Genomic DNA, 113,699 nt, shown 5'->3' with positions numbered 1-113,699 from the left:
CGCCGCCAGCGGCCCAAAGGCACAGGACAAGGCTGCCGACCCGATCATCCACCACGGCGATGTGCGGCGCATGCTGCTGACCATGCGTACCCTCACCGAAGGTGGCCGGGCGTTTGCCGCCTACGTCGGCCAGCAGCTGGACCTGGCACGCTACGCCGAAGACGCCGGCGAGCGCGAGCATGCGCAGCGCCTGGTGGCGCTGCTGACACCGGTGGCCAAGGCGTTTTTCACCGACAACGGCCTGGAAAGCTGCGTGCTCGGCCAGCAGGTGTATGGCGGCCATGGCTACATTCGCGAATGGGGCCAGGAGCAGCGGGTGCGCGACGTGCGCATCGCGCAGATCTACGAAGGCACCAACGGCATCCAGGCCCTCGACCTGCTCGGGCGCAAGGTGCTGGCCGACGGTGGCCAGGCGCTGGCCAGCTTTGCCGCCGAGGTGCGGGCCTTCAGCGTGGATGCGCCGCTGCACCGTGAAGCCCTGCAAGCGAGCCTGGCGCGGCTGGAGGCCACCAGCGCCTGGCTGCAGGCGCGGGCCGGCGAAGATACCAACCTGGTCAGCGCAGTGGCGGTGGAATACCTGCAGCTGTTCGGGCTGACGGCGTATGCCTACATGTGGGCGCGGATGGCGGCGGTTGCGTTGGCCAGGCGTGACGAGGATGCGGCGTTTCATGGGGCCAAGCTTGCGTGTGCGGAGTTCTTTTTTCAGCGGGTGTTGCCGCGGGGGTTGGGGCTGGAGGCCAGTATCCGGGCGGGTAGTGGCAGCCTTTATGGTTTGGAGGCGGCGCAGTTCTGAGAGGCCATGGGGGCGCTTTGCGCCCCATCGCGACACAAGGCCGCTCCTACAGGGGAACGCGATTCCATGTAGGAGCGGCCTTGTGTCGCGATGGGCTGCAAGGCAGCCCCAAGGATTTCAGCAACTTCTTACATGCGCGAAGGGTTCTCAAACGCCGGAAAACCATCATCAATCCGACGAAAACCGGCACAACTGATAGTCATTCGCCATTACTTCGGTTCTCGGGAGCCCTCCAGCAAGGGTAGAATGCGCAAAACCCGGAGCCGCAATGAACCACGACCGCCTCAATCCCAGCCCAGACGATGCCATCACCGACGCCGCCGCGAACTGGTGCATGCGCCTGCACGCCGAAGATTGCACGGTAGCCGAGCGCGAGGCGTTCTCCCGCTGGCTGGCGGCCGACCCGCGGCACGCCGAGGAATACCATGCGATGCTGGAAATCTGGCAAACCGCCGACCTGCTGCCGCGCAATGCCACTGTCATCGACTTCAACCCGCCCGTGCAAAAGGCTGCGCGCCCGCGCAACTGGCGGCCGCTGGCATCCGCTGCCGCAATCGCCCTGGCGGTGCTGCCGCTGGCCGGCTGGGTGGGCTGGGAACAAGGCTGGCTGCCCAATCACTACCAGCACTTCGAAGCCAACGAACACATGCAGACCGTGCAGCTGAGCGACGGCAGCACGGTGCAGCTCAACCTCAACACCGAGCTCACCTACCTCAACTACAAGGACCAGCGCCAGGTCTTGCTCAAGCGTGGCGAGGCGTTCTTCAAGGTACAGCACGACAGCAGCCACCCGTTCATCGTGCATGCCGGTCGTGGCCAGACCCGCGTCACCGGCACTCAGTTCAACGTGTGGAAGTACCAGGACCAGGTCAAGGTCACCCTGGTGGAAGGTTCGGTACTGGTATCCAGCGACGGCAGCGCCAGCGGCTACCGCCTGGGCCCGGGGATGCAGGCAAGCTACCACAAGGGCGACTTCGAGCCGCAACTGGAGCAGAGCAACGACTTCGGCAACAGCCTGGCCTGGCGCGACGGCAAGCTGGTGCTCGACAACCTGAGCCTGGAAGATGCCCTGCCGGTGATCAACCGCTACCTCGACGCACCGCTGCTGCTGGCCGACGCCAGCACCGGCCGCATCCGCATCAGCGGCATCTACAACACCCGCGAGGTGGGGCGCCTGGTCAACAACCTGCCCAAGGTGCTGCCGGTCTACCTGACCCGCAGCAAGGACGGCAGCACCGTGCTCAACCGCATCTCGCCGCCGCCCGACAAGGGCTGATGCCCTTCCTGCCTTACAGCGTCATCGCCGCCAACCAGCCGAACGCCAGCAGTGGCAGATTGTAGTGGATGAAGGTAGGCACCACCGTGTCCCAGATATGGTGGTGCTGGCCATCCACGTTCAGCCCCGAGGTCGGGCCCAGGGTCGAGTCCGAGGCAGGCGAGCCCGCATCACCCAGGGCACCGGCGGTACCAACGATGCACACCGTGGCCAGCGGGTCGAAGCCCAGCTGCACGCACAGCGGCACGAAGATCGCGGCCAGGATCGGTACGGTGGAAAACGACGAGCCGATGCCCATGGTCACCAGCAGGCCCACCAGCAACATCAGCAGGGCACCGACGCCCTTGCTGTGGTCGATCCACTGTGCCGAGGTTTCCACCAGGCTCTTCACTTCGCCGGTGGCCTTCATCACATCGGCAAAACCTGAGGCGGCAATCATGATGAAGCCGATCATGGCCATCATCTTCATGCCTTCGGTGAACAGGTCGTCAGTGTCCTTCCAGCGCACGATGCCCGACAGCGAGAAGATCAGGAAGCCGACCATGGCACCGATGATCATCGAGTCCAACCACAACTGAACGATGAACGCCGAGGCAATCGCCAGCCCAGCCACCAGCAAGGTCAGCGGGTTGTACTGCACGCTCACCTGCTCCACCTGCTCGATGCGGGCCAGGTCGTAGTCACGTTTCTTGCGGTAGCTGATGAATACTGCCAGCAACAGGCCAGCCAGCATGCCGGCGGCCGGGATGGCCATGGCGTGGGTGACATTCACGCCACTCACGTCGACACCCGCGCGGGCAACGTTGGCCAGCAGGATTTCGTTGAGGAAGATGTTGCCAAAGCCCACCGGCAGGAACATGTACGGGGTGATCAGGCCGAAGGTGATCACACAGGCGATCAGCCGGCGGTCGATGCGCAGGCGGGTCAGCACGTATAGCAGCGGCGGCACCAGCAAGGGGATGAAGGCAATGTGGATAGGCAGGATGTTCTGCGACGACACCGCCACCACCAGCATCAGGCCCACCAGCAGCCATTTGACCTTGCCGCCATTGGCATGGCCCTGGCGGTCGATCATGGCCAGGGCGCGGTCGGCCAGGGCATGGGCCAGGCCGGACTTGGCGATGGCCACGGCAAAGGCGCCCAGCAGTGCATAGGACAGGGCTACCGTAGCCCCACCGCCGAGGCCGCCGTTGAAGGCCTTGAGCGTACCCTCGATACCCAGGCCGCCCACCAGCCCACCGGCCAGGGCCCCGATGATCAGGGCGATGACCACGTGCACGCGGGACAGGCTGAGTATCAGCATGATGCCGACCGCGGCGATCACTGCATTCATGGTTGGCTTACCTCATTGCGACAGAAAAAAAGCGCGCACTGTGCAGCAGTGGGCGGCGGATGTCAAAAACGCCATGTTTCGGCGCATTACCAATGCCTGGTGCGGCCCGGCGGTTAAATTGAACGTTTGAATAAAGAAAAGCCTGCGATGGCCGACACAATCGTCAGCCACACTCTTATTACAAGGGATCCGCCCCCATGCCTTTGCGCCAACTTTCCATCCAGTGGAAGATCACCCTGCTCGCCGGTCTCTGCCTGGCCGGCATCGTCACCCTGCTCGTCGGCCTGTCGCTGTACCGCATGGACCACAGCTCGGACCTGGTCAAGGCCAGCAGCATGCAGATGCTGACCGAGTCGGCGCAGTCGCGCATAGAGTCGCAGGGCGAGGTGCAGGCGCTGAACATCCGCCGCCAGTTCATGGACGCCTACCAGTACGGCGCCGGTTTCGCCCGCCAGGTGCTGTTCCTGCGCGAGCAGGCGGAAAAGCGCTTTCTCGATGCCTTCGACCTGCGCGAAGACATGACCCGCCAGGTACGCGCGGCGCTGCAGGCCAACCCTGAGCTGCTCGGCCTGTCGCTGGTGTTCGAGCCCAACGCCCTGGACAACAAGGACAGCCTGTTCGCCGGCAAGGCAGAGCTGGGCAGCAACGAAACCGGGCGCTTCGCCCTGTACTGGTCGCAACCGCGTGTCGGCCAGCTGACGGCAATGGCCCTGCCCGAGCATGACATGGCCAACATCGAGATCGGCCCAAGCGGCCAGCCAGCCAACACCTGGTGGGTGTGCCCACGCACGTCCGGCAAAGTGTGCGTGGTGGAACCCTACTTCTACGACATCGATGGCCAGCAGGTGCTGATGACCAGCATCGTCTTCCCGCTGGCGGTAGACGGCAAGGTGATCGCCACCCTGTCCATCGACATCAACCTCAACAGCCTGCAGGCCCTGAGCCAGGAGGCCAGCCGCAGCCTGTACGAAGGCCGCACCACGGTCGGCATCCTCAGCCCGGTCGGCCTGCTGGCCGGCTACAGCGCCGACGCCAGCAAGCTGGCCCAGCGCTTCGATCAGGTCGACACCGCCAAGGGGGCCGAACTGGTGCGCAAGCTGGCCGACGGCAAGATGACCATCGTCCACGACCAGCAGCGCCTGAAGGTGCTGGCCGCATTCCGGCCGATTCCGGATGCCCAGCCTTGGGGCGTGCTGCTGGATGTGCCGGAAAACGCCCTGACCGGCCCGGCCGAAGCGCTGAAACAGGAACTGGACGCGCTGAACACCAGCGGCACCCTTCTGGAACTTGGCCTGGGCCTGGCGGCGGCGATTGCCGGCCTGCTGATGGTGTGGCTGATGGCCCGCGGCGTTACCCGGCCGATCCTCGGCGTGGCAAGCATGCTCAAGGACATCGCCAGCGGTGAAGGTGACCTGACCCGCCGCCTGACTTACCAGAAGCAGGACGAACTGGGCGAGCTGGCCGGCTGGTTCAACCGGTTCCTCGACAAGCTGCAGCCGACCATCGCCGAGGTCAAACGCTCGGTGCAAGCCGCCCGTGGCACCGCCGACCAGTCTTCGGCAATTGCCACCCAGACCAGCGCCGGCATGGAGCAGCAGTACCGCCAGGTCGACCAGGTGGCCACTGCCTCGCACGAGATGAGTGCCACCGCCCAGGACGTCGCCCGCAGCGCCGCCCAGGCCGCGCAGGCCGCCCGCGACGCCGACCAGGCCACCCGCGAAGGCCTGGCGGTGATCGACCGCACCACCCACAGCATCGATGCTCTGGCCGCCGACATGAGCAACGCCATGGCCGAAGTCGAGGGCCTGGCGCAGAACAGCGAGAAGATCGGTTCGGTACTGGAGGTGATCCGTTCGATCGCCGAACAGACCAACCTGCTGGCGCTCAACGCCGCCATCGAGGCGGCCCGAGCCGGTGAAGCCGGCCGTGGCTTTGCCGTGGTCGCGGACGAGGTGCGCAACCTGGCCCAGCGGACCCAGGAATCGGTGGAAGAAACCCGCCAGGTGATCGAGGCTTTGCAGAACGGTACCCGCGAAGTGGTCGGGGCCATGGACAACAGCCACCGCCAGGCCCAGGGCGGCGTGCAGCAGGTTGGCCAGGCCGTCACCGCGCTGCAGCGCATCGGCCAGGCCGTGACGGTGATCACCGACATGAACCTGCAGATCGCCTCGGCCGCCGAGGAGCAGAGCGCGGTGGCCGAGGAAATCAACAGCAACGTGGCGACCATCCGCGACGTCACCGAGTCGCTGTCCGGGCAGGCCAACGAGTCGGCACGCGTAAGCCAGTCACTGAACAGCCTGGCCAACCAGCAACAGGCGCTGATGGACCAGTTCCGCGTTTGACTGGACAAGGGCCGGCATCTGCCGGCCCAGGTTCAGGCCTCGAACCTGCCCCCGCCGAGAATGCGGTCCAGCAGCACCAACGCGCCATGCACATTGGGCCTGGCGCCCATCGGCAATACGTCGGTGCCGGGCAACGCGGCATCGTGGTAGCCGGACGCCATGACCAACTGGTGCATCTGGTTGCCATTGAGGTAGATGTGGTGGTGCTCCATGGCATAGGACTGGATCAGGCTCAGCGCGCCGCACACCATCGGCGTCGCACTGGACGTGCCGCCGTAGTTGTCTGTGTAGTCCCGGTCATCGCCTGACAGGTCCTGCAAGCTGCCATCGGAAAGCGTGACTACGCTGTCACCCCAGGCATTGAGCATGCGGTAAGGGTAATGGTGGTTGGAGTAGGCGTGGGGCTTGCCGTCATAAGAGTGGCTGGCACCCACCAGAATGGTACCTGAATCGCCATGGTCAGCGAAGTAACGCCAATTGGCCAGGTCTACGCCCTGCCCCGCCTGGGTACCTCGTTCTGCAAGGGTCTTGCTACTGCCATTGGCTGCCGCATTGACCACCACCGCACCGCGGCGGCTCAACTGCTGCATGACGGTCCACCAGGCCTTGTCGTGCAAGGATGGCAGCATCGTGCTCAACACGTCGATATTTGCAGTCTGGCGATTGATGCCAACGATATCCCCAGGCGCCACATTGCGCAGCAGGTCCTTGAGCACCTGGTAACTGCCAGGGGTGTCTTGCGCGCGGTTGTTGTACAGGTACAGCTCGCTGTCATGGCTGATTCCGGTAACTCCCATGCCGTTGCGCGTGGCCAGAATGACCCCTGCCGAAGCCGTGCCATGGCTGGGGTCATGGTTGGGCGCAAGCGAGATGACTTGCAAGGCGGGGTTGCCGCGCAAGTCTTCATGCTGCGGGTACAACCCACCATCGCTGAAGTGAATGCGCGCGCCCTTGCCCGTCACCTCGTTGGCCCAGGCGTTGCGCACATTCAGGCCCTTCCACCGGGGGCCGGGTTCGTCGAGGTAGTTCTGGAGTGACTCGAAGTCGGGCGTGGGCTGAGCATTTTCATAAGCCCTGTTGCCTGCCACCACTGCAGTACCTGTCAGCAAGGTTGCCAGCAACCCCGCCAGCACGAACGCGGCAGGGTGTGGTTCCGGAAGTACCGGCGACACCTGCATGGATACGAGATAGTCCAGTGCGGCCAACGACTTGAGCAATGCCAGATAGGTGTCATCGAGCATGCCGGCAGGCTGGTCGAGGTAATAGTACTGACGTAGTGCCCGGAGCCTGTCATCGTCCACTTCATGCTCGTCCAGCACAGGCCTGAGCGCGATCACCGACTTCAGGTTCGGCCAATAGCGAACCAGCGTCGAGCCCGAGCCTGGCTCTAGGTCGTCAAGGAAGCGCTCATACCCACCGCTGTCGAACTCGATGACCAGTGTCGGGTACGAGGTACCTGGCGCCAACGTGGGAAGCGTTTGCTGAGCGTGATCAGCCATGTCCGCGGGGCCTGCCGCCCGCTTGCGACGCTTGGCGGCAGAAGGCAACGGGACCTTGTCGAGCACGCTGCGGTTGATCTCCTCGACCGCGATATCGAGTACCAGCGGCGGCATGTCGATGACACCGGCCGCCCCGACAGGCCGATTCATCGCCCGGGCATGTTCATCTCGCAGCACCACCCTTGGCCGGATGGTGTAGACCCCCGCCTCCTCCTCGGCGGACAAAGTGGCTGGGCAGCCGTGATCACTCGGTTTGCCGGTGTGTGCCTGGGAATAGGCCGAAACCCCTCGGAACGACACCGAGCCATCCGGGCCCGCCCGCTCCAGCTCGTAGCGAATGCGGTTGACCTTGTGCAGGTCTGTGCCAGTGCAACGAACGTGCAGCTTTCCATCGAATCGGAAGTTGCGGTAATAGATAAAATTCAAGTCCAGCGTCATCAGGAATGCCTCGCAGAATGTGCTTGCCAAACGGCACTGCGCACCTTTGCAAACCGCTGCTTCCCCTCGCAGCAGGAGCCCGTTCCCTGCCGCCGTCGGCAACGCCTGGGAGGGGTCGTCTACACTTGCCCGCACCTACCCCACGGCAATCGACGAAGGCCCCGATGAAGAAGATTCCAACGCTGCTGGCCGGCCTGCTGCTCGCGGTGGGCATGGCCAGCACCGATAGCGCCGCTTCGGCGGAACGCACCACGCCCATTCACTTTGGCGCCATCGGCTGGGAAAGCGGCGCCCTCACCACCGAGATCCTGCGGCTGATCGTGGAGCGCGGGTATGGCTACTCCACCGACACCCTGCCCGGCAGTACTGTCAGCATGGAAGTGGCGCTGGCGCGCAACGATCTGCAAGTCATCGCCGAGGAATGGGCCGGGCGCAGCCCTTCCTGGGTCAAGGCAGAAGCCGCCGGGCAGGTGTTCGCGTTGGGCGACACGGTCAAGAATGCCGAAGAAGGCTGGTGGGTGCCGGCCTACGTGATCGAGGGCGATGCGGCACGCAAGCTGAAACCCGTGGCGCCGGAATTGCGCAGCGTCGAGGACCTCAAGCGCTACCCGCAGGTGTTCCGCGACCCCGAGTCGCCCGGCAAAGGGCGTTTTCTCAACAGCCCCAGCGGCTGGACATCCGAGACCGTCAACAGCCAGAAACTCAAGGCCTACGGGCTGAATGAGCTGTATACCAACTTCCGCAGCGGCTCCGGGGCTGCAATGGATGCCGAAATCGGCTCGGCCATCCGCCGTGGCCAACCAGTGCTGTTCTACTACTGGAACCCTACCCCTTTGATGGGGCGTTACAAACTCATACGCCTGCAAGAGCCGTCGTTCGATGCCCAGGCCTGGGCCACCCTCACCGATGCCGGTAATCCCGAGCCCAAGGGCAGCAGCTCGCTGCCGGCCAAATTGTCGATTGGCGTGTCCAAGGCCTTCCGCGAGGGCTACCCGGAGCTGGTGAGCGTGTTCGAGCGGGTCGACCTGCCCATCGACCGTCTGAACAGCGCACTGGCCGAGATGAGCGAAAAGCGCACACCGCCCCGTGACGCTGCCCTCACCTTCCTGCGCAATAACCGCGAAGTGTGGAAAGCCTGGTTGCCTGCGGACATTGCCAGCAAGGTCGAGGGCAGCCTGTGAGCGGCGGCTTCCCTGAAACCCTGCAATTCTCCTTTGCCGACAGCGTCAACCGCTTGGTCGACTGGCTGGTGCTGCATTACGGCGATCACCTGCGCAGCGTCTCGGACCAGTTGCTGCAACTACTGGTCGGCCTGGAAACCCTGCTGCGCCTGCTGCCTTGGTGGCTGCTGCTGTTGCTGATCGGCCTGCTCGCCTGGCATGCCAGCCGCAGCGTGCTGCGCAGCGCGGTACTGGTGGCGCTGCTGGCCCTGATCGGCATGCTCGGGTTGTGGGACAAACTGCTGCAGACCATGGCGTTGGTGCTGGTCAGTACCGGCCTCTGCGTGCTGGTGGGCGTGCCGCTGGGCATCCTGCTGGCTGCCCGGCCGCTGGCGAAGCGGTTGTTATTGCCGGTACTGGATGTGATGCAGACATTGCCGGCCTTCGTTTACCTGATCCCGGTGCTGATGCTGTTCGGCCTGGGCAAGGTGCCTGCCGTGTTCGCCACGCTGATTTATGCCCTGCCACCGCTGGTTCGGCTGACCGAACTGGGGCTGAGCCAGATCGACCCTTCGTTGCTGCAGGCCGCCCATGGCCTTGGGGCCAGCCGCTGGCAGCGGTTGCGGCGCATCGCCCTGCCGCTGGCGCTGCCCAGCATCATGGCCGGGCTCAACCAATCGGTGATGATGGCCCTGTCGATGGTGGTGGTGGCTTCGATGATTGGCGCCCGCGGGCTGGGCGAGGACGTGCTGTCGGGGATCCAGACCTTGAATGTCGGCCAAGGCGTCGAGGCCGGGCTGGCGATCGTCGCCCTGGCCATGGTGATCGACCGGATCAGCCAGGCCTATGGGCGTAACCAGCGCTGAGAAGTGTTGTCTGTGGCGACCCTTTCGCAGCACAAGGCTGCTCCTACAGGGTTAGCGCCATGGTTCAGGCATGCGCAATACCTGTAGGAGCAGCCTTGTGCTGCGAAAGGGCCGGGCCCGACAATGCAGCCCTGTCAGCCTGAAACCGGACCCACCCGCATGTCCCTCAAAGCCCTGCGCACCCTGGTGACCATCGCCCGTCACGGCACCTTCGCCCGTGCCGCCGACCTGCTCAGCCTCACCCCTTCGGCGGTCAGCCTGCACATCAAGACCCTCGAAGACGAACTGCAGGTGACCTTGTTCGACCGCAGCCGCAGGCAGGTGTCGCTGACCGAAGCCGGCCAGTTGGCGGTGGCCCGGGCCGAAACCATCCTGGCTGCCTATGACGAACTGGCCGACGCCCTGGCCAGCGGCCCGAGCCTGCGCGGCCGCCTGCGCCTGGGGGCGATCCACACGGTGCTGGCGCGGCGCCTGCCCAAGGCGCTGGTATGGATCAAGGCGCACCATCCGCAGTTGCATGTCAGCGTGGCCTCCGGCATGTCGGCGGAACTGGCACGACGGGTGGAAGACGGCGAGCTTGATGCCGCGATCACCACCGAACCGGTCAGCCCCTACCCGCAAAGCCTGGACTTCACACCGTTGTTCGAAGACCGCTTCTGGGCGATCGCCAGCCCCGACCTCGCCGGGCAAAGCGTGCCTCAGTTGCTGGCCAGCCAGCCGTTCCTGCGCTTCGACAAGCGTGCCTGGGCCGGGCGGCAGATCGAGCAGGAGCTGCGCCGCCAGCATTTGCAGGTGAGCGAACAGATGGAACTGGACAGCCAGGAAGCGCTGGCACGCATGGCGGTGATGGGCCTGGGCGTGGCAATCATCCCCATGGCCGATGACGACCTGCAACGCTTGCCACCGGCCACCTGCCTGCCGTTTGGCGAACCGCAGCTGACTCGGCGGGTGGTATTGCTGGAGCATGAGAAGAGCCAGCGGCGGCATTTGAGTGCAGTATTGAAGACTGCGCTGGAGGCTTGAGATTGCCGGGGCCGCTGCGCGGCCCTTTCGCGACACAAGGCCGCTCCCACAGGTTTGCCACTGCCTTCAAATGCAACGCGTTCGCTGTGGGAGCGGCCTTGCGTCGCGAAAGGGGCGCGCAGCTCCCCCAGAGCAAACATGCATTTTTCCTCAACAGTCAGTACAGAAATCAACGTTTTTACAAACCGATCCGCACCCGTAGTCTGTGCCTCGTACCCGACCACGGAACGTCGACCATGCTCCACTTGCTGCTCACTACCCTGCTGCCGATCATCCTGCTGATTGCCCTGGGCACCTTCCTGCGCCTGCGCGGCTTCCTCGCCGACAACTTCTGGCCCGGCGCAGAGCGCCTTAGCTATTACGTACTGCTGCCGTCGCTGTTCCTCCATGGCCTGGCCACCGCCAACCTCGATGGCGTGCCGGTGCTGGGCATGGTCGGCGTGCTGATGCTCTCGACCCTGGCCGGGGCCGTGCTGCTGGTGCTATACCAGGGCGCAATGAACCATGACGGTGCCGACTTCACTTCGGTGTTCCAGGGCGGCATCCGCTTCAACAACTACATCGGCGCCACCCTTGCAGCAGGTATCTATGGCAGCGCCGGCATCGCCCTGGCGGCGGTGGCCAACGCTGCAATCGTGCCCCTGGTCAACCTGCTTTGCGTGCTGGTGTTCGCCCGCTTCAGTGCCCGCCATAGCTCACCAGCGACGGTGCTGCGGGCCATCTTCGCCAACCCCTTGATCGTCGGTTGCGCCGGCGGGTTGCTGCTGCGCGCCAGCGGGTTGGGCTTGCCAGCGGGTATCGAACCCACGGTCAAGGCCCTGGGCCAGGCCGCCCTGCCGCTGGGCCTGCTGTGCGTCGGCGCAGCCCTGGGTAGCGCCCGCCTGGGCCAGCAGGTGCACCCGCTGATGGCAGCGTCGGCATTCAAGTTCCTGGTCATGCCGCTGACCACATGGGGCTTGTGCCGCCTGCTTGGCCTGGGTGGCCAGGCAGCAGTGGTTGCGGTGCTGTTCCAGGCGCTGCCGACCGCGTCGTCTTCCTATGTGATGGCCCGGCAAATGGGCGGTAACGCACCGCTGATGGCCACCATCATCGCCCTGCAGACCGTGGTCGCCGCCGCCACCCTGCCTTTGGTACTGATGCTCGCGCTTGGCTAGACTGTGAACCAGCCCACAGTTCGGGAGCTTGCCTCATGCGCTTTTCGTGGATGGTGATCGGCCTGGCCTCGGCCTTGCTCGCAGGCCCCTTGCACGCCGCCGACCCGGCCAAGGCTGCCGTCGCCGAGGACAAGGCCGAGGTGCTCGAGGAAAAAGTGGTGAACGACACGCCACCCCCGAAAAAGGCCGAAACTCTCACACCGGGCGAAGCGCAGGCAGTGGACCCTGCCGGCCAGGCGCCGTTGGATGACAGCATCACCTGCCTGGCCCGCACCATCTACTGGGAGGCCAAGGGTGCCGACGCCGAAGACATGGCCGCCGTGGCCAACGTCGTGCTCAACCGCCTGGGCCACGATGGCTTCCCGGATACAATCTGCGGCGTGGTCAAGCAGGGTGTGGAAAGCAAGGCCTGCCAGTTCTCCTGGTGGTGCGACGGGCGCCCGGACCAGGTCGAAGAAGCGCAACGCTACGGCATTGCCAAGGAAATCGCGCGCAAGGCGCTCAACCAGCAGTTGAAAGACCGCACCGGCGGTGCCTTGTACTTCCACGACCGCAATGTGCGCCCGGACTGGGCCAAAGCCTACCGCCGGACGGCGCAGACCAGGCATTTTCTGTTCTACAAACCGAACCAGGCGGTGGCGCGCTGATACCCGCCGGGCGACGGCAAACGGGCTGACAGCTTTGGTTCGATAAGAATGATTACCAACTGTTCGCACTTTTCCGATGATCAGTGGTCTACTCCCTCTTTTGCCGCCAGCAACGAATGCCGGCGTTTTCATTGCTTTGCACGATCCCGGGCCAAAAGCCCCGGGCTTGTGTAGGATGAGCAGCGCAAACCACGACGCTGCCAGTCATAGGGAGATCCACATGCGCGTCCTGTCATCCGTTGCCGCCTTGTCGTTGGGTCTGGTCGTCTCGGCCGGGGCACTGGCTGCCACCGGCGAAGAGGCGCAACTGATCGATTCGATCAATGTCTACCGCAGCAAGGCCCAGCCCTGCGGTGGTGAAGCGTCGTTGGAGCTGCCACCGCTCAACAGCGATACCCGCCTGGCGCTGTCGCCGGAGGGTACCCGCGACCTGCAGCAAGCCATGACCCGCGCCGCCTACCCGATGGTCAACGTGCAGGCCATCAGCCTGTCGGGGCCACGTGATGCGCGCGCGGCCATGCATGCCATCGAGGAGAGTTTCTGCCAGGTGGTGCTCGACCCGCAGTTCGTCGATATTGGCGTCAGCCAGGAAGGCCGCGACTGGCGCATCGTGCTGGCCCGGCCGCTGCTCAGTGGTCGCCTGGGCGACTGGCAGGCCGAGGGGCAGAAGGTGCTGCAGGAGATCAATGCCGCGCGCAAGGTACCGCGTCAGTGCGGTGGCCAGCCCTTCGCCGCCGCCCCCGCGCTGAGCTGGAGCACGGTGCTGGCCGGGGTTGCCGCCAACCACACCCGGGCCATGGCCAACCAGAACTTCTTCGACCACATCGACAAGGACGGCCGCACCCCCGGTGACCGGGCAGAACTGGCCGGCTACCTGTACCAGCAGATTGGTGAAAACATCGCCGCCGGGCGTGACACCGCGCGCAAGGTGGTCGATGGCTGGCTGGATAGCCCGGGGCATTGCGCGACGCTGATGAACCCGGACTTTCGTGAGCTGGGCGCTGCGTATGCAGTGGACCCGAAGAGTGACGCAGGGATTTACTGGACGGGGTTGTTCGGGACGCCGCAGTAGGCCGGCTCTCACCGGACTCATTGAATTAGCAGGGACCCTGTGGGAGCAACTGTCTTGCTCAATTTCTAAAGGCTGGCGCGATCCCTGTGGGAGCGGGCTTGCCCGCGAACACGGGCGAAGCCCGTGCCATCCACTGCGGTGTCCTCTTCGCGGGCAAGCCCGCTCCCACAGGGTACGTGGACCGCTTGTGAATTCAGTTCTCTACCTGACAGCGCAGTTCAATGGCCGTACAACCAAACCGTCGCCGCACGCACTTGCCCAGGTAACTGGCATCGCCCAGGCCCACTTCATCGGCAATCTGCGCCAGGCTGTGGCTGGAATTGAGCAAGCGCCAGCGCGCCTGTTGCAGGCGCATCTCCAGCCACCAGGCCTTGGCGCTCATGCCATGGCTGGCGTGAAACTGCCGGTCCAGCTGGCGCCGGCTGATGCCCAGCTCTGCCGCCAACTGCTCCGCGGTCAGCGGCGTACCCAGGTGATGGCGCATCAACGCCTGCGCGCGCTGCACCTGCCTACCCTGCCCGGCCGGCAGCTCCAGCGAGCGCAAGGCATGGCGGCTATCGCGGGTTTCATCCACCAGCATGTCGGCCAGGCCCTTGAGCGCCCGTGTCCGCCCGCAGGCACGTGACAACAGCGCGACGGCCAGGTCGATGGCGGCTGTGCCGCCGGCGCAGGTGATGCGGCTACCGTCGATGCAATACAGCTGCTCGGTCAGCACCTGCAAATGCGGAAAGGCCGCACGAAATTCGGCTTCGTGGCGCCAGTGCACCACTACCTTGTGCCCCTGCAACAACCCGCAGGCGGCCAACAGGAAAGCACCGTTGTCGATCCCCACCAGCTTGACGCCAGCCTTGCCGGCCTGCCTTAGCAAGGCCCGGTAGCGAGGCGCCAGCGCGGCGGTGGCCATGGCGTTGCGCCCGCCGAACACCACCAGGTAGTCGAAACCGGCCAGCTCGAGCTGGCCTGCGACGGCCTCGACCTGCACCACCGCGCCACTGCTCGACGGCACCGGGTCGAGGGACAGCCCCGCCACGGTCCAGCTGCAGTAGCGCTGCTGGCTGTAGTCCTCGTCGTCGGCACTGAAACGCAACTTGTCGAGAAAGGCACCGAACGGCAGCAGGGCAAAATCCGGTAACGGCAAGATCAGCAAGCGGATATCGGGGAGCATTGGCATCGCGTCCAGAAACGACCATTAAATGTCCGGATCATACCCTTGCTGGCCAAGGCCGGCGCCATAGACTGGCGCCCTCCACACCAACAAGGCACTTCCCCCATGGCACTCGACACTTGGCTCATCTACCTGCTGGCGAGCATCGGCCTGTCGCTGACCCCGGGCCCCAACAGCCTGCTGGCCCTGACCCACGGTGCCTTGTATGGCGCACGCCGGACATTGTTCACCATCGTTGGCGGGGTGTTTGGCTTCAGTGCCCTGATCGCCCTGGCCATGTTCGGCCTCAGCGCATTGCTACAGGCTTCGGCGTCGGTGCTGAGCGTGCTCAAGTGGGTGGGTGGCGCCTATCTGATCTGGCTGGGTATCCAGCTGTGGCGCAGCCCGGGCCTGCACCTGGAACTGACCGCGCGAAGCGCGCAGCTGGGCAATGCCGGCCTGTTCCGCCAAGGCCTGCTGTCGGCCATGGCCAACCCCAAGGTGTTGCTGTTCTACGGCGCTTTCCTGCCGCAGTTCATCGACCCGCAGCGTGGGTTGCTGCTGCAGTTCGTGGTAATGGCGGCTACCTTTGCCAGTGTCGAATTCCTGGTCGAATACCTGTTGGCGCGCCTGGCATTTCGCATACGGCCATGGCTGGCCAAGGGCGGCAAGGGCTTCAACCGCTGCTGCGGCAGCCTGTTTGCCGTGATTGGTGTGGCGTTGCCGCTTGGGCGGTAGCGTCTGATACAGGCGTGTGCAGTTTTTTGTGGGAGCGGCCTTGCGTCGCGAAAGGGCCGCAAAGCGGCCCCGGCAATTCTGAAGTGATGCGTAGATCCTGGGGGCGCTTCGCACCCCTTTCGCGACGCAAGGCCGCTCCCACAGGTGACCGCGCTACCATTCAACCCCGGCGCGCTTTGGCGACGAAGATGATCAAGGCCACGAGCGGCAGCCCCGCGCCCACCAGCGCCACACCCTGCCAGCCAAACTGGCCGAACACCGCACTGGCCACCGCCGAACCCAGCGCCCCTCCCAGGAAGATACTGGTCATGTACACCGCGTTCAGCCGCCCGCGGCTGGCCGGGTCCAGCGCGTACACTTCACGCTGGCCGATGACCATGTTCATCTGCACCGCAAAATCCAGCAGCACGCCGGTCAGGCCCAGGCCGATCACGCTGTAGCCCGGTACCGTCAGCCCCAGCAACAGTGCCGCCGGTGCCAGCAACAACGCCAGCAGCGAACCGGCCCGGGCATGCCCGGCATCGGCCAGACGGCCGGCCATGGGTGCGGCAACGGCGCCCACCGCGCCCACCAGGGCGAATACCGCGATCTGGCTCTGCGACAGGCCATGCTGGGTTGCCAGGGCCATCGGCACCGCCGTCCAGTAGAGGCTGAACGCGGCGAACATCAATGCCTGGTACAGCGAGCGCTGGCGCAGCAACGGATAACGGCGCAGCAGCGTGAGCAGCGACAGCATCAGCCCGGCATAGCTGGCCTTGTGCTCGGGCACCCGCTGCGGCAAGGTCAGGGCCAGCAACAGGATGATCGCCAGCATCACCACGGCAGCGCCAATGAACACCGCACGCCAGCCGAAGTAGTCGGCCACCAGGCTGGACAACGGCCGCGCCAGCAGGATACCCAGCAGCAGGCCGCCCATGATGTTGCCGACCACCCGCCCACGCTGCTGCTCCGGCGCCAGGTGCGCCGCCAGCGGAATGAGCATCTGTACCGCCACGGAACTGAAACCGATCAGCAGTGCATAGCCGAGGAACAGCTGGCCCTGGCCACTGCTGCTGGTCCCCGCCAGCAGCAGGCTGACACAGGCCAGCACGGCAGTAGCCACCATCAAGCGGCGGTTTTCCAACAGGTCGGCCAGCGGTACCAGCAACAGCAGGCCCAAGGCATAGCCCAGCTGCGTTAGCGAAACGATGAGGCTGGCATGCTCGGTGGACAGCCCCAGGTCCGGGGCGATCAGCCCGACGATGGGCTGGGCATAGTAGATATTGGCGACGATCGCGCCGCAGCAGAACGCCAGCAGGGCGACCAGGGCCCGGCTGAGGCCGGTGGCTGTAGGCTGCACGGCGGCAAGGGAGGGAGTCATGCGAGTGTCCTCGGCAATGGGTGGAATATGCCGGCCACCTTACCCAGACGCACGCTTGGCGAGAATCCAGCGCTGGCGCAACAAGGCTTTGCGCACTGCGCAACGCTAGGTGCTGCGCGACAACAGGTTTTCGCAAAAGTCGATGAACGCATTGACCCGGCGCGAACCACGATGGTTGGGCAGGTATAGCGCGTTGATGCTGTCATTGGCCGCGCCGGGGCTGGCCTGCCAATCGGGGAATAGCCGCTGCAGGCGCCCGGCCGCCACATCCTCGCGCACCAGCCAGTCGGCCAGCAGCGCGATGCCGCTGCCCGCCAGCGCGGTTTCGCGCAACATGTCGGCATTGGCACTGCGCAACGGCCCGCTCACATCCAGTTCCAGGCTGTCCTGCCCGCGTGCCAGGCGCCAGGGGCGCCCTTTCTGCCCGTAGCGAAAGCGCAGGCAGGCGTGCTCAAGCAGCTGCCGCGGGTGCTCCAGCGCGTCACGCCCGGCCAGGTAGGCCGGGCTGGCCACCAGCCAACGCTGGAAGCGACCCAGCTGGCGGCATACCAGCTCGTCATTGGGCGAGGGGTCGCCCAAGCGGATCGACAGGTCATAGCGCCCGTCGAGCAGGTCATCCAGGCGGTCGCTGAGGTCGATGTCCAGCTCCAGAGCCGGATGCTGCGCCAGGAACGGCCCCAGGTGCGGGGCGATGACCCGCCTGCCGAACTCCACCGGCAAGCACAGGCGTAGTACACCGACAGGCTCCTCGCCGCGGTCGGCGACGCTGGCATCGGCCTCGTCCAGGGACTCGAAAATACCCCGCGCACGTTCGTAATAACGGGCGCCGGCCTCGGTCAGGCTGACCTGGCGGGTGGAGCGGTTGAGCAAGGTGGCACCCAACGCCGCTTCCAGGGCATCGACCAGGCGCGTCACCGACGATGTCGCCAGCCCGAGCCGGCGTGCAGCGGCAGAAAAGCCTTGGGCATCGACGGTGGCCACGAACATCTTCATCGCCAGGAGTTTGTCCATTTGCTGCCCATCTTCCAAATCCCGGAAAGTTCTTACAAACAGCCGGGCTGGTCAAGAAGCGCGGCGCACGGCAATTGCGTCCATAGTGGAACCACCCCCTTCCAAGCGAGGTTTTCCATGATCCCGACCAACCTGCTGACTGCCCTGCCCCCTTGCGACCCCACCAGTTCCGAATGGGTCGACCAACTGCTCAGCCGCCCGGGCGTGCGTGTTGAACGTATCGTCTCCAGCGGCCAGGCCAGCCCGCCCGGTTTCTGGTACGACCAGGCCGAAGGTGAATGGATCGTGCTGCTCAGTGGCGCCGCCGGCCTGCGCTTCGAACACGAGAGCCACACCCGCCTGCTGGCACCGGGCGATTGCCTGGACATCCCGCCGCATTATCGCCACCGCGTGGAATGGACCGCACCCGGCACTGCCACCGTCTGGCTGGCAGTGTTCTACGGAGCCGACAGCCCTTGGCCCAGTCTCTGAGTGTTTTGCCCGATTCGCAATACGAAACCTGGGGTTACAACGGCAGCCAACTAGCAGTTCTGCCAGTTGTGTAGTGAAAGGCTCCTACCAATACTCGGCCTGCGCGCTCCGCAAAGTGAAGTGAATATCACGTCTCGCTTGGTCCATCGAACGCGCACAACGGTTGCTGCGTCAACGAACTTGATGACGCCAACCAGGTAATGGACTGGGAGACCCGAAAGCATGCGTATCGCTCCAGTATTACTCTATGCGCTCGTTGTGACAGGCTGCAGTATCAACACCGGCAACGACGATTCACAGCCAGAAACCGCGAAGCCGCCTCAGGTGCATCATGCTGCCAATTTCGGGCCAACCGGGGCTGAAGCCGTGCGCCAACTCAAGGCCTGGTACGAGAATACCTCTGCCGATTGTGGAGGACCCGACAAGCCCGCACACTTGTGCAGCGGCATTCTGCTTCGGGCGACCGATACCAATCCCGCCTTCTACCCTTGGGACCCTAGCCCCGGCGCAATACGCCTGGGAGGGGTCTCGTTCTCATGGCTGCGTCGAGACCAGACATTCAGCCGAACGTGGGAGAACTGGAATGGCTTTGTCTTCTACCCCAATCAGGCCATTCCCGACGGCAAGATAAAGACCATCAAGGTACTGTGCACCTTCCCGATCAACGCCAATACATGGGAACGGCCTACCCTTCAAGGTTGCGGCGCAATGCCAGATGAGCCCGATACCGATACATGCCAATCACTCGGTATCGACAGCGCTTCGCACTGGCTCGAAAAATACGGCAGAACGGCAACACTGAGCAAAGTGTGTGGTTGGGACGTACGTGACGGCAGTGGTGATACGGCAGCCTGGTTCAAAATGTCACTTGATGCCCACCAGGGGCTCACCGGCCTGGCACGCGAAACCTTCAATGAGCTGATGCTTTCAACCTGGAATACTGGAGAGGGCGCCGACCTTCCGCTGCATTCGTTCTTCTACCCTGCCCGAAGCCTTGAGTCCCGCGCCAAGGCACGGGTGGACCAGGCACGCTACCGCGAGGCCTACAAGATTACCTTGCCGCTGATACGCATGGCTTTCCCCGTCCTTGCGCAGGACACAACGGTCATCAGCTTTCTGGAAAGCGACCAGGCCGACTCTGTTGCACTCCCTGTGCATGTGGACTTCGAAGATTTGCCGACCGGGTCCCCGCTCGATGTCGTGTCTGGCGGGTACGGCTTCGAAACCTCGGTATCGAAACGGGTAGAAATCAGTAATGCGGACCAGGGCATACCGCATCTGTCTGGCAATTACCTGCTGCTGGACAATCTGGTGCGTTTCCCAATCGATGCAGTGGTGGATGCCAAAGAGGCTCGCAAGGTCGAATTTTCGTGGGCATGCAATAGCTACTGTGTAGTGCTCGAAGAGCGTAGCGGTCGTGAAACTGTGCTGGTCAAAGACGAGCATATCGGCCCGATGCAGTCGGGGCGCCTCACATTGGAAGTCGAGGCGCCAGAAACGCTCAGACTGATGAGCAGCATGGAAGACGGCGCGTTGATGGCGTTGGACAATCTATCCATCCAATAGCGGCTACGGGCAGCTTGTGCATGCGCCGCCAAGCCGCCCGCATATTACGCAAAATCTTTCTTCTCTCCGCTTATCGCGCAATTTTAGCAGCGTAATCTAGACTTTTAGCCACATCTTGTAGCGCGCAGCCCTGCGACAATCCGCCCCACAAAATTATGTACCAACTTGTTAATTAGCAAGCTAAGCGATTACACTGCGCGCATTCCACCTGCTGAGATCCCTGGCATGAAAGAAACACCGCGCGCCTCTGGCGCCACAAACATCATCCTGGTCGGCCTGGGCGTGATCATCGCCCTGCTCGGCCTCCTCCTGGCTGCGGGCGGCGTCAAGCTGGCCGGCCTGGGCGGTTCCTGGTACTTCCTGGTCGGCGGCCTGGCCATGGCCATCGCCGGCGTCCTCATCGCTCGCCGCAAACGGGCTGGTGCCTGGCTATACGCGGCATTCCTGGTCGGCACTGCCATCTGGGCGCTGATCGACGCTGGCCTGGTGTTCTGGCCACTGTTCTCGCGCCTGTTCATGTTCGGCGCAATCGGCATGGTGGTGGCGTTGGTCTACCCGCTGCTGGCCCGTGCCAATGGTGTCAGCGCCGGCCGCGGTGCCTATGGCGTTGCCGGGGTGATGGCGGTGCTGCTGGTGATCGCCGCCGGCAACATGTTCGTCGCCCACCCCAGCGTCGCCCCCACCGGCAAAGGCCCGGGCATGACCCCGGTCGAGGCCGACAAGGCGCAGAAGGACTGGGCCCACTACGGCAACACCGAGGGTGGCAGCCGCTTCGCTGCGCTGGACCAGATCAACCGCGACAACGTCAACAAGCTGAAAGTGGCCTGGACCTACCACACCGGTGACGTGGCGCTCAGCGACGGCAACGGTGCCGAAGACCAGCTGACCCCGCTGCAGGTCGGCAACAAGGTGTTCATCTGTACGCCGCACAACAACCTGATCGCCCTCGATGCCGACACTGGCAAGGAGCTGTGGAAGAACGCGATCAACGCCCAGTCCAAAGTCTGGCAGCGTTGCCGTGGCATGGCCTACTTCGACGCCACTGCCGCCATCGCCCAGCCCACCCAGCCGAACAGCTCGCCAGTCACCGTCGCCAGCGTACCGGCCGGTGCCAACTGCCAGCGTCGCCTGCTGACCAACACTATCGATGGCCGCCTGATTGCCGTCGACGCCGACACCGGCGAGTTCTGCCAGGGCTTCGGCAACAACGGCCAGGTCGATCTCAAGGCAGGCCTGGGAGATGTGCCGGACTCCTACTACCAGCTGTCCTCGGCCCCACTGATGGCCGGTACCACCGTGGTGGTTGGCGGCCGCGTCGCCGACAACGTCCAGACCGACATGCCAGGCGGCGTGATCCGTGGTTTCGATGTGATCTCGGGTGAAATGCGCTGGGCCTTCGACCCCGGCAACCCGGAAGATCGCCAGGCGCCGCAGGGCGACAGCACCTATGTGCGCAGCACTCCCAACAGCTGGGCCCCGATGTCCTACGACCCGGCGATGAATACCGTGTTCCTGCCGATGGGCTCGTCGTCCACCGACATCTACGGTGTCGAACGCAGCAAGCTGGACCACACCTATGGCGCTTCGGTACTGGCCCTGGACGCCACCACCGGCAACCAGAAGTGGGTGTTCCAGACCGTGCACAACGACCTTTGGGACTTCGACCTGCCGATGCAGCCGAGCCTGATCGATTTCACCAAGGACGACGGCCAGTCGGTACCTGCAGTGGTAATCGGCACCAAGGCCGGGCAGATCTACGTGCTCGACCGCGCCACCGGCAAGCCGCTGACCCAGGTCGACGAAGTACCGGTCAAGCCAAGCAACATCCCCAACGAGCCGTACTCGCCAACCCAGCCGAAGTCGGTGGGCATGCCGCAGATCGGCGCGCAGACCCTGACCGAATCGGACATGTGGGGCGCAACCCCGTACGACCAGCTGCTGTGCCGCATCGACTTCAAGAAAATGCGCTACGACGGCCTGTACACCGCGCCGGGCACCGACCTGTCGCTGAGCTTCCCGGGTTCGTTGGGTGGCATGAACTGGGGCAGCATTTCCACCGACCCGGTACATGGTTTCATCTTCGTCAACGACATGCGCCTGGGCCTGTGGATCCAGATGATCCCGTCGCAAAACAAGGGCGGTGCCGCTTCCGGTGGCGAAGCGCTGAACACCGGCATGGGCGCAGTACCGCTCAAGGGCACCCCGTATGCGGTGAACAAGAACCGCTTCCTGTCGGTGGCCGGCATTCCGTGCCAGGCGCCACCCTTCGGCACCCTGACCGCCATCGACATGAAGACTCGCCAGGTGGCGTGGCAGGTACCGGTGGGTACCGTCGAGGACACAGGCCCGCTCGGCATCCGCATGCACCTGCCGATCAAGATCGGCCTGCCGACCCTCGGCGGCACCCTGTCTACCCAGGGTGGCCTGGTGTTCATCGCCGGCACCCAGGACTTCTACCTGCGCGCCTACGACAGCAGCAACGGCAACGAAATCTGGAAGGCTCGCCTGCCAGTGGGCAGCCAAGGCGGCCCGATGACCTACGTCTCGCCGAAAACCGGCAAGCAGTACGTGGTGATCACGGCTGGCGGCGCGCGCCAGTCGACTGACCGTGGCGACTACGTGATTTCTTACGCTCTGCCGTAAGACCGCGTCGCCCTCTTCGCGGGTAAACCCGCTCCCACAGGAACTGCACAGTTTGCAAGGGCAGTGAAAAACCTGTGGGAGCGGGTTCACCCGCGAAGAGGCCCTGGAAGACAACCCGAGATCCAGCAATGCCATCCGCAATTCGCATCACCCCTACCCTGCTGCTGGCCCTTGCCAGTACCACCGCCCTGGCCGACGGCGACCTGATGACCCGCAGCACCCTGACCGGTGACTGGGGCGGCCTGCGTCACCAGCTGGAAGAAGACGGCGTCAGGTTCACCGGCGACTACAGCGGCGAAACCGCCTACAACGCCCACGGTGGCCTGCACCGCTCGGCGCGCTACTCGCAAAACCTGAAACTGGGCGTGCAGTTCGACCTGTCGAAACTGTATGGCCTGGACAACGGCGGCAAGGTCCAACTGACCATCAACGACCGCCGCGGCAACAGCGCCTCGGAAGACCTGGTGGGCAACCGCTTGCCGATCCAGGAAAACTTTGGCGGCCTGTACACCCGCCTGACCGAGCTGAGCTACGAGCGAACCCTGTTCACCCCGGCACTCAACGTCAAGCTCGGCTACATGGCCATGGGCAACGACCTCGGCGGCCTGGACAGTGGCATCCTGTGCAATTTCATGAACGCCGGCTTCTGCGGTCACCCGCTGAACATGTCTGGTGGCAGTGGCTGGACCAATTACCCAAATGCCCACCTGGGCGTGCGGGTGAAGTATGACCTGTCACCGTCCTGGCAACTGCGTGTGGCGGCGTTCAACGTCGATCCGGATAGCAACGGCAACTCCAGCCGCGCCTGGCACCTGGGCCCCAAGCACACCACCGGCACGGTGGTACCGGTAGAGCTGGTCTACAAGCTGCAGGGCGAGCTGCCTGGCGAGTACAAGCTGGGCTACTACTACGACAGCTCCGATGTGAAGCGCATCGGCAGCGACGAGGAAGTGTCCGGCCGTGGCGGCCACTATTTGCTGGTGGACCAGGCCGTGTGGAACGACCAGGGTTCGCCGGGCCGCAGCCTGCACGCCTTCGGCCAGTACTCGGCGTCGAGCAAGGCCGCCTCGCCGTTTACCAAGTGGTATGGCGCCGGCGTGGTGCTGTACAAGCCGTTCGCAAGCCGCCCGAAGGATACCGTGGCGCTGGGCTATGGCCGTGCCGTGCCCAACCCGCGTAGCCGCGACGTGCTGGAGGATGCCGCGTTCAATGCCGGGCAGCAGTTCCCCGATATCGACAGCGCCGAGCAACTGATCGAGCTGAGCTATGGCTACCAGGCCACGCCCTGGCTGAACCTGCGCCCGGATGTGCAGTACATCATCGAACCGGGTGCGTTCTCCGGAAAGGATATCGACAACGCGCTGGTGGTTGGCCTGCAGGTCAAGGCTACCTTCTGAATACCCGGGGCCGCGCGGCGGCCCATTCGCGGGTGAACCCGCTCCCACAGGTACTGCACAGGCCTTGAGACTGACGAGATCCTGTGGGAGCGGGCGAGCCCGCGAAGAAGCCAACACAGTCAATCCTGCCTGAGGTAATCCACCAACCTCAGCAACATGGCATCACACCCCCGCAACTGCTCGACACTGACGAACTCATCCGGCTTGTGCCCCTGGTCCATGCTCCCTGGCCCACACACCACGGTCGGGATGCCCGCCTGGTCGAACAGCCCACCTTCGGTACCAAACGCCACCGTACCGAACTGATCCGAGCCACTGAGCAACGCCACCAGGCCAGCCGCCTCGCTATCCGCTGGGGTAGCCAGCCCCGGATACGCACTCAACGGCTGCAGGCGAATGGCACTGGCCGCATTCACTTTGCGCATGCGCGGCAGCAATTCGGCCTCGGCATAGGTCTGCAACTGATCTGCCACTGCCTGCGCCTCGAACCCCGGCAAGGCCCGCACTTCGAAATCGAATTCGCATTCCGCCGGCACGATGTTCAGCGCCCTGCCCCCCTTGATCACACCGGTCTGCACAGTGGAGAACGGTGGGTCGAAGCGCTCGTCGTGATGCTCCGGCAACGCCAGGGCATCACCGATATCACCCAGCTTGCCGATCAGCTTCGCCGCATACTCGATGGCATTCACCCCATACGGCGCGTACGCCGAGTGGCAGGCCGCGCCATGCACCTGGCAACGCATCGCCAGCTTGCCCTTGTGTCCCAGCACCGGCTTGAGTTCGGTGGGTTCGCCAATCAGGCACAGCCGTGGCTTGTGCGGGCGCTGCTCCAGAGCGGCCAGCATCGAGCGCACCCCCAGGCAGCCGACTTCCTCGTCATAGGAGAACGCCAGGTGCACCGGCATGCGCAACGGCTGGGCGAGGAACGCGGGGACAGCCGCCAGCACCGAAGCGATGAAGCCCTTCATGTCGGCCGTGCCACGGCCATACAGGCGCCCGTCGCGTTCACTCAGGGCAAACGGCTCGACTGTCCAGGCCTGGCCGTCCACCGGCACCACATCGGTATGCCCGGACAGCACCACGCCGCCAACGCCCTGCGGGCCGATGGTGGCGAACAGGTTGGCCTTGGTGCCTTCCGGGTTATGGAACAGTTCGCTTTCCACCCCCATCTCGGCCAGGTAGTCGCGGATGAAGCTGATCAGTTCGAGGTTGGAATCCCGGCTGACCGTGGCAAAGCCGATCAGCCTGGCCAGCAGCGCGCGACTGGCAGATTCACTCATCGCCCGGCACCCCGTAGCTTGGCGCGGCCGTCGGGTTGAGGGCGCGGGTAACGTAATCCTGCATCTGCGGCCGATACGCCTGCCACAGGCCGTCGAGTACAGCGATCGGGTCAGCCTCGGCCCAGTCCACACGCAGGTCCACCAGCGGCCAGGTCAGCTCGCCGGCAATCTTCAACGCCGCCGAATGCACCGGCCCGGCCTCGCCGCCTGCGGCCATCGCCGCGTGCATGGCGGCCAGCAGGCGGTCGGCCAGATGCCCGCCGGCTTGTTCAAAGGCCTGCACCATCGCCTCGATCACCTGAGTCGAAGCCAACAGGTTGCCTGCCGCCGCACATTGCTCACCGGCGAGGGCGTAGTGCGTGCCCAAGGCTTCCTTGCCGGTGAACAGCGCAACCTGGCCATGGCTGTCGATCACCGTGACCTGGCGGTACTCGCTCCAGCCATTGGCGCTCAGCACCCGGTCCAGCGCAGCGGCAGGCGGCAACTGGCCCTGTTCCAGAGCATCGAGAATCTGCGGGCCCAGTGCAGGCAGCGTGATGTTCTGGGTGGCGACCGCGCCCACCCCGGCCCGCACCCACGGGCAGCGGGCGCCCACGGCGATGCTCGAAGAGCTGATGGCGATACCGACCTGGCCGGTTTCCTGGCAACGACCGATGATGGAAAAAGTCATGTCATGGTTCCTGTTGTGCTGTGCGATACACGGCATTCTGGGATGACCTTGCGGCAGGCGAAACGACCTTTTTCCGAGGGGTTAGGCAGGAAAAAACTTTGCTCTGGCAAAGATCGAGCGCCGCCGGCGCGGCGCTTCGCAGCACAAGGCTGCTCCTGCATCTGTTTCGGGCCAATCATTCCTGGCGGCACAGCGCTCGGCCCCTTTGCGTCCAACTCGCAAGCCACAGAATCCAGGGCCTTCGCCGTTTTATCGGCAAGCCCCAGCTAAATACTATTTTCGCCATTTCCACGGCATCCCTAGTCTGGCCCCAGGCAACGGCGGTCCTCCAAACCGACCTGACAGAAACCGCCTGAACAAGGGCTCGGACATGACACTGAACAACCTCGAAATCGACACCCTCGTCGTCGGCGCCGGCCAGGCCGGCGTGGCCATGAGCGAACACCTGAGCAAGCTTGGCGTGCCGCACCTGGTGCTGGAGCGCAAGCGTATCGCCGAGGCCTGGCGCACCGGCCGCTGGGACTCGCTGGTGGCCAACGGCCCGGTCTGGCACGACCGCTTCCCCGGGCTGGAATTCGACCTCGACGCCGATGCGTTCGCCGGCAAGGACCAGGTGGCCGACTACTTCGAGCAGTACGTACGCAAGTACAACCTGCCCGTACGCACCGGCATCGAAGTGAAGAAAGTGCTGCGCAACAGCGACCGCCCCGGTTTCACCATCGAAACCAATGAAGGCGTGATTCGCGCCAACCGCGTGGTCGCCGCCACCGGCCCGTTCCAGAAGCCGGTGATCCCGGCCATCGCGCCGAAAGACAGCAACCTGCACCAGATCCACTCTGCCGCCTATTACAACCCCGAGCAATTGCCAGAAGGCGCTGTGCTGGTGGTCGGTGCCGGTTCCTCCGGGGTGCAGATCGCCGAAGAACTGATGCGTGCCGGGCGCCAAGTGTACCTCTCGGTCGGCGCCCATGATCGCCCGCCACGCGCTTACCGCAACCGCGACTTCTGCTGGTGGCTGGGCGTGCTGGGTGAGTGGGATGCGGAAATCGCCAAGCCTGGCCGCGAGCACGTGACCATTGCCGTCAGTGGTGCCCGTGGCGGCCACACCGTGGACTTCCGCGCCCTCGCCCACCAGGGCATGACCCTGGTCGGCCTGACCCAGTCGTTCGAGAACGGCGTGGCACGCTTCCAGGACAACCTGGTCGAGAACATCAAGCGCGGCGATGACAACTACCTGGCCCTGCTGGATGCCGCCGATGCCTACATCGAACGCAACGGCCTGGACCTGCCGGAAGAGCCCGAAGCCCGCAAGCGCCTGGCCGACCCTGAGTGCATGCGCAACCCGCTGCAGCAACTGGACCTGGCCAAGGCCGGCGTTACCAGCATCATCTGGGCTACCGGTTACGGTGTCGACTTCAGCTGGCTGCAGGTAGACACCTTCGACGCCAACGGCAAGCCCCAGCACCAACGCGGTGTAGCCCGCGAGCCGGGGGTGTACTTCCTTGGCCTGCCGTGGCTGTCGCGCCGTGGCTCGTCGTTCATCTGGGGCGTGTGGCACGACGCCAAGCACGTCGCCGGCCACATCGCCACGCAACGCACCTATACCGCCTACCGCGACCGCGAACAACGCGCAGCGGATGAGCAGCAGCAACCCAAGATCAGCAACGTCAGCACCCTCGGAGCCCACTGATGCCTACCCATACTCGCATCCGCATGTTCAACACCAAGGTCACCTACCCCAACCAGACCCTGGACAACGACCTGTGCCAGGCAGTACGCGCCGGCAACACCATCTACGTGCGCGGCCAGGTAGGTACTGACTTCGAAGGCAACCTGGTGGGCCTGGGTGACCCACGGGCGCAGGCCGAGCAGGCGATGAAGAACGTCAAGCAACTGCTCGAAGAGGCCGGCTCGGACCTGTCGCACATCGTCAAGACCACCACCTACATCACCGACCCGCGCTTCCGCGAGCCGGTGTACAAGGAGGTAGGCAAGTGGCTCAAGAGCGTGTTCCCGATTTCCACTGGGCTGGTGGTAGCCGGGTTGGCCCAGGCCGAGTGGTTGATGGAGATCGATGTGATCGCCGTGGTGCCTGATTCGGTCTGACCCGGTAAGTTGCATGAACAGGGCACCCTGTAGGAGCGGCCTTGTGTCGCGAAAGGGCCGCAACGCGGCCCCAGGATTGATGCGCAGCAGTTGAAATTGCTGGGGCTGCTTTGCAGCCCTTTCGCGACACAAGGCCGCTCCTACAGGGAACGCGCCAACTTTTAAAATGGGCTAGAAACCCACTGTCGCCGACAGCAGGTAGGTACGCGGCGTAGACAGCGTCAGCCCCGGCTCGCTGTCATCCGAGGCCCCGGCCGAACTCCAGTAGCGGTCGTCCAGCACGTTCTCGACACTGGCGCGCAAGGTAACCTGGGTGGCATCCACCTTGAACGCATAACGCGCCCCCACGTCGTAACGCTCCCAACCGTCGATCTGCTTGCTGTTGTTCTGGTCCAGGTACTGCGAGCTCGAGTGGATGCCCCGCGCCGTCAGGGTCAGGCCGTTCATTCCAGGCACATCCCATTCTGCGCCGAGGTTGACGTTGTACTCGGGCGTAGCCGGCGCGCGGTTGCCATCGTAGGCGCCACCGATGGTGTCGGTCAGTTCACTGTCGATGTACATCACCCCGCCCAGCACGCGCACGCCTTGCACGGGTTCGCCGAACACGCTCAGTTCGATACCGCGGTTGTCGCGCTTGCCATTGGGGCCGAACACCCGCGATGCAGGGTTGGTTTCGTAGGCGGGCTGGCGGATGCGGAAGGCACTGGCGGTAAAGGCGACCTGGCCCAGGTCGTACTTGGCCCCCACCTCGACCTGGCGGCTGGTGAACGGCGGGAAGATCTGGTCTTCGTTGACCGATGTCGACGGCGCGATCTTGCCCTGGCTCAGGCCCTCCATGTAGTTGGCATACAACGACAGCTGGTCGCTGACCTTGAGCAGCACGCCGCCCGAAGGCGACACCTTCTCTTCATCGTAGGCGGTATCGCCCTTGATATCGTCGCTCCAGTCATCCAGCTGCACCCGCTGCCAGCGCGCACCCAGGGTCAGCAGCAGACGGTTGTCGAAGAAGCCCAGGGTGTCGGCCAGGGCCACGCCGGAGAAGCGGTTTTCCGTGTACACCTCCGGGTCGATGCGGGTTGGCGTGCCCGGTGTCGGCGTGGCTATCGGATGGTAGAGGTTGCTGGCCGCCGAGGCATAGCGGGCGCCACCGTTGGTGAAGTCCATGTAGAAGTAGGTGGCGGCCAGGTTCAGCTCGTGGCTGACCGGCCCGGTATGGAACCAGTTGCGCACGCCGGCCATGGCGGTACGCACGGATTCATCCCGGGTGAAGTCGCGCGGCTGCACGGTGAAGTCGCCGGCATCGTTGCTGATGGACACGTTGTGGCGCAGGAAGTCATGGTTGCTCTTGCGCGCACCGACCGCGCCATAGGCCAGCAGCGACTCGCTGATATCGTACTCGGCATGCAGCGCGCCGAAGGTGTCGTTGGTGCGCGCCTTGCTCCAGGCCTGGGCGTAGTTGTGGCGTACGTCGTTGGCATTCGGCACCTTGGCATTGGCACCGACCAGCACCCGCTCCTGCGGTGCATCGGTGTCGCGCTCGGTATGGCCCAGGTCTGCCGAAAGCCGCAGGCGCTCGCCACGAAAATCCAGGCCCAACACCGCCATTTCGCGCTCGACACGCTGGTGGTCCCATTCGGTGTCGCCTGCCTGTTTCACGCCGTTGAAGCGCACGCCGAACTGCTGGCCTTCGCCAAAACGCCGGCCAACGTCCACCGCGCCGCCTGCCTGGCCAGCCGAGGCATAGCTACCGGTAAACTCGGTGAGCGGCTGGTCACCGGCCCGCTTGGGCTGCACATTGATGCCGCCACCGACACTGCCTCGCGGCGAAATGCCGTTGATCAACTGGCTGGGGCCTTTGATGATGTCGACCCGGTCGGCCATTTCCATGTCGATCGAGTAGGTCGGCAGGATGCCGTACAGGCCGTTGTAGGCCACATCGCTGTTGAACAGGCTGAAGCCGCGAATGGTGAACTGCTCGAAGCGCCCACCCGCCGGGTTGGTGGCGCGCACCGAGGGGTCGCTGGCGATCAGTTCGCCCAAGGTCCGCGCCTGCTGGTTCTTCACCAGTTCGCTGGTGTAACTGGTGATGCTGAACGGGGTTTCCATGAAGTCGCGCGTGCCCAGCAGGCCCTGTGAACCCTGACGTGCCACCTGGCCACCGGCATAAGGTTGCGTTTCGTTGCCTGCGGCCAGGCCACCGACAATGCTGGTCGGGGCGATTTCCAGCGCACCACTCGCCTGGGGGGCCGGCATCAACGTGAAAGCGCCCTCGCCCACAGGCAACAACTGCAGGCCGCTGCCGCGCAGCAGCTGGGTGAAGCCTTCGTCGACACTGTAGCTGCCGGACAAGCCATTGCTCTGCCGGCCGTTGACCAGCGCCGGGTCCAGCGACAGGCTGACTCCTGCCTGGTCGGCAAACTGGGTAAGTGCCGCACCCAGGCTTGTGGCGGGCACCTGATAGCTGCGCCGGGCGGGTTCGTCGGCCCAGGCCGGTGCACACAAAAGCAGGCTCATGGCGAACAACGGATGTGCCGCACGCGCCAGTGGGCGCAGGCGGCAGGACATGACAACTGGCATTGAACAGGGCTCCCCTTTATTTGCTCCTACCGGTAATGACCGGTGAGCGAAAAAAAGGGGACAGCCTCATGCACGATTTTCTCGCGCGGCCAGGCTCACCCAGTAACGCGTGCGCGTGTGCACCTGCAACGGCAGGCTGGCGGCGAGCAAGGCCAGCACCCGGTCGGTGTCATCGAGGCGGAACGTGCCGGTCACGCGCAGGGCTTCCAGTTCGGGCGCCCAGCGCAGCACGCCGGGGCGGTACCTGCGCAATTCGTGCAGCAGCTCGCCCAAGGGGCGGTCCTCCAGGCGCAACACCCCTTCGCGCCAGCCCAGCAGCCATGCGTCCAGGCCGGTGACAGGGCCAACCCCGGCCACTTGCAGGCTGGCCTGCTGCCCGGCCTGCAGCAGCAGTGCCGGGCCTTGCCGCGGCTGCAGGTTGGCCGTGCCCTTGAGCACCGATACCCGGCAAGCCTGATCGACCAGGCGCAGGCACACCTCACCGGCATCCAGCGCGACCTGGCCATACGGCACCTGCAAAGTGAGGGTCAGGTGGCCAGGCAACCTGACCGCCACTTCGCCACGCAGTAATGTCAGGCGACGGGCACCCAGGTCGATATCCGCCGCACTGTCAGTGTTCAACTGCACGAATGTGCCATCGCTCAGCAACACCTGCCGGCGCTCGCCGACCGCGGTGTGCATGTCGGCGGTCCAGGCTTCCAACGGCAGCTCGCGGCTTGCCAGCCAGGCCGCCGGCAACAATGCCGCCACGCCCAGGGCCTGCTTGAGCAACGCCCGACGGCCGGCATCCGGGCGGTCCAGGGTGGCCATGGCCACTGCGCCGGGTAGCGCGGAAAAGCGCTGGCGCAACAGCAGTGCCTTTTGCCAGGCGTGTTCGTGCAAGGTGCTGCTGGTACGCCATTGTTCCAGGCGCTGCAGGTCACCCGCGCTGGCACCGCCAGAGTCCACCAGCGCCAGCCAGCGGGCGGCAGCCCGCAGTGCCTCGCGGATTTCGGGGGAATGGGTGGTCATTACAGTTCGGCCAGCAGGCAATGCTCGTAGGCCTGCGCCATGTAGCGTTTGACCGAGCGCTCGCAAACGCCCAGGCGCTTGCCGATCTCGGCATAGCCCAGGCCTTCCAACTGGCTCCAGAGAAAGGCCTTGCGTACCGGCGCCTTGAGGCCGTCGAGCAACTCGTCGAGGGCTTGCAGGGTTTCCAGCAGCACCCAACGCTGCTCTGGCGAGGGCACATGCTGCTCGGGCAACTGTGCCAGTGCATCAAGGTAGGCTTGTTCCAGGCTGCGCCGCTGGTGAAAGTTGCTCAGCAGGCGCTTGCCCACGGTCAGCAGGTAGGCACGCGGTTCGCGAATGTCTGCCAGCGGCTGCGCGCTGGCCAAGATACGCAGGAAGGTATCCTGGCTGAGGTCGGCGGCATCCCAGGCATTGCCCATGCGCCGCCGCAGCCAGGTTTCCAGCCAGCCGCGATGGGCCTGGTACAGGGCAGGCAGGCTATGCTCCGGTGGCGGCGCGGCGTCGATCATGGGAAAGGCCCTGCGGTGGTGTAAATAAGATTAATTCTAATTTACACCGCACCGCAGAACCAAGCGGTTTGTTACCTGTCAGGCAATCGCCGCGTCCACCAGCACCTGCGCTTCTTGCACCAGGCGCTGCAGATGCGCCTCGTCGATGAAGCTTTCGGCGTAGATCTTGTAGATATCTTCGGTGCCCGACGGGCGCGCGGCAAACCAGCCATTGGCGGTCATCACCTTCAGCCCGCCAATCGCCTGGCCGTTGCCCGGCGCATGGCTGAGGATCTGCACGATCGGCTCACCCGCAAGCTCGGTCGACTTCACCTGCTGCGGCGCCAGCTTGCTCAGCAAAGCCTTCTGCCGGGCATCGGCCTTGGCTTCGACACGGGTGGCGAACGGCTTGCCCAGCGCCTCGGTCAGGTCGGCGTAGGCCTGGCTCGGGTTGCGCCCGGTGCGGGCGGTCATCTCGGCAGCCAGCAAGGCCGGGATCAGCCCGTCCTTGTCGGTAGCCCAGACCGAGCCATCGCGGCGCAGGAACGACGCCCCCGCGCTTTCCTCGCCACCAAAGCCCAGCGTGCCGTCGAACAGGCCCTGGGCGAAGAATTTGAAGCCCACTGGCACTTCGTACAGTTCACGGCCCAGGCGCTGGGTGACGCGGTCGATCAGGCCGCTGGAGACCACGGTCTTGCCAACGGCGGCATCGCTGCGCCATTGCGGGCGGTGGCGATACAGGTAGTCGATGGCCACGGCCAGGTAATTGTTCGGCTGCAGCAGGCCATCGGGGGTGACGATGCCATGGCGGTCGTGGTCCGGGTCGCAGGCGAAGGCCACGTCGAAGCGTTCGCGCAGGCCGATCAGGCCTTGCATGGCGTAGGGCGAGGATGGGTCCATGCGGATCTGGCCGTCCCAGTCGACGGTCATGAAGCGGAAGGTCGGGTCGACTTCGGTGTTCACCACTTCAAGGTCCAGCTTGTAATGCTCGGCAATCGCCGACCAATAGCGCACCCCTGCCCCGCCCAGCGGGTCGACGCCCAGGCGCAGCTTGGCGCCGCGGATGACGTCGAAGTCGATGACGTTTTCCAGGTCGGCCACGTAGTTGCTCACGTAGTCGTGCCGCTGGGTGGTGGATGCCTGCAGCGCCTGGGCATGGTTCATGCGTTTGACGCCAGCCAGGTCAGCAGCCAGCAGTTCGTTGGCCTTGGCCTCGATCCACTTGGTCACGTCGCTGTCGGCCGGGCCGCCATTGGGCGGGTTGTACTTGAAGCCACCGCTTTGCGGCGGGTTGTGCGACGGGGTGATGACGATGCCGTCGGCCAGGCCCTGCTCGCGGCCACGGTTGTGGCAGAGGATGGCATGGGAAACAGCTGGCGTCGGCGTGTATTCGTCGTCCTTGGACAGCATGACCTGCACGCCATTGGCCGCAAGCACTTCCAGGGCGCTGGCGGTAGCCGGTGCCGACAGTGCGTGGGTGTCGGCGCCGATGAACAGCGGGCCATCGATGCCCTTCTCCTGGCGATACAGGCAGATGGCCTGGGTAATGGCCAGGACGTGGTACTCGTTGAAACTCAATTCAAGCGAGGTGCCCCGGTGCCCAGAGGTGCCGAAGGCCACCCGCTGGGCCGCCACGGCAGCGTCGGGGCGGCCGGTGTAGTAGGCGGTGAGCAGTCGGGGAATATCGACCAGCACGCTGGCCGGAGCCGGCTTGCCTGCCAAAGGACTGAGCGTCATGCAAAAACCTCGAGTTCAACGGATGTTGGTGTTGGAGCGTGCAGTGTACTGAGAGTTGCAAGGGCGTGCGATGGGCGACAGCAAGAATCAGTGGGTACACCGCATACTCTGTGGGAGCGGCTTTAGCCGCGAAGAATCCAACGCGGTGCATGGCACCGGCTGCGCCGGTGTTCGCGGCTAAAGCCGCTCCCACAGGGTACTTGCCAGCCCCCGCGGTGCCTGCTTCGCGGGCTCGCCCGCTCCCACAATGGACCCGCGCATGTCCGTTATCTCTGTAATGACGGTCTAGAGTGGTAGCCATGCCCATCGAAAACGAGGCCCCATGGCTTTCCACCGCCTGACCCGCACCCACCCACGCCTGAGCATCGCCACCGTGGTCGGCCTGCTCGGTGCCTGGCTGATCCCCGCTGGCGACAGCGTGCAGCACTTTCTCGCCGGCTGGAACCTTGGCGTATGGCTTTACCTGCTGCTGGTGCTCTATCTGAGCTGGAACGCCAGCCCGGAAAAGGTCCGCAAGGTAGCCCGCGTCGAAGACGAAAACGCCGGCCTGGTCCTGCTCACCGTGTGCATCGCCGCCATCGCCAGCCTCGCCGCCGTCACCCTGCAACTGGTGTCCAGCCGCGGCCTGCAAGGCACGGCGCTGGCCCTGCACTACCTCTATACCGGCCTGACCGTGGCTGGCTCCTGGCTGTTGATCGGCTGCATTTTCAGCCTGCACTACGCCCGGCTGTTCTATACCGGACAAAAGCACGAACCGCCGCTGCGCTTCGCCGATGGCGAACGCAACCCTGATTACTGGGACTTCCACTACTTCTCGTTCACCATCAGCGTTGCCGTGCAAACCTCCGATGTGGGCATCGCCGGGCGAGGCCTGCGCCGGGTGGTGCTGGCGCATTCGCTGGTGGGGTTTGTTTTCAATACGGCGATTCTGGGGTTCACCATCAATATCGCTGCCGGGTTGCTCGGCTGATCGCACCGCTCGTCCGAAAACCCCGTGCGGCGAAAGTCGATCAAGTGGCAGAACCTACCGGGTGATCTGCCGCTATCGTGCCAGGAAAACGTTTGCCTTGCGGGCCTGCGCCAAATGCCGTGCATGCCAAGGATGTGACCTCTGTCATGCATTAGAGAATTTGTCGTATTTACCGCCGAGAATAGTCCGTGACAGGTGCTATGGTTACTTTCCCGGCGGCCGCATCGATGTGGCCACCCGCTCACCACGTCCAGGTACGGACAAGGAGGCTGGCATGAACAAGATGACGTTCCCCAACGCCTGCCAGGTGATGCGCTGGCATTTCCACCCGCTGGGCTTCGAAGCCAGCATGGATGCGCCACGCAGCATGGTTGCACGGTTGTTTGACCGCGCCACCGGCGAAACCCTGCTGGCAATTGCCGGCATCCCCTGCTCGGCGATCATGGCCGCCGCCGATGTAGAGCGCATCATCGAGGCCGTCGAGGCGGAGATGGATACCTTCATGCCCGCCTTCACCCTGCGCGACGCGGTCTAGCCTGCTGCCGTACTTTCCTGGCGCATGGCCTGCAACTTGACCATGAACTGCTCGGCCGGCACCGGCTGGCCCAGCAGGTAGCCTTGCAGCGAATCGCAGCCCAGGCGGGTCAGGAAGTCCTGCTGCCGGTCGGTCTCCACCCCTTCGGCGACGATGCGCAGGCCCAGCGCCTGGCCCAGTGCAACAATTGCCGAAACGATCGCCGCATCGTCGCTATCCTGCTCCAGGTCGCGGACGAAACCGCGGTCGATCTTCAGTTCGTTGGCCGGCAGGCGCTTGAGGTACATCAGGCTGGAATAACCGGTGCCAAAGTCATCGATGGACAGGTCCACACCCATGTCGGACAACCGCTGCAGCACCGTCAGGCTGGCATCGGCGTCGTGCATGGCGGTGGTTTCGGTAATTTCCAGGGTCAGGCAGTTGGCCGGCAGGCTGTTCTGCTGCAGGGCCCGGGCCACGCTCTCGACCAACCCGGCATGGCAGAACTGGATGGCCGACAGGTTCACCGCCATGCGCCAGCCGTGGTGCCCTTGATCCAGCCACTGGCGCATCTGCCGGCAGGCCTCGATGAGCACCCATTCGCCAATGGGGATGATCAGGCCGGTCTTTTCCGCCAGGCCGATGAAACGGTCGGGCAGCAACAGGCCCTGCTGCGGGTGCTCCCAGCGCAGCAAGGCCTCGGCACCGATCGGCTGGCAATTCTGGGCGTCGAACTTTGGCTGGTAGTGCAGGCGGAACTGACGCTGCTCCAGTGCCTGGCGCAAGTCCTGCAGCAGCTGCAACTGCTGGCGGGCGTTGCTGTTCATCGAAACGTCGAAGAAGCTGTAGCCGTTCTTGCCGGCGCTCTTGGCGTGGTACATGGCAGCGTCGGCATTGCGCAGCAGCTCGTGCTGGTCCTGGCCGTTGCCCGGATACAGGACGATGCCCAGGCTCGCCGTCAGTTGCAGGTCATGCTCGGCCACGCGGAACGGCCGTGACACCAGGTTGACCTGCTTGACCGCCACATCCATGGCATCGTTCGGCTCGCGCAACTGCACCAGCAGCACGAACTCGTCGCCGCCGATGCGCGCCAGCGTGTCCTGGCTGTGCAGGTGCCCGCGCAAACGCGCCGCCACGGCCTTGAGCAGCAAGTCGCCGACGTGGTGGCCAAAGGCATCGTTGACTGGCTTGAAACCGTCCAGGTCGATGAACATCAGCGCAAAGCAGCCGCCCTGCTCCGCTACCTTGGCGATGGCCTGCTCGATGCGGTCGGCCAGCAGGGTACGGTTGGGCAGGTCGGTGAGGGTATCGTGCAGGGCCAGTTGGGTCAGTTCCTGGTTGGCCAGGGTCAGCGAGCGGGCCAGCTCGGCGGTGCGCGCCTCCAGGCGGGCGTCCAGCACCGAGGTGAGCAAGGCCACCGCCAATACCGCCAGGGTTGTAATCAACACCAGGTAGACCAGGCCGTCGCCTTGCAGGCCGCCCCCTGCCAGGGCGCCGCAGAAGCTGCCTTCGGGGAAATTCGCCGCGGCCATGCCGGTGTAGTGCATACCGACGATGGCAAAGCCCATCACCACCGCCGCCAGGCCGCGAATCTGCCGCACATAGGGGGTATGCGCGCGCAGACGGAAGGCGATCCACAAGGCCGCTGCCGAGGCGCCCACGGCAATCAGCAGCGAAGCACCGAACAGCGTCGGGTCATAGTCAATGCCCGGCAGCATGCGCAGCGCGGCCATGCCGGTGTAGTGCATGCAGGCGATGCCGGCGCCCATGATCAGCGCGCCAAATGCCAACTGCTGCCACGGCAGGCTCGGCTGGCTGACCAGCCACAAGGCAAAGCCCGAGGACAACACGGCAATCAGCAACGAGAACGCGGTCAGGGCAAGGTCATACCCCAGGTCGATGGGCAGGCTGAAGGCAAGCATGCCGATGAAGTGCATCGACCACACGCCGATGCCCATGGCCAGCGCGCCACCCCCCATCCACAGGCAGGCAGCCCGGCCTTTGGCCGTGGCGATGCGGCCGGTCAGATCAAGGGCGGTATAGGACGCCAGGATTGCCACGCACAGCGAAATCAACACCAGCGAAGAGGAGTAGCTACCGGTCAGCATCGAGAGTTCCAGCGGGGCGGGAGGCCCGGAAAAAGCTGACGATTGTACTCAAGCTTAGGGGAAACGCACGGGGTTTTTGCGAATGGGAATGGATCCAAAGACTACAACGGCCTGGATGGATGCGCGGTAGCTGTAGGAGCGGCCTTGTGTCGCGATCGGGCTGCGAAGCGGCCCCAGCGATCTGTGCTTGTACACAACGTTCTGGGGCCGCTCTGCGCCCCGATCGCGACACAAGGCCGCTCCTACAGGGGGACGCGTCTGCGGGTCGATTCAGTCCTGCTCGGCAAACGCCTGTTCGGCCTGCCAACCACCACCCAGCGCGGCAACCAGCTGCACGCTGGCGACCAGGCGCCCCTGCAGCAGGTTCAACACACTGCGCTCGTTGCTCAGTGCCGTGGTCTGCACGTTGACCACATCCAGGTAGCCGATCAGCCCGGCGCGGTACTGATTCTCGGTCAGGCGCAGCGACTCGCGGGCGGCATCCAGTGCCTCCTGGCGCACTACCGCTTCATCGCCATACACCTTCAACTGAACCAGCAGGTTTTCCACTTCCTTGAAGCCGTCGAGCACGGTCTGGCGATACTGCGCCACGGTCTGGTCATACACCGCCACCGTGCGGTCCACCTCGGCGCTGCGCTTGCCGGCGTCGAACAAGGTCAGTGCCAGCTGCGGGCCCACCGACCAGTAGCGGTTGGGCAGTTCGATCCAGTTGCTGAAGCTGCTGCTGGAGTAACCGCCACTCATGCTCAGGCTCAGGTCCGGGAAGTACGCCGCCCGCGATACGCCGATGTTGGCGTTGGCAGCCATCACGTTGCGTTCGGCCGCAGCGATGTCCGGGCGCCGCTCGAGCAACTGCGAGGGCAAGGCCACGGGAATTTGCGGCAGCGCCGGAATGGCCTTGCTGTCGGCCAGGGCGAAGTCGGCCGGGGCCTTGCCCAGCAACACGGCAATGGCGTTCTCGAACTGTGCGCGCTGCCAGACCAGGTCGATCAGATCAGCCTGGGTGCTCTTCAGCTGGGTACGCGCCTGGGCCACCGCATCCGGGCCGGCGACACCGGCGCGGTACTGGTTTTCGTTCATCCGCAGGGAACGTTCATAAGCTGCCACGGTGGCTTCCAACAGGCGCTTCTGCTCGTCGATCACTCGCAACTGCAGGTAGTTCTGCACCAGTTCCGACTGTTGGCTGAGGCGGATCGAGGCCAGGTCGGCCAGGCTGGCTTCGGCACTGGCTTCGTTGGCGTTGAGGGTCTCGCGCAGCTTGCCCCACAGGTCGATTTCCCAGCTGACACCGAGCTGGGCGTTGTAGGTGTTGCGAATGCCGCTGCTGTTGTTCGACAGGCTCGAGCTGGAGCTGCCGGTGCCCTGGGCCGAGCGGTTCTTGCCGACGCTCAGGTCCAGGCTGGGGAACAGTGCCGCCCGGCTGCTGCGCACCAGCGCCTGGGCCTGGCGGTACTGGGCCTCCGATTGCGCCACAGTCTGGTTGCTGCGGTTGAGCTCTTCGACCAGCGCATTGAGCCCGGCATCACCGTAGATTTCCCACCAGGCGCCGCGGGCGATGGCATCGGACGGCGTGGCCTGAGTCCAGCCTTCGGCATGCTTGAACTGCGCCGTGCTGCTCAGCTCCGGGCGGTGGTAGTCCGGGCTCAGGGTGCAGGCACTGAGCATGGCGACACACAACCCGGCGCCGAGCAGGCGCGAGCCACGCCCACGGGTCAGCGTCTGCAGGGCGCGGTGAAGTGGGGTCTGGGCAAAAGTCATAGCGGGGTTTCCAGGGCGGCGTCGGTGCGCACGCCACGCCAACGGTTGAAACGGTGACGCAGGCGGTCCAGGTACAGGTAGACCACCGGTGTCGTGTAAAGGGTGAGGATCTGGCTGAACACCAGGCCGCCGATGATGGTCAGGCCCAGTGGCTGGCGCATTTCCGCGCCTTCGGCGTGGCTCAGCAGCAACGGCAAGGCACCGAGGATGGCCGCCAGGGTCGTCATCAGGATCGGCCGCAGGCGCAGCAGGCAGGCCCGGCGGATCGACTCCTCCGGTGTCAGGCCCTGGTGGCGCTCCAGCTGCAGGGCCAGGTCGATCATCAGGATGGCGTTTTTCTTCACCACGCCGATCAGCAGGAACAGCCCCAGCAGCGAGATCAGGCTGAACTCGCCACCGGTGACGTACAGCGCCAGCAAGGCACCGACGCCGGCCGAGGGCAGTGTCGAGAGGATGGTCAGCGGGTGAATGTAGCTTTCGTACAGAATACCAAGCACCAGGTAGACCAGCACCAGCGCGCCAAGGATCATCAGCGGCTGGCCTTCCTGGGTCTTGGCGAAGGCGTCGGCACTGCCGCCGAGCCTGGCGATCACTTCCTCGGGCAAGCCCAGCTTGGCCACCGCGCGCTCCAGCGCCGCCATGGCCTGGTCGGGGCTGTAGCCTTCGGCGACGTCGAAGGCGATGCTTTCGGCGGCGAACTGGCCTTCATGGCTGACCCGGTCGTTGGCCAGGCTGTTCTCGTAATGGGCTATGGTCGACAGCGGCACGCGTGCCCCGTCGGCGGTAATCACCTGCACCTGCTCGAGGGTACTCGGGTCCCAGGCGTACTTCGGGTTGATCTCCAGCACCACCTGGTACTGGTTGAGGCTGTCGTAGATGGTGGAGATCTGCCGCTGGCTGTAGGCGTTGTTCAGCACCGTGGTGACCATGTCCATGTCGATGCCCAGGCGCTTGGCCTGGTCGCGGTCGACCACCAGGGTCACCTGTTGGGTGCCGGCGCCGTCGCGAGCGTCGATGGCTGTCAGCTGCGGCAGTTCCCGCAGCGCCGCCACCACTTTCGGGAACCATTCGCGCAGCGCAGCCAGGTCGCCGCTTTGCAGGGTATAGAGGTACTGCGACGAGGTCTGGTCACGGCCGCCGCCGCCCAGTTGCAGGTCCTGGTCGGCCATCAGGAACAGGCGCCCGCCTGGCACCTTGGGCATTTCCTTGCGCAGGCGCTCGATCACCTTCTGCGCGTCGATCTTGCGCTCGCTGATCGGCTTCAGGCGCACCAGCACGAAGGCGTTGTTGGTGCCGCTGTTGCCGCCGATGAAACCGGCAACGCTCTGCACCGCCGGGTCGGCCAGCAAAGCCCGGCGATACACTTCCATTTTCGGCTGCATCACGCTGAACGACAGGCCGTCGTCGCCGCGGATGAAGCCCATCAACTGGCCGGTATCCTGCTGCGGCATCAGCGTCTTGGGTACCACCACGTACAGGGCGATGTTGATGCCGATGGTGGCCAGCAGGCTGAACAGGGTCAGGCGCTTGTGGCGCAAGGCCCAGCCCAGGCTGCGGTCATAGGCTCCAACCATGCGCTGGTGCAACTGGTCGCTCCAGCGCTGCAGGCGGGTCTGCTCGGCCTGGTGCGGCTTGAGCCAGCGGGCACACAACATCGGCGTGAGGGTCAGCGATACCACCAGCGACACGATGATCGCCGCCGCCAGGGTGATAGAGAACTCCTGGAACAGGTTGCGCACGATGCCGCCCATGAACAGGATGGAGACGAACACTGCCACCAGCGATACGTTCATCGACAGCAAGGTGAAACCCACTTCCCTGGCACCCAGGAAGGCCGCTTTCATCGGCGGTTGGCCGTCCTCGATGTGCCGGGAGATGTTCTCCAGCACCACGATAGCGTCATCCACCACCAGCCCGGTGGCGAGGATCAGCGCCATCAGCGACAGGTTGTTGAGCGAGAAACCACACAGGTACATGACCGCGAAGGTGCCCACCAGTGACACCGGCACCGCCAGGCTGGGGATCAGCGAGGCACGCAGGCTGCCAAGGAACAGGTAGACCACCAGGATCACCAGCACCACGGCGATCAGCAGGGTGTGCTCGGCTTCCTTGAGGGTTGCCTTGATCACTGGCGAACGGTCCATGGCCACGTTCAGTTGCACGCTGGCCGGCAGCAGCGACTGCAGGGCCGGCAGCTGCGCCTTGATCTGGTCGACCGTTTCGATGATGTTGGCGCCGGTCTGGCGGTTGACCACCAGCAGCACCGCGCTCTGGTCATTGAAGAAGCCGCTGTTGTAGCGGTTCTCGACGCCATCGGTGATGGTTGCCACGTCGGACAGGCGCAGGATGGTGCCGTTCTGCTGGCGGATCACCACGGGCTCGTAGTCCTTGGCGCTTTCCAGCTGGTCGTTGGCACGCACCTGCCAGTTGCGCTCGGCGTCCTCGACAAAGCCCATTGGCCGGCGCTGGTTGGCGTTGGACACCGCAGTGCGCACTTCATCCAGCGACAGGCCGTACTGGTTGAGCAACTGCGGCTCCACGGCAATGCGCACCGCCGGCAACGAACTGCCGCCGATCTGCACCTCCCCTACCCCGGGCACCTGGGCCAGGCTCTGCGACAGGATGGTGTCGGCCAGGTCGTACAGCTGGCCTTTCTGCAGCACATCCGAGGTCAGCGACAGCACCATGATCGGTGCCTGCGACGGGTTGATCTTCTTGTAGGTGGGCATGCTGCGCATACCGCTGGGCAGCAGGTTGCGGGTGGCGTTGATCGCCGCCTGCACCTCGCGCGCTGCACCGTCGATGTCGCGGCCCATCTCGAAGCCGATGATCACCCGCGTGGAGCCCTGGTTGGAGCTGCTGGTCAGGGTGGTCACGCCGGCAATGCTGCCCAGCTTGCGCTCCAGCGGCGTGGCCACGGTGGACGCCATCACTTCCGGGCTGGCGCCGGACAGGTTGGCCGACACCACGATCACCGGGAAGTCCATCTGAGGCAGCGGTGCCACCGGCAGCAGGCCGAAGCTGACCCCGCCCAGCAGCATGATCGCCAGGCTCAACAGCATGGTCGCCACCGGGCGACGGATGAAAGGACCGGACAGGTTCATGCCTCGGCCTGCTTCACGTCAGTGGCCGGGCGCCAGCGGCGGGCCAGGCGGTCGAAGTACAGGTAGATGACCGGGGTGGTGAACAGCGTCAGTACCTGGCTGACCAGCAACCCGCCGACCATCACCAGGCCCAGCGGCTGGCGCAGCTCGGCGCCGGAACCGGTGGCGAGCATCAGCGGCACGGCGCCGAACAGCGCGGCCAGGGTGGTCATCAGGATCGGCCGGAAGCGCAAAAGCGCCGCCTGGTAGATGGCATCGCGCGGGCTCATGCCCTGCTGGCGCTCGGCCTCGAGGGCGAAGTCGATCATCATGATCGCGTTCTTCTTGACGATGCCGATCAGCAGGATGATGCCGATGATGGCGATCATGCCCAGGTCGTTGCCACTGATGAGCAAGGCCAGCAAGGCGCCGACCGCCGCCGACGGCAGGGTCGAAAGAATGGTCACCGGGTGAATGTAGCTCTCGTACAGCACACCCAACACGATGTACATGGTCACCACCGCCGCCAGAATCAGCAGCAAGGTGCTCGACAGCGATGCCTGGAAGGCCTCCGCTGCACCCTGGAAGCGGGTCTGCACGCCTAGCGGCATGCCGATGTCCTGTTGCACCTGCTCGATCACCTGCACCGCCTCGCCCAGCGATGCGCCGTGGGCCAGGTTGAACGACAGGGTCACCGCCGGGAACTGGCCGATGTGGGAAATGGCCAGCTGGGCCTGGCGCTGCTCGATCCGCGCCAGCGCCGACAGGCGCACCTGGCCGCCATCGGTGGCCTTGACGTGGATCGACTCCAGCGCCTGCGGGCCGATCACCGCTGCATCCTGCGATTGCAGCACCACGCGGTACTGGCTGGCCTGGGTGTAGATGGTCGAGATCTGGCGCTGGCCGAAGGCGTCATACAGGGCGTTGGTGATCTGCGACACGCTGATCCCCAGGCGGCTGGCCATGTCGCGATCGATCACCAGGTACACCTGCAGCCCCTTGTCCTGCAGGTCGCTGGCCACGTCGGCCAGTTCCGGGCGCTGCTGCAGCGCCTGGACCAGCTTGCCGCTCCACTGTGCCAGCAGGTCGGCATCCGGCGACGACAGGCTGAACTGGTACTGGGTACGGCTGACCCGGTCTTCGATGCTCAGGTCCTGCACCGGCTGCATGAACAGGCGGATGCCCACCAGCCGGTCGACTTGCGGCTGCAGGCGGTTGATCACCTCGCTGGCAGTCACATCACGCTCGCCATGGGGCTTGAGGTTGATCAGCAGGCGGCCGCTGTTGAGCGTGGCGTTGTCGCCATCGACACCGATGTAGGACGACAGGCTCTGCACCGCCGGGTCCTGCAGAATCACCTTGCTCAAGGCCTGCTGGCGTTCACTCATGGCAGCGAACGAGGTGGACTGCGGCGCTTCGGAAATGCCCTGGATCACCCCGGTGTCCTGCACCGGGAAGAAGCCCTTGGGCACCACCATGTACAGGAATACGGTGAGCGCCAGGCTGGCCACGGCCACCAGCAGCGTCAGCGGCTGGCGCTTGAGTACCCACTGCAGGGCGCTGCCGTAGTGCCTGATCAGCCAGTCGATCCAGGCGCCACTGGCGCGGTAGAAACGGCCCTGTTCCTCTTCCTTGGGCTCGCGCTTGAGCAGGCGCGCGCACATCATCGGCGTCAGGGTCAGCGATACCACCAGGGAAATCAGGATGGCCACCGCCAGGGTGATGGCGAACTCGCGGAACAGGCGGCCGACCACATCGGCCATGAACAGCAGCGGGATCAGTACCGCGATCAGCGAGAAGGTCAGCGAGATCAGGGTGAAGCCGATTTGCCGGGCGCCCTTGAGCGCCGCCTGCAGGGGCGTCTCGCCTTCCTCGATGTGCCGGGAGATGTTCTCCAGCATGACGATGGCGTCGTCGACCACGAAACCGGTAGCGATGGTCAGGGCCATCAGCGTCAGGTTGTTGACCGAGAAGCCGGCCAGGTACATCACGCCAAAGGTGCCGATCAGCGACAACGGCACGGCGATCGACGGGATGAGGGTGGCGCTGAAGCGGCGCAGGAAAACGAACGTGACCATTACCACCAGGGCGATGGCGATCAGCAGTTCGTGCTGCACGTCCTTGACCGCGGCGCGGATGGTCTGGGTGCGGTCGGTGAGTACCGAGACATCCAAGCCGGCCGGCAGGTTGTCGGTGATCGATGGCAACAGGGCCTTGATGCGGTCAACCACTTCGATGACGTTGGCGCCCGGCTGGCGCTGGATGTTCAGCAGCACTGCGTGGTTTTCATTGGCCCAGGCAGCCAGGCGCTCGTTTTCCGCGCCGTCGACGATTTCGGCCACATCCTTGAGGCGCAAGGGTGCGCCGTTGTTGTAGGCCAGGATCAGGTTGGCGTACTCCTCGGGGGAGCGCAGCTGGTCGTTGGCATCGAGCATCGACACCCGGGTCGGGCCGTCGAAATTGCCCTTGGGCTGGTTGACGTTGGACGCGCCGATCAGGGTGCGTACGTCTTCCAGGTTCAGGCCGTTGGCGGCCAGTGCATCGACGTTGACCTTGATCCGCACCGCCTGGCGCTGGCCACCGGCGATGCTGACCATGCCCACACCGCTGATCTGCGCGAGCTTCTGTGCCACGCGGGTATCGACCAGGTCGTTGAGCTTGGGCAGCGGCATGGTCTTGCTGGAGATAGCCAGGGTCAGCACCGGGGTATCGGCCGGGTTGACCTTGTTGTACACCGGCGGTGCCGGCAGGTCGCTGGGCAGCAGGTTGCTGGCGGCGTTGATCGCGGCTTGCACCTGTTGCTCGGCAACGTCCATGTTCATGTCGAGGTTGAAGCGCAAGGTCAGCACCGAGGCGCCACCGGAGCTGGTCGAGGCCATCTGCTCCAGGCCCGGCATTTGGCCGAACTGCCGTTCCAGCGGTGCGGTAACGGCGCTGGTCATGACCTGCGGGCTGGCGCCGGGGTACAAGGTCATGACCCGGATGGTCGGGTAATCCACCTGCGGCAAGGCGGAAACCGGCAACAACTTGTAGGCGATCAGGCCGGCCAGGACGATGGCCAGCATGCTCAGCGTGGTGGCAACCGGCCGCAGGATGAACAGACGCGAGAGGTTCATGCGCCCGCCTTGCCCGCTGCGCTACCAGGCTGTGCTTCACCAGGCTGCACATCACCAGCGCGTGCCGAACCCTTGGCTTCCTGGCCTTGCAGATGCTGGCCCGGGGTGGTCGGCACCTGTGAGCTGTCTTCGACCACTTCCACCTTGGTGCCTTCGCGCAGGCGGTCGGTGCCTTCCAGCACCAGGCGGTCGCCGGCCTTCAGGCCTTCGAGGATGACGCTGTTCTCGCCGTCACTGGCGCCCACCTTGAGCTTGCGCACGTTCACCTTGCTCTCGGCGTTGACCACATAGGCGAAGGTGCCGTCGTTGCCGAACTGGATCGCCGCCGCCGGGGCCATGGTCACCTGCTTGAGGGTGTCGGCCAGCAGGCGCACGTTGACGAACTGGTTGGGGAACAGCGCCAGGTCCTTGTTCTCGAAGCGGCCCTTGAACTTGAGCGTGCCGGTGGTGGTGTCGATCTGGTTGTCGATGCTGCCCAGCACGCCGGTGGATTGCAGCTTGCTGTCACTGCGGTCCCAGGCTTCGACCGGCAGGCTGGCGCCGCTGCGGTAGCGTTCCAGCACGGTGCTCAGCTCGGTTTCCGGCAGGGTGAAGGCAACGCTGATCGGCTCGGTCTGGGTAATCACCACCAGCGCGGTGGTGTCGTTGGCCGCTACCAGGTTGCCCAGGTCGAGCTGGCGCAGGCCCACGCGGCCGTTGATCGGCGCGCGAATCTGGGTGAAATCGAGGTTCAGGCGGGCGTCGTTGACCTGCGCCTGGTTGGTCTTCACCAGCCCCTGGAACTGCGCCACTTGTGCTTCGGCGGTGTCGAGGGTTTGCTTGGCGATGCTGTCTTCGGCGTACAGGCCTTTATAGCGGGCCAGGTCGACCTGGGCGTTCTTCAGCTGCGCCTGGTTCTGCGCCAGGGTGCCTTCGGCCTGTTGCAGGGCGATGCGGTACGGGCGCGGGTCGATCTCGGCGAGCAGGTCGCCGGCCTTGACCTGCTGGCCTTCCTTGAAGTGAATCTTCACCAGCTCGCCAGCCACGCGGCTGCGCACGTTGACGGTGTTGGTCGCGGTGACTGTGCCCAGGGCCTTGTAGTACAGCGGGAAATCGCCCACCCGCACCGGCTCGACGCGTACCGGCACCGGGTCGCTGGAGCCACCAAAGCCCGGGCGGCCGCCCATCATGCCCATGCCCTTGCCACCGCGCCCGCCACCGGCTTCCTTGGGCGCAGGCGCTGCTGCGGGCCACAGCCACCAGGCCAGTGCAGCCACCAGCAGCAGGATCAACAGGCCAACGAGCCAGCGACGAGGGGAACGGGAATTGGACGCTTGCATGGGTTGAACGAACCTTGTTCGGAATGACGACTTGGGGAGGATGAACGATAAGCACTGGCTTCGTTTTAGCAAAGCGCCTTTACCAGAGGTTTACCTTTGCCTGACGTTGCCAAGGGGTTGAACTTTAAATGAAAACGGCCCGGAACGCGTTCCGGGCCGTTTACAGGGTGTTGCCTGGAGCGGTGGCGGGCTGAAAGGTTTCGATTGCCTGTGCCGGCCTCTTCGCGGGCTTGCCCGCTCCCACAGGTGCAGTGCAGTACCTGTAGGAGCAGCCTTGTGCTGCGAAGGGGTCGGCATGGCAAAACATACTCTGTGGCAGTAATGGCCTCTTCGCAGCACAAGGCTGCTCCTACAAAGGTACTGCGCAGCTCTGAAGCATTGTGCATTACCTGTGGGAGCGGGTTTACCCGCGAAGAGGCCGGTACAGGCGCCAGAGGCCCGCCCTGCCCCACGCAACCCTTACTTCAGTACAGCCAGAGCTGCGTCGTAGTTCGGCTCATCAGCGATTTCGCCAACCAGCTCGCTGTGCAGCACCTTGTCGTTTTCGTCCAGCACCACCACGGCACGGGCGGCCAGTCCGGCCAGCGGGCCATCGGCAATGGCCACGCCGTAGTTTTCGAGGAACTCGCGGCCACGCAGGGTCGACAGGTTCTTCACGTTGTCCAGGCCTTCGGCGCCGCAGAAGCGTGCCTGGGCGAACGGCAGGTCGGCGGAGATGCACAGCACCACGGTGTTGGCCACATCGTTGGCCTGGGCGTTGAACTTGCGCACGGAGGTAGCGCAGGTCGGGGTGTCGACGCTCGGGAAGATGTTCAGCACCTTGCGCTTGCCGGCGTAGTCTTGCAGCGACTTGTCAGCCAGGCCTTCACCTACCAGGGAGAAAGCCGGAGCCTGGGCGCCGGTTTTCGGCAGCTCGCCGTTGACCTGAACCGGGTTGCCTTTGAGAGTCACTTGAGCCATGACGAAATCCTTATGCTGGGTTTGAAAAGGACACTGAGTTAAGCATGAAGGCGGCCGGGTGCCTATGGGGCAGGTGAAATTGTTGTATTAACTGACAATTCTTGTGGACAAAAAAATGCCCGGGTTGCAACAAGCGACCCGGGCATTACTGGTGCAGTTGGCGTATCAGCCCAGCAGGCCGTATACCACCGAGGTCAGCGCAACCAGGCCGACTACCACCACGAACACGTTGGAGGCAGCACCGCTGTACTTGCGCATGGATGGCACGCGGCGAATGGCGTACATCGGCATCAGGAACAGCAGCACCGCGAGGATCGGGCCACCGAGCGACTCGATCATGCCGAGGATGCTTGGGTTGAGGGTGGCGACGATCCAGCACACCACCAGCATCAGCGCGGCGACCACGCGGTCCAGGGCCTTGGCCCCCGGGCGTGCGCCGGCCTTGGTGATGATGCCCTTCAGGCCTTCGCTGGCGCCGATGTAGTGGCCGAGGAACGACTTGGCAATGGCCACGAAGGCGATCAGCGGCGCAGCGAACGCGATGGTCGGGTTGCTGAAGTGGTTGGCCAGGTACGACAGGATCGACAGGTTCTGCGCCTTGGCTTCGGCCAGCTGGGCGCTGCTCAGGGTGAGCACGCAGCTGAACACGAAGAACAGCACCATCACCACCATCAGCAGGTGGGCACGGCGCAGGATCTGGCCGCTACGCTCATCGGCATGCTCGCCGTAGCGGCGCTTCTGGTCGACGGCGAAGGCGGAGATGATCGGCGAGTGGTTGAACGAGAACACCATCACCGGAATCGCCAGCCACAGGGTATGAAGGAAGGCCGAGGCCGGCGGCACCTGGGTGGCGCTGTCGAGAATGCCACCGGTCCAGTGCGGCACCAGGTACAGGCCCAGCAATGCCAAGGCAACGATGAACGGGTAGACCAGCAGGCTCATGACCTTGACCGTGGCCTGCTCCCCGCAGCGCACGATGGCCAGCAGGCCGAGGATCAGCACGAACGACAGGATGGCCCGTGGCGGCGGAGCCATGTGCAGCTGGTGCTCGATGAAGCTGGACACGGTGTTGGTCAGTGCCACGCTATATATAAGCAGGATCGGGAAGATCGCGAAGAAGTACAGCACGGTGATCGAGGCACCGGCGGTACTGCCGAAGTGTTCCCTGACCACTTCGGTGATGTCGCCGTCATTGCGCCCGGAAAGGACGAAACGGGTCAGCCCGCGGTGAGCGAAATAGGTCATCGGAAATGCCAGGATGGCCAGGATCAGCAGCGGCCAGAAGCCGCCAAGGCCGGCGTTGATCGGCAGGAACAGGGTTCCGGCGCCGATCGCTGTGCCGAACAGGCCCAGCATCCAGGTGGTGTCGTGACGCGACCAGCTGCCAAGGGTGGCGGGGGTCGATTCTGCAAAGCGTTGTTCAACGCTTGGGGCCTGCTCATTCATTCCGGGTGAAGCTCCACTCGCAAGACTGCAACAGGCTGAGAATGGCGAAATAGACGTTTCGCCCAACTCAACCGAAAAAGGGAGCGCGATTGTGCACGGAAAGGTTGCACTTGCGAAGCCCTTTTCCGAGGAGCGGTTGCACTTGTCTTTACAAGCGGGTTGTGCCGGTGGATTGCAGGAAGAATTTGACAGGTGTAGGAGCGGCCTTGTGCCGCGAAAGGGGTGCGCAGCGCCCCCAACGTTTGCAGCTTCGCCGCGAATATTGCCGGGGCCGCTTTGCGGCCCTTTCGCGACACAAGGCCGCTCCTACAGAAGGCCGCGCCCCCATAGACGCGGCCCCGTGCGGTGTTACTTCTGGACGGCGGCGAAGGCTTCGGCAACCCGTTGCAGGTTGGCCGGGCGCAGGCCGGACATGCATACGCGGCCGCTGTCGATCAGGTACACGCCGAACTCGTCACGCAGGCGGCGCACCTGCTCGACGCTGAAGCCGGTGTAGCTGAACATGCCGCGCTGGCGCAGGAAGAACTGGAAGTCCTGGCCTGGCAGCAGCACGGCCAGGGCATCGACCAGCGCCTGGCGCATGTCGAGGATACGCTTGCGCATCACTTCGACTTCTTCTGCCCACTGGGCATTCAGGCCGGCATCGCCGAGCACGCCAGCCACCAGTTGGGCACCGAAGTTGGGCGGGCTGGAGTAGTTGCGGCGTACGGTAGCCTTGAGCTGGCCCAGCACGCTCTGCGCGGTGGCGTCATCGTCGCAGACCACCGACAGGCCGCCAACCCGCTCGCCGTACAGCGAGAAGATCTTCGAGAACGAGTTGCTGACCAGGCACGGCACGCCGGCGCGGGCCATTTCGCGGATGGCGTAGGCATCTTCCACCAGGCCCTCGGCGAAGCCCTGGTAGGCGATGTCGAGGAACGGGATCAGCTGGCGTGCCTTGACCACTTCAACCACCTGTTGCCACTGGTGCTGTTCCAGGTCGGCGCCGGTGGGGTTGTGGCAGCACGGGTGCAGCAGCACCACGCTGTTGGCCGGCAGGGTCTGCAGGGTGGCCAGCATGCCGTCGAAGTCCACGCCACGGGTGGCCTGATCGAAATACGGGTAGGTATGCACCTTGAAGCCGGCGCCTTCGAAGATGGCGCGGTGGTTGTCCCAGGTCGGGTTGCTGACCCAGACTTCGGACTGCGGGAAGTAGCGCTTGAGGAAGTCGGCACCGACCTTGAGAGCGCCGGAACCGCCCACGGTCTGCACGGTGGCGACGCGCCCGCCGGTCACGGCCGGGTGATCGGCACCGAACAGCAGCGCCTGGATCGCCTGGCGGTAGCTGGCCAGGCCTTCCATCGGCAGGTACAGCGAGGCTTCGTGGTCCTGGCCGGCGATGCGTTTTTCCACCGCATCCACAGCCGCCAGTTGCGGCACCACGCCGGCCTCATCGTAGTACAGGCCGATACTCAGGTTGACCTTGTCGGCGCGCGGGTCGGCCTTGAAGGTTTCCATCAACGAGAGGATCGGGTCGCCGGCATAGGCATCGACATGTTTGAACACAGCGTGCAGCTCCTTGGATCAGGACAGTTCGAAAAGGCAGCCCTGAGCATACCCGGAGTGCGGGCTCAGGAACATCAACTATTGTGCAAGGTTGTCTATGCAACATTGCATGGCTGAAGATCTGTGCTGGATTCTTCGCGGGCATGCCCGCTCCCACAGGTCCCAAGGGCGGTGATATCACTGTGGGAGCGGGCGAGCCCGCGAAGAGGCCGGGTCAGCCAAGCAACTCTTTCAGCCCTTGCAACTCCTGCTCGGTCAACGCCACCCCCTCCTCCTCGGCCACCTCGCGCTCGCGGTAACGCCGCTCGCCCGGCATGCGCGTCAGCCCCACCGCCTGCATCTGCTCGACCAGCTCGCGGCTGCGCTGGGCAAACCGCTCGCCCTCGGCCTTGCTCGGGTCGATGACGATGATCAGCTGCCCGGTCCATGGCGTCTTCGCCCCCGGGTGCCCCGACCAGTCGAACTCCCAGGAGAAATGCCCGCCAGTCAGTGCCGCCGCCAGCAACTCCACCATCATCGACAAGGCCGAGCCCTTGTGCCCGCCAAATGGCAGCAAGGCGCCACCTTCCAGAATCGCCTTGGGGTCGGTGGTCGGCTCACCATTGGCATCCACCCCCATGCCCTCGGGCAACTGCTGGCCAGCGCGCGCGGCAATCTGCACGTCGCCATGGGCCATGGCGCTGGTAGCCATGTCGAAGACGATCGGGTCATTTTCGGCGCAGGGTGCGGCAAAGGCGATGGGGTTGGTGCCGAACAGCGGCTTGCGGGCGCCGTGCGGCACCACACAGGTCATGCTGTTGACCACGCTCAGGGCTACCAGGCCTTCGTCGGCAAAGGGTTCCACATCCGGCCACAGCGCGGCGAAGTGGTGCGAGTTGTGAATCGCCAGTACGGCGATACCGGCGTTGCGCGCCTTCGCCACCAGAAGTTCACGGGCCGCCGCCAGCGCCGGCTGGGCGAAGCCGCCTGCGGCATCGACGCGAACATAACCGGGCGCAACGTCGCTGACCTTCGGCGTGGCCTGGCCATCGACCCAACCGCTGGCCAATGTCGAAACATAGCCGGGCATGCGGAACACCCCATGGCTGTGGGCACCATCGCGCTGGGCGCTGGCGCAATTGTGGGCCAGTACCCGGGCCACGCTTTCGCTGCAGCCATGGCGCTGGAAGATGCTCTGCAACAGGCCCTGCAGCTCGGTAAAAGGCACGCGCACGACGGTGCTGGTGGAAGGTGCGGACATCTGAAGCTCCTTGTTGGAATTGGAATGGCTACAGCGTTGCAACGACAAAAACTTTCCGGCATGTGACAGCTATCTGTCAAATGTTGACTTGATGACAGAAAACAGCCATTTTCTTTCGCAAGCCTTACCCCTGGAGCCGCAGCATGAGCCAACCGATCAAGCAACGCCTGGAAAACAGCCTCGAAGGGGCCGCTGCTTCGGGCCGCAAGATCGCCAGCTACATGCTCGCCAACCTCCATGAGTTGCCGTTCCAGACCTCGGCCAGCATTGCCGTCAAGCTGGGCGTCAGCGAGTCCAGTGTCGGCCGCTTCTGTCGTTCATTGGGTTATGCCCATCTCAAGGCATTGAAGCAAGACCTGCAGAACGACCTGGGCGATGGCCCGTGGCTGGTGGGCGATCGCCTGCAAGATTACCGCCAGAACCAAGACGCCAGCGACAACGCCGGCAGCCTGGAGCTGGAGATCGCCGCCCTGGTGCGCGTGCACGAGTATCGCCAGGGCAGCGCCTGGCACAGTGTCGCCCAGCGCCTGGCGAGCAAACGGCGGGTGTTCATTGCCGGCTTCCAGACCGAGCGCGGCATCGCCATGTGCATGAGCCACCTGCTGCAGTACCTGCGCGATGGCGTGCAGCTGGTCGATATCAGCGCCGGGCACTTTGGCGAAGTATTGCTGGGCCGCGCCGAAGACAGCGCCCTGGTGGTGTTCGAGGCCCGCCGTTATTCCCGCCATGCCCTGCTGTTGTGCCAGAAGGCGCGCGAGGCTGGCATTGCGGTCACCCTGGTGACCGACCCCTTCTGTGACTGGGCCGATGCCAACGCCGACGAGGTGTTCCGCATCCCCACCGAGTTCAACCTGTTCTGGGAATCCACCTCGACCATGCTGTCGTGGGTGCACCTGATGGTCAACGAGGTCTGCAAGAAGCTCGGACCGGATGTTGAAAAACGCTTGGAAGCAACTGCCGCTCTACATAACGAATTCGTCGGCTACACCTCGTGGTCGACGGGAAAACAACAATAGCAAGAGTGCAATGAGGTGCGAGATGAACAAGACCATGGCCTTGGTGGGTGCGTGTGCCCTGCTGCTGTCGGGTGCCGCCAGTGCCGAAACCCTGCGCTTCGCCACCGAGGGCGCCTACCCGCCCTTCAACTATGTCGACGCCAATAACCAGTTGCACGGCTTCGACATCGACATCACCCATGCCCTGTGCGAGCAGATGAAAGTCGAGTGCACGCTGGTGGCCCAGGACTGGGAAGGCATCATCCCGGCGCTGATGGCACGCAAGTACGACGCAGTGGTCGCGTCAATGATCAACACCGAAGAACGGCGCAAGAAGATCGCCTTCACCGACCACTACTACCGCACCCCGCTGACCGTCGCCGTGGCCAAGGACAGCAAGATCACCGACGCCCAGACCAACTTCGACGGCTACACCGTTGGCGCCCAGTCCTCGTCCACCCAGGCCATCTACGCCGAAGACGTCTATGCCAAGGCCGGTGCCGACGTGAAGCTGTACCCGACCATGGACGAAGCCAACGCCGACCTGGCCGCCGGCCGCCTGGACGGGGTGATTGCCGACAAATTCCCGCTGCACGAGTGGATGACCAAGAACGGCGGGGACTGCTGCAAGATCCTCGGTGACGTGGCCGACACCAAGGCCGATGCCGCCATCGCCGTACGCAAGGACGACGAAGCCCTGCGCCAGCGCCTGAACACCGCGCTGCAGCAGATCGTCGCCAACGGCACCTACCAGAAGATCGCCAGCAAGTACTTCGCTTTCGATATCTACAACTGATCTTCAGGAAACTGCGCAATTTCTGTAGGAGCGGCCTTGTGTCGCGACAGGGCCGCAAGGCGGCCCCGGCAATCCCTGCTGCGGCATCGATCCTGGGGCTGCTTTGCAGCCCTGTCGCGACACAAGGCCGCTCCTACAAAGAGTCCGCGTTGCCCATCCTAGGGGTTTGTCATGCTCGATCAATTGTCCTTACTGTCCTTCGCCAGTGGAGGCTGGGGCCAGGCGCTGCTGGCCGGCGCGCTGGTCACTGTTTCCCTGGCCCTGGCCTGCCTGCCCATCGGCCTGCCGCTGGGCCTGGTAGTTGCCATTGCAGCACGCTCGCGCAAGCGCTTGCCGCGGGCCTGGGCCACTACCTTCTCCACCGTGTTCCGTGGCCTGCCCGAACTGCTGACACTGCTGATCATCTATTACGGCTGCCAGATCGCGGCGCAGAAGATTCTCGCGGCCATGGGCTACCAGGGCGAGTTCCTGATCAATACCTTCCTCGCCGCGATGATCGCCTTCAGCCTGGTGTTCGCCGCGTTTTCCAGCGAGATCTGGCTGGCAGCCTTCAAGACGCTGCCCAAGGGCCAGCTGGAAGCCTGTTCGGCGCTGGGCCTGAGCAAGCGCACGGGCTTCTTCAAGGTGCTGCTGCCACAACTGACCCGCATCGCCCTGCCCGGCCTGTCCAACAACTGGCTGTCGCTGCTCAAGGACACCTCGCTGGTATCCACCATCTCGCTGGTCGACCTGATGCGCCAGACCAACCTGGCCGTCAGCGTGACCAAGGAGCCGATGTTCTTCTATGGCGTCGCCTGCCTGGGCTACCTGCTGTTCGCCGCCATTTCCGGGCGTGTGTTCGCCTTCATCGAACGGCGCAGCAACCGCCACCTGCAAGGAGCACGCGCATGAGCTTCGAACAACTGCTGGCGCTGGTCCTCGACCCCGACCTGCTCGACCGCTACGGCCCGCGCTTCCTCGATGGCCTGCTGGTAACCGCCAAGCTGGTGGCGATTTCCTTCAGCCTGGGTGCCGTGCTCGGCCTGTTGCTGGCCCTGGCGCGCATGTCGCCCAGCCTGCTGCTGCAGCGCATGGCCGCCGGCTACGTGTACTTCTTCCGCGGCTCGCCGCTGCTGGCCCAGCTGTTCCTGCTGTATTACGGCCTGGGCTCGCTCAAGGGCTTCTGGCAGGACGTCGGCCTGTGGTGGTTCTTCCGCGATGCATGGTTCTGCACCTTGCTGGCGTTCACCCTGAACACCGCCGCCTACCAGGCCGAGATCTTCCGCGGCAGCCTGATGGCCGTCGCCCCCGGGCAACATGAGGCGGCTCGGGCGCTGAACCTGAAGCGCTCGACCACTTTCTTCAAGGTGATCCTGCCGCAGTCGCTGCTGGTGGCCATCGGCCCGCTGGGCAACGAACTGATCCTGATGATCAAGGCCAGCGCGATCGCCTCGCTGGTGACCATCTATGACCTGATGGGCGTGACCAAACTGGCCTTCTCGCGCAGTTTCGACTTCCAGATCTACCTGTGGGCCGCCGTGCTCTACCTGCTGATCGTCGAACTGGTGCGGCGCCTGCTGAAACACCTGGAAGCCCGCCTGGGCCGCCACCTGAACTGACCGAAGGATACGTTCCATGCATTGCCAGACCCTTGTCCTCGGCGCCGGCATCGTCGGCGTCAGCACCGCGCTGCACCTGCAGGCCCGCGGGCGCCAGGTGATCCTGATCGACCGCGACGAACCGGGCTGCGGCACCAGCCACGGCAACGCCGGGCTGATCGAGCGCTCCAGCGTCATCCCCTATGCCTTCCCCCGGCAACTGGGCGCGCTGCTGCGCTACGGCCTGAACCGCCAGCCCGATGTGCGCTACAGCCTGCTGCACTTGCCCAAGGCCGCACCCTGGCTGTGGCGCTACTGGCGCCAGTCGGCCCCCGGGCGCCTGGCCGGGGCTGCCGCCGACATGCTGCCGCTGGTGCAGCGCTGCGTAGAGGAGCACGACGCATTCATCGCTGCTGCCGGCCTGGAAGGGCTGGTGCAGGCCAAAGGCTGGATCGAAGTGTTCCGTGACCCGGCGCTGTTCGAGCAGGCCAAGGCCGACGCCAAGGGCCTGAGCCGTTATGGCCTGCAGTTCGAAATCCTCGAATGCGGGCAGTTGCAGGCCCGCGAGCACCAGCTGGATGCCAGCGTGGTCGGCGGCATCCACTGGCTCGACCCCAAGACCGTGAACAACCCCGGCGCCCTCACCCGCGGCTACGCCACCCTGTTCACGCAGCGCGGCGGGCAGTTCGTGCATGGCGACGCGCGCAGCCTGCGCCAGGTCGACGGCCAATGGCGGGTAGACAGCCGCCGCGGCCCAATTACCGCCAACGAGGTGGTGGCCTGCCTCGGCCCGCAATCGGCCGACCTGTTCAGCGGCCTGGGCTACCAGATCCCGCTGGCGATCAAGCGTGGCTACCACATGCACTACAGCACTCGTGACGGCGCGCAACTGGAGCATTCCATCTGCGACACTCAGGGCGGCTACGTGCTGGCGCCAATGGCTCGCGGCGTGCGCCTGACCACCGGCATCGAGTTCGACGCCAGCAGCGCGCCTGGCAACCAGATCCAGCTGGGCCGCTGCGAAGCCCTGGCGCGCAAGCTGTTCCCGGCCCTGGGCGAGCGCCTGGACGACACCCCCTGGCTGGGCCGCCGCCCGTGCCTGCCCGACATGCGCCCGGTGATCGGCCCGGCGCCGCGTCACCCGGGGCTGTGGTTCAACTTCGGCCACGCCCACCACGGCCTTACCCTGGGCCCGGTCAGCGGCCGGCTGGTGGCCGAGCTGGTCACCGGCGAACGCCCCTTCACCGACCCCGCGCCTTACAGCGCGACCCGTTTCGACTGAACCCCTGCGGGAGAACAACAAGATGACCGCACCACTGAGCCTTGCCACCCTTGCCCCCGAACCCGACCCGCGCCCGGTGCTGATCCGCATCGAGGGCCTGAACAAGCACTACGGCGCGTTCCACGTGCTGCGCAACATCGACCTGCAAGTGCGTGAAGGCGAACGCATCGTGCTGTGCGGGCCGTCCGGCTCCGGCAAGTCGACCCTGATCCGCTGCATCAACCGCCTGGAAGTTGCCCAGCAGGGCAGCATCCAGGTAGATGGCATCGACCTGGCGTCCACCACCCGCGAAGCGGCGCAAGTGCGCAGCGATATCGGCATGGTGTTCCAGCACTTCAACCTGTTCCCGCACATGAGCGTGCTGGACAACTGCCTGCTGGCCCCCACCAGCGTGCGCGGGCTGTCGCGCAAGGACGCCGAGGAGCGGGCGCGCATGTACCTGAGCAAGGTCGGCATCGAAAGCCAGGCGCACAAGTACCCCAGCCAGCTTTCCGGCGGCCAGCAGCAGCGCGTGGCGATTGCCCGGGCGCTGTGCATGAAGCCCCGGATCATGCTGTTCGACGAGCCCACCTCGGCGCTTGACCCGGAGATGGTTGCCGAGGTGCTGGATGTGCTGGTGCAACTGGCCGGCACCGGCATGACCATGCTTTGCGTCACCCATGAAATGGGCTTTGCCCGCCAGGTGGCCGAGCGGGTGTTGTTCCTCGAAGGCGGGCAAATCATTGAAGACAGCCCGCCGCAGGTGTTCTTCAACCAGCCGCGTACCGAGCGGGCCAAGGGGTTCCTGGCGCAGATACTGCACTGAAACCTGTTCCGGCCTCTTCGCGGGTAAACCCGCTCCCACAGGTTCATCGTTGGTCCTGAAGGCCAAGGTAATCCTGTGGGAGCGGGTTTACCCGCGAAGAGGCCGGAACAGGCAACACCATCATTGCACCGCTGCAAAGACCCAACTGCGTCGTTAAATATTATTGACCTTACCTCCCGCCAAACCCACGCCGCCACAGGCCCGCATCGGTTTCAACCCCCAAAAACAGGCGCATTCCAGGCCATCAAGCCCTGCTCCGTCGTTTGACATATCGAACGGCTCTGGCAAGCTATCTACAAGCCCCGACCGGAATCGTCGCCTCCGACGAGCCGGCAGTGCTCGGGGCTACAGGTCGCACCCATGGCCCCGCGCCGTGCACCTGCACAACAACGACAGGCCGAACCTGTCCCAAGGTGACATATGTCCAACAGCAACATTGGCAACAAGCAACCCTCCCTGCGCAAACCCGTCGTCCTGATGACCATGGGCAGCCAAGAGCGCAAAGGCCATGACTACCAGGTCATGACCCACAAATACATCACCCCGCTGGTCGAGTTCTCCGATTGCGTCCCGGTGCTGGTGCCCACCTGCTGCGGCATCGAGGACCTCGAGACCTATCTGGACATGGCCGACGGCGTGTACCTGACTGGCGCCGGCAGCAACATCGACCCGGCCCTGTACGGCCAGGAGAACGAAACCCCCGGCAAAGGCCAGGACAAGAACCGCGACCTGTTCGACATTCCGCTGGTCAAGGCCGCGATCAAGCGTGGCCTGCCGATCTTCGGCATCTGCCGCGGCATGCAGGAAATCAACGTGGCCCTGGGTGGCGACATCTACCAGAAGGTGTACGCCGAGCCTGGCTTCAATGACCACCGGGAAAACCCGGAAGACCCGGTCGAGGTGCAATACGCCCAGGTACACGGCGTGAAGATCAAGCCGGACAGCTGGCTGCGTGACACCCTGGGTACCGACGAGATTCGTGTCAACTCGCTGCATGGCCAGGGCCTGCACAAGCTCGGCGCCGGCATCGAGGCCATCGCCCATGCCGAAGACGGCCTGGTCGAGGCGATCCATGCCCCGAGCATTTCGCCGTTCCTGTTCGCCGTGCAGTGGCACCCGGAGTGGCAAGCGGCGAAGAACCCGGATTCGATCAAGATCTTCCAGGCTTTCGGTGATGCTTGCCGGGCCCAGGTACGCAAGGCGCAGATCAAGCGCCAGCACGCTGCCTGACCCCAGTTTCCTCTGCTTTGATCGCGGGGCGGCGCAAGGCCGCCCCCGTTTTCCCCGGTCACCCTCTGCTGGTCCCAGAACACTTCCCGTGGAAACGGGCGGCGGGCTTGTGCCTGTCTCCGCGATCGTTTTTTTCCTTCCCCGCCTAGAGATACGATGACTGATTGCAGCTGGACTGCCATCTGGGTCTCGGGCATCTCTGTTGTCTGTGCCGGCCTCTTCGCGGGCACGCCCGCTCCCACAGGCAATCTTCCCTACTTTCAAGCGCACCACGGCCCTTGTGGGAGCGGGCATGCCCGCGAAGAGGCCGGCGCAGGCAATAACACTCCTTCTACCCCTCCACAAAAAAATCTCCTAAAGGGACTAGTCATCGTACAAGTTGTACGATAACTTACCTCCAACGCAAACAGCTCCTTCACCCAAGCGCCACAGGATGCCAACAACAATGACTCCACAAGAACTCAAATCCATCCTCTCCCACGGCCTGCTGTCTTTCCCGGTCACCGACTTCAACGCCCAGGGCGACTTCAACCCCGCTGGCTACGCCAAGCGCCTGGAATGGCTGGCCCCTTACGGCGCCAGCGCCCTGTTCGCCGCCGGCGGCACCGGTGAGTTCTTCTCCCTGGCCGCCAGCGAATACAGCCAGGTGATCAAGACCGCCGTCGATACCTGCGCCAAGTCGGTCCCCATCCTCGCCGGCGTCGGCGGTTCCACTCGCCAGGCCATCGAATACGCGCAAGAAGCCGAGCGCCTGGGTGCCAAAGGCCTGCTGCTGTTGCCGCACTACCTGACCGAAGCCAGCCAGGAAGGCGTCGCCGCCCACGTCGAAGCGGTATGCAAATCGGTAAACATCGGCGTAGTCGTCTACAACCGCAACGTCTGCCGCCTGAACGCCGACCTGCTGGAAAAACTGGCCGAGCGCTGCCCGAACCTGGTCGGCTACAAGGACGGCCTGGGTGATATCGAGCTGATGGTGTCGATCCGTCGCCGCCTGGGCGACCGCTTCAGCTACCTGGGTGGCCTGCCGACAGCCGAGGTGTATGCTGCTGCCTACAAGGCCCTGGGCGTACCGGTGTACTCCTCCGCCGTGTTCAACTTCGTGCCGAAGACCGCCATGGACTTCTACAACGCCATCGCCCGTGAAGACCACGCCACCGTGGCCAAGCTGATCGACGACTTCTTCCTGCCGTACCTGGACATCCGCAACCGCAAGGCCGGCTACGCCGTGAGCATCGTCAAGGCCGGCGCCAGGATCGCCGGTCACGACGCTGGCCCGGTGCGGACTCCGCTTACCGACCTCACCGCCGAAGAGTACGAACAACTCGCCGCGCTGATGGACAAGATGGGCCCGCAGTAAGCGCCGCCCGCGGCCTGCCAGATGCCGCGCCCGGAGTGGGCCAGCCCCGCTCCGGTTACAATTCGTGAGCCCGCACAAAAATAAATAGTGGGAGTACTCCAGCATGCAAGCGACGAAGAAGACGCATGTGCGCTACCTGATCCTGTTCATGCTGTTCCTGGTGACCACGATCAACTACGCTGACCGCGCCACAATCGCAATTGCGGGCTCCAGCCTGCAGAAAGACCTCGGCATCGATGCCGTGACCCTCGGCTACATCTTCTCCGCCTTCGGATGGGCTTACGTGGCTGGCCAGATTCCTGGTGGCTGGCTGCTCGACCGCTTCGGTTCCAAGAACGTCTACGCCTTCAGCATCTTCACCTGGTCGCTGTTCACTCTGCTGCAGGGCTTTGTCGGTGGCCTGCCGGTTGCCTGGGCGGTGGTGACCCTGTTCACCCTGCGCTTCCTGGTCGGTTTTGCCGAAGCCCCGTCGTTCCCGGGCAATGCGCGCATCGTCGCGGCCTGGTTCCCGACCCAGGAACGCGGCACCGCCTCGGCCATTTTCAACTCGGCGCAGTACTTCGCCACCGCACTGTTCGCACCGATCATGGGCTGGATCGTGTTCAGCTTCGGCTGGGAGCATGTGTTCGTGGTCATGGGCGCGCTAGGCATCGTGTTCTCCATGGTATGGCTGAAGACCATCTACAACCCGCGCCAACACCCACGCATCAGCCCAGGCGAACTCGAGCACATCGAGCAGAACGGCGGCCTGGTGGACATGGACCAGAAGCGCGGCAACGACGGCCCGAAATGGGGCTACATCAAGCAACTGCTGACCAGCCGCATGCTGCTGGGCGTGTACCTGGGCCAGTACTGCATCAACGCCATCACCTACTTCTTCCTCACCTGGTTCCCGGTGTACCTCGTGCAAGAGCGCGGCATGACCATCCTCAAGGCTGGCTTCATCGCCTCGTTGCCGGCGGTCTGCGGCTTCATCGGTGGCGTGCTGGGCGGGGTGATCTCCGACTGGCTGTTGCGCCGCGGCAACTCGCTGACCTTCTCGCGCAAACTGCCGATCGTCTGCGGCCTGCTGCTGTCGACCACCATGGTGTTCTGCAACTACGTCGACGCCGAGTGGATGGTGGTCGGCTTCATGACCCTGGCGTTCTTCGGCAAAGGCATCGGTGCACTGGGCTGGGCGGTGGTCGCCGACACCTCGCCGAAGCAGATCGCCGGGCTGTCGGGCGGGCTGTTCAACACCTTCGGCAACATCGCCTCGATCACCACGCCGATCGTCATCGGCTACATCATCAGCGCCACGGGTTCGTTCAAGTGGGCCCTGGTGTATGTCGGCGCCAACGCCCTGGTAGCGGTGTTCAGCTACCTGGTGATCGTCGGCCCGATCAAGCGCATCGAGCTGCGTGAAAGCCCAAAGCCTGACGCCGAGCCCGCGGCCGGCAGCGAACTGGCCGGCTCGCACCACTGAATGAACACGCCCGCGCCGGCCCCCGCCGCGGGCAGATGTACAAAAGCCTGAGAACCTGACAAGTAGGGCCCGAACATGCAGTTGATCGAACATTCCGACTCGCCCCGCTACGTCCGCCTGCACGATGACGACAATGTCGTGGTGGTGGTCAACGATGGTGGCCTGGGCGAAGGTGCCCGCTTCGCCGACGGCCTGACTCTGGTCGAGGGCGTGCCACAGAGCCACAAGGTGGCCACCGTGGCCATCGCCAAGGGCCAACCGGTGCGCCGCTACGGGCAAATCATCGGCTACGCGCTGGAAGACCTGCGCCAGGGCAGCTGGGTGCAGGAAAGCCAGCTGGCCATGCCGGCCGCGCCGGAGCTGGACAGCCTGCCACGCTGCGACGCCGTCCCGCAGCCGCTGCCGCCGCTCGAAGGCTTCACCTTCGAAGGCTACCGTAACGCCGACGGCACCGTCGGCACCCGCAACATCCTCGGCATCACCACCACCGTGCAGTGCGTGGCCGGCGTGCTGGAGCATGCGGTAAAGCGCATTCGCAGCGAGTTGCTGCCCAAGTACCCCAATGTCGATGACGTGGTGGCCATCACCCACAGCTATGGCTGCGGCGTGGCGATCAACGCGCGCGATGCCTACATCCCGATCCGCACGGTGCGCAACCTGGCGCGCAACCCCAACCTGGGCGGCGAAGCCCTGGTTATCAGCCTGGGCTGCGAAAAGCTGCAGGCCAGCCAGGTGATGCATGACAACGACCCGTCAGTGGACCTCAGCGACCCGTGGCTGTACCGCCTGCAGGACGCCAGCCTGGGCTTTGTGGAAATGATCGAACAGATCATGGAACTGGCCGAAACCCGCCTGAAGAAACTCGACCAACGCCGCCGCGAAAGCGTGCCGGCCAGCGAACTGATCCTGGGTATGCAGTGCGGCGGCAGCGATGCCTTCTCGGGCATCACCGCCAACCCGGCGCTGGGCTATGCCGCCGACCTGCTGGTACGCGCCGGCGCCACCGTGCTGTTCTCTGAAGTGACCGAAGTGCGCGACGCCATCTACATGCTCACCTCACGGGCGGAAAACCAGCAGGTTGCAGACGCCCTGGTACGCGAAATGGACTGGTACGACCGCTACCTGCAGCAAGGGGCCGCCGACCGCAGTGCCAATACCACGCCGGGCAACAAGAAGGGCGGCCTGTCGAATATCGTCGAGAAGTCTCTGGGCTCGATCGTCAAGTCCGGTAGCGGCGCCATCCAGGGCGTGCTCGGCCCGGGTGAGCGGGTCAACCGCAAAGGCCTGATCTTCTGCGCCACCCCGGCCAGCGACTTTGTCTGCGGCACCCTGCAACTGGCTGCCGGCATGAACCTGCATGTGTTCACCACCGGTCGCGGCACCCCGTACGGCCTGGCCATGGCGCCAGTGGTCAAGGTATGCACCCGCAGCGAGCTGGCCCAGCGCTGGCCCGACCTGATCGACATCGACGCCGGGCGCATCGCCAGCGGCCGCTCGACCATCGAGGAGCTGGGCTGGGAACTGTTCCACTACTACCTGGACGTGGCCAGCGGCCGCAAGCAGACCTGGGCCGAACAGCATCGCTTGCACAACGACATCACCCTGTTCAACCCGGCTCCGATTACCTGATGACCCGGCTTCTCAACTGTGGCGCGATCCCTGTGGGAGCGGGCGCGCCCGCGAAGCAGGCAACCCGGTGTATGGCACCGGCTGCGCCGGTGTTCGCGGGCTCGCCCGCTCCCACAGGTCATGCGACAACCTGCCAGATTTTCTCTCAACCTACAGGAGCACCCCATGCCTGAAATCCTCGGCCACAACTTCATCGCCGGCCAGCGCAGCGCCGCTGGCTCGCAGCGCCTGCAGAGCCTGGACGCCAGCACCGGCGAGGCCCTGCCCTACAGCTTCGCCCAGGCCACCGAAAGCGAGGTGGACCAGGCTGCCAAGGCCGCCGCCGCCGCCTTCGCCGAATTCCGTCAGTTGGCCCCGGCGCGGCGCGCCGAATTCCTCGACGCCATTGCCGCCGAACTGGACGAACTGGACGACGCCTTCGTCGCCATCGTCTGCCGTGAAACCGCCCTGCCCCCCGCCCGTATCCAGGGCGAGCGCGGTCGCACCAGCGGCCAGATGCGCCTGTTCGCCCAGGTGCTACGCCGTGGTGACTTCCTCGGTGCACGCATCGACCTGGCCCTGCCCGAGCGCCAGCCCCTGCCACGCGTGGACCTGCGCCAGATGCGCATCGGCGTCGGCCCGGTGGCTGTGTTCGGCGCCAGCAACTTCCCGTTGGCTTTCTCCACCGCCGGTGGCGATACCGCTGCGGCCCTGGCTGCCGGTTGCCCAGTGGTGTTCAAGGCCCACAGCGGCCACATGGCCACCGCCGACCTGGTTGGCTGTGCCATCCAGCGCGCCGCCGAGCGCACCGGCATGCCCAAGGGCGTGTTCAACATGGTGTTCGGTGGCGGCGTCGGCGAGTGGCTGGTCAAGCACCCGGCTATCCAGGCCGTCGGCTTCACCGGCTCGCTGAAAGGCGGTGACGCCCTGTGCCGCATGGCCGCCGAGCGCCCGCAGCCGATCCCGGTATTCGCCGAGATGTCCAGCATCAACCCGGTGATCATCCTGCCGGGCGCCCTGGCCAAGCGTCGCGAAGCCATCGCCCGTGAGCTGGCCGGTTCGGTGTGCCTGGGCGCGGGGCAGTTCTGCACCAACCCGGGCCTGGTGATCGGCCTGCAGTCGCCGCAGTACAGCCAACTGCTGGCCGAGCTTGGCGAGCACCTGGGCCAGCAGGCCGGCCAGACCATGCTCAACGCTGGCGGCCTGCGCAGCTATGTCGGAGGCCTGGAGCACCTGCACGCCCATGCCGGTATCGAGCACCTGGCCGGCCAGGCGCAGGCAGGCAGCCAGGCGCACGCCCAGCTGTTCAAGGCCGACGCCCGCCTGTTGGTGGAATCTGACCCGCTGCTGCAGGAAGAAGTGTTCGGCCCGACCACCGTTGCCGTGGAAGTGCAGGACAACGACCAGTTGCGCGCCGCCCTGCTCGGCCTGCGCGGCCAGCTGACCGCGACCCTGATCGGCGAGCCGGAAGACCTGCAGGCCTTCGCCTGGCTGGTACCGCTGCTGGAAGAGAAAGTCGGGCGGATCCTGGTTAATGGCTATCCGACCGGTGTCGAGGTGTGTGATGCGATGGTGCACGGCGGGCCTTACCCGGCCACGTCGGATGCACGCGGTACATCGGTCGGCACCCTGGCCATCGACCGCTTCCTGCGCCCGGTGTGCTACCAGAACTACCCGCAGGCGCTGTTGCCCGAGGCATTGCGCGACGGTAACCCGCTGGGGCTGCGCCGGCTGGTGAATGGGCAGTGGAGTGACGGGGCGATCTGATCGCCCGTTGAAACCGGAAAGCCCCGCGCATGGCGGGGCTTTTCTTTTGGCTGTGGCTGCCTCTTCGCGGGTGAACCCGCTCCCACAGGTACTCCACAGGGCTCAAGCTCAAGGTGATCCCTGTGGGAGCGGGCGCGCCCGCGAAGAGGCCGGTACAGGCGACAAAAACCTCAGCCCCCCTGCGCCTCAGCTTCTTCATGCGCCTGGCGCAAGCGCTCGCGGCTGTTGCTCAGATGCATGCGCATGGCCATCTTCGCCCCTTCGCCATCACGCCGGGCGATGGCTTCGTAGATCGCCTCATGCTCGTGCATCAGCCGGCTCATGTAGTGCGCCTGGTCATCATGGGCCAGCCGCGCCGAGTTCAACCGGGTACGCGGGATGATGCTGGTGCCCAGGTGGTTGAGGATGTCGGCGAAGTAGTGGTTGCCGCTGGCCTGGGCAATGCGCAGGTGGAACTGGAAATCCGCCGACACCGCATCCGTGGCGTGGGCAGCCCCTTCGTTGAGTTCGTCCAGCGCCGCACGCATGCCGGCCAGCTCTTCATCGCTGCGCCGCTGCGCCGCCAGGCCCGCCGATTCGATCTCCAGGGCAATGCGCAATTCCAGCACCGCCAATACTTCGCGCAGGGTGACCACGGTCGCCGGGTCGATACGGAAACCACCGGCGGCCGGCGCGTCCAATACGAAAGTGCCAATGCCGTGGCGGGTCTCCACCTGCCCGGCGGCCTGCAGCCGCGAGATCGCTTCACGCACCACCGTGCGGCTGACTCCCTCTTCGGCCATGATCTGCGATTCGGTCGGCAGCTTGTCGCCGCGCTTGAGCTGGCCGCTGCGAATGCGCTCGGTCAGCACCGTGACCAGTTCCTGGGCCAGACTGCGCGGCTTGCGCCGGGTCTTTGCCTGTACCTGCTGCTCTGTCATTGCCCTGTATTTCACCTTGAAAGACAGCGCTCATCATAGCGCAAGCAGTTGTACGATCACATACTCGCAGTGCGGTATTTATTTCTCGGCGTGCATGCCATCAGTTGCTGGTCAGCGACCATGATCTGACGGCAAATTGCTGGCCCCCAGTGCCTGCTTGTGAAGGCAAACTTCGTTTTCCTTCAGATGCTTAGGACAGTAACATGCGAGTACTTCTAGCAACGATGGCCGGCTGCCTGCTGGCCACGCTCGCTTTCGGCGCCCAGGCACGGGCGCTGAGCCAGAATGATCGCCACACCTGCGGCTGGGGTGCGCAGATAGCCGCCGAGGCTCAGCAGGCCAAGCTTTCCGGGGTAACCCTGTATGCCACGCGCAAGAAACTGCAGGCACGCAAATTCCCCAAGCCGTGGATGCGCATGACCGCCTTCGGCATTACCGAACAGACCTACAACAGCCGTTCGCGGATCAAGCCTGCAGCGATCAAGCAGACCTATTACGAGCAGTGCGTGCAGCATGCTGTAGCAAGACGATAAAGCAGGAGATTGCCTGGCGCTTCGGGTTGCACTGTGGGAGCGGGCGTGCCCGCGAATGCCACAACGCGGTGTATGGCACCGGCTCCGCCGGTGTTCGCGGGCATGCCCGCTCCCACAGGTACTGCACATGGCTTGAAGGCGATGCGGTCGATGTGGGAGCGGCTTAGCCGCGAAGAATCCAACACGGTGCATGGCACCGGCTCCGCCGATGTTCGCGGGCATGCCCGCTCCCACAGGTACTGCACATGGCTTGAAGGCGATGCGGTCGATGTGGGAGCGGCTTTAGCCGCGAAGAATCCAACGCGGTGCATGGCACCGGCTACGCCGGTGTTCGCGGCTAAAGCCGCTCCCACAGGGTCCCTGCTAATTCAATAGTTATGTGCAATTCTATCGCCGCCACGGTGCACCGGCCTCGAAGCGTGCCTCCATCCATGCCTTGAAAGCCGTCAGGGCAGCACTGTTGAGGCGCGCGGTCGGCCGTACCAGGTAGATGCCTGCCGCCACATCCAGCTGCCATTGCGGCAGCACCCGCACCAAGCGCCCGGCGGCGAGGTCCTCGCCCATCAGCCAGTCCCCTCCCGCCAGGATGCCAACGCCACGCCGCGCCGCCTCCAGCAGGGCTTCGTTGTCATTGCTGCGCAGGCTGCCGGAAACCTTGACACTCACCTGCTGCCCGTCACTCATCAGTCGCCATTCGGGAAAGCTTCGCAATCCACTGAATCCCAAACAGTCATGCCCGGCAAGGTCCTCCGGCTGCACAGGTGCGCCATGCCGGGCCAGGTACTCGGGCGACGCGCACAAGATACGCCGGTGATCGCACAGTTTTCTGGCCACCAGCCGGTTGTCGGCCAGCTCGCCAATACGGATGGCGGCGTCGAAACCCTCGCCGATCAGGTCGACGAAACGATCGGCATACTCGGCCTCCACCATCACCTGCGGGTGGGCCAGCACGAAATCGGCCAGCACTGCGCTCAACCAGCGTCGCCCCATGGCTGCCGGCAGCGCCAGGCGCAGGCGCCCGCGTACCGCCACCGCCCCCTCGGCAGCTTCCTGTTCGGCCTCTGCTATCAGTCGGTTGGCCTCGCGCACCTTGGCCACCAGCCGCTCGCCTTCATCGGTGAAACGCAACTGCCGCGTACTGCGCTCCACCAGGCGAATGCCAAGGCGCACCTCCAGTGCACTCAGGCGCTTGGACAGCACCGTGGGGTGGCGCTCCAACTGGCGCCCGGCAGCGGCGAACGAGCCCTGCTCGTGCAGCGCCAGCAAGGTGGCAAGTTCATCGGCGCGGCGGCTGTCGAAGGCATCCATGGCAAGGCTCGGCACAAGGCTGTGGGTCGGGGGATCAGGCAGTGAGGATCAGCGCGCCCTCCGACAGCCCTTGCTCCAGGTCCCCGTGGGCCCTGGCCGCTTCGGCCAGCGGGTAGCGACGCCAGACCCGAGGCTGGATAATACCCTCCGCGACCGCCGCCAGCACATCGGCGGCGCGCTGCTGGTACTCGTCGACCGTGCGGGTGTGTGCCGCCAGCGACGGCCGAGTCAGGTACAGCGAGCCCTTGGCGTTGAGCGTGGCCACCTCAATGGCGGCTGGCGCGCCGGAGGTGCCGCCGAACGACACCAGCAAGCCACGCACTCGCAGGCTGTCCAGCGAGGCTTGCAGCGACACCTTGCCGACACAGTCATAGACCACGTCCACGCCCTGCCCTTGGGTCAGCTCGCGGACCTGGCCGGCCAAGGTTGCCGCGTCGAACACCAGCACATGGTGGCAACCCGCTGCCTGCGCCCTTGCCACACTCTGCGGGCGTGATACCACGCCGATCACCGTCGCTCCCAGGTGCCGCGCCCAGGGCGCCATCAGCTGGCCCAAGGCACCGGCGGCACCGTACAACAGCACCTGGCTACCGGGGCCCACGGCATAGGTAGTCTTCAGCAAGTACTGCGCCGTGATGCCCTTGAACAGCACGGCGGCGGCGGCCTGGTCATCCAGCTGAGGCGGCAGCTTGACCAGGCGCTCGGCCGGGTACAGCCGGCCACTGGCATAACCACCAACCGGGCCCATGGCATAGGCGACCCGGTCGCCCACCTGCACGTCATGTACTCCATCGCCTACGGCAGCGACCCGCCCAGCCCCTTCCAACCCCAGCCCGGAAGGCAGGTCCAGAGGGGCGCCGCCCTTGCGCTGCAGCAAGTCGAGCGGGTTGACACCCATGGCCGTCTGTTCCAGCCAGACCTGGCCGGGCCCTGGGGCTTGTGCTTGCAAGTGTTCAAGATGCATGACATCGGCAGTGCCGGTGCTGTTGAGAACGATGCGGGTAGCCATGATCGAATCCTGTTGGATGGGTGTTCGGTCAGGCTAAACAGGCAGAAAAAGTTGAACAATCAGGCGGGATGCAGATGATTTCTGCACCGCTTGCAGCAGGGATATCCGTGAAACGGGGGGCGAGTATAACCCCAACGACTGACACGGTCGGCCTTGGACATTTGTTAAGCTGATCAAAACTGTAAGAGATGGCCAAGACCATTCGCGCCATGGATGAACTACGCAAGATCGACCTCAACCTGCTGCTCGCCCTGCACGCCCTGCTGAGCGAAAAGCACGTGACCCGCGCCGCCCTGCGCCTGCACCGCAGCCAACCGGCGGTAAGCCACGCCCTGGCGCAGTTGCGCAAGCACTTCGACGACCCCTTGCTGGTGCGGCAGAACGGCCGCATGGCCTTGACCGCTCGCGCCCAATCGCTGGCCAAACCGCTGCACGACGCCCTGGGCAACCTCAACGTTCTGCTGGCAGCCCCACAGTTCGAACCGGCCAAGGCCCAGCGGCGCTTCAGGCTCTCGCTGTCCGACTATTCCTCGCGGATCATCCTGCCTCCCCTGCTGCGCCATCTGCGCCAGGTCGCGCCCGGGGTGGACCTGGCCATCAGCCAGGCCAGCCGCGAAACCATGCTGGCCCAGTTGCTCGATGGTGAACTGGACCTGGCCCTGGGCATCTTCCCCGACCTGCCCCAGGCCATCACTGCGCAGCCGCTGTTCACCGACAGCTTCATCAGCGTTGCCGACCGCCAGGTGCTGCCGGCCAGCGGCGGCCTGGCCCTGGCCGACTGGCTGGCCCGCCCGCATGTGCTGATGGCCATGCACCCGGATGCCTTCGATGAAATCGAACGCGCCCTGGCCGCGCAAGGCCTGCGTCGGCGGATCGCCCTGGCCTTGCCGCACTGGAGTGCGGCGGTGGAGGTGCTGGCCGGCACCGACCTGATCCTGACCGTGGCCAGCCGCGCGGTGGGCTCGTTGCACCAGCACAGGACATTGCGCCAGTTCGAGCCGCCACTGGCGATTCCTTCGTTCGATTACCAGCAAGCCTGGCACAGCCGCAAGGACGACGACCCCGGGCATCGCTGGCTGCGGGAGACCGTTTGGGCGTGCAGCCAGCCGGGCCGCTGATCAGCCTTCCGGCTGTTTCACCACAGTAGTGGCACTGGCCGGCGTGCCCGCTGCCCAGGTGCCCTGCACCAGCAGCACGCCGCAGAGGATCAGCACCACACCTGCCAACCTGGCCAGGTTGAGCGGCTTGCCCCCCAGCCCCATCACTCCGAAGTGGTCTGCGACCACCGCCGTGATGATCTGCCCCGCCACCACCAGCACCAGGAACCCCGCCGCGCCGAGCCTGGGGGTGAGCGCAGCGGCACCGGCCACGTACAGCGCCCCCAGCACACCGCCAACCCACAGCCACCAGGGCCCCTGCAGGGCTTTGCCCATGTCCGGCGCCGGCACCCTGAGGACTAGCAGCGCGACGATCACCACCAGCGAACTAACCGTCAATGACGTGAACGCGCCCCACAACCAATGCCCCAGCGCCCGGCCTACGGCGGCATTACCCGCAGCCTGGAACGGCAGCACGGCACCGGCAAGCAACGCCAGGGCAAAGGGAAGCGCCAGAAGGCACAAGGTCTTGCTGAACATGGCAGTCCTCATTCGTGACATATGTTCAGGCAATGATCGGAAAATTCCCTTTATCCATGGAAATCGAAAGTATGCACGTACTTTATTCACCACATGGATACACGATCACGCAGGTGCCGCGCAGTTCTGAAGCCTGAGCCGTACCTATGGGAGCAACTGTCCTGCTCGAATCCAGAAGTTGGCGCGATCTCTGTGGGAGCGGCCTTGTGTCGCGAATGGGCTGCAAAGCAGCCCCAGCAATTTCAACAGTTGCGCATCAATCCGGGGGCCGCGATGCGGCCCTTTCGCGACACAAGGCCGCTCCCACAGTTACCGCGATAACCTCGAGAGCAACGCGTTACCTGGATTGCCCCAATGAATGGTCAGCGCGAGGTTTCGACGCGCAGCACTTCGGTGTAGATCGCGTCAACCGTCTGGCCGACCTTGAGGTTCTTCATGCGTGCCTGCAGGTCAGGGTTCTCGACCTTGACTACCTGCAACTTGCCTTCCGGCGGCAGCAGGCTCACCTCATGTGCCTTGAGGTCGATCTTCTTGATCTGTGAGGTGACCTTGACCTGGCGGAATGCCTCGCCACCCGGGTTGGGGTTTTCCGCCGTGGCACGGATGGTACCTGACTCTTCAGTCGCCTTAGGCGCCCCGCCTACTTCGGGATTCAGCACATAGGCCACCGCACGGGTCACGTAAATGTCGACTTGGTCACCCACCTTGAGGTTAGGCAGCGCCTTGGCCTTTTCCGTGAGCTGGAAGGTCACATCCTTCTTGTCATCGGGCCCCTTCACCGTGACCTGCCGGTTGGCCAGGTCAATGGCCGTGACCTGCGTGGTGATGTGGCTTTCCAGCGCCTCGCTGCCAATGGGAATACCGGCCGCCTGCACCGTGAAGCTGGCGGTGGACGCCAGAGTGGCAAGGGCAACGGCACGAACGAGGGAACGAATCGGATTCATAGGCCTGCTTCCATGTAATCAAGACCGGATAGGTGCGTGAAATGCTCACGCGCCAACAAGCATAGCCGGTACCTGCCGCCTTGCCGGGCCTCTTTTCCCGCGACGCATCTCGTCGCTTTTCCGCCATCCGCAGCCTTGCAACAGCAAATGCGAATTCTTTACACTTGATTTACATTTACAAATCATTACTATTCGTGACCTCCCAAATACAACAAAGAGTCACCTGTAATGGCAAAAAAGTCTGTTGCCCCAGCATCCATTTCCATGCTGGGCCTGCTGGTTGTGCCTGCTGTTCACGCGGCCGTTCAACCTGAGTCGCAGGGTTCCCTGGCCCTGCCCGCTACTGCCGTCACCAGCGCCTACGAGCAGCAAAGCTACAAGGCCAGCGAAAGCCGCAGCGCCATGAAGATCGACGCGCCACTGCGCGACATCCCGCAAACCGTCAACGTCGTGCCCGAAAGCGTGATCAAGGACCAGGGCGCGCAGTCCATGGAAGATGTGCTGAAGAACGTGCCCGGCGTCGGCCTGTCCAACGGCGACGGCCAGCGCGACCAGGTGACCATTCGCGGCTTCAGCGCCATTGGCGACATGTACATCGACGGCGTGCGCGACGACGCCCTGTACTTTCGTGATCTGTCCAACATCGAGCGTGTCGAGGTGATCAAGGGCCCTGCCGCCGTGCTGTATGGCCGTGGCTCTTCGGGCGGCCTGATCAACAGCATCAGCAAGAAGCCGAGCTTCACGCCCAAGCGCGAAGTCGGCATGAGCTTCGACAGCGAAGGCAAGCGTCGCACCCAGTTCGACACCGGCTGGGCCGACCCGCAAAGCAACCAGGCCTACCGCGTGACCGGTGCCTTCGAGGACAGCGACACCTTCCGCGACGATGGCTACATCGACCGCAAGGCCATCGCGCCATCGGCCTACTTCCGCCTCTCCGACGACCTTGAACTGAACCTGGGCGCCACCTACCTGTACGACAAGCGCCTGATCGACTTTGGTATCCCGGCCCTTGGCAACCGCCCGGTAGATGTGGACCGCGACAAGCGCTTCGGCTCCGGCGATGCCGACCAGGACTACGCCCGCAGCGAAGTGTTCTCGCTGACTGCGAGCCTTGATTACCGCATCAACGACGACTTCACCCTGACCAACACCAGCCGTTACTACCGCTACGACCTGGACCGCAACAACACCTTGGCCGACAGCAGCCCGACGCGATTCGTCACCGCGCCCAACGGCGAACTGCTGGTCAAGCTCAACCGCGGTAACGTCGCCCGCGACGAGTACGGCATGTTCAACCAGACCGAGCTCAAGCAACAGGCGCAGCTTGCCGGTATGCAGCACAATCTGCTGTATGGCGTGGAAGTGGGCTTCCAGGACAAGCACCAGCGGGTGCTGAGCCAGAACAACGTGGCGCAGGTGCCGGTGTACCGCGACGCCTTGGTGCCGGTACCGGAACATGCCGCCAACCTGTCGTCCAAGGGCACCAACTTCCAGCAGACCACCGGCCTGTATGTGCAGGACATGATCGAACTGAACGAGCACTGGAAGGCCTTGGTCGGTGTGCGTTACGACATCTTTGGCCAGGAGTACGACGACGACCGCGCGCAGAACGTAGACCTCGACCGTACCGACAAGACCTGGAGCCCGCGTGCCGGCCTGGTCTACCAACCGGATAACATCCAGTCCTACTATGTGTCGGTCAGCCGCAGCTACCAGCCTTCGGGCGAAGTGTTTGCGGTCAGCCCGACCAACCAGCACCTGGAGCCAGAAGAAACCACCAACTACGAAATCGGCGCCAAGTGGGACCTGCTCGACAGCCGCCTGTCGGTGACCGCAGCGGTATTCCGCCTCGAGCGCACCAACATGAAAACCGCCGACCCTGCCAACCCCAACCTGACCGTGCTGGCCGGCGAACAGCGCACCGACGGCTTCGAAGCCACTGTCAGCGGGCAGCTCACGGACAAGTGGCAGATCTACGCCGGCTACGCCTACCTGGATGCCGAAATCACCAAGTCCAACAGCAAGACCAACGGCGTGGCCAACGAAGGCCAGACCCCTACCCTGACGCCGCGTAACAGCGCCAACGTCTGGCTGGTGCGTACCCTGACCCCGCAATGGCGCGTGGCCGCCGGCGCCAACTACGTCGACGAGCGCTACACCGCACTCGACAACGTGGTGGTGATGCCGGGCTACACCACCTTCGACGCCGCGCTGCTGTACAGCGTGCCGCAGTGGGATGCCGCGCTGCGCCTGAAGAACGTGTTCGACCGCGACTACTATGCCTCCGCGCACGGTTCGGTGAACCTGATCACCCCGGGTGCACCGCGTACGCTGGAAGCCAGCTTCAACTACCGGTTCTGATCATTGCGCCAGGCGCAAGGCCTCGCCATGGTGCAAAGGCCTTGCGCTGCTTATCTGGTGCAACGCAAGCGTTCACCGCTTCGCTTGAATGCCATATCCTGCACAGTGCATGGCACCGGCTTTGCCGGTGTTCGCGGCGGTTTATCACTTCGATAAACCCGCCCCACAGGGACAGCACCTTGCTATTGCAGAGTACTGCCCTCGGTAAGGAAAGCATTATGAGCAGTAAACCGACTCGCCCCTACGCATCATGGACGCTGGCCACACTGCTCGCCTTCAGCCTGGCGCTCACCGCCGGCTGTTCCAGCAAAGCCGGCAAGGTCCGGTATGCGACGCCCGCAACAGGCTCCAACTGTTTCGCCAAAGCCGTGCCCACCACCGGCGAAGGCGGCCTCGCGTGGGGCAATACGCTGAGCATTGCCCGGCAGAAGTCGCTGAACAACTGCGTGCGCTATGCAAGCCGGTCGGGGGGCACACCGAAGACTTGCCAGGTGGTGATGGCCAAGTGCAAGAATTGAGCGCTTGGCCCGTGGGCTCAAGCTCGAATGATCACCACTTCAAGGTATTCACTCGGCACCACCAACGACGACTCGCCCCCCACATTGCTTTCATTCAACAATTGCGTCAGATCCCGCTCCAGCGACTCGGCCGCCTCTGGCTCCAGCGAGGCAAACGCCTTGTGCACCGGCCCGTACCAGGTGCGGAACACCTCGATGAAATGCGCCGCCGAGCGATAGCGGAAGTTGAAGTGCTGGCGGCTGACCTTCAATTCGCCCAGCGCCCCCTCGAACATCCCGCGCAACTGTTCTTCATCACCCCAGCGCGAAGGCGGTAAAGCCCCGGCTGGTGGCGGTACGTGCCGCCCGAGGGTCTTGAACATCTGCCCGACGAAGCCTTGCGGGGTCCAGTTGGCCAGCCCGACGCGGCCTCCGGGCCGGCACACTCGAGCCAACTCGCGCGCAGCCTGGGCCTGGTCGGGGGCGAACATGACGCCAAAAGTGGAAAGCACGGCATCGAAGGCACCGTCGGCAAACGGCAACGCTTCGGCATCGGCAGTCTGGAACACCACATTGAGGTGCTCGGCCCGCGCCCGTTCTTCGCCGCGCTTGAGCAGTTCGGGCACATAGTCGGTGGAGGTGACACGGCAGCCGCGCCGGGCAGCAGCCAAGGTGGCATTGCCGTTGCCGGCGGCGACGTCCAGTACCTGCTCGTCCCAGCGCAGGTCACAGGCTTCGGCCAGGCGCTCGCCAACCAGTTGCAGAGTGGTGCCGATTACCGCGTAGTCGCCACTGGCCCATGCGGCTTGCTGGCGGGCTTTGAGGGCATTGGTATCCAAAGGGGTGCTCATGGTCTGCGCCTTCTTGTTTTGCGCGGCCGAGGTCCTTCTGGCGGTCAACGCGCCATGTATTCAGGGAATGGGAGCAAAACGCTACGCGCCTTGCAGGCGAAGCGGCAAGTCAGATTGGAGATAGCGGTTATTTGAAATCGATATGAAGGCAATCGACGTCGTTGTAGGAGCGGCCTTGTGTCGCGATGGGCCGCAAAGCGGCCCCCATTTTTGGCATTGAAGCTGATATTGCCGGGGCCGCTTTGCGGCCCATCGCGACACAAGGCCGCTCCTACAGGAGTCAGGCGAACTTGGCCCGGGCCGCGTGCAGCTTCTTGTAGCTTTCGATCAGGCGCAGGTGGCGGTCGAGGCCTTCCAGCTTCATGCTGGTCGGGGTCAGGCCATGGAAGCGCACGCTGCCGTCCACCGAACCCAGCACCGCGTCCATGCGCGGGTTACCGAACATGCGCCGGAAGTTGGCTTCGTAGTCGTCCATTTCCAGTTCATCGTCCAGCAGCACTTCCAGCACCACGTTCAGCGCCTGGTAGAACAGGCCGCGCTCGACGGTGTTGTCGTTGAACTGCAGGAACGCCTCGACCAGCTCCTTGGCATCCTCGAAGCGCTGTACCGCCAGGCAGATCAGCAGCTTCAACTCGAGAATGGTCAGCTGGCCCCACACCGTGTTCTCGTCGAACTCCACGCCGATCAGCGTGGTGATGGTGGTGTAGTCATCCACATCGCAGTTGTCCAGGCGCTTGAGCAGCAGCTTGAGGGAGCGGTTGTCCAGGCTGTGCAGGTTGAGGATGTCGGCGCGGAACGACAAGGCGCGGTTGGTGTTGTCCCAGATCAGGTCTTCGACCGGGTAGATCTCCGAGTAACCCGGCACCAGGATGCGGCAGGCGGTGGCGCCGAGGTTGTCGTACACCGCCATGTACACTTCCTTGCCCAGGTCTTCGAGGATGCCGAACAGAGTCGCGGCTTCCTGCACGTTGGAATCCTCGCCGTGGCCGGAGAAGTCCCACTCGACGAACTCGAAGTCGGCCTTGGCACTGAAGAAGCGCCACGACACCACGCCGCTGGAGTCGATGAAGTGCTCGACGAAGTTGTTCGGCTCGGTCAGCGCGTGGCTTTCGAAGGTCGGTTGCGGCAGGTCGTTCAAGCCTTCGAAGCTGCGGCCCTGCAGCAGTTCGGTGAGGCTGCGCTCCAGCGCCACCTCCAGGCTCGGGTGGGCGCCGAACGAAGCGAACACGCCGCCGGTGCGCGGGTTCATCAAGGTCACGCACATCACCGGGAACTCGCCACCCAGCGACGCATCCTTGACCAGCACCGGGAAGCCCTGCTCCTCCAGGCCCTGGATGCCGGCGACGATGGCCGGGTACTTGGCCAGCACTTCCTGCGGCACATCCGGCAGGCACAGCTCGCCTTCGAGGATTTCGCGCTTCACCGCGCGCTCGAAGATTTCCGACAGGCACTGCACCTGCGCCTCGGCCAGGGTGTTTCCGGCGCTCATGCCATTGCTGAGAAACAGGTTTTCGATCAGGTTGGACGGGAAGTACACCACCTGCTGGTCGGACTGGCGCACGAACGGCAACGAGCAGATGCCGCGCGCGGTGTTGCCCGAGTTGGTGTCGTACAGGTGCGAGCCACGCAGCTCGCCGTCCGGGTTGTAGATGGCCAGGCAGTGCTCGTCGAGGATTTCGGCTGGCAACGCATCACGCGGGCCGGATTTGAACCACTGCTCGTTCGGGTAGTGCACGAACGACGCATTGGCCAGGTCCTCGCCCCAGAACTGGTCGTTATAGAAGAAGTTGCAATTCAGGCGCTCGATGAACTCGCCCAGCGCCGAGGCCAGCGCGGCCTCCTTGGTCGCGCCCTTGCCGTTGGTGAAGCACATCGGCGACTGGGCGTCGCGCACGTGCAGCGACCACACATTGGGCACGATGTTGCGCCACGAGGCGATCTCGATCTTCATCCCCAGCCCGGCGAGGATGCCCGACATGTTGGCGATGGTCTGCTCCAGCGGCAGGTCCTTGCCGGCGATGTAAGTGCTGGTGTCCGCCACCGGCATCAGCAGGCCCTGGGCATCGGCATCGAGGTTGTCGACCACTTCGATCACGAACTCGGGGCCGGTCTGCACCACCTTCTTTACTGTGCAGCGGTCGATGGAGCGCAGGATGCCCTGGCGGTCCTTCTCGGAAATGTCCTCGGGCAGTTCGACCTGGATCTTGAAAACCTGGTTGTAGCGGTTTTCCGGGTCGACGATGTTGTTCTGCGACAGGCGAATGTTCTCGGTTGGGATGTCGCGGGTCTGGCAGTACAGCTTGACGAAGTAAGCCGCGCACAAGGCCGAAGACGCCAGGAAATAGTCGAACGGCCCCGGCGCCGAGCCATCACCCTTGTAACGGATCGGTTGGTCGGCGATCACCGTGAAGTCATCGAACTTGGCTTCGAGACGGAGATTGTCGAGAAAATTGACCTTGATTTCCATGCGGGATTACCGTGATTTAAGCGTGCAAAACGAAATTGGCCGGCATTATCCGGGTTTTCGCTGCGGAAGTCCTCTTCAACTCCGAACGCGGTCTTATTTGTGGGAGCGGCCTTGCGTCGCGAAAGGGCCGCGACGCGGCCCCAGGATTTCAGCAACATGCAAGATTGCCGGGGCCGCTTTGCGGCCCTTTCGCGACGCAAGGCCGCTCCCACAGGTACTCCACCTGTCTCGGATTTAGCGAAACGCCTGAAGGGCCGGTAAAGACTTGCGCATTTCACCGAATTGCTTGCCTGATCCTCTGAACCTGCCCCCGCCAGCAGACCGGCGGTCACCCTGCTGTGCTAGCGTTTCTGCACTGGGGAGCACCGTACTCCCCACTCAGAAGAAACCAAGCGACAGCAACCGTTGACGGGCAGGTGAACCATGGAACTACGCATCAACCAGAAGACCTACCAGGTCGAGGCAGACGCCGACACGCCCCTGCTGTGGGTGATCCGCGACGACCTGGGGCTGACCGGCACCAAGTATGGCTGCGGCCTGGCCCAGTGCGGCGCCTGTTCGGTACTGGTGGACGGCAACGTGGTGCGCGCTTGCGTCACGCCGGTGGCCGGCGTGGTCGGGCGCGAGGTGACCACCATCGAGGCGATCGAGGCCGATGCCGTCGGCAAACGGGTGGTCGCGGCCTGGGTCGAGCACCAGGTGGCCCAGTGCGGCTACTGCCAGTCGGGCCAGGTAATGGCGGCCACGGCGCTGCTCAAGCATACGCCCAAGCCCAGTGACGCACAGATCGAAGCAGCCATGGTCAACTTGTGCCGCTGCGGCACCTACAACGCCATACATGCGGCCGTGCATGAGCTGGCCCAAGGGGAGAAGGCCTGATGAACAAACCAGTCGATACCCCCGCCGAACTGCTCAAGCTGCAACTGGGCGAAACGGTCAACCTGTCGCGTCGGCGCTTTCTTGCCGGCACGGCTGTCGGTGCCCTGGTGCTGGGCTTCGGCCTGCCCATGGGGTCGGCCCGCCTGCAGGCAGCCGCCGCCGCAACCCCGGAGCGCGGCACGCAGGTGCCGGCGTTTCTGGAGATCCGCCCGGACGGCAAAGTGCGCCTGCTCAGCCCGTTCATGGAAGGTGGCCAAGGCCCCTTCACCGCCATGGCGCAGATCGTCGGTGAAGAGCTGGACGTCGACCCGGCCAATTTCGTGGTCGACAGCGCGCCGCCCGGCGAAGCCTATGTAGTGATGGAAAATGGCATGCGCATCACCGGCGGCAGCATGTCGGTGCGCATGAGCTACCCGACCATGCGCCGCCTGGGCGCCCTCGCCCGGGCCATGCTGCTGCAGGCGGGCGCCGAGCAGCTGGGCGTGCCGGTCGAAGAACTCTCCACCACACCGGGTCATGTAGTACATACCACGACTGGCCGCTCCATCCCCTACGGTGAGCTGGCCGGGCGCGCCATGGACCTGCCGGTGCCGGACCCGGCCAGCGTCAAGCTGCGCGACCCCAGCCAGTTTCGCTGGATCGGCAAACCGGTACGTCGCCTGGATGCCTACGACAAATCCACCGGCAAGGCTGTGTACAGCATCGACATCAAGGTCGACGGCATGCTCCACGCTGCCGTGCAGCACGCGCCACGCCTGGGCATGACCGTCGGCAGCCTGCGCAACGAAGACCAGATCAAGGCCATGAAGGGCGTGCATTCGGTGCATCAGCTGCCGGGTGCCGTGGCCGTGGTTGCCGAACGCTGGTGGCACGCCAAGCGCGCGGTCGAAGCCATCCAGGTGGACTGGAAGGAGCCCGCGGCCGACAGCCCGGTACGGCCGATGCCGGCTGACTTTTCCAGCGATGGCTGGCGCGAGCACCTGGCCACGGTCACGGGCCCGGCGCGCGACGACGAAAACCAGGGCGATGTGGCCGCCATGCTGGCCAGTGCCAAGACCCAAGTCGAGGCAACCTACCACAACCAGTACCTCAACCACGCCCAGCTGGAACCGCCGTCGGCACTGGCGCGCTTCAACCCGGACGGCACCCTGGAAGTGTGGCTGCCCAACCAGGCGCCGGACATGTTCCGTGACGACATTGCCAAGCGCACCGGCCTGGCCCCGGCGCAGATCACCTTGCATTCGCCGTTGCTGGGCGGTTTCTTTGGCCGCCACTTCCTGTACGACTCGGCCAACCCCTACCCACAGGCCATTGCCTTGGCCAAGGCGGTCGGCCGGCCGGTGAAACTCATCTGGAGCCGCGAAGAGGAATTCCTCCGCGATGTGCTGCGCCCGGTCGCCGTGGTGAAGTTCCGCGCCGGGCTGGATGCCGACGGCCTGCCGGTGGCCCTCGAAGCAGTGAGCGCCACCGAAGGCCCGACCGAAGCCATCGCCGGCAAGCAAGGCGAGAAGCTCGACCCGACTGCGCTCGAAGGGCTGTCGGGCAAGTCCTACGCCATCGCCAACAAGCGCATCGCGCAGATCTACGTGAAAGGCCCGGCGATGCTCGGCTACTGGCGCTCGGTGGGCAACTCGCTGAACGACTTCTTCTATGAATCGTTCCTCGACGAACTGGCCGACAAAGGCGGCAAGGACCCGTTCGAACTGCGCCTGCACCTGCTGCGCGACAACCCGCGCCTGACCAACCTGTTGCAGGCCGTCGCCGAGCTTTCCGGCGGCTGGAAGCGTGGACCGTTCACCGCCGAGGATGGCAGCAAGCGGGCGCGTGGCGTGGCCATGGCCTCGCCGTTCGGCTCGGAGGCAGCGGTCATTGCCGAGGTGTCGATCGAGAATGGCCAGGTCAAGGTGCACGACATCTGGCAAGCCATCGACCCGGGCAGCATCGTCAACCCGGCGATCATCGAGCATCAGGTCAACGGCGCCGTCGCCCTGGGCCTGTCGCAGACGCTGCTGGAAGAAGCGGTGTACGTGGATGGCAAGCCGCGCGCGCGCAACTACGACCTGTACCCGATCCTGCCGCCATCGCGCATGGCCAGGGTGCATGTGCGCATTGTCGAGAGCGGGGCGAAGATGGGCGGCATTGGCGAGCCACCGTTGCCCGCGGTGGCACCGGCGGTGGCCAACGCAGTCGCGCAGCTTACCGGCCAGCGAGTGCGCAGCCTGCCATTGAGCCGCCATACCTTCAGCTGAGCAGACAAGGACGCCCCATGACCCATCGTTTCGCAAGAACCGCTGGCTGGCTGGCGCTGCCGTGCCTGGTAGCGGCAGGCCTGCTGGCCTGGTACGTCACCCGCGAGCCCGCCTCGCCATTTGCCGATGCGCAGGCCACCGCTGCCGACCCGGCGCTGGTCAGCCGTGGCGAGTACGTGGCCCGCCTCAGCGACTGCGTGGCCTGCCACAGCCTGCCGGACGGCAAACCGTTCGCCGGCGGGCTGGAAATGGCCACCCCGCTGGGGGCGATCCACGCCACCAACATCACCCCCGACCGCGACACCGGCATCGGTGGCTACAGCCTGGCCGACTTCGACCGTGCCGTCCGCCAGGGCGTCGCGCCTGGTGGCCGGCGGTTGTACCCGGCGATGCCCTACCCGTCCTACGCCAAGCTCAGCGATGACGATGTAAAGGCGCTGTACGCCTTCTTCATGCACGGCGTGCAACCCGTGCAGCAAGCCAACCTTGCCAGCGACATTCCCTGGCCGCTGAACTGGCGCTGGCCCATTGCCATATGGAACGGCCTGTTCGCCGCCACCACACCATACGCCGATCATGCCGGGCAGGATGCACAGTGGAACCGCGGTGCCTACATCGTCCAGGGCCCTGGCCACTGCGGTAGCTGCCATACGCCGCGCGGCCTGGCCTTCAACGAAAAGGCCCTGGATGACAGCGGCAAGCCGTTCCTTGCTGGTGCCCTGCTCGACGGTTGGTATGCACCGAGCCTGCGTGCCGACCCCAACACCGGGCTGGGGCGCTGGAGCGAGGCCGAGATCGCGCAGTTCCTCAAGACCGGACGCAACCGGCACGCGGTGGTATTCGGCTCGATGACCGAGGCATTCAACAACTCTACGCAGTTCATGAATGACGACGACCTGGCCGCCATTGCCCGCTACCTGAAGTCGCTACCCGGCGACCCGCAACGCGACGGTGCGCCGTGGCAGTACCAGGCTGAATCGACGCCAGCGTGGCTCGACAGGCCTGGGGCACATACCTATGCAACCCGCTGTGCGTCGTGCCACGGCCTGGACGGAAAGGGCCAGGCCGAATGGATGCCACCCTTGGCCGGCGCCACCTCGGCACTGGCCAGGGAAGACGCATCGGCGATCAATATCACCCTCAATGGTTCGCAGCGGGTGGTAACGGCCGGGTTGCCCGATGCCTATCGCATGCCGGCCTTCCGCGAGCAATTGAGTGACCAGGAAATTGCTGATGTGCTGGGTTTCGTGCGCAGTGCCTGGGGGAACAATGGTGGCGCGGTGAATGCGCAGGCGGTGGGCAAGTTGCGTGGGCATACCGACCCGGCCAGTAGTAGCCCGATCATTTTGCATATGCGATGAGTTTGGTGGCTGTGCCGGCCTCTTCGCGGGTGAACCCGCTCCCACAGGATTTGCACTGCTCCTAAGACCTGTGCAGTACCTGTGGGAGCGGGTTCACCCGCGAAGAGGCCGTTACAGCCCCCTTGAACCCCCAAGCTTTACCGGAGTCCCCATGGAAAGCATCGACCTGCTGGTCCTGCGCACCACCCGAGACTGGCTCGCCGCCGGCCACCGCACCCTGCTCGCCACGGTCGCCCGCACCTGGGGTTCCTCCCCCCGCCCGGTTGGCTCGATGATGGCTCTGCGCAGCGACGGCCGTGTGGTCGGCAGTGTCTCTGGCGGCTGCATCGAGGACGACCTCATTCACCGCTACACCAGCGCTTACGGCGGCCCCGGCATGCCCGGCGGCCTGCCCCAGGTGGTGCGCTATGGCGTCAGTGCCGACGAGGCCCACCGCTTCGGCCTGCCCTGCGGCGGCACCCTCGAACTTGTCCTGGAATTCGCCCCGTCGCTGCCACACCTCGAGCAACTGCTCGCCGGCCTCGACGGCGGCAATCTGGTACGCCGTGGGCTCGACCTGGGCAGCGGCAAAGCCAGCCTCACCGCCACCAGCACGCCCGACCTGTTCAGCTTCGATGGCCGGCACATGCTCAGTACCCTGGGCCCCGGCTACCGCCTGCTGCTGATCGGTGCTGGCGCGCTCGCCGAATACCTGGCGACCATGGCCCTGTTCAATGGCTTCAGCGTTTCACTGTGCGACCCGCGCCCCGAGCATACGGCAGGCTGGAACGTTGCCGGCGTCAACCACCTGGCCGGCATGCCGGACGATGTGGTCCGTGCCTTCGCCCCGGACCTGCGCAGCGCCATCGTCGCTGTCAGCCACGACCCGAAGCTGGACGACCTGGCCCTGCTCGAAGCCCTGCACAGCCCGGCGTTCTATATCGGCGCCATCGGCTCACGGCGCAACAGCCAGCTGCGCCGCGAGCGGCTGATTGAACATTTTGGTGAAAGCGAAGCGTCGTTGCAGCGCCTGCATGGCCCGATCGGCATTTATATCGGTAGCAAGACCCCAGCCGAAATTGCCGTCAGCGTCATGGCCGAGATACTTGCGACGAAGAACGCGGTCAGCGTGACCCGGGCCAAGGAAGCCGAGCAGCTGGCGCGGTCCTTGTAGGAGCGGCCTTGTGTCGCGATGGGGCGCGAAGCGGCCCCGGCGATATCTGCGGCGAAGCTGAAAAACGGGGGCCGCTTCGCGCCCCATCGCGACACAAGGCCGCTCCTACAAGGGACCGCATACCAGGCTGCTATTTATTGCCAACGCTCCAGGTTTTGCTGCAACAGCTGCTCCGGCAACGCCCCGGCAACGATCTTTTCCATCTCCCTGGCCAGCGCCTCACGCAGCTGCGGCTGGTTGCAGGGCGAGGCATGCGACAGCGCCAGGTACAGCCCTTCGCTGGATATCGGTGGCTCCAGCACCTGTACAGTGTCTGCAATCCCCAAGGTGCGCGCCAGCGCCAAGCCGGGATACTGCTCGTACACCACGTAATCGCTGCGCTTGTGCATCAACTTCTCGAATGCCTGCCTGGCACCGGGTACTGCTTCGAGGGTGAGGTTGGCCCGGGCGTAATCGTCGAACTGCTGGCCGTGGCTGTTGTTGACCAGCGTGCCGCCTTTGCGGCCCTTCAGGTCGGCCCATTGCCGGTAGGCAAAGGTATTGTCCTGGCGCACCCAGACAACGCTTGGGGTATGCAGGAATGCCGGGGCAATGAAGTCCATCTGCTGCTGACGGGCCTTGGTCAGGAAATACCCGGCCATCAGGTCGATCCGGCCCGTGCGCACTTCTTCCTGGGCGCGCGACCACGGCCCGCTGTAGACCACCTCGATTTCCAGCCCCAGCTGCTTGCCCAGGTACTTGAGCAGGTCGGCATTGGCACCGATCAGTTGCCGGGGGTTTTGCGGGTCGCGCCACAGGTACGGGGGGTATTCAGGGTTGCCGGTGGCAGTCAGCCGCCGGCATTCCTCGTGCGCTACCCCCGCCAGCGGCAGCAGCAGGCACGGCAACAGCAGCAAAGCGTGGCGAAAGCAGCGCTCGATCATCGACAACCCTCGGCACATGTAACATCCGCAGACCCGGAGCGGTGGCCAAAGGCTGCCACATCCTGTGGTCGACTGCAGCACCCATCAGTGCGTGCTGCAAATAGTCTGGACCATGTATGGCGATCAGGTTGGCCTTTCATCGGTCAGGGGAGCGCCCCTAGTACTTCAGGCCCCCTGCCGGCGCATCGCCAGGATCGCCGCGCCAAAACCGATGAAGGTCGTGCCCACCACCCGGCTCACCCAGCGCGACAGCGACGGCCGGGTCAGCACGCCCTTGGCCCGCGCCGCCAGCGCGGCATAAAGGCTCAGCGAAACCAGCGACAACGCCACGAATATCCCGGTCAGGATCAGGAACTGCGGCAGCAACGCCGCCCCCTGGTCGATGAACTGCGGGAACAGTGCGGTGAAGAACATGGTCGCCTTGGGGTTGGTCACTGCCGTGAGAAACGCCGACTTGTAAAGTTTAAGCGGCGTGGGCCGGGCCTTGGCCATACCCTCTGCGGTGCCCTGCACCAGCATCGGGCTCTTTTTCAGCAATTGCCGCGCCCCCAGGTAGAACAGGTAGCCCGCCCCCAGGATCTTCACGGCGTTGAACAGCACTTCAGAACTGGCCAGCAGCGCCCCCAAGCCCAGCATGGCGGCTGCCGACAGGCAGAACAGGCCCGAACCATTGCCCAGCGACGACCAGATCGCGCTGCGTTGGCCATGGGCCAGGCTGTTGTTGATGGCCATCAGTGTGGCAGGGCCAGGGCTGGCGATCGCGATTGCAGCGACCAGGGTAAAAGCGAACAGCGAGTGAGAATCCATTTCAGGCTCGTCAGACAGTCAGGAAAGGCCGCGCGCAAAGGCGCAGGTTCAGTCGGCATTCTGCCGCTTGGCTGCCTTCTTGGCGATAGCCTTCATCCGCGTTGCCGCCCGCTGCACGGTGGCCATCTTCTCGGGGCGCTTCATGCCCCGCCATTTGCGGATTTCCTCACGGGTGCGACCGCAGCTCACGCACAGCTCGCTATTGAGCTGGCACAGCGAGACGCAGGGGTTGTCGATGTCTTTGGCCATGCCGCCACTCAGCCAGGCAATTCTGCCTGCGCACGCTCGGCGGCGTTGTGGAACACCTGGCGCACTTCCTCGGCCTTGTCCTTGTTGACCGACTTGGCAGCCAGCAACTCGTCGACCACGCGCAGGCCCTGCGCCAGGGCGGTGGCCAGTTGTTCGCGGTCGGAGGCGTCAGCGATATCACCCAGATAAGGAGCGATGAGATACACGTAACGGTCCTGCAGCTTGAGCGCTTCCAGCGCGTCGAGGGCTTTCTGGAACCGATCGGCAGCGGCAGGGCTCATGCTCAATTTATCGAAGTGAATCAGGCTCACACGGTCAGTGGCCATTTGGACGAATCTCCGTTTCCTGGTACGGCCAGGTCCACAAGCAGCAACGCTTCTACGATGCTCGGATGTGCAGGCCCGGGGAATGCCCATCAGGGTACCAGAACGCGAAGCAGAAAGGGTCATCCTCCCCAGAACTAAAAGTATTTGGCAGGTCGCGTAATGGACGCCCTGGGGCGTTATCGGGACAGGAGCCGCCGTTTCGTGCGCAGGATAATCGCGCCAGCAATCTCCTCGCCGAGACAGTCATCGAACTCGGTCGCCCACACAACTACAAGCCTGCACCAGCAGGTAAGCCGAAAAAGGGGCCTCATCATTCATGGCAAAGGAACACATCACCGAAACGCTCGACCTTGGCGTGACGGACCCCTCGAAAACCGCAGAAGCACGCCAGGACCGGCATTTCGAGGGCAAGCTTGACTGGATCGTCTTTGGTTTCACCAGCCTCCTGGCAATCGCTTTCGTTCTCTGGGGCTTCCTCAACCAGGCCAGCCTCGCCAGCAGCGCCTCCAGCGCGCAATCCTGGGTCATTCTCAACTTCGGCTGGTTCTTCGTGCTTACTTCCTCGCTGTTCGTGGTGTTCGTGCTGTGGCTGGCCGCCAGTCGTTACGGCCGGGTCCCGCTGGGCCGTGATGGCGAGCAGCCAGAATTCCGCACGGTGTCCTGGGTGGCGATGATGTTCAGCGCCGGCATGGGCATCGGCCTGATGTTCTTCGGCGTTGCCGAACCGCTGTCGCACTATGTGTCGCCACCACCAGCGACGACCGCCGGGCAGTCCAGCGAAGCGATGCAGGTGGCCATGGCCACCACGCTGTTCCACTGGACCCTGCACCCTTGGGCCATGTACGCCATCGTCGGTCTGGTAATTGCCTATGGCACCTTCCGCCGCGGCCGTTCGCAGCTCATCTCTGCCGCCTTCCGGCCGTTGATCGGCAAGCATGCCAACGGCCCGCTCGGCCGCCTGATCGACATGATGGCGATCTTCGCCACGCTGTTCGGCTCGGCGGCCTCGCTGGGCCTGGGCGCGCTGCAGATCGCCGGTGGCCTGGAATACAACGGCTGGATCGAAAGCCCCGGCAAACTGTTCTACATCTCGATCATCACCCTGCTGACCATCGCCTTCGTCACCTCGGCGGTGTCGGGCATCGGCAAAGGTATCCAGTGGCTGTCCAACACCAACATGGTGCTGGCGCTGGTGATGGCGGTGTTCGTGTTCATGGTCGGCCCGACCCTGCTGATGCTCAACCTGCTGCCAACCTCGATTGGCATCTACGTCAAGATGCTGCCTGAAATGATGGCCCGCACCAACGCAAGCGGCGGTGAACAGATGAACAGCTGGCTGGCCGGCTGGACCGTGTTCTACTGGGCCTGGTGGATTTCCTGGACGCCGTTCGTGGGCATGTTCATCGCCCGCATCAGCCGCGGCCGCACCATCCGCCAGTTCGTTACCGGGGTACTGCTGGTACCGAGCCTGGTCAGCCTGGTGTGGTTCACCATCTTTGGCGGTGCGAGTATCGAAGCCCTGCGCGAAGGCGCCTTCCAGCTGGCCAATGGCGCGGTCAACAGCAACCACGCACTGTACCAGTTGCTGGACAGCTACCCGCTGGCCTCGGCGACATCAGTGCTGGTGATGGTTCTGGTGGGTATCTTCTTCGTCTCCGGGGCTGATGCGGCCTCGCTGGTGATGGGCACGCTGTCCGAACACGGCACTACCACGCCATCACGGCGCACGGTGATCTTCTGGGGCGCGCTGACCGGTACGGTGGCGGCGATCATGCTGGCAATCGGCGACCCGCGCGATCCCGGTGAGGCGCTGACCGGCCTGCAGAATTTGACCATCGTCGTGGCCCTGCCGTTCGTGGTGGTGATGGTGCTGCTTTGCCTGGCGCTGTACCGCGACCTGCGCAAGGACCCGATGATGCTGCGCCACCTGCGCGGCAACGAACTGATCGAAAAGGCCGTGCTGTATGGCGCGGTGAAGCATGGCGAAGAGTTCTACATCGTGGTGCAGGAGAAGAAGACTTCGACCAAACCGACCTCGGCAGAGACCGAAGTGACCGGAAACTGATTGGGTACGCCAGTGAAACCGGGGGCTGCGTTGCAGCCCATCGCAGGCAAGCCAGCTCCCACAGAGTTTTGCGTATGGCTTGAGGCCATTGCGGTCGAGGTGGGAGCAACTGTCTTGCTCAATTTCTAAAATCTGGCGCGATCCCTGTGGGAGCGGGTTCACCCGCGAAGCAGGCGCCGCGGTCAGCCCTTCAACGCCGCCTCTATCCTGGCCACATCGATCTTGCCCATCTGCATCATTGCCTCGAATGCCCGCTTGGCCGCTGCCCGGTCGGGGTGGCCGATGGCTTCGATGAGGATGCGCGGGGTGATCTGCCACGAAATCCCCCATTTATCCTTGCACCAACCGCAGACGCTGGCCTCGCCGCCATTATCGACAATGGCATCCCACAAGCGGTCGGTCTCGGCCTGATCCTCAGTGCTGACCTGGAATGAAAATGCCTCGCAATGGGTGAAGGCCTTACCTCCATTGAGCCCCACGCAGGGGATCCCCATGACGGTGAACTCCACCGTGATCACATCGCCCTCCTTGCCCGACGGGTAATCACTCGGCGCCTTGTGCAGGGCTACTACCTTGCTGTCGGGAAAGACCCTGGCGTAGAAGCTCGCCGCCTCCTCGGCGTCGTTGTCGTACCAGAGGCAGACGGTGTTCTTGGCAGTCATGGCCTTGCTCCATGAAAGAGTGTGAGCCTATGAGTCTAGTCCGAGTTGCCGGATGGGTCGCTGCAACATCCTGCAGACATTTCCGACACCAGGTAGTGAACCCGCTTACAAAAAAACGGTCTTTCGCTGACGGTCAACCCACCGACCGGTTCATCGGCCCAGTCACCGGGCCTACTTTTGTCCTGTTTCAGCGAAGACCCAACATGCCCGATTCCCGCCTAACTGCTTCCGCCCTCACTGCCCTGCGCGGCGGCCTGATCGCCAGCCTGGTGACCCTTGCCGCGCCGGTACACGCCGAAGAGCCTGCCAGCGATGCACGCTGGGTCAGCGACAGCCTGAGCACCTACGTGCGCAGTGGCCCCACCGATGGCCACCGCATTGTCGGTACGCTCAAGTCCGGGCAGAAGCTCACCCTGATCGGCACCCAGGGCAACTACAGCCAAGTGCGCGGGCAGAACGGCGATCTGGTGTGGATTCTCAGCAACGACCTGCAGTCGGTGCCAGGCCAGAGCGAACGCCTGCCGCAGTTAGATGCCCAGGTCGCGGACCTGACCGGGCAGCTGAAGAACATTGACGACAGCTGGAAGAACCGCGTGCAGGGCATGCAGGAAACCCTCGATTCACGCAAGAAGCTGATAGACGAACTGGAAGCACGCAACAAGGCGCTGAATGAACAGTTTGACCAGAGCCAGTCGCAGCTGCGCGATACCCAGGCGCGCCTGGGGGACGAGAACAAGCAGGTGATGATGCGCTACATGGTGTATGGCGGCAGCATTGCGGGCGCGGGCTTGCTGGCGGGGCTGATCCTGCCGGCGCTGACCCGTGGGCGCCGGAAAAACGATCGCTGGTTCTGACTGGGCTTTCCTGTACTGACCTCTTCGCGGGCTTGCCCGCTCCCACAGGTACCGCGCTGGCCTTGAGCCTGTTGGAGATGTTGTGGGAGCGGGTTTACCCGCGAAAGGGCCAGTAAGCATTTATCTGCTACGTGCCTTGTTGTAGATAGTCTTGGCCTGGTCGGCCGAGGCCTGACACTGCTTCATATCACCCTTGCTCTGAGCATCCTTGGCATTTTGCAGGTGGACTTTGAAGTCGTGGGCCATGCCGCCATGCATTGCCTGGCCACTGGCCTTGTCGAAATCCTCAAGCTCCTTGATCTTGGCCGCACAGTTGCTCGCCGGGTCTGCGTGTGCGGCAAAACTGAGGACCGAGGCAATCACCAGCAAAGGTATGCATTTCGTGGATTTCATGGAGCGTTCTCCTGGAAAACCTGAAGGGTCGTCGAGATGACATTGGCTCGACGCAGCAAACAGCATAGTCGGCCATACGCCCCGGCGCCTCGCCTCAACCCGGGGACCATGCTCCCTCGGCAAACAGAAAATCGATGAACACCCGCACCCGCAGCGACATGTGCCGGGCCTGGGGGTAGATCAGCATGAACGGCCGCGAAGTGCCGCCAAATTCGGCGAGCACTTCCACCAGTTCGCCACTGGCCAGTGCGTCCTGCACGGTAAAGCGGTATGCCTGCATCAGCCCACCGCCATGGCGCACAAGCGTGGCGGTAGCCAGGAAGTCGCCCAGGCAGGTGAACCCACCCTGGGTTTCGATCTCCACCTGCTGGCCCTGCTGGCGAAAGCTCCATGGTGGGTGGCGGCCACTGCTGGGCAGTTCGAACTGGATGCACTCATGTTGCAGCAGGTCGTGCGGTGTTCGTGGCGTGCCGGCACGAGCCAGGTAGCCCGGCGTGGCAACCACCACCAGTTCGGCATCTTCCAGGCGACGCGCCACCAACCGTGAATCGGCCGGCTCGCGGCCACGAATGGCCAGGTCGAATGGTTCCTCGGCAAAGTCGACGTTGCGGTTGCTGACATGCACATCCACCTGCACCTTTGGGTAGCGCTGGCGAAACCGCGGCAGCAGCGGCAACAGCCGGTGGTGGGCATAGGGCGTGGGTGCACTGATGCGCAGCCGACCACTCGGCTCGACCTGCCCGCCGGTGACCTGGCGCTCGGCCTCCACCAACTGCCCCAGTGCCTGCCGGCATTGCTGGTAATAGGCCTGGCCGGCTGCGGACAGGCGCATCTGCCGGGTGGTGCGGACGAACAGACGCACGCCCAGGCGCTCTTCCAGGCGCGCCACGCTGCGGCTGACCGCCGCCGGCGTAACACCGGCCTCCGTGGCCGCAGCAGTGAAGCTGCCGCTGTCAGCGGCCAGGCAGAACAGCTCCAGGCTGCCCAGTTGCAAATCGTCGAAATGGCGGGTCATGACGGCCTGATTGATTACATGATGTATCGATTGAAATGCTCTGCGCCTCATTTTTCAAGTTCTGATTGCAACCTACAGTGGCTTCACACCGAGCCCATGGCTCACTTCACTGGAGATCATGCACATGAATACGCCACGCACCGTCATCATTACCGGGGCCTCGAGCGGCCTGGGTTTCGCCTTGGCCGAGGCCTTCCTCGAACGCGGCGACAACGTGGTCGGCAATGCCCGCAGCAAGGCCCGCCTGGAGCAAGCCGCTGCTCGCCTCGGCAACCCATCGCGCTTCATCGGCGTGGCTGGCGACATTGCCGAGCCGGGCACCGCGCAGCGCCTGTTCGCCAGCGCCGAGCAAGCCTTTGGCGGGGTCGACCTGCTGATCAACAACGCCGGCATCTTCATTGCCAAGCCATTTGCCGACTACAGCGAAGCGGATGTCGATGCCCTGGTCGGCACCAACCTCAAGGGCTTCTTCTACCCGGCCCAGGAGGCCGCGCGGATCATGACCAGGCAGGGGCATGGGCAGATCATCGCCATCACCGCCTCCATCGCATTGCAACCGGACACCCGCGTGCCGGCCCTGCTGCCGGTACTGGTCAAGGGTGGCCTGAACCAGGCGGTGAAAGGCCTGGCCCTGGAACTTGCAGCCAGCGGCGTGCAGGTGAACGCGGTGGCGCCGGGGATCATCGATACACCGCTGCATGGCGGCAACACCCAAGGCATGGGCGCGCTGTCGCCCAGTGGCCGCACCGGCTTGCCACAGGATGTTGTGGATGCAGTGTTGTACCTGGCCGACTCACGCTTCGTCAGCGGCGTGATCCTGCCGGTGGATGGCGGTAGTACCGCTGGCACCTGGCATTGAACCGAGGAGCGAGCAACCATGCCCTATGTCCATATTCGCGTGACCGATGAAGGCGTGAGCGCTGAGCACAAGCGCCAGCTGATCGAACAGACGACCCACATGCTGCAGCAGGTGCTGGGCAAGCCACCGGCCAGTACCTTTGTGGTGATCGAGGAGGTGCCGACCGATAACTGGGGGGTTGGCGGGGAGACAGTGACTGCGGTGCGGGCCCGAGAGCGGGAGTGACCCTGGGGCCGCTTTGCGGCCCAATCGCCGGCAAGCCAGCTCCCACCCCGACCGCGCTGCCCTCAAGACTTGCGCAGTACCTGTGGGAGCGGGCAAGCCCGTGAAACAGGCGACGCGGTGGATGGCACGGGCTTCGCCCGTGTTCGCGGGCGCGCCCGCTCCCACAGGGATCGCGCCAGCTTTTAGAAATTGAGCAAGACAGTTGCTCCCACAGGACACCACAGGCCTGATCATTGTGGGGTCCCTGTGGGAGCTGGCTTGCCGGCGATGGGCTGCACAGCAGCCCCCTACTGGCGCAACCGCTCCAACGCCTGCAACACATACCCCGTGGCCCGCTCCACCTGCCCTTCCCGGCAAGCAATACCCAATTGCCGCCACAAACCCGGCCACAACGGTCGGCGGGCAATGCGCCGGTCCAGCTCGGCCGCCTCCCCCTCCTGCGGCAGCAGCGTCGCCCCATACCCGGCCCCGACCAGGCTCTTGATCGCATCGTTGTAGTTCAGCTCGATTCGCGGCTCGGGGTACAAGCCCGCGGCCGCGAACCATTCACCGGTCACCCGCGAAAGCTGGGTGCTGCTGTCGTTGAGGATCAACGCCCGCTGCGCCAGCCAGGCCGGCGTGACCCTGGCCGGCGGCTGCCAGTCGGCCGGCACGTAGGCCAGGATCGGGTCGCGCCGCCAGGGCGTAACCGCAAGCCCTTTGCCGGCCACCTGTGGCAAGGCCACCAGGCCGATATCCAGCGTGCCCTCGCGCAAGCGCGCCAACGAGGCCTGGGAGGTCAGCACCTGTACCTGCACATCGATCCCTGGGTGCACCGAGCGCAGGTGCTCCAGCGCCTGCGGCAGCAGGTGGGCGATGGCACCGGTGGAAGCGCCCAGGCGTACCCGGCCGGTCAGGCCCTCGACCTGCCGGCGCACTTCATCCAGCGCCAGGTCGGCGTCAGCCAGCAGGCGGCGGGCACGTGCCAGCAGGGTTTCGCCGATGACCGTGGGCCGCACCTGGCCGCGAGTGCGGGTAAGCAACGGGGCGCCGATGCGCGCCTCCAGCTCGGCTACGTGCAGGCTGATGGTGGGCGGTGCCAGGTTGAGCTGGCGAGCGGCTTCGGCAAAGGAGCCCAGGTCGGAGATGACCACCAGGGTGCGGAGGCGATCGAGGCTGATTTCGCGCATGACATGAAGCCTTCTTGGCTTTGCCGGCCTCTTCGCAGCACAAGGCTGCTCCTACAAAGGAAACACCGCTCCTTGTAGGAGCAGCCTTGTGCTGCGAAGAGGCCGGCATGGTTTACATATTCAGAAAAAGTGAACATTAGCATCATGATATTCAAATTTTCTTTAGCAAAGCCACAAGCGAGCATAGGTCATCCCTCCCAGACCGGATTTTGACCATGCATACCCCTGTTGTTTTCATCGACGGTGACCAAGGCACCACCGGCCTGCAGATTCATGCCCGCCTGCAAGGCCGCAGCGACCTGCGCCTGCTGACTCTGCCCGAAGCCGAACGCAAAGACCCGCAACGCCGCCGCGAGGCAATCAACAGCGCCGACATCGCCGTGCTGTGCCTGCCCGACGACGCCGCCCGCGAGGCCGTGGCGGCGATCCACAACCCGCAGGTGCGGGTGATCGACGCAAGCTCCGCGCACCGCACCAGCCCAGGCTGGGTCTATGGCCTGCCGGAGCTCGACGAGCACCAAGCCGAGCGCATCGCGCACAGCAAGCGCGTCAGCAACCCCGGCTGCTACCCTACCGGCGCCATCGCCCTGTTGCGCCCACTGGTCAAGGCCGGCCTGCTGCCAGCGGATTACCCGCTGAACATCCACGCCATCTCCGGCTATTCCGGTGGTGGCCGCGCCGCAGTCGAACGCCATGAACAGCCCGCCGCCGGCAAAACCCCGACCCTGCAACTGTACGGCCTGGAGCTGGCGCACAAGCATGTGCCGGAGATCCAGCAGCACGCCGGGCTGTCGGCGCGGCCGATGTTCATGCCCGGCTACGGTGCCTACCGCCAGGGCATCGTGCTAAGCATCCCGCTGCAGTTGCGCCTGCTGCCCGGCCAGGTCAGTGCCGAACAGCTGCAGGCCTGCCTGCAGCAGCATTACCAGGGTGCCCGCCACGTCCAGCTGATGCCCCTGCACCAGCACGGCGCAGCGCCAAACCTCGACCCCGAGGTGTTGAACGACAGCAACGACCTGCGCCTGGCGCTTTACGCCAACCCTGAGCATGGTCAGGTGCTGCTGACCGCAGTGTTCGACAACCTCGGCAAAGGTGCCTCCGGCGCGGCGGTGCAGAACCTCGACCTGATGCTCGGTGCATTGCAGATACAAGGCTGATCGGCAAAACCGGTTAGACTGTACAGCCCGCGCCCGCATGGCGCGGGCCGTCCATCTACCCGCCGGAGCCCACCCCCCGATGTTCATCCTGAGCCGCCTCGACAGCGTGCCGCCTGAATCTTTCCAGAACCAGATCCGCGAACTGGTGATCCACCACGTCGGCGAACTGAGCAGCGTCGCCATCAGCGCCGACAATCCGCTGTACCCGCTGTACCAGTACGGCGTCGGCATGGAGGTGCACCAGTACCTGCAAGCGCTGGACGGCGCCCGCGGCCTGACCGTGGCGCTGACCCTGGCGCTGGACGCCGAGGCGCCGGACCAGTTGCTGGGTTTTGCGCTGTCATTGCCGGCCGAGGACGATGAACAGGCGTGCGCCCTGGCGTTCCTGGCCGTGCGCGCCAGCCATCGTCGCCAGGGCATCGCCCGCGCCCTGCTGGGCGACCTGCAGGCACGCCATGCCTGCGTCGAGCTGAATGCCTTCGCCGGCCAGGTACCGTGGTTCGAGGCGATGGGCATGCAGGTGGTGGCCGCCAACGGGCCGCAGGTACTGATGAGCAGTACCGGGCAGGCTAGCGGCGCGCTGATCGGGCGGCTGGATATTGCGCCGATCTACCAGACGGCGGAAGTGATGCAGATCCATACCTACCTGCTCAACCAGCAGGGTGAGGATGCGATGATCGAAGCGGAACAGATGCGGGATGAGCGGCTGGACGAACTGACCGCTCAGGCCCAGGAGTGTGTACGGCAGCGCAAGACCGTGCATTGATCCAAGGGCTTCTTCGCGGGTAAACCCGCTCCCACAGGCCCGGTGATATCCCTGTGGGAGCGGGCAAGCCCGCGAAAAAGCCACACTGGCCGGTCAGCCATGCACCCAACGCCGATGCAGCCCACGCGCCAGGGCATCCAGCACAAACCCCAGCACCCCGATCAGCAGCACCATCGCCATCAGCTCGGAATACGCCAGCCGGTCGCGGGTATCGAGAATGAAGTACCCCAGCCCAGCACTGACCCCTAGCATTTCGCACGGCACCAGCACGATCCACAGAATACCGATGGCCAGGCGCACGCCGGTCAGCACATGGCCAATCACCCCGGGCACGATCACCTTGCACAAAGTTTCCCAACGCGTGGCGCTCAAACTGCGGCTCAACTGCAACCAGCGCGGGTCCAGCTGCCTTACCCCGGCTGCCGTGTTCAGCAAGATCGGCCACAACGCGGCAAATGCCAGCAGGAAGTAGATAGGCTGGTCCCCCACGCCCATCAGCATCACCACCACCGGCATCCACGACAGCGGCGAAATCATGCGCAGGAACTGGAACGCTGGCGTGGTCGCCGCCTCCAGGTGCCGGTAGCTGCCTACCAGCAAGCCCAGTGGCACGCCGATCAGCAGCGCCAACAGCAGCCCGACCAGGATACGCTTGAGGCTGACCCAGATATGCCCATACACCTCGCCCTGCCCCAGCAACTCGACCAGGCTGGTCAGGGTCGCTGCCGGCGAAAAGCGTGCCGACAAGCCATCGGCCTGGCCGAACAGCGCGACACCGGCCCACCACAACAGCAACAAACCCAGCAACCCGGCCAGCCCCAGGCCGGCATGAACCACATGCGTGCGCATCAGACCGCGAACTCCTCGCTACGCTCGAAGTTATCGGCGATGCCGAACACCGACGGCCCGCCAACGCTGGCGATGGCGTTGCGCACGAAGCGGTCGTCGACCAGGTCGCGGGCGGTCTGTGCCGGGTCCAGGCCGGCCAGGAACGCGCTGTCGCCCTCGATCAGGGTGGTTTTCAGACGCTTGACCAGTTCTTCGGTGTAGCTGGGGAACGGATAAGGCTGGAAATCGATGCGCTTTTCGTCCCACTGCTGGTGGCGAATGGCGCCACTGGCAATGTAACCGGCACGGTCCTCCGCGGCCGGGGCCAGCACTTTGCCGAGCACCGCAGGTTCGTGCGGTGTGTACTTGTTGGGGCCGGCCTTGGACAACAATGCGGCGGCCTCGGCGCGGTGGTCACGGGTCCAGTGCTGGGCCTTGACGATGGCGTTGACTACCTTCTGTGACCACTCCGGGCGGTTGTTCAGGTCGTGTTCGTGCATGAACACCACGCAGCAGGCGTGGTTGCGCCACACATCGCCGGTAAAGCGTTGCACGCGACCGACCTTGAGGTTCTCGGCCAGGGCGTTGAATGGCTCGGCGACGATATAGCCGGCGATGCGCTTGCTGGCCAGCGCCGGCGGCATGTCGGATGGCGGCAACACCAGCAGGTTGACTTCGTTGCCGGCCAGTGGCGCATTGGCCGGCTTCGACACTGGGATCAGGCCGTTGTCGTTGAGCATCTGTTGCAGCACGACGTTGTGGATCGAGTACCAGAACGGGATGGCCACGGTCTTGCCGCCCAGCTGCTTCATGTCGCTGATGTCCGGGGCCACGGTCAGGCCTGAACCGCCCACGTGGTTCCAGGCCACCACCTTGGCCGGCACCTTGCTGCCGTAGCGGGCCCATACGGTCATCGGCGACAGCAGGTGAATGACATTGACCTGGCCAGAAATGAACGCCTCGATCACCTGGGCCCAGCTGCGCAGCAGCACCGGCCGCTCGGCCTTGATGCCCTCGGCCTCGAACAGGCCGTTGTTGTGCGCGACCAGCAGCGGCGTCGCATCGGTTATCGGCAGATAGCCGATACGCACCGGCGCGTCGGGCTCGGCGGCGGCACGGGCCTGCAGGCTCGACAGCAACGGCAGTGCACCGGCAGCCGTGAGCATGGCGCCGAGCTTGAGGAAATCGCGACGCGAAGAAGAGGAACAGCAGTCATCCATGCACATGGACAGCCTCCGAGGGCAATGGGGTTGGGGTAGGTTCGACTGTGCGGCTTGCCCGCCGAAGGGTTTTGAGTATTTCGATGCGCAAGGCGCCCAGCTCCTCGACCCGCTGCGTCCGTGGTTGCGGCAGGTCGATGTGCCACTGCCCGAGGGTGTGCGCTGGGTGGTTGCCCAGTAGCAGTACCCGGTCGGAGAGCAGCAGGGCTTCGTCGATATCGTGGGTGATCAGCACCGCCGCCGTATTGTGGGTGACGATCAGTTGCAGCAGCAGTTGCTGCATGTCGGCCCGGGTCACTTCATCCAGCGCACCGAACGGCTCGTCGAGCAACAGCACTTCGGGCTGGCGGGCCAGGCAGCGGGCCAGCGCGGTGCGCTGGGCCATGCCGCCAGACAACTGCGCCGGGTACTGGCCGCGGGCATGGGCCAGGCCCACGGCGGCAATTGCATGGTCGATGCGCGCGCGCCGTTCGGCGGCGGCAAGTTTTGGCTGGCGGGCAAAGTCCAGGCCGAAGGCGACGTTTTTCTCCAGGTTCAACCAGGGCAACAGGCTCGGGTCCTGGAAGGCCACCGCCAGGCGTGGGTGCGGGCCTTGCAGCGGTTGGCCGTGCAGGGTCACGCTGCCACCGCGGGGCTGCTGGAGGCCGGCCAGTACCCGCAGCAGGCTGGACTTGCCGACCCCGCTGGGGCCGAGGATGGTCACCACTTCGCCGGGGGCCAGTTGCAGGTCGAACTGCGCCAGCACCGCCTGCCAGCCACCCTCGCGCGGGTAGCCCAGGCTGATGTCGCGGGCTTCGAGCAACACTGGGCTCATGCCGCGCCCGCCTGGCGCTGCAGTTCGGCGCGCAGTTGCACCAGGCTGGGCGTGACGATCGGCACGAAGGCCGACTCGCGCCAGCGGCGGGCAAAGCCTTCACCGTACTCGCTGAGGTAGGCCTTGCCACCACTTGCCTGCAACTCTAGCTGTACGGCGTCGGCAGCGCTTTCGGCCAGGGTGATGCGCAGCTTGAACAAGGCTGCCGGCTGCTGCTGGAAGCGGCCATCGAGCAGCCCCTGCTTGAGCTCGCTCACGGTGTTTTCCAGGCGCTCGCCGAGCACCTGGCGTGCTTCGTCGAGGAAGGATGCACGGCCATGCAGATGTGCCTGCACTTCCGCCAGTGCCCGCCGCGCCAGGCCAATGGCCATGCCGCACTGCAGCGCCAGGAAAGCCGGGCGTACCCGAGGCAGGAACTCGCGGGCATTTTCGTGCAGCAACCAGCCACGCTGCAATTGCACCTGGTGGAAGGCCAATGCCGCGGTGTTGCTCGACTGCAGGCCCATCAGTTGCAGGTCGTCGGAACGTTCCAGGCCCTGCGCGTCGGATGGAATGGCCAGCACGAACGGTGCTCCACCGGCTTCGTCTTCGATAGCCGCAGCCACCACGAAGCCGCTTTTGCGCAGGTTGGTCACCCAGTGCAGGCGCCCTTCCAGCTGCCAGCCATCGGCTGCCGGACGGCCGCGCACCTGCAGCGCTTCGATGCCGGACAGGAACTTCATGGCGTTGGACAGCCCGGTGGCGCCGGCCAGTTCGCCAGTCAGCAGGCGCGGCAACAGGTGCTCGCGCAGGGGCTGGTTGGGGCTGTGCAACAGGTATTCGATGAAGGCGCGCTGGCCCCAGCAGACGAACGCCGCTGCCAGCGAGCGGCTGGCGATTGCGGCGATGGCCTCGACCGCGTCGGTCACCTGCCCGCCCGTGCCGCCCAGGGCCGGGTCGACACCGACGCGCAGCAGCTGCGATTCGGCGATTTGCGCCAGTACCAGTTGCGGCTCGCAGTGGCCCCGGTCAATGGCCTCGGCATTGGCATCCAGCCAGTGTCGAAATGCACAATCTTGCATGGTCTTGCTCCTTTGAAAACGCCGGGGCCGCTTGGCGGCCCATTCGCGGCACAAGGCCGCTCCTACAACGATCGCGGTACGACCGGTGTCACGCGCGGATCATGCAGAAGGTTGCCAGCGGTACTTGGCGAGCTCGTCATTGAGCGGCGTCTGGGCGAACACATTAGCAAAGTTGCACAGGGTTGCGAGGCTTACGCCCAGAATCACCTCCAGGGCATTGCCTTCACTGAAACCGGCGGCGCGGAAGGCCTGGTAAGTGGCCTCGCTGACATTGCCACGGGTGGCGATGACTTCGCGGGCGAACGCGGCCAGGGTTTCATAACGGGCATCGGGCAGCTCGCCACGGGCACGCAGGGCATCGACCACCTCCTGCGGCAGCTTGGCCTTGTTCAGCGCCACGGCCGTGTGGCCGGCCACGCAGAAGTCGCAGCCATGCTGGGTGGCGGCAATCAGCTGCACTACTTCACGCTCGGCCAGGCTCAGTTCGGATTTGCCGTTGAGTGCCGAAACGGTCACGTAGGTTTCCAGTGCCGCCGGGGCATTGGCCAGCACGCCCAGCAGGTTGGGGATGAAGCCGGAATTCTTCTGCGCGTTCTCGAGGAACGGGCGGGCCGCTTCCGGGGCGCTCTGCAGCGTGTGTAAAGTAATGCGTGGGGACATGGAGTGGTCTCCTTTGATGGGTGTCACTACAGTCTGTTGGTTATAAGAACTACCCTCCATATTCATCAGTCGCCTTTCCTTGCTCTAGAGTCTTTGCATTAGATGATTTCATCCAGCCACCTTGTCGATTGGTTATTAGAAGGCCTGGAGCTCGATGCCAGCCTGTTCCATGTGGGCCGCTACTGCGGCGGCTGGCACGCCAGCACCGAAGGCATGGGCAGGGCCAGCTTCCACCTGGTGGTGCAAGGGCATTGCTGGCTGCACATCGACGGCCAGCCCGAGGCACTGCGCCTGGAGGCCGGCGATGCGGTGTTCCTGTTGCGCGACCTCGGCTATCGCCTGGCCAGCGAGCAGGACCCGGCCAGTGCCTGCGCCCAGCCGCGCCAGCAGATGCAGGCCATGGACGTCGACGCTGTCGATGGCGTGGGGCTGGTATGTGGTTTCTTCCACTTCAGGCCGGGCTTGTCGGCGCTGATCGTCGACGGCCTGGCCGACTGGATATTGCTGCGCGCCGATGAACCGGCCGGCCATGCAGCGCGGGCGTTGTTCGAGCTCATTCTGGAGGAATGCCGGCGCGCCGCCGGGCCGTCACAGACGTTGCTGGAGCGGCTGACACACTTGTTGTTCCTGTATGTGCTACGCCAACAGGTGCATGCCGGGCAGTCATTGGGCGGGCTGGTCGCCCTCGCCCGGCAACCGGCGTTTGCCGGGTTGCTGGAGCAGTTGATCGAGCAACCGGGGCATGCGTGGACGCTGGAAAGCATGGCCGCCTGCACCGGGCTGTCGCGGTCGGCGTTTTTCAAGCGTTTCAATGAACTGGCCGGACAGTCGCCTGGGCAAGTATTGCTGGCGTTGCGCATGCGCCATGCCAGCCAGTTGCTGCGGGCGGGGCATACCGTGGAACAGGTGGGAGCACAGGTGGGGTATCAGTCGGTGGCGGCGTTTACCCGGGCGTTTGCCAAGGCGGTGGGGGTGCAGCCGGGGGCGTATCGGCGGCAGCATGAGGGGCGCTGAGCGGGTTATTTCTGTGCCGGCCTCTTCGCGGGCTCGCCCGCTCCCACAGGTACCCCACAGATTTCAGCAGAGGCCGGCACAGGCAACCCATTCAGACCTCGGTGAGCGGAATATCCCCTGCCCCTTTACCCTCCCGCCGCTCGCCCATCCAGGCATTGACCTTCTGCCCGAACTCGGCCGGCGCCTTGCGCCCGAACCGCCGCGCCAGGTCAAGGATGGTCTGCTGCGCCAGGGCCTCTTCCATGCGCTTTTGCGCCCCCAGCATCACCGCATGGATCGCGCACGTGCCCTCGATCGCCCAAGCCGGCGGCGAACCCTCGAACAGGCTGCAACGTTCGCGAATTTCGCGGCAGTCGAAGATCTTCTTCGGCCCGTCGATGGCATTGACGATATCCAGCACGGTGATTTCATCCGACGGCCGCGCCAGCCGGAAGCCACCGCGCACGCCCTCGGTGGCAGCCACCAGCCCGGCACGGGCCAGCTTGGTGAAGACTTTGGCCAGGTACTCCTGGGGTACCCCCTGCAATTCCGCCAGGTCGCGCACGCTGGAATCGCGCGAGTCGCCCCGCTCGTCCACCAGGAACAGCAGGCAATGGATACCGTATTCGACACCAGCACTGTAGAGCGACATATCTATCTCCGACCAAACTTGTCGCAAATGATACGCCTGTAGTACGTGCTCCGCAAAGTGCGCAGCTGCCGACGGTCGGCCGTTTTTATCCATTTTTCCCAGTAAATACGGCTATTCCGACCAGGAAGCGACGGTGCGAAATGTCGCCCTTCTGGAAAAAAGACTTGCAGGGACAAACTACGATCAATACAGTCGTAGTTATTCGAGAGGCACACCACCCGCCCTCGAAGCCCCCTTTCGAACCTTGCGGAGCACCTTCATGAAATCGAACATCCTCATCATCGGTGCCGGCTTTGCCGGTGTATGGAGCGCCCTGAGCGCTGCGCGCCTGCTCGATCAGGCCCAGCGTGCCGACATCAGCATCAGCGTCCTTGCTCCGCAGCCTGAACTGCGTATCCGCCCACGCTTCTACGAGGCCGACGTGCACGGCATGAAGGCCCCGCTGGGCGAGCTGTTCGAAGCGGTGGGCATTCACTTCATCCCGGGCAACGCCGAAAGCATCGATACCGAAGGGCGCAGCGTCAGCTACACCGACGCCCAGGGGCACCGCCAACAGATCACCTACGACCGCCTGGTCCTCGCCGCTGGCAGCCAGGTCGCACGCCCGGCAGTGCCTGGCCTGGCCGAACATGCATTCGATGTCGACCAGATGGAATCGGCCATGCGCCTGGAGCAGCATCTGGTCGGCCTGGCCACCCTGCCCGCTTCGCCTGCACGCAACACCGTGGTGGTCTGTGGTGGTGGCTTCACGGGGATTGAAACGGCTACGGAAATGCCTGCCCGCCTGCGCGCCATCCTCGGCGCCAGTACAGCGTTGCGGGTGGTGGTGGTCGACCGCGGTGCGCAGGTTGGCGCAGCGCTGGGCGCGGGTATCACGCCGTCGATCATCGCCGCCTGCAAACAGGCTGGGGTCGAATGGAAGACCGGGGCTTCGGTGGTGGCCGTCGATGCCAGTGGCGTTACCCTGGACAACGGCGACCATATCGCCAGCAACACCGTGATCTGGACCGTTGGCGTCAAGGCCAGCCCATTGACTGCACAGGTTGCTGGCGAGCGCGACAACTTCGGCCGGCTGAAAGTGGACGGCCATCTGAAGGTGCTGGGTCAGGACCATGTGTACGCCACGGGCGACACCGCCTGGGCCGCGGTGGACGAGCTGGGCAACCACGCCCTGATGACCTGCCAGCACGCCATCCCCATGGGCCGCCACTCCGGCAACAACGCCGCAGCCGACCTGCTCGGCCTGCAGCCGGTGGTGTACCGCCAGCCCAAGTACGTCACCTGCCTGGACCTGGGCGAATGGGGCGCGACGTTCAGCGAGGGTTGGGAGCGCGAACTGAAGCTGCATGGCCAGGAAGGCAAACACATCAAGCGGCAGATCAACTCTGTATGGATCTACCCGCCAGCGGCCGATCGCGCCTTGGCACTGGCCGCTGCAGACCCGCTGATCGCCATCGTCTGACCACGAAGCCTGGGCAAAACCGCCGCCTTATGGCGGTTTTGTCATTTGATGTCATGACATGAAATGACTGTTCGGAAATGATGGCCATATGGCATCATTTAAAGAAAAAGAATTCGAGAGGGTGAGAAACACAACTGAATCCGCAGCGCCTCCAGAGCCTGGCGCCACACCCGGTGCCCGGCCATCCGCCCAAGCTCCGGGGGCCTGCACGCCACCGTCAAGGAGCATGTCATGCAATCAAGGAATTTGAAGATCGGCATTCGCGCTGCCTGCGTGTTCGCCCTGTTGGGTATCCTGGTCCTGTTCATGGGCCTTGCCGCACTTTATGAAACCCGGCAGATGGACAAGGCCACGGACGAAATCCGGGTCAACTGGCTGCCGGCCGTAGTGGCGCTGAGCGAAATCAGCAGCAACCTTGGCCGCGCCCGTGCCCTCACCCTGCGCACCGCCCTGGACGACAACCCCAACGAACGCAGCCGCAACCTGCAGTTGCTCGATGATACCAATGCCAAGATGAAGGATGGCCTGAAGGCATACCAAGGCACCATCACCGCCGCTGATGACCGAGCCCTGTTCGACGCTTTTGATAGCGCGCACCAGCAATACCTCGAGCTGCAGACACGCGTGCTGCAGGACATTGCTGCTGGCCGCATGGAAAACGCAAAGCAGCAGATCACCGGCCCTCTGACCCAGCGCGCCGACAGCATGATGCAAGCCATGGCGGCGCTGATCGCCTACAACGGCAAAGGTGCCGAACAAGCCTCGCAACGCAGCAGCGACGTGGCTGACGAGGCGTTCATCGCGATCGTTGTCTCGCTGCTGGTGATCATGCTGGCCCTGATCGCCCTTGCCACCATGCTCACCCGCAGCATCGTCGTGCCGCTGGCCGATGCGGTGAGCGTGGCCGAACGCGTGGCAACCGGCGACCTGACCCAGGACATCCGTGTAATCGGCCGCGACGAACCAGCCTTGCTCCTGCGCGCTCTGGGCCGCATGCAGGGCAGCCTGCGCGACACCATCCGCAAGATCGCCGCCTCGTCCGACCAGTTGGCCTCGGCTTCGGAGGAACTGCACACCGTCACCGAAGACACCAGCCGCGGCCTGCACCAGCAAAGCGCGGAGATCGACCAGGCGGCCACCGCGGTCAACCAGATGACTGCGGCGGTCGAGGAAGTGGCGAACAATGCCGTCAGCACCGCCGACGCCTCGAAGGGCGCCGACCAGACCACCCGGGATGGCCGCGACCGGGTCAACCAGGCGCTGGCGTCCATCCAGCATCTGGTGGCTGACGTGACCGGCACCTCGGCCGAGATCGAACAGCTGGCCAACAATGCCAACGAGATCAGCCGCGTGCTGGACGTGATTGGCGCGATTGCCGGGCAGACCAACCTGCTGGCGCTGAATGCCGCCATCGAAGCGGCCCGCGCCGGCGAGGCGGGCCGAGGCTTTGCCGTGGTGGCCGATGAGGTACGCGCCCTTGCCCACCGCACCCAGCAGTCGACCGCAGAGATCGAGCAGATGATTGCCGGTATCCAGAACGGTACCGAGCGGGCGGTGACGGCGATGCACAGCAGCCAGGGCCGCGCCAGCGGCACGCTGGAGGTGGCGCAAGGCGCCGGTCAGGCACTGGAGGTGATTGCCGAGGCGATTGCCTCGATCAACCAGCGCAACCTGGTGATTGCCAGCGCTTCGGAGGAACAGGCGCAAGTGGCGCGGGAGGTGGACCGCAACCTGGTGAACATCCGCGACCTGGCGATGCAGACGTCGGCGGGGGCCAACCAGACCAGTGCGGCGGCGCAGGATCTTTCGCGGTTGGCGATAGATCTGAACGGCATGGTGGCGCAGTTCAAGGTTTGAGCTGAAAAAGCTGGGGCCGCGTTGCGGCCCATTCGCAGCGCAAGGCTGCTCCTACATACAACGCGATTCCTTTGTAGGAGCAGCCTTGCGCTGCGAATGGGCTGCAAAGCAGCCCCTGTTACAGCAACGCCAATCTCTCAGTCATTGACACTCACAACCCGCCCCGCCTTTTCGGCAGCCTTGCCCCGGGTCGCCAGGCAGTAGTACAACGGCACCGTCACCAGCAGGCCGAACAACCACGACAGGTCAGCCCCTTCGACGATATTGGAATACGGCCCCACATACAGCGACGTATTGGCAAACGGCAACTGCACCAGGATGCCGCAGGCATAGGCAACGATCGCGTGGTGGTTGAAGCGGCCATAGATGCCGCCGTCGGCACTGAAGATCGAGGCGATGTCGTACTGGCCCTTCTTGATCAGGTAGAAGTCGATCAAGTTGATCGACGCCCACGGCACCAGTACCAGCAGCAGTGCCAGGATCAGGCCGATGAACTGGCCGATGAAGTCCGCCGAGGCATTCAGCGCCACCATGCCGCAACCCACCAGAATCAACGTAGCCAGCACCACCCGCACCTTGATGCTCGGTGTCCACTCGGCAATGAAGGTCTGGATCGCGGTCACGATCGACAGCACCGCACCATACAGGTTGAGCGCGTTGTGGCTGATGATGTTGAGCAGGAACAGCACCATCAGGATCGGGCCCAGCCAGCCGGTGGCCTGCTTGACCGCGTCCATCGCATCGGTGCCTTCCGGCACGCACAGCACTGCCACCGCACCAAAGCTGAAGCACAGGATGGTGCCCAGGGTAGCGCCGAAGTAGGTAGCCCAGAACGGCTTGGCAATGCCCACCTCACGCGGCAGGTAGCGCGAGTAGTCGGAGGTGTACGGCGAGAAGCTGATCTGCCAGATGGTGCCCAGCGACACGGTGGCGATGAAGCCCGACAGGTTGAACGCGCCACGGCTGAAGAAGTCGGCCGGCAGTTCCTGAGCGAACATCATGATGAAGCCGGCCAGCAGCGCCGAACCCATCACCCAGGTACCGATGCGGTTGAGGATGTGGATGAAACGATAGCCGATCACACCGATGGCGGTGGCACTCAGCGCACCGATCACGATCGCGCCCGGCATCGGCACGCTCGGGGCAATGCCGTGAATGGTCTTGCCCGCCAGGACAATATTGGAAATGAAGAAGCCGACATAGATCAGCGCGGTGAAGAACACGATCAGCAAGGCACCATAGCGGCCGAACTGGCCGCGGCTCTGCACCATTTGCGGAATGCCCAGCTGCGGTCCCTGCGCAGAGGCAAGGGCAATGACCACGCCCCCGACCAGATGGCCCAGCACGATGGCGACCAAGCCCCACAACAGGTTCAGGTGGAAAACCTGGACCACCATGGCGCCGGTGACGATGGGCAGTGGCGCGATGTTGGTACTGAACCAGAGGGTGAACAGGTCGCGCGCCTTCCCGTGGCGCTCGGCAGGTGGAACGTAATCGACCGTGTGATTCTCGACAAACTGGTGTTGCGACGACGGTTGGGACATAGGATTCAGCTCGAAAGGTCGTTTTTATCGTTGTAAGGAAACCGCATCTAGGCGGCCTCTCAGCTGCGGACCATATTATGGTATTCCAAACTTTTGACAACACTGATCCGTAGGAAAAAACGCCCACTGATCCGCTCGCGCAAGCCCTGCGGCAAACCGTCACACCGCTCAAACCCACGGTATACGTGGGCTTGAGCCGTTCATCGCGCAATACCCTTGCTTGAAAATTCCGCTTGCAAAATAGGTATTACGGTATACCATCAGACACATCAACGATAAAAACCGCGGACCACCGCAGCCCTATAGAGGTACACCAGATGATCGACGCAACCATCTACAAGCAGGTTCTGGGCTCCTTCCCGTCCGGCGTTACCGTCATCACTACCCAGGACGACGACGGTTCGGTCGTCGGCCTGACCGCCAGCGCCTTCTCGTCCCTGTCGATGGACCCGCCGCTGGTGCTGTTCTGCCCCAACTACACCTCCGACTCCTACCCCGTGCTGATCAGGCAGAAGCGCTTCGCCATTCATCTGTTGTCCGGTGAACAGCAGGCCGAAGCCTACGCGTTCGCCAAGAAGGGCAAGGACAAGGCCAGCGGCATCGAGTGGTCCCTGAGCGAACTGGGCAACCCGATCCTGGCCGGTGCCACCGCGGTCATCGAATGCGAACTGTGGCGCGAGTATGAAGGTGGCGACCACGCCATCATGGTCGGCAAGGTGCACAACCTGATCGTCCCTGCAGAGGCGCCACGGCCGATGGTTTATTGCCGCGGCAAGATGGCCAGCCTGCCGGCCTTTGCCTGAAGCCTGTTCTGAATCGAGACCGCTGGCGCCAACCCTGCCAGGCGCCAGCCCCTTTCAAGCGTTGAGGAAAGCCCCATGAAATTTTCGTTGTTCGTGCACATGGAACGTTGGGATGAACAGGTCAGCCACCGCCAGCTGTTCGAAGACCTGACCGAACTGACCCTGATGGCCGAGAACGGCGGTTTCAGCACCGTATGGATCGGCGAACACCACGCCATGGAATACACCATTTCGCCAAGCCCGATGCCGCTGCTGGCCTACCTGGCTGCGCGCACCGACAAGATCCGCCTGGGCGCCGGCACCATCATCGCGCCGTTCTGGAACCCGATCCGTGTGGCGGGCGAATGCGCCCTGCTCGACGTGATCAGCAACGGTCGCATGGAAGTGGGCCTGGCCCGTGGCGCCTACCAGTTCGAATTCGACCGCATGGCAGGCGGCATGCCGGCCACCGACGGCGGCAAGGCCCTGCGCGAAATGGTGCCGGTGGTGCGCAAGCTGTGGGAAGGCGACTACGCCCATGACGGCGAAGTGTACAAGTTCCCGACTTCCACCAGTGTGCCGAAGCCATTCAACGCCACCCCACCGATGTGGATCGCCGCCCGCGACCCGGACTCGCACAACTTCGCCGTGGCCAATGGCTGCAACGTCATGGTCACCCCGCTGATGAAGGGTGACGAGGAAGTGCTGGACCTGAAGAACAAGTTCCAGGCCGCCCTAGACAACAACCCGGGCGTGCCACGCCCGCAACTGATGGTGCTGCGCCACACCCACGTGCACAGCCCGGCCGAGCCGGAAGGCTGGAAAGTCGGCGCCCAGGCCATCTCGCGCTTCTACCGCACCTTTGATGCCTGGTTCGGCAACAAGACCACCCCGGTCAACGGCTTCCTCGAGCCAAGCCCGGAATCGAAGTTCGCCGAAGTACCGGCGTTCGAGCTGGAGAACATCCGCAAGAACACCATGATCGGCACGCCGGAAGAGATCATCGCGCGTATCAAGTACTACCAGGAACTCGGCGTCGACGAGTTCAGCTTCTGGTGCGACAACAGCCTGCCCCACGCCGAGAAGAAGAAATCGCTGGAGCTGTTCATCAAGGAAGTGGTGCCCGCGTTCGCCTGATTTCCCATTACCTGAAACATTGCGGGACACGCCCGCTCCCGTGGGCCCTGTGGCTCGCGTGAGCGGGCTTTTTTTTGGGGATTGATCCGTTGCCTATACCGGCCTCTTCGCGGGTAAACCCGCTCCCACAGGTATGGCGCAGACCATGAAATCTGTGGGGTACCTGTGGGAGCGGGTTCACCCGCGAAGAAGCCGGTACAGGCAGCACAAAAATCAAGGCATCAGGCCACCTTTCGTCCCCCCGCAAAGAGAAATTTCCAGCCGCCTCTTGCACAACAAATATTATGGTATACCATCAGACAACAAGAGCTGATAACCCTCACCAGGAGCCACCCATGAGTTTCGAAATCCGCAAGATCGTCACCTACTCCGAAGAGACCCGCATCGAAGGCGGCAAGGCCACCGACAAGCCGGTGACCATGGTCGGCCTGGCCGTCGTGATCAAGAACCCATGGGCCGGTCGCGGATTTGTTGAAGATCTGAAGCCGGAAATCCGTGCCAACTGCTCGGACCTGGGTGCCCTGATGGTCGAGCGCCTGACCGCAGCCATCGGCGGCGCCGACAAGATCGAAGCCTACGGCAAGGCCGCAGTCGTTGGTGCCGACGGCGAAATCGAACATGCCTCGGCAGTAATCCACACCCTGCGCTTCGGCAACCACTATCGCGAAGCGGTACAGGCCAAGAGCTACCTGAGCTTCACCAACAAGCGCGGTGGCCCGGGCACTTCGATCCAGATCCCGATGATGCAGAAGGACGACGAAGGCCTGCGCTCGCACTACATCACCCTGGAAATGCAGATCGAAGACGCCCCGCGCGCCGATGAAATCGTCGTGGTCCTGGGCGCCTCCGACGGCGGCCGCCTGCACCCGCGCATCGGCAACCGCTACATCGACCTGGAAGAACTGGCTGCCGAAAAAGCCAACGCTCAATAACAACAACCAAGACGGGCCGGGGCGTGGCGTGCTTACCCGCCGCGCCCGACCTTCAAGGAGCGCCCTCCATGATTCAGCCTGTCGCTGAACGCACACCCGCCGGCACCAGCTACCTGTCCGTCGGCCAGGGCCAACCCGTGGTACTGATCCACGGCGTGGGCCTGAACAAGGAAATGTGGGGCGGTCAGTTCGTTGGCCTGGCCAATGACTACCGCGTCATCGCCTACGACATGCTCGGCCACGGCCAGAGCGCGCTGCCAGCCGCCGACATCGGCCTGGAAGGCTATGCCGCGCAGCTCGCCGAACTGCTCGACCACCTGCAGATCGCACAAGCCACCGTGATCGGCTTCTCCATGGGCGGCCTGGTCGCCCGGGCGTTCGCCCTCGGCTACCCACAACGCCTGGCGGCACTGGTAGTGCTCAACAGCGTGTTCAACCGCACCCCCGAGCAGAGTGCCGGCGTTATTGCCCGCGCCGCCCAGGCTGCGCAGATGGGCCCCGACGCCAACGTCGACGCCGCGCTCGACCGTTGGTTCAGCCGTGAATACAAGGCTGCCAACCCGGCGCAGGTCGCCGCCATTCGCCAGGTGCTGGCGAGCAACGACCCGCAGGGCTACCACACCACTTATTCGCTGTTCGCCACCCAGGACATGTACCGCGCCGCCGACCTGGCCAGTATCCAGGTGCCGACGCTGATCGCCACTGGCGAACTCGACTCGGGCTCCACCCCGGCCATGACCCGCCAGCTCGCCGCCAGCATTCCTGGTGCACGCAGCGTGGTCCTCGCCGAGCAACGGCATATGATGCCAGTGGAAGCACCGCGTGAAGTCAACAAGATGCTGCTGGACTTCCTCGCGCAAGCACGCACCCTCACCGAATCCGCCAAGGGGATTGTTGCATGACCCTCGTTCGTTTCCAGATGTGCATCGACGGCCAATGGCGCGATGCCCAGAGCGGCAAGACCTTCGACAGCCTCAACCCGGCCACCGCCCAGGCCTGGGCGCAACTGCCCGACGCCGACGAGGCCGATGTGGAGCTGGCCGTGCAGGCCGCCCAGCGCGCCTTCGACAGCAAGCAATGGCGCAGCATCACCGCCACCGCGCGCGGCAAGCTGCTGCGTCGCCTGGGTGACCTGATTGCCGAAAACAAGGAACACCTGGCCCAGCTGGAAAGCCGTGACAATGGCAAGCTGATCCGCGAAACCCGCGGCCAGGTCGGCTACCTGCCAGAGTTCTTCCACTACACCGCAGGCCTTGCCGACAAGCTTGAAGGTGGCACCCTGCCGCTGGACAAGCCCGACCTGTTCGCCTACACCGTGCACGAGCCGATCGGCGTGGTGGCCGGGATCATCCCGTGGAACAGCCCGCTGTACCTCACCGCAATCAAGCTGGCCCCGGCCCTGGCCGCCGGCAACACCATCGTGCTCAAGCCGTCCGAGCACGCCTCGGCGACCATCCTCGAACTGGCCCGCCTGGCCCTCGAGGCCGGCTTCCCGGCCGGTGTGGTCAACGTGGTCACCGGCTACGGCCCCAGCACCGGCGCGGCGCTGACCCGTCACCCGCTGGTGCGCAAGATCGCCTTCACTGGCGGCGCCGCCACCGCCCGCCACGTGGTACGCAGCAGCGCCGAGAACTTCGCCAAGCTGTCGCTGGAGCTGGGCGGCAAGTCGCCGAACATCATCTTCGCCGACGCCGACCTGGACAGCGCCATCAACGGTGCCGTGGCCGGCATCTATGCCGCCTCCGGGCAAAGCTGCGTGGCCGGCTCGCGCCTGCTGGTGCAGGACGAAATCTTTGACGAGTTCGTCGAACGCCTGATCGCCCGTGCCAAGCGCATCCGCATCGGCAACCCGCAGGACGACGCCAGCGAAATGGGCCCCATGGCCACCGCACAACAGCTGGCAGTGGTCGAAGGCCTGGTGGCCGCGGCCAAGGCCGAAGGCGCCAAGCTGCACATGGGTGGCAAGCGTGCCGAGGTCGAGGGTGACGGCTGGTTCTACGAGCCGACCCTGTTCGAGTGCGACAGCAATTCGATGACCATCATGCAGGAAGAGGTGTTCGGCCCGGTTGCCGCGGTCATCCGCTTCAAGACCGAGGAAGAAGCCCTGGCCATCGCCAACGACTCGCAGTTCGGCCTGGCCGCCGGCATCTGGACTCGCGACCTGGGCCGTGCCCACCGCCTGGCCCGTGACGTGCGTTCGGGGATCATCTGGGTCAACACCTACCGTGCCGTATCGGCCATGGCGCCGATCGGCGGGTTCAAGAACAGCGGCTACGGCCGCGAGAGCGGCATCGATTCGGTGCTGGCTTATACCGAGCTGAAGACGGTGTGGATCAACCTGTCCACCGCGCCCATGCCCGACCCCTTTGTCATGCGCTAGGAGATTGCGCCCATGATCGAACCAGGCATCTACAAAGACGTGATGGGCTCCTTCCCGTCCGGCGTCACGGTGGTCACCACCCTCGACGCCGACGGCGGCATCGTCGGCATCACTGCCAGCGCGTTCAGCGCGCTGTCGATCGACCCGGCGCTGGTGTTGTTCTGCCCCAACTACGCCTCCGACACCTACCCCATCCTGCGTGACAGCAAGCAGTTCGCGATTCACTTGCTGTCCGCCGACCAGACCGCCGAGGCCTATGCCTTCGCAGGCAAGGGCAAGGACAAGGCCAAAGGCATCGACTGGCACCTGAGCGAACTGGGCAACCCGCTGCTGGTAAAGGCCACGGCGATCATCGAGTGCGAACTGTGGCGCGAATACGACGGCGGTGACCACGCGATCATCGTCGGTGCGGTGAAGAACCTGGTGCTGCCGGCCGAACCGGTAACGCCGATGGTGTACCACAAGGGCAAGCTGGGCGCCCTGCCGCCCTTGGGCTGATAGACCTTGAGCTCGGCGTTGGCTTCTTCGCGGGCTCGCCCGCTCCCACAGGTACTGCGCAGGCTTCAGCACCTGTGCAATCCCTGTGGGAGCGGGCAAGCCCGCGAAGAAGGCAAACACCGATGACCCTGTTTTGATCCGGAGTACTGCCCATGAGCAATGAAAAGTACGAAAAAGGCCTGCAGATCCGCACCCAGGTGCTGGGCGAGGACTACGTCAACCGCTCGATCCAGAACGCCGACGACTTCACCAGGCCGTTGCAGGAGCTGGTCACCGAATACTGCTGGGGCCACGTCTGGGGCCGCGAAGGCTTGTCGCTCAAAGAGCGCAGCATGATAAACTTGGCCATGATTTCCGCGCTCAACCGGCCCCACGAGCTCAAGCTGCACATTCGCGGCGCCTTGCGTAATGGCCTGAGCCGTGAACAGATTCGCGAGATCCTGCTCCAGGTCGGCATTTATTGCGGCGTGCCCGCGGCGGTGGACAGTTTCCGCCTGGCCCGCGAAGCGTTCGCTGAAGCCGATGCGGAGTCAACCCGTTAACACCGGGCTGTTCGAACCCACGCAAGGAGCACCCAGGTTCGTGGTGCTGTTGCGGTTGCGGCCGGGCAGCCTCTTTAAGAGCGCACTTGATGAAACGCCAGCCACTCGACGACAGCTTCAAGGTCAACCGCAACCCCGTTACCCTGCGCGAAATCGTGCTCGACAAGCTGCGCGCCGCGATCATGAACTTCCACCTGCTGCCAGGCGACCGCCTGGTCGAGCGCGACCTCTGCGACCGCCTCGGCGTCAGCCGCACCTCGGTGCGTGAAGCCCTGCGCCACCTGGAGTCCGAAGGCCTGGTGGAGTTCGCCGACGCCAAGGGCCCGCGCGTGGCCATCATCACCCTGGAAGACGCGCGCGACATCTACGAGCTGCGCTGCGTGCTCGAAGGCCTGATCGTGCAGCTGTTCACCCTCAACGCCAAGGCCAAGGACATTCGTGCCCTGGAACGCGCGCTGGAGGTCAACCGCGAAGCCCTCGAGGAAGGCGAGCTGCAACAGGTGCTGGATTCGGTACAAGGTTTCTACGATGTGCTGCTGGAAGGCTCCGGCAACCAAGTGGCGGCACAGCAGCTGCGCCAGTTGCAAGCGCGCATCAGCTACCTGCGCGCCACATCGGTGTCGCAGGAAAACCGCCGCGGCGCCAGCAACCGCGAAATGGAAAAGATCGTCGAGGCGATCAAGAGCGGTGACCCGCTGGTTGCCCACCAGGCCTCGGTCGACCACGTCCGCGCCGCCGCCAAGGTGGCTCTGGACTACCTGCGCCAGAAGCAGGATGACAACGTCAAGGTGCGCGACATGGTCGAGCCCTTGGCCCTGAAGGATCCACGCATATAAGCCACCCACAGGCCGCTGATCATGCCCAACGCCCCGCGCTACTGCCCGCACTGCACCACGGAACTGGCCCGGGGCGTTCCCACAGGCGACACCCACGAACGCCTGCACTGCACCGGCTGCGGCTTTATCCACTACATCAACCCGAAGATCATCGCCGGCTGCATCATCGAGCGTGATGGCAAGTACCTGCTGTGCCAGCGCGCCATCCCGCCGCGCCCTGGCACCTGGACTTTGCCGGCCGGGTTCATGGAAGCCGGCGAGACCACCGAGCAGGCCGCACTGCGCGAGGTCTGGGAAGAAAGCGGTGTACGCGCCGAAATCGTCTCGCCGTACTCGATCTTCAGCGTCCCGAAGATCAGCGAGGTCTACATCATCTTCCGCGCCATCGCCACCGAAGAAACCGGGCAGTACGGGCCGGAAACGCTGGCGTACAAGTTTTTCGAGCCAGATGAAGTCCCTTGGGATGAAATTTACTACCCGGCGATCCGGCAGATTCTCGAGCGCTATATACTCGAGCGGCAAGCCGGGGTTTATGGCATCTACATGGGTAATGACGACACTGGCAAGGTGCATTTCATGCGCTGAAGACGCTATTCGCACCTCAGCATAATTCAAACTTCAATCGTGGCAGAACTGCTCATCGTTAACCTGGCATTTCTGCCAGTATGACGGTCCTTCCCCAATTCATACACTCCTCTGAAATGATTAGAGGAGTGCACACGTGCGCATATCACTAGCGATAACTGGCTTGCTGACCGCCGTTGGTTCTTATGCAACAGAGCATCAGGCAGACCAAATATTTCTTCACACGGGTGCCGTGGCTAAAACAGCGCCAGCCGCCTGGATCACTCAACAATGGCCTGTTGAGATTGCTGCCAGGCAACTAACTACCAACACAGATAAATTGAACTTGACGCTTAGCGGCGGGGTGCGTCTGGTAGCGCAAAAATTGAGTGCGCGTCTGCTTGAGGATGGCAGCCTGACATGGCATGGCTTGTTGGGCGAGGCAGGTAAAGAGCCTGCTGCTGCAGGTACGCTGGATAACGCGCTGCATCGCATCATTCTTGTCAGCACCAACGGACGCATAACTGGCACGTTGCGCTGGCAACACCGTACCTA

Annotated in this window: 98 protein-coding genes and 1 pseudogene (1 of these 99 running past the window's edge); 57 read left to right on the top strand and 42 right to left on the bottom strand. The window is 64.4% G+C overall.

From position 1 onward, the window contains the following. Together JV551A3_RS13915 and JV551A3_RS13910 are read left to right on the top strand one after the other, a co-directional pair. Positions 1–793, top strand: partial view of an acyl-CoA dehydrogenase C-terminal domain-containing protein gene (locus JV551A3_RS13915; RefSeq protein ID WP_133971994.1) — the 3' portion only. It extends 977 nt beyond the left edge of the window; 793 of the gene's 1,770 nt are visible here — the last part of the coding sequence; its start codon lies beyond the left edge, outside the window; its stop codon occupies positions 791–793. 268 nt (positions 794–1,061) lie between these two features. Beyond that, positions 1,062–2,069, top strand: coding sequence for a FecR family protein (locus JV551A3_RS13910; protein WP_133971992.1), 1,008 nt, complete (start codon positions 1,062–1,064; stop codon positions 2,067–2,069). A gap of 13 nt (positions 2,070–2,082) precedes the next feature. Here JV551A3_RS13910 and JV551A3_RS13905 read toward each other — a convergent pair whose 3' ends face one another. After that, positions 2,083–3,402 (bottom strand): Na+/H+ antiporter family protein, encoded by a 1,320-nt coding sequence (locus tag JV551A3_RS13905; RefSeq protein ID WP_025338869.1) that lies wholly within the window; start codon positions 3,400–3,402, stop codon positions 2,083–2,085. Between the two features lie 197 nt (positions 3,403–3,599). On the opposite strand from JV551A3_RS13905, the pseudogene JV551A3_RS31410 reads away from it, so the two are divergent. Beyond that, positions 3,600–4,886, top strand: a pseudogene (locus JV551A3_RS31410) (methyl-accepting chemotaxis protein); the annotation flags it as partial. A 102-nt stretch (positions 4,887–4,988) separates the two neighbouring features. Beyond that, positions 4,989–5,744, top strand: a complete 756-nt coding sequence (locus tag JV551A3_RS31405) for a methyl-accepting chemotaxis protein (RefSeq protein ID WP_370290277.1) — start codon at positions 4,989–4,991, stop codon at positions 5,742–5,744. A 32-nt stretch (positions 5,745–5,776) separates the two neighbouring features. On the opposite strand, the gene JV551A3_RS13895 is transcribed toward JV551A3_RS31405, so the two are convergent. Next, positions 5,777–7,681, bottom strand: a complete 1,905-nt coding sequence (locus tag JV551A3_RS13895) for a S8 family serine peptidase (RefSeq protein ID WP_133971988.1) — start codon at positions 7,679–7,681, stop codon at positions 5,777–5,779. Positions 7,682–7,845: 164 nt separating this feature from the next. Here JV551A3_RS13895 and JV551A3_RS13890 point away from each other — a divergent pair, with 164 nt between their 5' ends. From JV551A3_RS13890 to JV551A3_RS13865, 6 genes are all read left to right on the top strand, one after another. Next, a complete protein-coding gene (locus JV551A3_RS13890; RefSeq protein ID WP_133971986.1) occupies positions 7,846–8,862 on the top strand; it encodes an ABC transporter substrate-binding protein in 1,017 nt (338 codons plus the stop codon). Next, complete coding sequence (locus JV551A3_RS13885) at positions 8,859–9,707, top strand: ABC transporter permease (RefSeq protein WP_133971984.1); 849 nt, start codon at positions 8,859–8,861, stop codon at positions 9,705–9,707. The genes JV551A3_RS13890 and JV551A3_RS13885 overlap by 4 nt, the downstream gene beginning before the upstream one ends. Positions 9,708–9,866: 159 nt before the next feature. Further along, positions 9,867–10,730, top strand: a complete 864-nt coding sequence (locus JV551A3_RS13880) for a LysR family transcriptional regulator (RefSeq protein WP_133971982.1) — start codon at positions 9,867–9,869, stop codon at positions 10,728–10,730. A 236-nt stretch (positions 10,731–10,966) separates the two neighbouring features. Then, positions 10,967–11,884, top strand: coding sequence for an AEC family transporter (locus JV551A3_RS13875; RefSeq protein ID WP_133971980.1), 918 nt, complete (start codon positions 10,967–10,969; stop codon positions 11,882–11,884). A gap of 35 nt (positions 11,885–11,919) precedes the next feature. Further along, entirely contained in the window at positions 11,920–12,531 is a 612-nt protein-coding gene (locus tag JV551A3_RS13870; RefSeq protein WP_133971978.1) for a cell wall hydrolase, read from the top strand. Positions 12,532–12,751: 220 nt separating this feature from the next. Next, positions 12,752–13,603: a CAP domain-containing protein gene (locus JV551A3_RS13865; protein ID WP_025338862.1), complete on the top strand. Its 852-nt coding sequence runs from the start codon at positions 12,752–12,754 to the stop codon at positions 13,601–13,603. 193 nt (positions 13,604–13,796) lie between these two features. Here JV551A3_RS13865 and JV551A3_RS13855 read toward each other — a convergent pair whose 3' ends face one another. Beyond that, entirely contained in the window at positions 13,797–14,768 is a 972-nt protein-coding gene (locus tag JV551A3_RS13855; RefSeq protein WP_133971975.1) for a GlxA family transcriptional regulator, read from the bottom strand. A gap of 105 nt (positions 14,769–14,873) precedes the next feature. On the opposite strand from JV551A3_RS13855, the gene JV551A3_RS13850 reads away from it, so the two are divergent. Next, positions 14,874–15,485 carry a LysE family translocator gene (locus JV551A3_RS13850; RefSeq protein WP_133971973.1) on the top strand — a complete coding sequence of 204 codons (612 nt, stop codon included), beginning with the start codon at positions 14,874–14,876 and terminating at the stop codon, positions 15,483–15,485. Positions 15,486–15,645: 160 nt separating this feature from the next. Here JV551A3_RS13850 and JV551A3_RS13845 read toward each other — a convergent pair whose 3' ends face one another. Further along, complete coding sequence (locus JV551A3_RS13845; RefSeq protein ID WP_133971971.1) at positions 15,646–16,845, bottom strand: MFS transporter; 1,200 nt, start codon at positions 16,843–16,845, stop codon at positions 15,646–15,648. A gap of 105 nt (positions 16,846–16,950) precedes the next feature. Further along, a complete protein-coding gene (locus JV551A3_RS13840) occupies positions 16,951–17,856 on the bottom strand; it encodes a LysR family transcriptional regulator (protein WP_133971969.1) in 906 nt (301 codons plus the stop codon). A gap of 117 nt (positions 17,857–17,973) precedes the next feature. On the opposite strand from JV551A3_RS13840, the gene JV551A3_RS13835 reads away from it, so the two are divergent. The 4 genes from JV551A3_RS13835 (at position 17,974) to JV551A3_RS13820 (ending at position 23,933) form a co-directional block, all read left to right on the top strand. Then, entirely contained in the window at positions 17,974–18,327 is a 354-nt protein-coding gene (locus JV551A3_RS13835) for a cupin domain-containing protein (protein ID WP_133971967.1), read from the top strand. A gap of 222 nt (positions 18,328–18,549) precedes the next feature. Then, a complete protein-coding gene (locus JV551A3_RS13830) occupies positions 18,550–19,893 on the top strand; it encodes a hypothetical protein (protein WP_133971965.1) in 1,344 nt (447 codons plus the stop codon). A 225-nt stretch (positions 19,894–20,118) separates the two neighbouring features. Next, positions 20,119–22,536 carry a glucose/quinate/shikimate family membrane-bound PQQ-dependent dehydrogenase gene (locus JV551A3_RS13825; protein WP_133971963.1) on the top strand — a complete coding sequence of 806 codons (2,418 nt, stop codon included), beginning with the start codon at positions 20,119–20,121 and terminating at the stop codon, positions 22,534–22,536. A gap of 128 nt (positions 22,537–22,664) precedes the next feature. Beyond that, the gene (locus JV551A3_RS13820; RefSeq protein WP_133971961.1) at positions 22,665–23,933 is read left to right on the top strand and encodes a carbohydrate porin; all 1,269 of its coding nucleotides are present in this window, start codon (positions 22,665–22,667) and stop codon (positions 23,931–23,933) included. Positions 23,934–24,052: 119 nt separating this feature from the next. Here JV551A3_RS13820 and argE read toward each other — a convergent pair whose 3' ends face one another. Beyond that, positions 24,053–25,213 (bottom strand): acetylornithine deacetylase, encoded by a 1,161-nt coding sequence (gene argE, locus JV551A3_RS13815; protein ID WP_133971959.1) that lies wholly within the window; start codon positions 25,211–25,213, stop codon positions 24,053–24,055. After that, entirely contained in the window at positions 25,206–25,883 is a 678-nt protein-coding gene (locus JV551A3_RS13810; RefSeq protein ID WP_133971957.1) for a DUF1028 domain-containing protein, read from the bottom strand. The genes argE and JV551A3_RS13810 overlap by 8 nt, the downstream gene beginning before the upstream one ends. Positions 25,884–26,253: 370 nt before the next feature. On the opposite strand from JV551A3_RS13810, the gene JV551A3_RS13805 reads away from it, so the two are divergent. Together JV551A3_RS13805 and JV551A3_RS13800 are read left to right on the top strand one after the other, a co-directional pair. Then, complete coding sequence (locus JV551A3_RS13805; RefSeq protein WP_133971955.1) at positions 26,254–27,573, top strand: flavin-containing monooxygenase; 1,320 nt, start codon at positions 26,254–26,256, stop codon at positions 27,571–27,573. Continuing rightward, positions 27,573–27,989, top strand: a complete 417-nt coding sequence (locus tag JV551A3_RS13800; protein WP_133971953.1) for a RidA family protein — start codon at positions 27,573–27,575, stop codon at positions 27,987–27,989. Before JV551A3_RS13805 ends, JV551A3_RS13800 begins: the two co-directional genes overlap by 1 nt. Before the next feature lie 171 nt (positions 27,990–28,160). Here JV551A3_RS13800 and JV551A3_RS13795 read toward each other — a convergent pair whose 3' ends face one another. From JV551A3_RS13795 to pgm, 4 genes are all read right to left on the bottom strand, one after another. Beyond that, a complete protein-coding gene (locus JV551A3_RS13795) occupies positions 28,161–30,566 on the bottom strand; it encodes a TonB-dependent receptor (RefSeq protein WP_133971951.1) in 2,406 nt (801 codons plus the stop codon). A 66-nt stretch (positions 30,567–30,632) separates the two neighbouring features. Beyond that, a complete protein-coding gene (locus JV551A3_RS13790) occupies positions 30,633–31,577 on the bottom strand; it encodes a FecR domain-containing protein (RefSeq protein ID WP_133971949.1) in 945 nt (314 codons plus the stop codon). After that, entirely contained in the window at positions 31,577–32,086 is a 510-nt protein-coding gene (locus JV551A3_RS13785; protein ID WP_133971947.1) for a sigma-70 family RNA polymerase sigma factor, read from the bottom strand. The genes JV551A3_RS13790 and JV551A3_RS13785 overlap by 1 nt, the downstream gene beginning before the upstream one ends. Before the next feature lie 78 nt (positions 32,087–32,164). Further along, positions 32,165–33,802, bottom strand: coding sequence for a phosphoglucomutase (alpha-D-glucose-1,6-bisphosphate-dependent) (gene pgm / locus JV551A3_RS13780; protein ID WP_133971945.1), 1,638 nt, complete (start codon positions 33,800–33,802; stop codon positions 32,165–32,167). Between the two features lie 322 nt (positions 33,803–34,124). On the opposite strand from pgm, the gene JV551A3_RS13775 reads away from it, so the two are divergent. Next, complete coding sequence (locus JV551A3_RS13775) at positions 34,125–34,772, top strand: DUF1345 domain-containing protein (RefSeq protein ID WP_133971943.1); 648 nt, start codon at positions 34,125–34,127, stop codon at positions 34,770–34,772. Between the two features lie 274 nt (positions 34,773–35,046). Then, positions 35,047–35,307 (top strand): DUF1652 domain-containing protein, encoded by a 261-nt coding sequence (locus tag JV551A3_RS13770; RefSeq protein WP_013972974.1) that lies wholly within the window; start codon positions 35,047–35,049, stop codon positions 35,305–35,307. On the opposite strand, the gene JV551A3_RS13765 is transcribed toward JV551A3_RS13770, so the two are convergent. The 9 genes from JV551A3_RS13765 to JV551A3_RS13725 form a co-directional block, all read right to left on the bottom strand. Beyond that, complete coding sequence (locus tag JV551A3_RS13765; protein ID WP_133971941.1) at positions 35,304–37,394, bottom strand: putative bifunctional diguanylate cyclase/phosphodiesterase; 2,091 nt, start codon at positions 37,392–37,394, stop codon at positions 35,304–35,306. The genes JV551A3_RS13770 and JV551A3_RS13765 overlap by 4 nt on opposite strands. Before the next feature lie 270 nt (positions 37,395–37,664). After that, complete coding sequence (locus tag JV551A3_RS13760) at positions 37,665–39,152, bottom strand: efflux transporter outer membrane subunit (protein ID WP_133971939.1); 1,488 nt, start codon at positions 39,150–39,152, stop codon at positions 37,665–37,667. Further along, on the bottom strand, positions 39,149–42,256 hold the full coding sequence (locus JV551A3_RS13755) for an efflux RND transporter permease subunit (RefSeq protein ID WP_133971937.1): 3,108 nt from the start codon (positions 42,254–42,256) through the stop codon (positions 39,149–39,151). Before JV551A3_RS13755 ends, JV551A3_RS13760 begins: the two co-directional genes overlap by 4 nt. Then, complete coding sequence (locus tag JV551A3_RS13750) at positions 42,253–45,351, bottom strand: MdtB/MuxB family multidrug efflux RND transporter permease subunit (protein ID WP_133971935.1); 3,099 nt, start codon at positions 45,349–45,351, stop codon at positions 42,253–42,255. The genes JV551A3_RS13755 and JV551A3_RS13750 overlap by 4 nt, the downstream gene beginning before the upstream one ends. Next, positions 45,348–46,670 carry an MdtA/MuxA family multidrug efflux RND transporter periplasmic adaptor subunit gene (locus tag JV551A3_RS13745; protein WP_133971933.1) on the bottom strand — a complete coding sequence of 441 codons (1,323 nt, stop codon included), beginning with the start codon at positions 46,668–46,670 and terminating at the stop codon, positions 45,348–45,350. Before JV551A3_RS13745 ends, JV551A3_RS13750 begins: the two co-directional genes overlap by 4 nt. A gap of 459 nt (positions 46,671–47,129) precedes the next feature. Further along, positions 47,130–47,630: a thiol peroxidase gene (tpx, locus tag JV551A3_RS13740; protein WP_133971931.1), complete on the bottom strand. Its 501-nt coding sequence runs from the start codon at positions 47,628–47,630 to the stop codon at positions 47,130–47,132. Between the two features lie 165 nt (positions 47,631–47,795). Then, complete coding sequence (locus tag JV551A3_RS13735; RefSeq protein WP_133971929.1) at positions 47,796–49,076, bottom strand: serine/threonine transporter; 1,281 nt, start codon at positions 49,074–49,076, stop codon at positions 47,796–47,798. Positions 49,077–49,424: 348 nt separating this feature from the next. After that, complete coding sequence (locus tag JV551A3_RS13730) at positions 49,425–50,621, bottom strand: amino acid aminotransferase (RefSeq protein ID WP_112252586.1); 1,197 nt, start codon at positions 50,619–50,621, stop codon at positions 49,425–49,427. A gap of 214 nt (positions 50,622–50,835) precedes the next feature. Continuing rightward, positions 50,836–51,861 carry an Ldh family oxidoreductase gene (locus tag JV551A3_RS13725; RefSeq protein ID WP_133971925.1) on the bottom strand — a complete coding sequence of 342 codons (1,026 nt, stop codon included), beginning with the start codon at positions 51,859–51,861 and terminating at the stop codon, positions 50,836–50,838. A 143-nt stretch (positions 51,862–52,004) separates the two neighbouring features. Here JV551A3_RS13725 and JV551A3_RS13720 point away from each other — a divergent pair, with 143 nt between their 5' ends. The 11 genes from JV551A3_RS13720 (at position 52,005) to JV551A3_RS13665 (ending at position 64,743) form a co-directional block, all read left to right on the top strand. Continuing rightward, entirely contained in the window at positions 52,005–52,877 is an 873-nt protein-coding gene (locus JV551A3_RS13720) for a MurR/RpiR family transcriptional regulator (RefSeq protein ID WP_112252588.1), read from the top strand. A gap of 22 nt (positions 52,878–52,899) precedes the next feature. Further along, entirely contained in the window at positions 52,900–53,652 is a 753-nt protein-coding gene (locus tag JV551A3_RS13715; protein ID WP_133978795.1) for a transporter substrate-binding domain-containing protein, read from the top strand. 171 nt (positions 53,653–53,823) lie between these two features. After that, positions 53,824–54,543 carry an ABC transporter permease gene (locus JV551A3_RS13710; RefSeq protein ID WP_133971920.1) on the top strand — a complete coding sequence of 240 codons (720 nt, stop codon included), beginning with the start codon at positions 53,824–53,826 and terminating at the stop codon, positions 54,541–54,543. Next, on the top strand, positions 54,540–55,250 hold the full coding sequence (locus JV551A3_RS13705; RefSeq protein WP_133971918.1) for an ABC transporter permease: 711 nt from the start codon (positions 54,540–54,542) through the stop codon (positions 55,248–55,250). The genes JV551A3_RS13710 and JV551A3_RS13705 overlap by 4 nt, the downstream gene beginning before the upstream one ends. A 16-nt stretch (positions 55,251–55,266) precedes the next feature. Then, complete coding sequence (locus tag JV551A3_RS13700; RefSeq protein WP_133971916.1) at positions 55,267–56,511, top strand: NAD(P)/FAD-dependent oxidoreductase; 1,245 nt, start codon at positions 55,267–55,269, stop codon at positions 56,509–56,511. A 22-nt stretch (positions 56,512–56,533) separates the two neighbouring features. Further along, on the top strand, positions 56,534–57,316 hold the full coding sequence (locus JV551A3_RS13695; RefSeq protein ID WP_133971914.1) for an amino acid ABC transporter ATP-binding protein: 783 nt from the start codon (positions 56,534–56,536) through the stop codon (positions 57,314–57,316). Between the two features lie 420 nt (positions 57,317–57,736). After that, positions 57,737–58,546 carry a gamma-glutamyl-gamma-aminobutyrate hydrolase family protein gene (locus tag JV551A3_RS13685; RefSeq protein ID WP_063914996.1) on the top strand — a complete coding sequence of 270 codons (810 nt, stop codon included), beginning with the start codon at positions 57,737–57,739 and terminating at the stop codon, positions 58,544–58,546. Positions 58,547–58,991: 445 nt separating this feature from the next. After that, positions 58,992–59,903 (top strand): 5-dehydro-4-deoxyglucarate dehydratase, encoded by a 912-nt coding sequence (gene kdgD, locus JV551A3_RS13680; RefSeq protein WP_133971912.1) that lies wholly within the window; start codon positions 58,992–58,994, stop codon positions 59,901–59,903. A 103-nt stretch (positions 59,904–60,006) separates the two neighbouring features. Next, the gene (locus JV551A3_RS13675) at positions 60,007–61,368 is read left to right on the top strand and encodes an MFS transporter (RefSeq protein WP_133971910.1); all 1,362 of its coding nucleotides are present in this window, start codon (positions 60,007–60,009) and stop codon (positions 61,366–61,368) included. 75 nt (positions 61,369–61,443) lie between these two features. Continuing rightward, a complete protein-coding gene (gene garD, locus JV551A3_RS13670; RefSeq protein WP_133971907.1) occupies positions 61,444–62,997 on the top strand; it encodes a galactarate dehydratase in 1,554 nt (517 codons plus the stop codon). 165 nt (positions 62,998–63,162) lie between these two features. Continuing rightward, positions 63,163–64,743 (top strand): aldehyde dehydrogenase (NADP(+)), encoded by a 1,581-nt coding sequence (locus JV551A3_RS13665; protein WP_133971905.1) that lies wholly within the window; start codon positions 63,163–63,165, stop codon positions 64,741–64,743. Between the two features lie 170 nt (positions 64,744–64,913). On the opposite strand, the gene JV551A3_RS13655 is transcribed toward JV551A3_RS13665, so the two are convergent. After that, the gene (locus tag JV551A3_RS13655) at positions 64,914–65,663 is read right to left on the bottom strand and encodes a FadR/GntR family transcriptional regulator (protein ID WP_133971903.1); all 750 of its coding nucleotides are present in this window, start codon (positions 65,661–65,663) and stop codon (positions 64,914–64,916) included. Positions 65,664–65,866: 203 nt separating this feature from the next. On the opposite strand from JV551A3_RS13655, the gene JV551A3_RS13650 reads away from it, so the two are divergent. Further along, on the top strand, positions 65,867–66,196 hold the full coding sequence (locus tag JV551A3_RS13650; protein ID WP_112252598.1) for a hypothetical protein: 330 nt from the start codon (positions 65,867–65,869) through the stop codon (positions 66,194–66,196). Positions 66,197–66,583: 387 nt separating this feature from the next. Here JV551A3_RS13650 and JV551A3_RS13635 read toward each other — a convergent pair whose 3' ends face one another. Then, positions 66,584–67,504 carry a LysR family transcriptional regulator gene (locus JV551A3_RS13635; protein ID WP_133971901.1) on the bottom strand — a complete coding sequence of 307 codons (921 nt, stop codon included), beginning with the start codon at positions 67,502–67,504 and terminating at the stop codon, positions 66,584–66,586. A 34-nt stretch (positions 67,505–67,538) separates the two neighbouring features. Further along, positions 67,539–68,513: a quinone oxidoreductase family protein gene (locus JV551A3_RS13630; protein ID WP_133971899.1), complete on the bottom strand. Its 975-nt coding sequence runs from the start codon at positions 68,511–68,513 to the stop codon at positions 67,539–67,541. A gap of 209 nt (positions 68,514–68,722) precedes the next feature. Between JV551A3_RS13630 and JV551A3_RS13625 the strand changes: the two genes are divergently transcribed. Then, positions 68,723–69,631 (top strand): LysR family transcriptional regulator, encoded by a 909-nt coding sequence (locus tag JV551A3_RS13625; RefSeq protein ID WP_133972564.1) that lies wholly within the window; start codon positions 68,723–68,725, stop codon positions 69,629–69,631. Here JV551A3_RS13625 and JV551A3_RS13620 read toward each other — a convergent pair whose 3' ends face one another. Then, complete coding sequence (locus JV551A3_RS13620; protein ID WP_133971897.1) at positions 69,632–70,150, bottom strand: DMT family transporter; 519 nt, start codon at positions 70,148–70,150, stop codon at positions 69,632–69,634. Positions 70,151–70,512: 362 nt separating this feature from the next. Further along, on the bottom strand, positions 70,513–71,094 hold the full coding sequence (locus JV551A3_RS13615) for a hypothetical protein (RefSeq protein ID WP_133978793.1): 582 nt from the start codon (positions 71,092–71,094) through the stop codon (positions 70,513–70,515). A 228-nt stretch (positions 71,095–71,322) separates the two neighbouring features. Between JV551A3_RS13615 and JV551A3_RS13610 the strand changes: the two genes are divergently transcribed. Beyond that, positions 71,323–73,455 (top strand): TonB-dependent receptor, encoded by a 2,133-nt coding sequence (locus JV551A3_RS13610; protein ID WP_177421285.1) that lies wholly within the window; start codon positions 71,323–71,325, stop codon positions 73,453–73,455. Positions 73,456–73,673: 218 nt separating this feature from the next. Further along, positions 73,674–73,973, top strand: a complete 300-nt coding sequence (locus tag JV551A3_RS13605; RefSeq protein ID WP_112252604.1) for a hypothetical protein — start codon at positions 73,674–73,676, stop codon at positions 73,971–73,973. Between the two features lie 17 nt (positions 73,974–73,990). Here the strand turns inward: JV551A3_RS13605 and JV551A3_RS13600 are convergent, their stop codons facing one another. Beyond that, the gene (locus JV551A3_RS13600) at positions 73,991–74,803 is read right to left on the bottom strand and encodes a class I SAM-dependent methyltransferase (protein ID WP_133971894.1); all 813 of its coding nucleotides are present in this window, start codon (positions 74,801–74,803) and stop codon (positions 73,991–73,993) included. A 280-nt stretch (positions 74,804–75,083) separates the two neighbouring features. Further along, complete coding sequence (locus tag JV551A3_RS13595) at positions 75,084–77,270, bottom strand: OsmC domain/YcaO domain-containing protein (protein WP_133971892.1); 2,187 nt, start codon at positions 77,268–77,270, stop codon at positions 75,084–75,086. A 423-nt stretch (positions 77,271–77,693) separates the two neighbouring features. Here JV551A3_RS13595 and JV551A3_RS13590 point away from each other — a divergent pair, with 423 nt between their 5' ends. From JV551A3_RS13590 to JV551A3_RS13575, 4 genes are all read left to right on the top strand, one after another. Then, positions 77,694–78,149 (top strand): (2Fe-2S)-binding protein, encoded by a 456-nt coding sequence (locus tag JV551A3_RS13590; protein WP_003259224.1) that lies wholly within the window; start codon positions 77,694–77,696, stop codon positions 78,147–78,149. Then, complete coding sequence (locus tag JV551A3_RS13585; RefSeq protein WP_133971890.1) at positions 78,149–80,398, top strand: xanthine dehydrogenase family protein molybdopterin-binding subunit; 2,250 nt, start codon at positions 78,149–78,151, stop codon at positions 80,396–80,398. The genes JV551A3_RS13590 and JV551A3_RS13585 overlap by 1 nt, the downstream gene beginning before the upstream one ends. 17 nt (positions 80,399–80,415) lie before the next feature. Beyond that, positions 80,416–81,759, top strand: a complete 1,344-nt coding sequence (locus JV551A3_RS13580; RefSeq protein WP_133978791.1) for a c-type cytochrome — start codon at positions 80,416–80,418, stop codon at positions 81,757–81,759. Between the two features lie 151 nt (positions 81,760–81,910). After that, the gene (locus JV551A3_RS13575; protein ID WP_133971886.1) at positions 81,911–82,912 is read left to right on the top strand and encodes an XdhC family protein; all 1,002 of its coding nucleotides are present in this window, start codon (positions 81,911–81,913) and stop codon (positions 82,910–82,912) included. 134 nt (positions 82,913–83,046) lie between these two features. On the opposite strand, the gene JV551A3_RS13570 is transcribed toward JV551A3_RS13575, so the two are convergent. The 4 genes from JV551A3_RS13570 to JV551A3_RS13555 all read right to left on the bottom strand — a co-directional run bounded on the left by JV551A3_RS13570 (position 83,047) and on the right by JV551A3_RS13555 (position 85,217). Beyond that, entirely contained in the window at positions 83,047–83,835 is a 789-nt protein-coding gene (locus tag JV551A3_RS13570; RefSeq protein ID WP_133978789.1) for a substrate-binding periplasmic protein, read from the bottom strand. Positions 83,836–84,000: 165 nt separating this feature from the next. After that, positions 84,001–84,642 (bottom strand): LysE family translocator, encoded by a 642-nt coding sequence (locus JV551A3_RS13565; protein ID WP_133971882.1) that lies wholly within the window; start codon positions 84,640–84,642, stop codon positions 84,001–84,003. 48 nt (positions 84,643–84,690) lie between these two features. Beyond that, positions 84,691–84,891 (bottom strand): DUF1289 domain-containing protein, encoded by a 201-nt coding sequence (locus tag JV551A3_RS13560; protein ID WP_112252613.1) that lies wholly within the window; start codon positions 84,889–84,891, stop codon positions 84,691–84,693. Positions 84,892–84,899: 8 nt separating this feature from the next. Continuing rightward, positions 84,900–85,217 (bottom strand): hypothetical protein, encoded by a 318-nt coding sequence (locus JV551A3_RS13555; protein WP_133971880.1) that lies wholly within the window; start codon positions 85,215–85,217, stop codon positions 84,900–84,902. Between the two features lie 316 nt (positions 85,218–85,533). Here JV551A3_RS13555 and JV551A3_RS13550 point away from each other — a divergent pair, with 316 nt between their 5' ends. Then, the gene (locus JV551A3_RS13550) at positions 85,534–87,282 is read left to right on the top strand and encodes a BCCT family transporter (RefSeq protein WP_133971878.1); all 1,749 of its coding nucleotides are present in this window, start codon (positions 85,534–85,536) and stop codon (positions 87,280–87,282) included. A 182-nt stretch (positions 87,283–87,464) separates the two neighbouring features. On the opposite strand, the gene JV551A3_RS13545 is transcribed toward JV551A3_RS13550, so the two are convergent. Then, a complete protein-coding gene (locus tag JV551A3_RS13545) occupies positions 87,465–87,944 on the bottom strand; it encodes a VOC family protein (RefSeq protein WP_133971876.1) in 480 nt (159 codons plus the stop codon). A gap of 203 nt (positions 87,945–88,147) precedes the next feature. Between JV551A3_RS13545 and JV551A3_RS13540 the strand changes: the two genes are divergently transcribed. After that, positions 88,148–88,798 (top strand): TIGR04211 family SH3 domain-containing protein, encoded by a 651-nt coding sequence (locus JV551A3_RS13540; RefSeq protein ID WP_133971874.1) that lies wholly within the window; start codon positions 88,148–88,150, stop codon positions 88,796–88,798. 120 nt (positions 88,799–88,918) lie between these two features. Here JV551A3_RS13540 and JV551A3_RS13535 read toward each other — a convergent pair whose 3' ends face one another. Then, positions 88,919–89,191 (bottom strand): hypothetical protein, encoded by a 273-nt coding sequence (locus JV551A3_RS13535; protein WP_025338805.1) that lies wholly within the window; start codon positions 89,189–89,191, stop codon positions 88,919–88,921. 94 nt (positions 89,192–89,285) lie between these two features. Then, positions 89,286–90,206, bottom strand: coding sequence for a LysR family transcriptional regulator (locus JV551A3_RS13530; RefSeq protein WP_133971872.1), 921 nt, complete (start codon positions 90,204–90,206; stop codon positions 89,286–89,288). Between the two features lie 124 nt (positions 90,207–90,330). On the opposite strand from JV551A3_RS13530, the gene JV551A3_RS13525 reads away from it, so the two are divergent. Next, positions 90,331–91,065, top strand: a complete 735-nt coding sequence (locus JV551A3_RS13525) for an SDR family NAD(P)-dependent oxidoreductase (protein ID WP_133971870.1) — start codon at positions 90,331–90,333, stop codon at positions 91,063–91,065. An 18-nt stretch (positions 91,066–91,083) separates the two neighbouring features. After that, a complete protein-coding gene (locus JV551A3_RS13520; protein ID WP_133978787.1) occupies positions 91,084–91,290 on the top strand; it encodes a tautomerase family protein in 207 nt (68 codons plus the stop codon). A 287-nt stretch (positions 91,291–91,577) separates the two neighbouring features. Here JV551A3_RS13520 and JV551A3_RS13515 read toward each other — a convergent pair whose 3' ends face one another. Beyond that, positions 91,578–92,459, bottom strand: a complete 882-nt coding sequence (locus tag JV551A3_RS13515) for a LysR family transcriptional regulator (protein WP_133978785.1) — start codon at positions 92,457–92,459, stop codon at positions 91,578–91,580. Between the two features lie 215 nt (positions 92,460–92,674). Here JV551A3_RS13515 and argC point away from each other — a divergent pair, with 215 nt between their 5' ends. Further along, entirely contained in the window at positions 92,675–93,616 is a 942-nt protein-coding gene (gene argC, locus JV551A3_RS13510; protein WP_133971866.1) for an N-acetyl-gamma-glutamyl-phosphate reductase, read from the top strand. A 79-nt stretch (positions 93,617–93,695) separates the two neighbouring features. Next, on the top strand, positions 93,696–94,382 hold the full coding sequence (locus JV551A3_RS13505) for a GNAT family N-acetyltransferase (protein WP_133971864.1): 687 nt from the start codon (positions 93,696–93,698) through the stop codon (positions 94,380–94,382). A gap of 93 nt (positions 94,383–94,475) precedes the next feature. Here JV551A3_RS13505 and JV551A3_RS13500 read toward each other — a convergent pair whose 3' ends face one another. From JV551A3_RS13500 to JV551A3_RS13480, 5 genes are all read right to left on the bottom strand, one after another. Further along, complete coding sequence (locus tag JV551A3_RS13500) at positions 94,476–95,231, bottom strand: ABC transporter permease (protein WP_133971862.1); 756 nt, start codon at positions 95,229–95,231, stop codon at positions 94,476–94,478. Continuing rightward, positions 95,231–96,436, bottom strand: coding sequence for an ABC transporter substrate-binding protein (locus JV551A3_RS13495; RefSeq protein WP_133971860.1), 1,206 nt, complete (start codon positions 96,434–96,436; stop codon positions 95,231–95,233). Before JV551A3_RS13495 ends, JV551A3_RS13500 begins: the two co-directional genes overlap by 1 nt. Next, positions 96,423–97,244, bottom strand: coding sequence for an ABC transporter ATP-binding protein (locus JV551A3_RS13490; protein WP_133971858.1), 822 nt, complete (start codon positions 97,242–97,244; stop codon positions 96,423–96,425). Before JV551A3_RS13490 ends, JV551A3_RS13495 begins: the two co-directional genes overlap by 14 nt. After that, positions 97,241–98,305, bottom strand: coding sequence for an acyl-CoA dehydrogenase family protein (locus tag JV551A3_RS13485; protein ID WP_133971856.1), 1,065 nt, complete (start codon positions 98,303–98,305; stop codon positions 97,241–97,243). The genes JV551A3_RS13490 and JV551A3_RS13485 overlap by 4 nt, the downstream gene beginning before the upstream one ends. 99 nt (positions 98,306–98,404) lie before the next feature. Continuing rightward, positions 98,405–98,965 (bottom strand): carboxymuconolactone decarboxylase family protein, encoded by a 561-nt coding sequence (locus tag JV551A3_RS13480; protein ID WP_133971854.1) that lies wholly within the window; start codon positions 98,963–98,965, stop codon positions 98,405–98,407. Positions 98,966–99,067: 102 nt separating this feature from the next. Here JV551A3_RS13480 and JV551A3_RS13475 point away from each other — a divergent pair, with 102 nt between their 5' ends. Continuing rightward, positions 99,068–99,979 (top strand): AraC family transcriptional regulator, encoded by a 912-nt coding sequence (locus JV551A3_RS13475; RefSeq protein WP_133971852.1) that lies wholly within the window; start codon positions 99,068–99,070, stop codon positions 99,977–99,979. Positions 99,980–100,070: 91 nt separating this feature from the next. Here JV551A3_RS13475 and JV551A3_RS13470 read toward each other — a convergent pair whose 3' ends face one another. After that, positions 100,071–100,610: an RrF2 family transcriptional regulator gene (locus JV551A3_RS13470; RefSeq protein ID WP_133971850.1), complete on the bottom strand. Its 540-nt coding sequence runs from the start codon at positions 100,608–100,610 to the stop codon at positions 100,071–100,073. A gap of 259 nt (positions 100,611–100,869) precedes the next feature. Between JV551A3_RS13470 and JV551A3_RS13465 the strand changes: the two genes are divergently transcribed. Beyond that, positions 100,870–102,072 carry an NAD(P)/FAD-dependent oxidoreductase gene (locus JV551A3_RS13465; RefSeq protein WP_133971848.1) on the top strand — a complete coding sequence of 401 codons (1,203 nt, stop codon included), beginning with the start codon at positions 100,870–100,872 and terminating at the stop codon, positions 102,070–102,072. 231 nt (positions 102,073–102,303) lie between these two features. Next, positions 102,304–103,929, top strand: coding sequence for a methyl-accepting chemotaxis protein (locus JV551A3_RS13460; RefSeq protein WP_133971846.1), 1,626 nt, complete (start codon positions 102,304–102,306; stop codon positions 103,927–103,929). 137 nt (positions 103,930–104,066) lie between these two features. Here the strand turns inward: JV551A3_RS13460 and JV551A3_RS13455 are convergent, their stop codons facing one another. Beyond that, positions 104,067–105,473 (bottom strand): purine-cytosine permease family protein, encoded by a 1,407-nt coding sequence (locus tag JV551A3_RS13455; protein ID WP_133971844.1) that lies wholly within the window; start codon positions 105,471–105,473, stop codon positions 104,067–104,069. A 317-nt stretch (positions 105,474–105,790) separates the two neighbouring features. Between JV551A3_RS13455 and JV551A3_RS13450 the strand changes: the two genes are divergently transcribed. The 10 genes from JV551A3_RS13450 to JV551A3_RS13395 form a co-directional block, all read left to right on the top strand. Next, positions 105,791–106,276, top strand: coding sequence for a flavin reductase family protein (locus JV551A3_RS13450; RefSeq protein ID WP_112252633.1), 486 nt, complete (start codon positions 105,791–105,793; stop codon positions 106,274–106,276). A gap of 75 nt (positions 106,277–106,351) precedes the next feature. Then, complete coding sequence (locus JV551A3_RS13445) at positions 106,352–107,392, top strand: LLM class flavin-dependent oxidoreductase (RefSeq protein WP_025338791.1); 1,041 nt, start codon at positions 106,352–106,354, stop codon at positions 107,390–107,392. Positions 107,393–107,727: 335 nt separating this feature from the next. Then, the gene (locus JV551A3_RS13435; RefSeq protein ID WP_003258678.1) at positions 107,728–108,324 is read left to right on the top strand and encodes an amino acid synthesis family protein; all 597 of its coding nucleotides are present in this window, start codon (positions 107,728–107,730) and stop codon (positions 108,322–108,324) included. A gap of 68 nt (positions 108,325–108,392) precedes the next feature. Then, positions 108,393–109,226 carry an alpha/beta fold hydrolase gene (locus JV551A3_RS13430; protein ID WP_112252635.1) on the top strand — a complete coding sequence of 278 codons (834 nt, stop codon included), beginning with the start codon at positions 108,393–108,395 and terminating at the stop codon, positions 109,224–109,226. Then, on the top strand, positions 109,223–110,704 hold the full coding sequence (locus tag JV551A3_RS13425) for an aldehyde dehydrogenase (protein WP_112252636.1): 1,482 nt from the start codon (positions 109,223–109,225) through the stop codon (positions 110,702–110,704). The genes JV551A3_RS13430 and JV551A3_RS13425 overlap by 4 nt, the downstream gene beginning before the upstream one ends. A gap of 12 nt (positions 110,705–110,716) precedes the next feature. Then, positions 110,717–111,202: a flavin reductase family protein gene (locus tag JV551A3_RS13420; protein ID WP_133971840.1), complete on the top strand. Its 486-nt coding sequence runs from the start codon at positions 110,717–110,719 to the stop codon at positions 111,200–111,202. 152 nt (positions 111,203–111,354) lie between these two features. After that, entirely contained in the window at positions 111,355–111,744 is a 390-nt protein-coding gene (locus tag JV551A3_RS13410) for a carboxymuconolactone decarboxylase family protein (RefSeq protein WP_046617259.1), read from the top strand. An 89-nt stretch (positions 111,745–111,833) separates the two neighbouring features. Continuing rightward, entirely contained in the window at positions 111,834–112,580 is a 747-nt protein-coding gene (locus tag JV551A3_RS13405) for a GntR family transcriptional regulator (RefSeq protein WP_063913667.1), read from the top strand. A gap of 21 nt (positions 112,581–112,601) precedes the next feature. Then, a complete protein-coding gene (locus tag JV551A3_RS13400) occupies positions 112,602–113,165 on the top strand; it encodes an NUDIX hydrolase (protein WP_133971836.1) in 564 nt (187 codons plus the stop codon). Positions 113,166–113,301: 136 nt separating this feature from the next. Continuing rightward, positions 113,302–113,699 (top strand): hypothetical protein (locus tag JV551A3_RS13395; protein ID WP_133978783.1); only part of this gene is annotated, 398 nt, incomplete at its 3' end.

The sequence above is a fragment of the Pseudomonas inefficax genome, from assembly GCF_900277125.1.
GTDB lineage: Bacteria > Pseudomonadota > Gammaproteobacteria > Pseudomonadales > Pseudomonadaceae > Aquipseudomonas > Aquipseudomonas inefficax.
Note: the sequence above shows the minus strand (reverse complement) of the source record. Positions and strands in the feature narration are given on the sequence as shown.

Excerpts from the sequence above, each read along its gene's own strand:
- JV551A3_RS13910 (WP_133971992.1), top strand. The coding sequence starts at position 1,062 with ATGAACCACGACCGCCTCAATCCCAGCCCAGACGATGCCATCACCGAC.
- JV551A3_RS13905 (WP_025338869.1), bottom strand. The coding sequence starts at position 3,402 with ATGAATGCAGTGATCGCCGCGGTCGGCATCATGCTGATACTCAGCCTG.
- JV551A3_RS31405 (WP_370290277.1), top strand. The coding sequence starts at position 4,989 with ATGGAGCAGCAGTACCGCCAGGTCGACCAGGTGGCCACTGCCTCGCAC.
- JV551A3_RS13895 (WP_133971988.1), bottom strand. The coding sequence starts at position 7,681 with ATGACGCTGGACTTGAATTTTATCTATTACCGCAACTTCCGATTCGAT.
- JV551A3_RS13890 (WP_133971986.1), top strand. The coding sequence starts at position 7,846 with ATGAAGAAGATTCCAACGCTGCTGGCCGGCCTGCTGCTCGCGGTGGGC.
- JV551A3_RS13880 (WP_133971982.1), top strand. The coding sequence starts at position 9,867 with ATGTCCCTCAAAGCCCTGCGCACCCTGGTGACCATCGCCCGTCACGGC.
- JV551A3_RS13875 (WP_133971980.1), top strand. The coding sequence starts at position 10,967 with ATGCTCCACTTGCTGCTCACTACCCTGCTGCCGATCATCCTGCTGATT.
- JV551A3_RS13870 (WP_133971978.1), top strand. The coding sequence starts at position 11,920 with ATGCGCTTTTCGTGGATGGTGATCGGCCTGGCCTCGGCCTTGCTCGCA.
- JV551A3_RS13865 (WP_025338862.1), top strand. The coding sequence starts at position 12,752 with ATGCGCGTCCTGTCATCCGTTGCCGCCTTGTCGTTGGGTCTGGTCGTC.
- JV551A3_RS13855 (WP_133971975.1), bottom strand. The coding sequence starts at position 14,768 with ATGCTCCCCGATATCCGCTTGCTGATCTTGCCGTTACCGGATTTTGCC.
- JV551A3_RS13850 (WP_133971973.1), top strand. The coding sequence starts at position 14,874 with ATGGCACTCGACACTTGGCTCATCTACCTGCTGGCGAGCATCGGCCTG.
- JV551A3_RS13845 (WP_133971971.1), bottom strand. The coding sequence starts at position 16,845 with ATGACTCCCTCCCTTGCCGCCGTGCAGCCTACAGCCACCGGCCTCAGC.
- JV551A3_RS13840 (WP_133971969.1), bottom strand. The coding sequence starts at position 17,856 with ATGGACAAACTCCTGGCGATGAAGATGTTCGTGGCCACCGTCGATGCC.
- JV551A3_RS13835 (WP_133971967.1), top strand. The coding sequence starts at position 17,974 with ATGATCCCGACCAACCTGCTGACTGCCCTGCCCCCTTGCGACCCCACC.
- JV551A3_RS13830 (WP_133971965.1), top strand. The coding sequence starts at position 18,550 with ATGCGTATCGCTCCAGTATTACTCTATGCGCTCGTTGTGACAGGCTGC.
- JV551A3_RS13825 (WP_133971963.1), top strand. The coding sequence starts at position 20,119 with ATGAAAGAAACACCGCGCGCCTCTGGCGCCACAAACATCATCCTGGTC.
- JV551A3_RS13820 (WP_133971961.1), top strand. The coding sequence starts at position 22,665 with ATGCCATCCGCAATTCGCATCACCCCTACCCTGCTGCTGGCCCTTGCC.
- argE (WP_133971959.1), bottom strand. The coding sequence starts at position 25,213 with ATGAGTGAATCTGCCAGTCGCGCGCTGCTGGCCAGGCTGATCGGCTTT.
- JV551A3_RS13810 (WP_133971957.1), bottom strand. The coding sequence starts at position 25,883 with ATGACTTTTTCCATCATCGGTCGTTGCCAGGAAACCGGCCAGGTCGGT.
- JV551A3_RS13805 (WP_133971955.1), top strand. The coding sequence starts at position 26,254 with ATGACACTGAACAACCTCGAAATCGACACCCTCGTCGTCGGCGCCGGC.
- JV551A3_RS13800 (WP_133971953.1), top strand. The coding sequence starts at position 27,573 with ATGCCTACCCATACTCGCATCCGCATGTTCAACACCAAGGTCACCTAC.
- JV551A3_RS13795 (WP_133971951.1), bottom strand. The coding sequence starts at position 30,566 with ATGCCAGTTGTCATGTCCTGCCGCCTGCGCCCACTGGCGCGTGCGGCA.
- JV551A3_RS13790 (WP_133971949.1), bottom strand. The coding sequence starts at position 31,577 with ATGACCACCCATTCCCCCGAAATCCGCGAGGCACTGCGGGCTGCCGCC.
- JV551A3_RS13785 (WP_133971947.1), bottom strand. The coding sequence starts at position 32,086 with ATGATCGACGCCGCGCCGCCACCGGAGCATAGCCTGCCTGCCCTGTAC.
- pgm (WP_133971945.1), bottom strand. The coding sequence starts at position 33,802 with ATGACGCTCAGTCCTTTGGCAGGCAAGCCGGCTCCGGCCAGCGTGCTG.
- JV551A3_RS13775 (WP_133971943.1), top strand. The coding sequence starts at position 34,125 with ATGGCTTTCCACCGCCTGACCCGCACCCACCCACGCCTGAGCATCGCC.
- JV551A3_RS13770 (WP_013972974.1), top strand. The coding sequence starts at position 35,047 with ATGAACAAGATGACGTTCCCCAACGCCTGCCAGGTGATGCGCTGGCAT.
- JV551A3_RS13765 (WP_133971941.1), bottom strand. The coding sequence starts at position 37,394 with ATGCTGACCGGTAGCTACTCCTCTTCGCTGGTGTTGATTTCGCTGTGC.
- JV551A3_RS13760 (WP_133971939.1), bottom strand. The coding sequence starts at position 39,152 with ATGACTTTTGCCCAGACCCCACTTCACCGCGCCCTGCAGACGCTGACC.
- JV551A3_RS13755 (WP_133971937.1), bottom strand. The coding sequence starts at position 42,256 with ATGAACCTGTCCGGTCCTTTCATCCGTCGCCCGGTGGCGACCATGCTG.
- JV551A3_RS13750 (WP_133971935.1), bottom strand. The coding sequence starts at position 45,351 with ATGAACCTCTCGCGTCTGTTCATCCTGCGGCCGGTTGCCACCACGCTG.
- JV551A3_RS13745 (WP_133971933.1), bottom strand. The coding sequence starts at position 46,670 with ATGCAAGCGTCCAATTCCCGTTCCCCTCGTCGCTGGCTCGTTGGCCTG.
- tpx (WP_133971931.1), bottom strand. The coding sequence starts at position 47,630 with ATGGCTCAAGTGACTCTCAAAGGCAACCCGGTTCAGGTCAACGGCGAG.
- JV551A3_RS13735 (WP_133971929.1), bottom strand. The coding sequence starts at position 49,076 with ATGAATGAGCAGGCCCCAAGCGTTGAACAACGCTTTGCAGAATCGACC.
- JV551A3_RS13725 (WP_133971925.1), bottom strand. The coding sequence starts at position 51,861 with ATGTCCGCACCTTCCACCAGCACCGTCGTGCGCGTGCCTTTTACCGAG.
- JV551A3_RS13720 (WP_112252588.1), top strand. The coding sequence starts at position 52,005 with ATGAGCCAACCGATCAAGCAACGCCTGGAAAACAGCCTCGAAGGGGCC.
- JV551A3_RS13715 (WP_133978795.1), top strand. The coding sequence starts at position 52,900 with ATGAACAAGACCATGGCCTTGGTGGGTGCGTGTGCCCTGCTGCTGTCG.
- JV551A3_RS13710 (WP_133971920.1), top strand. The coding sequence starts at position 53,824 with ATGCTCGATCAATTGTCCTTACTGTCCTTCGCCAGTGGAGGCTGGGGC.
- JV551A3_RS13705 (WP_133971918.1), top strand. The coding sequence starts at position 54,540 with ATGAGCTTCGAACAACTGCTGGCGCTGGTCCTCGACCCCGACCTGCTC.
- JV551A3_RS13700 (WP_133971916.1), top strand. The coding sequence starts at position 55,267 with ATGCATTGCCAGACCCTTGTCCTCGGCGCCGGCATCGTCGGCGTCAGC.
- JV551A3_RS13695 (WP_133971914.1), top strand. The coding sequence starts at position 56,534 with ATGACCGCACCACTGAGCCTTGCCACCCTTGCCCCCGAACCCGACCCG.
- JV551A3_RS13685 (WP_063914996.1), top strand. The coding sequence starts at position 57,737 with ATGTCCAACAGCAACATTGGCAACAAGCAACCCTCCCTGCGCAAACCC.
- kdgD (WP_133971912.1), top strand. The coding sequence starts at position 58,992 with ATGACTCCACAAGAACTCAAATCCATCCTCTCCCACGGCCTGCTGTCT.
- JV551A3_RS13675 (WP_133971910.1), top strand. The coding sequence starts at position 60,007 with ATGCAAGCGACGAAGAAGACGCATGTGCGCTACCTGATCCTGTTCATG.
- garD (WP_133971907.1), top strand. The coding sequence starts at position 61,444 with ATGCAGTTGATCGAACATTCCGACTCGCCCCGCTACGTCCGCCTGCAC.
- JV551A3_RS13665 (WP_133971905.1), top strand. The coding sequence starts at position 63,163 with ATGCCTGAAATCCTCGGCCACAACTTCATCGCCGGCCAGCGCAGCGCC.
- JV551A3_RS13655 (WP_133971903.1), bottom strand. The coding sequence starts at position 65,663 with ATGACAGAGCAGCAGGTACAGGCAAAGACCCGGCGCAAGCCGCGCAGT.
- JV551A3_RS13650 (WP_112252598.1), top strand. The coding sequence starts at position 65,867 with ATGCGAGTACTTCTAGCAACGATGGCCGGCTGCCTGCTGGCCACGCTC.
- JV551A3_RS13635 (WP_133971901.1), bottom strand. The coding sequence starts at position 67,504 with ATGGATGCCTTCGACAGCCGCCGCGCCGATGAACTTGCCACCTTGCTG.
- JV551A3_RS13630 (WP_133971899.1), bottom strand. The coding sequence starts at position 68,513 with ATGGCTACCCGCATCGTTCTCAACAGCACCGGCACTGCCGATGTCATG.
- JV551A3_RS13625 (WP_133972564.1), top strand. The coding sequence starts at position 68,723 with ATGGATGAACTACGCAAGATCGACCTCAACCTGCTGCTCGCCCTGCAC.
- JV551A3_RS13620 (WP_133971897.1), bottom strand. The coding sequence starts at position 70,150 with ATGTTCAGCAAGACCTTGTGCCTTCTGGCGCTTCCCTTTGCCCTGGCG.
- JV551A3_RS13615 (WP_133978793.1), bottom strand. The coding sequence starts at position 71,094 with ATGAATCCGATTCGTTCCCTCGTTCGTGCCGTTGCCCTTGCCACTCTG.
- JV551A3_RS13610 (WP_177421285.1), top strand. The coding sequence starts at position 71,323 with ATGGCAAAAAAGTCTGTTGCCCCAGCATCCATTTCCATGCTGGGCCTG.
- JV551A3_RS13605 (WP_112252604.1), top strand. The coding sequence starts at position 73,674 with ATGAGCAGTAAACCGACTCGCCCCTACGCATCATGGACGCTGGCCACA.
- JV551A3_RS13600 (WP_133971894.1), bottom strand. The coding sequence starts at position 74,803 with ATGAGCACCCCTTTGGATACCAATGCCCTCAAAGCCCGCCAGCAAGCC.
- JV551A3_RS13595 (WP_133971892.1), bottom strand. The coding sequence starts at position 77,270 with ATGGAAATCAAGGTCAATTTTCTCGACAATCTCCGTCTCGAAGCCAAG.
- JV551A3_RS13590 (WP_003259224.1), top strand. The coding sequence starts at position 77,694 with ATGGAACTACGCATCAACCAGAAGACCTACCAGGTCGAGGCAGACGCC.
- JV551A3_RS13585 (WP_133971890.1), top strand. The coding sequence starts at position 78,149 with ATGAACAAACCAGTCGATACCCCCGCCGAACTGCTCAAGCTGCAACTG.
- JV551A3_RS13580 (WP_133978791.1), top strand. The coding sequence starts at position 80,416 with ATGACCCATCGTTTCGCAAGAACCGCTGGCTGGCTGGCGCTGCCGTGC.
- JV551A3_RS13575 (WP_133971886.1), top strand. The coding sequence starts at position 81,911 with ATGGAAAGCATCGACCTGCTGGTCCTGCGCACCACCCGAGACTGGCTC.
- JV551A3_RS13570 (WP_133978789.1), bottom strand. The coding sequence starts at position 83,835 with ATGATCGAGCGCTGCTTTCGCCACGCTTTGCTGCTGTTGCCGTGCCTG.
- JV551A3_RS13565 (WP_133971882.1), bottom strand. The coding sequence starts at position 84,642 with ATGGATTCTCACTCGCTGTTCGCTTTTACCCTGGTCGCTGCAATCGCG.
- JV551A3_RS13560 (WP_112252613.1), bottom strand. The coding sequence starts at position 84,891 with ATGGCCAAAGACATCGACAACCCCTGCGTCTCGCTGTGCCAGCTCAAT.
- JV551A3_RS13555 (WP_133971880.1), bottom strand. The coding sequence starts at position 85,217 with ATGGCCACTGACCGTGTGAGCCTGATTCACTTCGATAAATTGAGCATG.
- JV551A3_RS13550 (WP_133971878.1), top strand. The coding sequence starts at position 85,534 with ATGGCAAAGGAACACATCACCGAAACGCTCGACCTTGGCGTGACGGAC.
- JV551A3_RS13545 (WP_133971876.1), bottom strand. The coding sequence starts at position 87,944 with ATGACTGCCAAGAACACCGTCTGCCTCTGGTACGACAACGACGCCGAG.
- JV551A3_RS13540 (WP_133971874.1), top strand. The coding sequence starts at position 88,148 with ATGCCCGATTCCCGCCTAACTGCTTCCGCCCTCACTGCCCTGCGCGGC.
- JV551A3_RS13535 (WP_025338805.1), bottom strand. The coding sequence starts at position 89,191 with ATGAAATCCACGAAATGCATACCTTTGCTGGTGATTGCCTCGGTCCTC.
- JV551A3_RS13530 (WP_133971872.1), bottom strand. The coding sequence starts at position 90,206 with ATGACCCGCCATTTCGACGATTTGCAACTGGGCAGCCTGGAGCTGTTC.
- JV551A3_RS13525 (WP_133971870.1), top strand. The coding sequence starts at position 90,331 with ATGAATACGCCACGCACCGTCATCATTACCGGGGCCTCGAGCGGCCTG.
- JV551A3_RS13520 (WP_133978787.1), top strand. The coding sequence starts at position 91,084 with ATGCCCTATGTCCATATTCGCGTGACCGATGAAGGCGTGAGCGCTGAG.
- JV551A3_RS13515 (WP_133978785.1), bottom strand. The coding sequence starts at position 92,459 with ATGCGCGAAATCAGCCTCGATCGCCTCCGCACCCTGGTGGTCATCTCC.
- argC (WP_133971866.1), top strand. The coding sequence starts at position 92,675 with ATGCATACCCCTGTTGTTTTCATCGACGGTGACCAAGGCACCACCGGC.
- JV551A3_RS13505 (WP_133971864.1), top strand. The coding sequence starts at position 93,696 with ATGTTCATCCTGAGCCGCCTCGACAGCGTGCCGCCTGAATCTTTCCAG.
- JV551A3_RS13500 (WP_133971862.1), bottom strand. The coding sequence starts at position 95,231 with ATGCGCACGCATGTGGTTCATGCCGGCCTGGGGCTGGCCGGGTTGCTG.
- JV551A3_RS13495 (WP_133971860.1), bottom strand. The coding sequence starts at position 96,436 with ATGTGCATGGATGACTGCTGTTCCTCTTCTTCGCGTCGCGATTTCCTC.
- JV551A3_RS13490 (WP_133971858.1), bottom strand. The coding sequence starts at position 97,244 with ATGAGCCCAGTGTTGCTCGAAGCCCGCGACATCAGCCTGGGCTACCCG.
- JV551A3_RS13485 (WP_133971856.1), bottom strand. The coding sequence starts at position 98,305 with ATGCAAGATTGTGCATTTCGACACTGGCTGGATGCCAATGCCGAGGCC.
- JV551A3_RS13480 (WP_133971854.1), bottom strand. The coding sequence starts at position 98,965 with ATGTCCCCACGCATTACTTTACACACGCTGCAGAGCGCCCCGGAAGCG.
- JV551A3_RS13475 (WP_133971852.1), top strand. The coding sequence starts at position 99,068 with ATGATTTCATCCAGCCACCTTGTCGATTGGTTATTAGAAGGCCTGGAG.
- JV551A3_RS13470 (WP_133971850.1), bottom strand. The coding sequence starts at position 100,610 with ATGTCGCTCTACAGTGCTGGTGTCGAATACGGTATCCATTGCCTGCTG.
- JV551A3_RS13465 (WP_133971848.1), top strand. The coding sequence starts at position 100,870 with ATGAAATCGAACATCCTCATCATCGGTGCCGGCTTTGCCGGTGTATGG.
- JV551A3_RS13460 (WP_133971846.1), top strand. The coding sequence starts at position 102,304 with ATGCAATCAAGGAATTTGAAGATCGGCATTCGCGCTGCCTGCGTGTTC.
- JV551A3_RS13455 (WP_133971844.1), bottom strand. The coding sequence starts at position 105,473 with ATGTCCCAACCGTCGTCGCAACACCAGTTTGTCGAGAATCACACGGTC.
- JV551A3_RS13450 (WP_112252633.1), top strand. The coding sequence starts at position 105,791 with ATGATCGACGCAACCATCTACAAGCAGGTTCTGGGCTCCTTCCCGTCC.
- JV551A3_RS13445 (WP_025338791.1), top strand. The coding sequence starts at position 106,352 with ATGAAATTTTCGTTGTTCGTGCACATGGAACGTTGGGATGAACAGGTC.
- JV551A3_RS13435 (WP_003258678.1), top strand. The coding sequence starts at position 107,728 with ATGAGTTTCGAAATCCGCAAGATCGTCACCTACTCCGAAGAGACCCGC.
- JV551A3_RS13430 (WP_112252635.1), top strand. The coding sequence starts at position 108,393 with ATGATTCAGCCTGTCGCTGAACGCACACCCGCCGGCACCAGCTACCTG.
- JV551A3_RS13425 (WP_112252636.1), top strand. The coding sequence starts at position 109,223 with ATGACCCTCGTTCGTTTCCAGATGTGCATCGACGGCCAATGGCGCGAT.
- JV551A3_RS13420 (WP_133971840.1), top strand. The coding sequence starts at position 110,717 with ATGATCGAACCAGGCATCTACAAAGACGTGATGGGCTCCTTCCCGTCC.
- JV551A3_RS13410 (WP_046617259.1), top strand. The coding sequence starts at position 111,355 with ATGAGCAATGAAAAGTACGAAAAAGGCCTGCAGATCCGCACCCAGGTG.
- JV551A3_RS13405 (WP_063913667.1), top strand. The coding sequence starts at position 111,834 with ATGAAACGCCAGCCACTCGACGACAGCTTCAAGGTCAACCGCAACCCC.
- JV551A3_RS13400 (WP_133971836.1), top strand. The coding sequence starts at position 112,602 with ATGCCCAACGCCCCGCGCTACTGCCCGCACTGCACCACGGAACTGGCC.